The organism is Sphingobacterium corticibacterium (genome assembly GCF_004208525.1).
GTDB classification, from domain to species: domain Bacteria; phylum Bacteroidota; class Bacteroidia; order Sphingobacteriales; family Sphingobacteriaceae; genus Sphingobacterium; species Sphingobacterium corticibacterium.
The window spans coordinates 287861-382231 of sequence record NZ_SGIT01000004.1 but is presented as its reverse complement, the minus strand read 5'-3'; the positions used below and the strand labels follow the sequence as shown (position 1 = coordinate 382231).

Genomic DNA, 94371 nt, shown 5'->3' with positions numbered 1-94371 from the left:
TCGCCGCCGCTTCGCGCTTTGGCATTTATATCTGCCGACCAAATAGGCCGTCGATCTTCTGTTTCTGTACCCCTCGTTCCCGAAGGGACTGCAAAGGTAGGGATGTTTTTCGGAATAACAAAAAAAATATTTTCTTTTTTTGACCTATCCCCTTTCAACATATCCTGTGAACAGGACGCCCTCCCTCGCGGAGTGGTGCAAAGGTAGAAACTTTAACAATACACTCCAACAGTTTTCTTCCTTTTTCGACCCTACAAAACGCAAAACACTGAAAGATTGGCGGATAATTTTATACTACAAAGAAACTAAATAAGAATAAATAGCCGATTATAGTTATAGAACAGCAACAATAGACTGCTTAAATCGGGTGCGGACAGGGTTTCCATTTTTTGATGCCGGCGTCCATTTTGGAGATTTTTCCATCACACGCAACGCTTTTTCGGCGAATTCCGGACTTATTTTATTCTTATTCACAATTTCGATATCACACACAATTCCGTTTTCACATACTGTAAATTCCATTATGGCGGTTTGTTTAAGCCCATAATCTACGTATGTTGTACTATCTACCGAATTAACAAGATCTCGAATATCAAGGTTTTCCCGCACGAAACGGTTCCATCCAGCAACTCCTCCTTCAAACTGCGCATACGTATCTACATCATAGACTATGAGAGAATCTCTGGACGATTGCGCAGATAACATTCCGAATGTCAAGCTTAATAAAATAGCAAACAACCAATACCTCATGACTCCTCCTTTGTTTGTTTACTTAAAATTACATAAAAATTAGGCTTTTGGCAAATCAACTGTTTCTGGAAATCCACCCTCGCTATCGAAGAGAAATGTCATAGGTTTTTCCGGATCTTTGATAATTTCAAAAAGCGTATAACCCCAAGGCTTCCAAAAATTCTCTAATACCTGCCCATATGTTTTGACCTGCCAATTATCGAAAATAGGTTTCAATGTCCAATCATTTAAGGGCATCGGTTCTATGTAAATCTTTTCGGGAGTTTCCATATAAGTATACTCCGGAAGACGATTAAACAAATAAGCGGAATAAAAATACCGGGCACAGACTTCTTCGAATTGTATGGGATGTAAAATATGTTCTTTTATTTTATTCAAAATATCTTCATGATAAATAGCATTTGTACCATTGTCCTGTAAAGTGGCTATAACAGCAAAATCCTTCATCCGTAAAGAAAAAATCAACGTATTAATCTCATCCCGATATAAGAAAGTCTCGGGCGAATTATCTACCGGAAATACTTGTATATGAAACGGATTGATATGTTCAAATTCCATCGGCAGCACAAGCGATTGTAACATAAAATGTAGGTTCCGAAATTTATGCACTAACGCCTGGGAAAAATTTATTTCCTCTCCACTGCCTACCGCTTGTCTAATCCCCGCTTGTATCTCGTTAAAAACAATACCATACAAAATTTTCCCTACCCATTGAAACAACAGCTGTTCAGGAAGATTCTTTACTTCTTTATACCCTGCTTTCATTGCTTCTTCTACTTCTCCCTCCACTTCTTCAAATGACTGAGCAACTCTAATAGAACAAGGCAATTTCAGTGATTTATAGGTCACGATGTTTTCATCCAACATCTTGAACGGCTTTTCCTCCAGATCAAAAGCACGCATCATCCAAACTGGAAAAACTTGGATTTGCTCATCTGCAGATTGCAGCGATTCTCCTGTCAAAAAGCACGCCCGATTGTCGAATTTAAAAGCAATAAATGGATTATAAAGTCTTGATTCCATAGTGAGAACAAAGGTAAGGTTTTGAAGTTTGTTTTTGACTTTTTTATATATATTTCCTCTATAAAATAGCCCTTGATGGCAGAGGAGAGCGAAATAAATCCATTCTATATTATGCGCAATTAAATTGCATATTATAATGAATTTATTTAGGTTTGCGCCGAATGCTAATCAAGTGAACAAATTAACTCTGCATGAAAAAACTTTTCAGCCTGCTTTATTTCCAAGTAATTATAGCTATTCTTATCGGTGTGGCGCTAGGTCATTTTTATCCTGATCTTGGTATTGCGCTAAAACCATTTGGCGATGGGTTCCTCAAATTAATCAAGATGATCATCGCACCGCTGATTTTCTGTAGCATTGTTCTGGGTATTGCCGGCATGGAGGATATCAAGAAAGTGGGGAAATTGGGTATCAAATCTATGGTTTACTTCCAACTGACAACCTTTGGCGCAATGTTTATCGCTATGGCGGTTGTAAACCTTGCCAATCCAGGAGGTGGCATGAATATCAATGTCTCCGAACTCGACACTTCCGAAGTTAACACCTACATTCAAGAAGGCGAAAAACAAAAAGGTGTCGTACAATTTCTACTAGATATCATCCCCAACAACGTCATTGGCTCTCTTTCTGAAGGGAATATCCTGCAAGTTCTTTTCTTTGCCATTTTATTAGGGTTTGCATTTGCTAAGATGGGAGAAAGTGCGGAGCCCGTTAAGCGTGTAATGCAATCTTTTCTGGATGGTATCTTCATCGTGATTAAAATGATTATGAAAGTGGCACCAATAGGTGCAATGGGCGCTATCGGATTTACCGTGGGGCAATACGGTGTAGGCATTCTAAAATCGTTAGGTTTAATGATGTTATGGTTTTATGTAGCTTGCCTAATTTACATCTTTATTTTTTTAGGTATTTTATTGTGGCGTTATAAAATTAGTATATGGCGTGTATTGGTGTATATCAAAGAAGAGCTCCTCATTGTGCTAGGCACTTCATCTTCCGAATCCGTCCTGCCCGCCATTATGGAAAAACTCGAACGAGCCGGCTGCAGTAAACCGCTCGTGCGATTGGTCATCCCCACGGGCTATTCGTTCAATCTGGATGGAACAGCGATTTATTTAACTATGGCCGCGATTTTCCTATCGCAGGCAATTGGTCAACCTATGGCCTGGAATGAACAATTATTTCTTCTTTTTATACTGACCTTCACCTCTAATGGGGCTGCCGGCGTTACCGGAAGTGGATTTGTTATTTTGGCGGCCACGTTACCCATCGTGGGACATATTCCCGTAGAATCTATTGCCATTGTATTCGGAATAGACCGTTTTATGAGTGAAGCCAGGGCATTGACCAACATCATCGGGAATACTTCCGCTGCATTCATTATGGCTAAATGGGAAAAAGAAGTGGACGAAGAACAGCTGGAACAAGCGCTGTCTAAAAAGTAGTAAACCTACTCCACCCCGACATTTAGATAAAACAGAAAATAGGCGAAGTTGAGTATTCTATTTAGCAACTTCGCCATAAACTTTTTACCCTATTGATACCCTAAAATCTTCAAAGACAAGCACTCCATCTATGGATTGACCATCTTTGTTTTTCACCCCTTTCAATGTAGAGGTCTTCCCCTTTTCCAGTAGACTTTTCATTTCTTTCTCCTCTAGAAACACCCCATTTAATGTACGCCAGATCTTAAAATCACATCCTCTGGCATAATGGTCACATTGTGCCACCTTATCAAACAAAAGCATATTCCCTGAGGCGCATTTCGGACACTTTATTTTTCCCTTTTGCTGCGGCTTTATTTCCTCCTGTTGTATAGCTACGCGCAATTGAAGTAGCTCTTTCGTAATTTTTAGCGTATAATCCTTAATATGCTTCATAAAAACATCATACGACACTTTATTGGCACGCATCTCTTCGAGTTTCTGCTCCCACTTTCCAGTCAACGTAACCTTCGCTATTGAACGATCCTTGATTAGCTGATAAACTGAAAGCCCTTTTTCCGTAGGAATAAGTTTCTTTTTATCTCGTTTAATATACGCCCGCTGAAAAAGTGTTTCTATAGTTGCTGCACGGGTAGCCGGTGTACCTAAACCACAGTCCTTCATAGCCTGGCGCATTTCGTCGTCTTCTATCTCTTTACCAGAAGTTTCCATCGCTTTTAAGAGTGATGCTTCTGTATGTATAGGTTTCGCCTTTGTAAAACGCTCCGCTAATTCCAACGACAAAATCTCAAGCAATTCTTCCGCTGCTAACTTCGGCAACTGCGCATTTTCATTATCTTGATCATCGGTATTCTTGTCATCATCGGGGATCTCCACTTGCTCCGCAGACAAACGCCAGCCATACTGTTTAATAACCGTGCCTTTAGCAATCAACTCCACGCCGTGCGCATCGATTGTAACGGTTGTAATATCTTTCAAGCACACATCCGAGAAACTCTCTACCATACGCTTTGCAATCATATTATAAATATGCTGTTGTTCTTTGCGCAATGGCCCAGGTTTTTCCTCCGTCACCAACAAAGCGTGGTGGTCTGTCACTTTCTTATCATCGACCGATCTTTTATTTAATTTCGCACCGACTAGGTTACGGCTTATCGCTGCAATTTCTTCGTCCGCGGTATGGGCAAGATGCTGAAAAAGTTCCGCTATATTTTCAAAAACATCTTCTCCGATATAACGAGATCCTGTACGTGGATATGTAATCACTTTATTCTCATACAACGTCTGCGCAATACTCAATGTCTGATCAGCCGAATACCCATATTTTTTATTGGCATCCTGTTGCAGCGATGTCAAATCAAATAGCAAAGGCGGCTGTTCTTTCGTTTCCTTCGCCTCTACTTTAATTACTTTAGCCTCCGTTCCCACAGCGAGTCTCGCTATAGCCGTTTCCGCCTCCTCCTTTTTATCTATTTTAGTAGAGGTTGCCTTAAACCTGATATTATCTTTTTCGAAACCTGCCTGTATTTTGTAGAAAGCTTGCGGCTTAAAATCTTTGTTCTCCATATATCGGGAACAAATCATCGCTAAAGTGGGTGTTTGTACCCGCCCTAAAGACAAGAGCCCCCTGTTTCCCGCTGCCAATGTCAATGCTTGTGTGGCGTTTATCCCAATCAACCAATCCGATTCCGCGCGTGATTTAGCAGACATATAAAGACTATCGTATTCCGTTCCGTCTTTCAGATTAGCAAACCCCTCTTTTATAGCCCTGTCTGTCTGGGAAGAAATCCAAAGTCTTCTGAAGGGTACTTTGGCATTTAGGTAATAATATATATTCCGAAAAATCAACTCTCCCTCGCGCCCGGCGTCTGTTGCCACGATAATCTCCTCCGCCTGCGCAATTAATTCCTTAATCGTATTCAATTGCTTACTCGCCCCAGCATCATCTATCTGCTTCCCGTCCCTTTTTATTTTCTTTACTTCTAAACGAAATTCAGCCGGTATGATAGGCAGATTAGACACTGTCCAAGTAGGGTAACCGTACGCCTGTGGTGTGCACAATTGTATCAGATGGCCAAAAGCATATGTAAAAGCATAACCATTACCTGTAATATATCCGTCTTTCACTTCCTTTGCCCCCATCACACGAGCCAAATCCCTAGCTACAGATGGTTTTTCCGCTATAACAACTTTCATCAAACTATACCGTTAAATTTATTTCAAGGAGGGGATCGATATACCTTTTATTTTACGATACAAATCTACCGCATAAATATCGGTCATCCCCGAAACGTAATCCAACACCGTCCGGATTTTCGCGTATGTATCGGTTTGTACCGTGTGGAATTGAGCAGGAATCATTGCCACAATCTTTTTATCAAAATGTCCTTTATCTTCTTTTAAATAGGCTGGAATAAACTCTTCCAACAAGGCATTCATCACCTTAAACCCCGCAATTTCAATTTGCACCACAGTGGAAGCATTGTAGATACGATCTACGGATATTTCCGATATCTTCTTCATCTGTCCCACAATATTTCCATCCAGTGCATCCATCAGAGCCATACCAAAAGTACCGTTCAAAAACTTCTTCTGATTTTTTGCAAATACGGTGGCACAACCATGGATTAATGTATTAATAGCTTTCGCCCGCAAGAGTTCGATACGGCTGCCCGTATCCGCCAGCGCATCCAGCCGGCTACGTAAATCTTCGTCTCCACACAAGGGTAACAAAAGATCTTCTACCTCATTATACGAAAGTATTTTTAAATGATGTGCATCTTCCAAATCGATGATATTATAACATATATCGTCTGCTGCTTCCACCAGATATACTAGCGGATGCCGTAAATATCCGTTTGGATTTGTAGGATCGGCCTGTAAGCCCAGTTCCTCGGCGATTTTTTTGAAAGCGGCTTTCTCCGTATCAAAATAACCGTACTTCTTCCGATGATGGTTGCCTTTCACGTGCCCTTCTGCTGCCGAACAAGGGTATTTAACAATGGACGCCAGCGTGGCATAGGTCAATGCAAATCCTTTTTCATCTTTCCCGTGAAACGCATGGGTCAATATGCGCAACGCATTGGCGTTTCCCTCAAAATGTGTTAAATCTGCCCATTCTTCGGCACTAACCTTATCTTTATATACCTGTCCATGTCCCTCCGTAAAATAGGAAGAAATGGCTGCCTCTCCCGAGTGTCCAAAAGCCGGGTTACCCAAATCATGCGATAAACAAGCCGCAGAAACGATGTTGCCCACCTCTTGCAAAAACGGATTTTCCTGATCGATATTCGGATTCTCTTTTTTCATAATATTATAAAAAAGACGCCCTAACGACCGCCCCACACTTGCCACCTCCAAACTGTGTGTCAACCTATTGTGCACAAACACGGCTCCCGGCAATGGGAAGACTTGCGTTTTGTTTTGCAATCTTCTAAACGGTGAAGAAAATATCAACCTATCATAATCCCGTTGAAATTCTGAACGTGCATCGATTTGATCACTCACTTCGCGATGTTCATATCCCCAGCGTTTTGCAGACAATAATTGTTTCCAATTCATGTAAAGTATACGTTTTACGTTTGGTAACAAAGATAAGGTTATCGCGCGGTAAGACATAGACTCATTTCGATAAAGTGAAGATGGGACCTCATTCCCACCATGCCAACATAGTTTCCCCATTTTTCGACAATTTGGCCTCGTCAGGGCAAAAGCTGATCATACCTTTACTTTCATAAAGCAACACCCCCGATTCGCGTATAGCAGCAAATACCGCCGACCTACCTTTGCGGTAACATAGGGTGGTCGTGATGCGTCTATCTGCCGGCAAACAGGTATAATCTTTTACCCGGAAGCCGTACCAGAAGCTCATCTGTGCTACAAACTCCCGCAAGGGAACATCCTTGTATTTCCGTACCGCTTTCGTCCATACCAATATGGCGTCTGTATTTGTAATAGCTTCATACCGCAACGTATCTTTAACACCGCCATCTTGCTTAGCATAGGAAATTACCGAACCCTGCGCACCATAGCGATCAAGCACGACGGTGTCAGCGCGGCGTTTAGAATGTAAGCTTAACTCCCCCCTTACGGTCGCGGCTCTGGTAAGATCATCTAAACTTAACAATGCAAAATCTCCGTAGAGCGATTTTACTAAGCCATTGCTCGTACCAATCAGCAACGTTTTCGCTTTGCTTTTATCCGGACGTTCGATATACGCCTCCCCCAGTATTTTAATCTGCTCCCCTTTTTTCTTATACGGCATGTACTGCAATGTAGACTGTGCGTTTAACCGTATACGTGTACCATCCAGCAACTCGACCATGGCCTGTTGCTGGGCATCGGTTGTCAGCATTATATCCTCTTCCGGTCCGATAGCTTTGTTTCCGTCATCACACCCTTGTACCTGAAACACGCCTTTTCTCGTCTTGAAAACCCGAACACCTGCTGTACGGAGCAACTCCCCCTGCTTTTCACTTGGTACCTTCATCGCCTCTACGCCTCCCCACGATAAAGACACGACCGATTCGGTAAGAGGAACGTCCGCATCGGTGGTCAGCCCGGCACAGGGACCATGTAGAAAATCCGGAATCTGCTCACGCGTGGAATACCAATAGGTAAGCATCGTCATAATCGGTATCGAAACCGCTGCTGCCCATCCCAGCTTGCGCCATAGCGACCGCTTACCACGGCTACGCTGCTCCGCCGTTCGGATGATAGCTGCGATATCAGGCTTCCATCCATCTGATGGAATGACAGGAAGTTCGTCATCCTCCATACTTAAAAGTACATCGGCAATCATCTCCTGTATCTCCTCATGCGCATATAACCTCCTGCAAGCATCCAGCTCCCCTGCCTCACGTGCCGTGAGGATTCCCTTTATCTGCTTTCGGATCAGTTTCTTCACATATTTCTTCTTGTAGATCATCTGTTTACACCTAAATTTTCTTAAACAAATAATGAGAGCACGTTTTTCAACATCCTGCGTAGCTTCTTCGTCGCCCGATAAATTGTATTTTTGACTGTCTGTTCGGTGAGATTGAACTTCTGCATCACTTCTTGATTGCTTAGCTCGTCAAATCTGGCTGCCCTAAAAATTTCTCTTTCCCGGCGAGGTAACGTATCCAATGCTTCGTTAATGATCTCTTCTATTTCCTTTGCCCTAAGTATACGGTCTGCATGCTCTTCTCCCGCCATTTCCAGGTATTCATCTTCCAGTGCCACGTTGTTGTGTTTGCTTTCTTTTCTTAATAAATACAATGCCTGGTTTTCTGCCACACGCTGCATCCAGAAGTAAGGTTTGTCCAACCGTGCTACCTGCTCTCTTTTCTGCCAGACGATTATCAAGGTTTCCGAGATCACGGTATTTGTAAATTCGGTATCCTGTTGGAAGTAGACTTGCACATATATTTTCAACCGTTCACCATACCGCGCTTCGATGGCCGCAAGGGCTTTCTCCGGCTGTACGAGCAATAAGCGGAAGTATGTCGTGTCGTTATCTGGGTTACTTTTCCCCATGCCTTCATTTTTAGAAATAATTTCTACACAAAATTATTTAACTGACAATCAGTTTATTATAAAATACATTACTCTCCAGTAGGTACGAAGCCCGCTGCTTTGCAAGTCATATATAGAAAGCAATAAGAATGTTTTAATTAGTTAAACCAAAGGTAAAGTAAAAGCCAGAGAAAAACAAGAAAAAATATAAATAAAATATTGATTCACAAATAGTTGCAATAAAATAGCGACCTGAATTTGCTATGCCTTTCATGTAGCAGTACGTGACTATTATTTGAAGAAATAAAAAGAAAAACAAGCTTTATGAAAACAAAAAGATATATCGTCACCCTGATCAGCATTGCACTGTTATTGTTGTGGATACCGGCAAGCTTGGATAAGCTAGTATATTTCCAAGCATTCAAAACCGGCATTCTTCGCCAACCGTTTTCGGATGCATTGGGTCAAATATTGATTTATACATTACCTCTTTTAGAGATCATAGCTGCCATATGTATAGTGAGTGGTAGGTTTCGGTTGGTGGGTTTTGGGCTGTCATCCCTGTTGATGGCAGCCTTTACCGGCTACATCGGCATTGCGCTGCTGGGCGCTTGGGAGAAACTACCGTGCGGCTGTGGCTCGGTGATCAGCGGTATGAACTGGACACAACATTTCTGGTTTAATCTATTTTTTCTTGCCTCTAGCATTTGGGGCTATTATTTACAACGAGGTTTACATCGAAACAGTGACTCCGGGCTAGTCGCTGTAGAGGGCTTGTCGGCCAAAAGACAGCATACAAACATTTTTACAAACATTTTAAATTTTATCCGATGAAAAAATTCATCATCAAAAATGCAATGGCTTTAGTGGCTTTAGCGATTGCAACAGGTAGTTACACGTTAATGTCGTTTAAACCGGCACTAGAAACACAGGAGTTCGGACGAGAAATCCCAAATCCAAGTCAGCCCGATCAATTCAATTGGGTTCCCCTGGAAGGACTTGAAGAAGGTGTCGACTATGACTGCAACGCCTCAGACGAAATCTGTAAAGAAGCATTTGAGTCACATCAAATCGATCCGCTTACCAATGCTCCTTATCCGAATGAGACACCTGTGTCATCAACACCAGGAAGCTTTGATATGTAATAGTAACAGACGATAACATATCAAACGTTAACCCCTCGCTTTTCAATCAAGTAGATTGCCAAAAGCGAGGGGTTGAGCTATTCCATCTCACCTTTCATTCTGTTCCATATCATTGTAGTCCAACTCCATTGCCTTCGGAATAGGGAAAATATAACGTGGCGAATTCGGCACCAATTCGATTTCCTTTCCTTCCACCTGTCTACTCAAATATGTTTCGGTACGAGGATCTTTATTTAAGCGCTTCAGATCCGACCATCTCAGATTTCGAAAAGCCAGTTCCTTTCTTCTTTCCTTCAAAACTTCAGCTAAAATAGATTCATCTTCGATCCTATTTGGATCGGGCGCTGCATTTTCATGATACCTATGCTTCCATAGCAATGCTAAATCACGCCTAGCCTGATCATAGTCGCGCCTACGGGCGGCACATTCGGCTCTTATTAAATAAAGCTCTGCCGTGGTGATTCCATCAAATAGCGAAACTCTCCGATTATAAGTTCCGACAAATGAATGATGCCCATTATCCTGCTCCGCAAAAAAGACCTGCTTCCGTAAATCCGAACCATCATATAAGTTGTACAATTCCGGCGATACATAAACAATCGATCTAAATGACCAACTCGCCATCTGCGAAAAAAAGACAACTTCGGGATTAGCATTATCGGGATAGGGACTCGGTATCGGTTTAGCTGCAGATAAGTTCAACGTATTGTAGTCCAACAATACGTCTGTCTTCTGCAACACTTTGTCAGCATATTCATAAGCTTGCTCAAACTCGTTCATAACGATGTACACCCTTGCCAATAGTGCATTTACCGCGTTTCTATCCGGCAGGCTTTTTCGTAAATTGACTTCCGGTACATGCGCTAAGGAAAGTAAAAGATCAGACACGATCCGATCATAAACGGTTTTCAGATCAGCGCGTCCCGAAAGATCACTTATACTGGCAGTCAACTTCATTGGTATACCCATTTTTTTCTGAGCATTTTCATCATACACATCAGCAAAATTTCTCACCAGATTAAAGTGGCCCAGTGCCCGGTAAAAAAGTGCTGTACCCCAGACCCTCTCCCATTGCAGTTCGTTTTCCCCGTTCCTTTCGATCTCATCGAGTCCCTCTATAACTACATTGCTATAAAATATCGATTCGTAAGGGTTCTTCCAATCGCCTATATACTTTGCATCTTCAAACAAATCCGGTTCCCATACATAAACATTTTTCTCAATTTTCGTCAGCCCCGTTCCTTTTAGCATATCATCTGTAAGATATACATTGTCTGTCCCAAGTATGCCCAAGCTAGGGGTATTCAACACATTTACGAATTCGTTGTTAATCAAAGCCTCATAATCATTCAAAGCACTTGGAATCAGTAAAGATTTATCCGGTTTGACCCCCAAAAAATCAGAACTACAGCCTTTTACAAGGAATAGCATTAACATAAAACCTACTAATCTATATCTTTTCCTATAAAATATTCTTACATTCATCATAATCCAATTTTTGTCCCTATCGACATTTGGAAGGGAAATGGAACATTATTGTTATCCGGCTCTATATTTCTCGAATTTTTCACCCACAACAGCCCTAAGTTACTGAACTGCATAAAGTACTGGATTTTAAGTCTTCGATTCCTTTTCAGACCGTAATTATCCACATAGGCGACCCGTATATCGCTCAAACGGATATGGTCTCCTTTCTCAACCAGTTGTGATCCATAAGTGTAAAAGCGATCCCGGTACAAATCTCCATCAGCTACAGGCATGCTCATTACGTAAGTGTGCTGCTCGTCACCAGGTTTCTGCCACCTTTTATATATATCCCCATGGCCACCCAGTCCATAATTAAATCCGTAGGAAATTGATTTCATCCGCACATAATACACGAACCGGTAAGTGATATTTACCGATGCCGACCACTGCCGCCATAAAAATGTATTTCGAAATGCCCCAAACACCGTAGGGAAGGACGGTCCATTTAATGTTGCATTTTCTAGCGTAGTTCCAGCAATAATATTTCTGTAGTCGTCCGAAATCTCTCCATCAAGATATCCTCTCGGGTTACCATTGGTCGGATCTAGGCCTGCCCATGGAAAACTATAGATTGCGAATCGGGAAGCTCCCTCAATCGGAAAAGCAGTAGTACCATACTCAATCGCATTAGCCATGACCGCAGGCTTTAGTAAATAACGCGTAATTTTATCTTTTGCATGAGAGAAAAGCAAGCCTGTTTTCCATTTAAATGCACGGTCGATATTGACGGTATTCACAGTCAACTCTAAACCATTTCCTGCCGTCGAGGCTGTGTTTCCCCTATAAAAATCAACCCCACTAGAGGGAGCATAAGGACTATCTCCGATCAGGTCCAAACCGTTCTTTATGTAATACTCTGCCCCAATATCCAATCGGCCGCCGTCCGAAATCCACTGCAGCCCAAAATTGGCATTCTTTACCCGTTCCCAACGCAGATCTGCATTAGGCGGATTGATAATTTCCGCCCGATTGAGATACGTTGCTGAAGCAGCGAGATAATTTGCTGTAATCTGAGATGACAGCGTATTATCCATATTTCCATTGTAACCAAAAGAAGCCTTAACCCTCCAGATACCTTTCAATTCGTCTGAAAGCCAAGGTTCTTTATGGACATTCCACACAGCACCGATCGAAAAGAGAGGCACTCCCTTTAAATTAGCGCTTACGCCAAAGACATTGCTTTTATCTTTCCGCGCACTGGCCGACAAGGTAAACCGTCCGCCAAACGAGTAATTCAAATTTGCATAGTACGACAGGTTCCGGTTCTGCCGATACCGCAGTGACTGAACGAAAGGAATTTCATCCGTTCTACGCGTAAAATACGACATTGCATATGCTTTCGTATAATCTACCACCTGATTGGACATATACTCGTCATCATAGCCATAAAACCTCTGCCTGCCATTGCGCATGGTACGATCGCGCATTTCCCACCCCAGCATCACATTGATTTCATGCTTACCAAGTGTATTGTCATACGTTAGATTACCACGCAGCGAGTTCGACCGGTTCCTTTCGGTACCTTCATCCAATATACCGCTGTGGGGGATCGGAAAAGTAGGTAATCCAGAATCATTTATCTGTGCAAACTTATTGATCAGATCACGTGCAAAATAACTATCAACCGAATAATGGGTTTCTTCCCTTCCGTTATCTGCCGCATATTGATAAAGCACCTTTAAGCGGAGGTTTGGCAACAGCTTATAAGCAGCACCTAGATTAAACTGGTAATTTTCGGCCATCTTGTTTCGGTCACCGTTTTCCAGTTCATCCAAGGGGCGGTACTGCCAGTCCAATAGCCCCATATTTTCTGCTTGATCTAACCAAGGTTTCCTGTAAAAACCATATATGGCACGGTGTTTACCATCACTGTCTACCAGCCTTTCGTAAGGAGACAGCCCCGTATAGATGGAATGACCATCCATTATCTGTTTATGAAACACACCGAAAATATCTGCCTGCACCGTGAGCCTCTTTTCAAAAAAACTAAAAGCGTTATTGGCACGAAGAGTCAACCGATCATTAGAAACGCGCAACTGCTGTGGTAGGTTACGGTCATAACCTGTCGAAATCGAATACACATGCTGCTCCCCACCCCCTCGGATATTAAGGTTACTTCGCGATGCCATGGTTTTTCTTACTAAAAACTTGTTTATATCCTTTCGTATATCATGCTGCTTCAACAGATCTATACTGCTTTCCAGTTTATCCAAACTTATTTCTTTCTCCCGGTGGGCAATCAAGAGTTCCACCACTTCCGACAGGGGAAGCCTGTCCAGATTACTTTCGGTCGCGGTATACCCTCCTTCCTCGAAAACACGTCTCTCCGTATCGATGTAATCACTAACCGACATAGTCGGCGTATAGAAAAGATCAGGTTTGTTTCCAACTGTCATATTGCTCTGGAAAGAAATCTCCGGACGTTGCCCGAAAGATCCTTTCTTTGTCGTGATTACAATTACGCCATTGCCTGCCCGTGTCCCCCAGATTGCTGCTGCCGCTGCATCTTTCAACACCGAGATAGTTTCTACATCTTCGGGATTGATGTCATTGATATCACCCTCATACGGAAAATCATCAACCACAATCAAAGGAGACATATTCCCGTGGATCGAACTAACGCCCCGTATGGTCATGTTGGGATGCCGCCCCAACAGGTTAAGTCCCGGCACAACATCCTTTAGACGGTCCAGTACATTACTCCCCACATTCAGTTCCAGTTGTTCACTATCGAGGTAATAGGCAGATCCGGTCAGCCTATCCTTTCTAATTTTCTGATATCCCGTAGATATTTCTACTTCCTGTAAAACATTGTTACTTTTTTTCAACTGGAAGGTCATACTATGTCTTTCCGCCGTAAACACCCAAAAAAGAGACTGAAAGCCAACTTTTGAGATCATTATCGTATCACCAGCAGTTCCTTGAATCGAAAACTTTCCCTCGTGATCCGTCTATACCTCTGTTTTGATGCGACCGTTAACAATATTCACATTTGGGATCGCTTTACCCTCTTCATCCTCTACGGTTCCTTCCGCTATCTGTTGAGAAAAAACAGTGTTGCCTATCAGCATAAGCAGGAATACGATCCATATTATCCGTATCATGACTGCCCTCCTTTCCTCATACCCGCTTTCAATAGCAAGCGAATATTCTCCCCGTTAATTTCAGAACCATCCGTTATCGCCAAAACCCGTCCTTCACGGTCCAACCAAACCGTATGTGGCAACGATCGATGGGGAAATAGATGGCGGTAGGTGTTATCCTCGATAACCATCGGAAGAATGGTCTCCCTATTCTTGAAAGCTTTGGCTACAATTGCCCGGATATCTGTTGCCCTCTGGTACGTAATCGGGATAATCTGTATATGTCCTTCGAATTCGCGTTGGATACTGTCCAACTTGGGCAGTGCCGCTACGCAGGGGCTACACCATGCAGCCCAAAAATCGAGGATAACCAATTTTTTATCCAAGCTGGAAATATTAATTTCACCATCGGAAGGATGAAACAATGTCGAACTGATTCCCGGCGGTATGGTATCGCCAACCTTTAGGTTTGAATCGGTCAGATTAATTTGACTGTACGACAATAATGGGATTAGCAATGTTATCAACGGTATCATTTTCATCGTTCGATCCCTCCTACTAATTTTCCCCAATCAAAACCTCTTATCTGTCCATAGTTACCCGCCTCCAACGGAAGATGAACCGGTTGCTGTCCCGAATCGCTGATGACGAGCATATCGACAACCTCTATTCCTTTCTCGATCCGTAATCCGTAGGCTTTTAATGCCTCGTTCAGCTCCGAAACGTTTGATAACGACGCCTTGATATCTATATCTATTTTACCCCTTATAGCAACCTTATTTATCAGTGGCGGTTCGTTCTGCAAATAATAATGCAAACGTTCCACGAGATAGTCTACATCATAGCTGTTGGACATCGAAAAATGGAGTGGAGAATAACTAACTTTCGGATTACCCCCTTTATTCATAAGTGCATCCGTATTCCCTTCGACCACTAATAGAAGGCATTCAACCGGGCGCTTCTCTATCGATACGCTATATTGCGGGAAATATTCCGACATATCCTGCGTCATCTTTTTATATATATTTTTTCTTCCCAACGCGAAAGGTGACACCGCCTCATACGTAAACCCATTGCCAGATCTTAACCAATCCTGGTAAGCAGTTCCCCTATCTTTGGTATTTTGAAGTTTCATGGGATCTTTGACCTCAAGCAGTGTTCGGTTACGTGGCATCATACGCTTGCCATCAAAAGATGCCATCTGGAAAAGACTGAGCAATGTACAATTGTAGCAACCGATCCGATAAGCTTGCATATCATCCAGTCCAGTTTCGGACGTAGCGAATGCCTGCGATGCCAGTATTCTCCTTCCTTTTATCCCTTCCTGATAACCCGTGAGCATCGTTTGCATGATCGGCCTGACCTGCCCCATTCCATTGCCTTCACTGCCGAGAGGTTTATTTATATTATGCTCTAGTGTATACTCTACTTTGGGTGTGAGAATGTCAGCTATCTCTGTTTCTAAATTTTCGGTTTGCCCTTCGGCAGTCCGCGATTCCGCGGACTGCGCCCAGGCGTCTGATAGATTAAACAACATGAAACACATCAATGCCAACACAAAAGGCATTGATGTGTTCGTCATTGCCGCTACCACTCTCCTACTTTTACCGTACAGCTGATCTACACAAGAGGTACATACGTTTAGTGAATCTTTAGTAGCTCTCCAGTACCTTTTTAGTACTTCTCCAGTACCTTTTCGGTACACTCCCCGTACACTAACAGTACACTCGCGGTACACCAACCGTACATTCCTTGTGTCGTTGTTATCTGTTCCTTGGCTGTTTGTTGTGTCATCCTTGGGTGATCCTTGTGTATAACCTGTTCTTAGGCTGGGTCGTGGTTGGGTCAAGCTTAGGTCATCCTTAGCTGTTTCTTGGGTGATCCTTAGGTCATTCTTAGGTTGGGCTTGGGTCGTTATTAGGTCGGATGCCTGTAGCGATTTTCGTGACGATATTACACAAAATAGTGCCTTTTTGGGAATGGTTTTTCGCTTTCTGGGAACACATATTGACTCTCCGTGAACCCTTTTTGAGATTTGGATATCGCTTTTTTGCCAAACGGTGGTACGTTTTGCCGACATGGGAACACAAGTCGCGAAATAGGGATCACGTTTTACCAATAGGGAATCACAAGTAGCAAAATACTGTTCACTTCTTATAAAAGTGTGATCACGTTCGTCAAAAACGGGATCACGTTTTTCCGATAAGGGAACACAAGTAGCTAGATACCGTTCACTTGTTATAAACGTGCGATCACTTTCTCCTAAAATGGAATCACGTTTTCCCAATAAGGGAACACATTTAGCAAAAAAGGGAACACATTTAGCAAAAATGTAATCACATCTTCTGAAAAAGGAAATACATTTTGCCGATAAGGGATTACTAAAAGACAAAAGGGGAACACCTTTCTTCAAAATGGGATCACGTTTTTCCAATAAGGGAACACGAGTTCGCAATAGGTGACCCCATATTTTCAACTTGTGAACCCATTTTCTGAAAAAGGGCTTACAAAACGCTAAAAACAGTACCCAAATTTGGCGGGTATCAGCAGGAAATGTTCCTCCAATTGCCAAAGGTGCTATTAAAGATCGCTCCTCCTTCCAGTCCGTTTTTGAGGGCATGGCGCGCCCATTAGCATAAAATTGCTGCATGTTTTAATCGGTTTTATGATTAGTAAAAATTTGAAAATCAGTAAAACCGACCCCTACTCCTTCTGAGAAAGGAGAAATATGACTAAAATCATTTTGCAGGTTTGGAAAGTAAACGCTATTTTTATTGTGCGACTAATTAAAATGCCATTACTGACCGAAGAAACCATGCAATCGATAGTGCATATTTATCAGAGGTCGGTGTAGCAGAAAACATAGGGTGAAATGTGTCCCTTTGCGGGACGACTGGGCGACGTAGGCCTCATTTGCGTTTGCAGGCGTGCCTTGCCCCTTTCAGCTTTTGCTAACTGCTTATGGCTTTTTTATTCGGGAGATTTAATTACGTTCTTTAAGGATTGTTTACGGGAATGATGAAGCGGCACCTCTTTGAGGTGGCTCTGGGTAGTAGTAATGTTGGTTAATCTTTTCGTTCTCATAACTTTTAGTTTATGTAGAACGATGACACTGAAGATCTAAGGAAACTATGGTAAAAACCAAAGGGTGAACCTTAAAGCTTCCGACCTGGCATCGCCAAACGCCAACCTAACTGAAGTTAGGGTTCCCCGAAAGACTGACATAAGGTTCACCCTCTGGTAATGTGTACAAATATACAGATTACCCAGAGATATGGCGAACCTACGGTCATCTCGTGGGAATTTTGGCGATTTCGGTACGAGAGTGACATCGTTGCTAAGTAGACTTTTCAGTCTACGTTAGATATCGCTATCAACTAATTATTAAGCAAATATAATAACACTTCATAAAATATCAAAATTAAATTTTAAAATGTGTGTTCATGAATTGGAAAATTGAGTTATCTAAATTAATAGAGAAAAGTGGATACTCACATATCGAGATATATGCTAGGACAAATATACCTGTCGCTACAATAAGCAATATGAGTAACAAAAGGCACAAGTATCTCACCTGTGAACAGTTTATACTATTCAAACTCCTTTTTGAAGAAACATATCAAGCACTTCTAGACAATCTCTTCGGAAAAGAAGCTTTTAGTAAAGTTAAGACGGTAGAAAAGGACGGAGAATTAACAAAAATGGGATCGTATTTTACGGATAAGTACAAGTATGAAGTTTTTCCGAAAAAGAAGCTAGTAGATTGTACCGACATAAAATCAAGTAGGATTGATTACTTATTTACTAACTCTTTCGAAAATATAAGAATAGATGAGATTACAAAGCTTGAGTTAGCATCTGGTGAAAAGATAGGCTCTTTTTCCAAGTTATTTTTTTCTCACGTCCAATTAAACTCTGAAAAAGAATATGAAAGATTATTAAAAGAGCAAAGACAGAAAAACAATCAGGCTAATGAAAGACGGAAAAAGACTGAGAAATAAAGAATGAGTATTGAGGTCATAGATTGTGACCCTTTAATCCTGTTTTAGCTAGTAAGAGTATTCTATAAAAAATAAGCGCGTGAAAGAAGATAAGATAGATAATAATATCGAAGACGAAACAACATTTTTTTTCTCTGAAGAAACAGGAAAAAGCTTGTCCATTGGAGGATTAATATTTATATTTTTAGCTGTAATTGCTTTTGTCATATTTAGTGACTGGAGTTTTTCCCTGAGTTTAAACGAAGAGAAAGTCGGTCAATTTGGCGATTTCGTTGGCGGGACAGTCGGTACGATTTTTTCTTTAGCAGGTGTTATCTTGTTCTACATTGCATTACGAGAACAACGGAGTGACATAAAAATCAATCAAAGATCTGCCAATTTACAAACAGAAGCTCTTCAAAAACAGATTGAAGAATTCGAAAAGCAAAAAGAAGAACTAGAACTGACACGAAAGGTGTATGAGAATCAACTAAAATCAATGGCAGAACAGGAAAAAACCATGAAGATTCAACAGTTTGATTCCACCTTTTACGCACTATTGAACGTCTATATTTCAATAAAAAACGAGCTAAACAAGAAGGATAATAATCGAAATTTCTTTAAAGAAAGGTACTTAGAACTTAGGGATGCATCTCTGGCCCTGCCTTTTGATTCCCCTTTACAATCGCATAATACCATAACAGAAAATTACCTAAAAGTTTTTTTTCTATTTAAGGGTGAGTTATCTCATTATTTTAAGACCATCTATAGATTAATAAAAATCGTAGATAGCAATATTTTGTTGGACGAAAAACAGAAAAAGTTCTATTGTAAAATTCTCAGGGCACAATTGGATGATTACGAAACGCAAATTCTATACTATAATTTTCATTGTACTTATGGAGAAAAATCCAAGGTCTTGATGTATAAGTATAACATGCTAAAACATCTACATCCGCTTTCGAAAGTTGTCTTTCAAATACACCTTGGTCACGATTGCTATAATCAATCCATAATTGCATTTTGCGATAAGGTGGATAGTTTCTTAGAGCACTCGGTAAATCTTTTCTGTTCAGATTTTGATTTGGACATAATAGAACAAAAAATAGAGGAATTAAGTTGCACTATTGCTTTGATTTATGGAGAGAGTCTAACCCTTCGTGTGATTCTATTTGATGAATCTCAGATTCCAAAATATTTCCGTAATTTATTCCTGAATATTATTTATGACAAACTTTATATTTCGCAATTTAGAAATATTCATGATGGTATACTTGACATAAAAGAATCTAGGTTAGATGAATCCTTAATCTTGAATTATACCCTTAATGACAAAAAAATTGGGAAATTAAACACAGACAATAACTAACATGAACTATATAAATCCACAAGAACAATTCATAGAAATTTTCAAAAGTAATCATTTAAAAAAAGACGCAAGGACTGTCTCAATATCTACCTTGCTAAGTGACCGCTATCTTAAAAGAATCAACTACGACCCATACTACCAGAGAAACTATGTTTGGGAGAAAGACAAGCAATCGTTCTTTATTGAAAGTGTTATACTTGGAACAGAGATTCCACCTCTTGTATTTTTCAAATCAGGAATGGAAGTAGAAGTTATTGATGGGAGACAAAGGTTTGAAACATTAAAAAGATTCAAAGAAAATGATTTTTCTTTGAATCTTTCAGGATTGTTAGAACTCCAAGCGTTATCCAAAAAAACATACTCAAAATTAAGCCCGGAGATTCAGCAGCTATTTCTGAATACGAAGATTCGAATATTTGAATTTGAGATAGTTGGATTACCTGATCTGGACTCCAATATGGAAGACCGCATCAAGAAAGAAATATTCCGACGTTACAATTCCGGAATCACGCCATTAAACCAGTCAGAAGTAGATAATGCTAAATACGATGCTGACACATTTTCAGATTACTTCAAACATAAATTACGACAGAATGAAGAACTATTTGATGCGTTAAAAGGTAAGTTTTTAAAAGATCGTAATAAGGTAAAGAATGAACTGATAGTAGACATGGTTACCTTTCTTCGAAAAATGCTAATACTACACCAGTTTCCTATTAGTCGATATGCAGACAGTGGAAAAAATCTCATAATTGATCTTTTATATGACAGCTACATGGACAGCCTGAATAATAGCGACAACTTCAAAGAGTCCTTGGAAAATGAAGCCGAAACCCTGATCTCACAAATTAAGTCTATAGCTGCAACTTTCAGTTTTTCAAACACGTATATATTTGAATGTGTTCTGTGGGCTCTAAGAGTGCTGGAAAGTAACGATATCAAATTTGATTTAAAAAGTCATAAGCATGTTATCGAGATGCATTATAAAGAAAAAAACTCGATCTATAACACCGACAATGACCATTATTATGGAAATGTCGTAAGCCGATTTACTGATACAGCTGAACTTTTCAATAAAATTATGAATTTTGATTTCGAACCATACATCCGATCAAGCATTTTCAAAGACACCTTAAGTAAATTGAAGCAGACGGAAGCCGATGCAGAATTGACTCTGGAAAAGTTAGCAAGTCTCCGTATAAATAAACCCTCACCGGCATCAAAACCTATTGATCAAATTATATCTGATTTGAATGAAAATTTTTACCTTCTTAGACCTTCATATCAAAGACAAGAAAAGATCTCTGTGAGAAAGGCTTCTTCGATTATAGAGAGTATCCTTCTAGGAATCAAACTCCCTCCATTGTTCATTTTCGAGAGAAATGACGGTATTCGCGAAGTAATTGACGGTCAACAAAGATTATTGTCAATATTAGCCTTTATGGGTAGGCATTATAAGAATGAAGAGGGCGAAAAAGCATTCTCTATTAACCATAATTTTAAACTCAAAGATTTAAGAATATTAAAACATCTCAATGGAAAAAGATTTAGCGACGTCATGTCTGAAGTTGAGTCGAAAATTTTAGACTTCGACATTGATGAAATTGAGATTAGCCAAGATCTAAACGGAAAATTTGAAGCCACCGATCTTTTTATCCGCATAAATAGCAAACCTTATCCGATTAAACCGAATTCCTTTGAAATGTGGAATTCTACAGTAGATAAAGAAGTAATTCAAAAGATAAAAGAAGTGACTTCGCAACACGTTAATTGGTTTTATATTAAAGCACCAGATTCTCAGGAGAAAGACAACCGCAATGACAGGATGCAGAATGAAGAGCTGATAACTATATTATCGTATCTTAACTACAACTTACTTAAAGGAATTGATATTATAAAAATTCTTGGTTTTTACCATAGACTGGAAAAATTCACTTGTAGAATAAAAACAAAGTCCAACCTGACTGAACTTTTAGAAAGTTTTGAGTTTAAACCATCGGATAAAGAATTCTTTTTAATGAGTATAGAACAGACTAACTCCACTATTCTAAACATAGGACGTATTCTACTAGATAATGAACCGACTAAAGAGAGCTTCAATAGTATTCTTAATATTAAAAATTTACAAAGGTTTAGCAGGTCTAACCAGGAGTTTTATATTCTTTGGATTATTCTTAGTGGGATTCATTCAAAAGAAATGGAAAAAAACAAGACAGATATTTTGAGAGACATTAAATCTGCTCTCTCGCTATTAAAAAATGTGTCTGACTCAAAAGTTGATCAAAAATACGTTTCAGATTTTATAACTTCTATCAACGAAATCACCCTGAAATATAAACCAGCTACACAACAACATCTTGGCTTACAAAATTAAACTTGTTTTTCAAGAAGATCCTCTCATATTAAGTATAAGATGTAATACCCCCCATCCTTTGGTGCTCCGCGAAATTCAATCAGTTGATTTTCGCGGAGTATCTTAAGATATCGCTCTACAGTTGAATGCCCCTTACCTATAGCGCTAGAAAGCTGTTTAGCATTCATTCCAGGAGTTGCATCAATAAGAGCTATAAGTTTACGAAGTTCAGCATTTACACCCTCACTCACACCTGCTACCATAACATAATTTACACCCTCATTTACACCCTCACGTACACCCTCACCTATTCCAAGCCCAGGAAATTCAAGTACAAGATGATCATGATCTTCCTTCCAAACGGGATCGGGCAAACCATAGGACTTACAGTCCTTGACCATCCGCTGTGTCCCACTACCTAGCATTTCGATAAGATCATGTACAAAACACATGCGTGCAATGTCCGGATTCCGCAAGATGGACGTATGCTCTCTTTTGAGGTCCGCTATACGCAAACCTTCTGGAAGAGTCCCCGCATTGGACACAACCATGCGGTTAGAATAAATAGATATATGTACGGTACTGGAAACTTTAGTATAGTCTCGATGCACCAGTGCATTCATAATACCTTCCCGTACCGCAACAATAGGATATTTTAGCTGGTCATTCCTTTTCAGCCCTTTGATATGACTACCACGTCCAAACAATACGTCAATATAAGCAAAGATATCTTGTATATTCTGAAAAAGGTTGGATTCATACAACCTATCATATAGAAAACTATCAGAAGATTTTTCATTGGCGTACACCGTGAGCCTTATTTTAGCCTGCGGTAGATAACGCACAGGGTTCTTTGCATACAATATAGCCGCCGCGTTGGTTAAATGACCATGCTGATACAGGCCCATATATTGCAAAAAAGCAGCAATATCGTTAGAAAACCCAAGGTGAAGATTTTTCTTTTCGAAGAGCCGGATACTGTCCCCCACCTGTTGCGTCGATAAGTCTTCTAACTCCAGTCCCAATAAAGGTTGTCTCTCCCAATGAAATTCGGAAGTCCTACGTTGCGATATGAAACCAGATATATCTGCTTTATCTGCTTTGCTTGTATCTTCCTGTCCACGGGCATAGATTTGTCCCAGAAAGGAATAGGGTTTTTGCGCTCCCTCCCATACACTAATCCAAATCAAATCCTGTTTTTTATACTTTACTGCGGAAACAGATATGGGCGCATTAGGTTGAATCGAGGCATTAAGGTAGCTACTAAGTACATCAACTTTCGTCGACCCTTCACTTACACCTAAAATCTCTCCATCATCATCAACGCCTACCAACACATCTCCACCCTCTTCATTTATCAGTGCACAAACACTCTTTGCAACAGTATCTCTACGCAATTGAGAAAGAAACACAAGACGCTTTCCTTCCCCGTTCTTGATAAGATTTGATATCAACGATGTGTAATCCATTGTTTATTTTGTCTTATTGCGTTCTACCATTTCTTCTATAAAAGATCTGTCCTCAAATTGTGTTTTGACATACTTCAAAGCCTCATCCAATCGGTAAAACTCCTGCGCCCAGTTACCTGTGCGTGTCTCTAGTGGCTCGCCGTTCTTGATGACATAATCATATACATCCAGCGTTCGCATATCAAAGATATGATTTTTCTTGAGCTCGTAGTTCTTTGCGTCGCCTTTCGGTACTAAATTGCGGAAAAGCTGCCTAGCAAAAGTGACATCTCGATCTACAAGAAACCAATACGGCTTTTTAAGTTCGATGGCAAGTTTCATTTCTTCAAAGGTAATATTTACGCCATTGATATTACCACTTCCATAATAAGGTCTAATAATACCTAGAAATACATCGCAATCCCGGACAGCTCGAAGGCAATTCTCTAAATTAGACAAGGTCGGGTCTACACGCATCGTACCACGATGGGAGTTTACAGCTTCGTAACCGTAGGACTCGATCACGTCGCATATTGCGGCAAGTTGATCGGGAAAACCGTAAACGGTGGAACCTATCATAATCTTTATCTTTGAAGAGCTGGATTTTGGCATAATTACTAAGTTATTGTGGTTAAGAAAGCAGCTTTCTGTTTTCGACGATGCTTAAAGCTTTGTCTAAGATACGAATAACATGTAAATTATCAAAGCGCTCGTCAATGACGTTTGGGTTAACAAATACTCAATTAGGATCAATAGTTCATAATTTAGGTAAATACACGGTAAATCATCATTGAATGGGCGAATAGCGTACGAATAGTGTATAAACAAAGGCTGTTGCGAAAATCAGTAGAAAGCAAGAAAGACAAGTTTTTTGAGCTTATCAAGCTTATTCCCTATATTTATGGCGTAAATCCTACATATCATGGTTATCTACTCACTTCCGGATTATCAAGATTTTGAACATAAAATCGACGGTAAAAAAACACATCTCTTTATTTTAAAGAATCGCACAGGGATGCAAGTGGCCTTTACAGACTATGGCGCCCGCATTGTCAGCATCTTAGCTCCTGATAAGGCCGGAAATCTCCGAGATGTGGTATTGGGATTTAATTCTATTCACGCGTATCTGCAAGCTGACGAACAGTACCATGGTGCGACGATAGGACGGTTTGCCAATCGTATTGCCCACGGCAGTTTTCATTTGGACGGCGAAAAGTATAGCCTACAACAAAATAACGGACGCAACTGTCTGCATGGTGGGCCAACGGGATTCCACACCAAAGTTTGGGATAGACGAACATCATTCAAAAAGAAAATAGATTTTTGCTATGTTTCTCCAGATGGCGAAGAAGGATTTCCCGGAAACTTGAAAGTAACCGTTTCCTATGAATTGACAGAAGATAATGAAATTATTATTAGATATAAAGCGGAGACAGACAAAAAAACCGTTATCAATCTGACAAATCACGCTTATTTCAACTTAAATGGCGAAGGCCAGGACGATGTACTCAGCCATATTTTGCATATCCCATCCAACCATTTCCTGCCTATTGACGAAAATCAGATACCATTAGACAGTGAAGCACCAGTAGATGGAACCGCATTTGATTTTCGCACACCTAAGAAAATATCAGCGGACATCAATAAAGATGAAGAGCAATTAGGACGAGGCAACGGCTACGACCACACATTGGTGAATCAACAACCGATTTCACAAGTAGCTGCATCTGCTTATTCTCCCGATTCGGGGATTCGCTTAGAAGTATTCACTACCGAACCAGGGATACAACTTTATACCGGCAATTTTTTATCCGGCAAAGATATTGGCAAATCCGGCCGTCCATATTCATCGCGATCCGCATTCTGTTTTGAAACACAGCATTATCCTGACAGTCCGAACCGTCCGCAATTTCCATCCGTTCTATTGGAACCTGGGCAAGTGTTCGAATCGGAAACGATATATAAATTTTCCATAAAAAAGGAGATGTAAATCATCTCCCTTTTTATATTTATAGCTTATTTTACAAGTTTATCCAGGGCTTTCTCCACTTTGTCAAAGCCAAACCCGGCCTTCACCTCGTTAAACATACGCGAGATCTCCTCGTTACAAAGATTCCCTATACTACCTTCATGCGTATGATGCACCTCTTTTGAGGGCTGAAAGGTTCCGTTATCAATATCCAACCCTATCTGGCGGTAAGCCTCCCTAAAAGGAACACCTTCTAATACCGCATTATTAACAACTTCTACACTAAACAAATAATCATATTTAGGATCGTCTAAAATATTTTCCTTTACAGAGATATGCGCTAGCATAAAAGCTGTAATTTCTAAACAATCGCTTAATGATTGGAATGCCGGAAAAAGATTCTCTTTCAATAGTTGCAAATCCCGATGGTAGCCTGACGGTAAATTTGTCGTCATGAGTGCGATTTCGTTTGGTAGCGCTTGAATCTTGTTACAACGTGACCGTATCAGTTCAAACACATCCGGATTCTTTTTATGGGGCATAATACTGGATCCGGTAGTTAAGTGAGCAGGGAAAGATATAAAGCCAAAATTTTGGTTGATAAACAGACATACGTCCATGGCAAATTTGGCTAACGTAGCGGCTATAGCACTCATTCCCTGCGCTAATATACGCTCTGTTTTCCCTCGCCCCATTTGTGCATAGACTACGTTATAGTTCAAATCATCAAAACCTAATAATTCCGTCGTCAATTTGCGGTTAAGCGGAAAGGAGGATCCATACCCAGCGGCGGAACCCAATGGATTTTTATTACACACCTTCCATGCCGCTTTTAACATTTCCAGATCGTCCACCAAACTTTCGGCGTAAGCTCCAAACCACAAACCGAAAGAGGAAGGCATGGCAATCTGTAAATGCGTATAACCCGGAATTAACACCTGTTTATATTGCTCGCTCAGCTGTATCAGTTTCTGAAAGAGTGTATCAGTTTGCTCCACTAAGCGTTGGATTTCGGAACGAAAATAGAGTTTGAGGTCAACCAGAACCTGATCGTTTCTAGATCTTCCCGAATGAATTTTCTTTCCGGCCTCTCCCACACGTTGTGTAAGCAACATCTCAATTTGGGAATGCACATCTTCTACCGAATCTTCTATGGTAAAATCTCCCGCTACAATATCTTGATAAATCTGTTTTAACTCATGCTGAACAACCGCTAAATCAGCGTCACTCATCAAATTTATACTATTCAACATTTGCGTGTGCGCCAATGAGCCTAACACATCGGCCATCGCCAAATGCAAATCCATTGCTCGGTCGTTACCTACTGTAAAGGTCTCTACAAACGAATCTACATCAATGTTCTTTTGCCAAATCTTCATTTAGTTTTTGTTTTTATGAGAGCAACAACCCTATTTATTCCCGTACCATAATTCCCTTTTCCTATTGAAGCTCTTGTGGTTTTTTTACTAGTTTCTGTCACAAATTTATCGAATCTTCCCCAATAAACATAAGGTCTATTTAGCACTTCTAAAAACATCAATCATGATCATCAAAAAAGTGATCACTTACTTTTTTTTAAAAAATGTCTTTGCGTGAATAATTTATATCCCTATGTTTGTAGGCGTAAAGGGGAAATGGAAAAATAAAAATAAAGACAAGTGAGTTAATACTCACACTTTATTTTCACCAAAGCTAACAAACTAAAATGTGATAGACGGAGGTCTTAAAACTTGAAAGAAATAAGGCTGACCACTTATAAACAAATTTTGTTCTGAAGCGTATCACGGAGAGGGTGATACGCTTTTTTTATATATAATTTATGTAGTACCTTTGTGATGGCATTGTAATCAATACAAATATGGGAACAGAGAGCAAAAGACAACAACGATTTGCAGGAGTCATTCAAGAAGATCTTGCGGCACTACTTCAACGAGATGGCCATTCTTGGGCCCCAGGAGCTTTTATTACCGTAACAAAAGTACGGGTTACGCCAGATTTGGCCATCGCCCGTATCTATTTAAGTTTCTTAAATACGAAAACAGCAAAAGACGATTTAAAACAGATTCAAAGCAAAACCAGTGAGATACGCTATAAGTTGGGCATGAGAATTAAAAACCAAGCTCGGATTGTTCCGGAGTTGGAATTTTTCCTGGACGACACCAATGAATATGTGGAGCACATGGACAAATTATTTGAAAAAATAAGCAAGGAACCTAGACAACCGGATTAACCAACCCGTTATCGTAATTCCTTATGCCTTATTCTTTGGACGATCGTCTTCTATTTCCTCATCCTTCGCTGGCGGATGACGATGGTTTACTCGCCATTGGCGGAGATTTAAGTACCAAACGATTGTTATTAGCGTACCAGCATGGTATCTTTCCATGGTTTTCTACAGAAACGCCTATTTTATGGTATGCTCCGCATGAACGCTTTATACTCGATCCAAAGGAACTGAAAATAACAAAGAGCATGCGCCAATTTATACGCAGCTCCTCTTTTCATACGACACATAATACGGCATTTACGGAGGTCATAAAACAATGTGCTACGATCGAGCGAAAGGACCAACAAGGCACATGGATTACAACGGACATGCAGGAAGCTTATATTCGTCTACATACATTGGGTTACGCACACAGCATAGAAACATACGATGACAGTGGGGCGCTAGTTGGTGGGCTATACGGGATACAGATTGGATCAATATTCTGTGGAGAAAGTATGTTCTCCAATGCATCCAATGCCTCTAAACTAGCCTTGATTTATCTCTGTCAACAATTTAATTTCGAATTAATTGATTGCCAGATATACAGTGAACACTTAGCTTCTTTAGGCGCAAAGTTCGTTGCCGGCTCCGCCTACTATGAACTTCTGCAAAAACAAAAAGTTGAACCGTTTGCTATTTAGATTAGATAGTATAATTAGATATGAAAACGATCCCGATCTTACCGGAAGGGTTCCCATCAGCCATTAAAGCAAAAATAAATAGATGAAATTTAAAATTGGAGATTTTGTTCGCTTTGTAGACGAACCCATTGAAGGGCACATCACTTCTTTTCAGAACAACGATATTATAGGCGTAACGGATGATTCTGGTTTTGAAATCCCCGTCCCTGCTAATAAGATTACCTTAGTGCACGGCAATATGCGCCGCGACGATGATGAAACGACAGAAACAAAAATAACAGCAACTCATGCTCCTTTCGTAGATCGTGGAATTTATCTAGGTATAGCCGGAGAACAAAAAGATGGTCTTGCCAAGTTTTTCTTTATTAATCATACTTCTTATGATATTTTGATAATCGCAAATGAAATTAACGGTACAAAACGTACCGGAATATTCGCAGAGAAGATATTAGCTAGCGATTTCGTCCAGTTTTATTCCGCAAATTTCACGAACATCGGTAAATGGCCAAATTTTGAAATACAAATCCTTCGTTACAGTGTATCACCCCATAATGCAACCCCAATCCTACATAAGGAATTTCGCGTAAAACCGCTGGACCTCCTTCATACGAAAGAAAATGACCACCTTTTGGGAATAAAAGTATGGCGTTACGAATTGGATAAACCAGAGGAAAACATTGGGTTAGACAAACTGAAAGACCACTTTATCTCCCACCGACCAAATCAACGCTAATAGGTATAATGTCGTTAAAAAAATAATGACCTACCTCATTTATTACTATTTGAATTTATGATTCTAATCACACTGCTAAAACCGAAAACACATAACACACTAATAAACAGCATATTTAACAAAAATTTAACACTATTTAAAACCATTCTAAATTCATTGTATTGACAGATTTTTGACAGAAAACAAAGGCTTTTAGTCTACATTTGCAGGGATAAAATAATGGAGCAAGATCTAGGCCTTGAAGAATTTAAAAGTAATAGCATTTACCCATAAACATGTCGAATTAAAAGACTTGGGGAATTTGGTCATCTGCAACGAAGAGTTAGAAGATCGCTTAGTGAATCTGAAAACGACGTTGGATATTCCAGAGATTTTCTATATCGCGACGTGTAATCGCGTTGAATTTGTTTTTTGTGGGGGGCATGAATTAAATGATGAATTTGTGGCTGATTTCCTGCAACAAATGAACTTCTGCGTCCCTGCAGAGCGCCTGCAATGCTATTTAGGGCAGGTTACCCGTTATACGGATACCGATGCACTGAATCATCTATTCCGGATGTCTTGCTCGCTAGAAAGCCTGGTTGTTGGCGAAAAAGAAATTCTGGCACAGGTACGCCGTGCCTATGAAAGATGCCGAAAAGCCGGTTTTACAGGCGACTATCTACGCTTGGTTATGGATCGTTTGGTTAAGACTGCTAAAGAAGTCTACACCTACACAAATATTTCTCGTAATCCTATCTCGGTCGTTTCGTTAGCTTATCGTAAATTAAAAGAAACGAAACTACCGCCAAATCCTCGCATTCTAGTTATCGGCTCGGGAGAAACGAATCAAAATCTGGCTAAATACCTAAAAAAACATCAACATTCAAATTTTGTTGTTTTCAACCGCACTTTGAAAAATGCGCAGAAATTAGCGCGGGAATTAAATGCAGAGGCTCATTCTTTATCAGAATTGGCGCATTATAAAAAAGGATTTGATGTGATGATCGTATGTACTGGTGCGCCAGAGGCAATCATTAATACACACCTTTATCAATCCCTTCTTCAAGGAGAAACGGACAGAAAAGTAGTCGTTGATTTAGCGGTACCTAATGATGTTGACGCCGAAGTAGTGGCACAGTTTCCTATGCAATACATCGAAGTCAGCAGTTTGCAAGCTATTGCCGAGAAAAACAAACAAGACCGTTACGCCGAACTGGAAAATGCAGATGCAATTATCCAACAAAATATTCAGGAATTTTTACCTGTTGTGAAGCAACGCCGTGTCGAAGTTGCGATGCGTGAGGTACCCGAAAAAATCAAAGAAATCCGCGCCTTTGCGGTAAATGAAGTGTTTGCCCAAGACCTTCAAAATCTCGATCCTCAAGCACGCGAAATATTGGAAAAGGTCATCAGCTACATGGAAAAAAAATATATCAAAGTACCCATGGTTATGGCCAAAGAAATTTTGGTTCAAAACTCCCAAACGGAGATTAACTAATATCGCGTAAAGAAAAAATATACCATAATTCTGACAAATACAGTCGGGATTGTATCCCTATTTGGTTAAATTTACTCCAACAAATATTTTCAAACCATTTAAGCAGCAGTAAACAGTGAACAGAAAACTTATCATCGGAACTAGAGGTAGCCAACTGGCCTTATGGCAGGCGGAGTTTATCAAAGCAAGGTTGGCGGATATTGGTGTAGAATCCGAATTAAAAGTCATTAAAACCCAAGGAGATATCATTCAGCACTTGCGATTGGATAAGTTAGAGGGTAAAGGATTCTTTACCAAGGAGCTCGAAGAAGAGTTACTTACCGCACAAATTGATTTGGCTGTTCACTCCCACAAAGACTTGCCGACAGTAAATCCTCCGGGGTTAATCATTGCCGCCGTATCGGAGCGGGAAGATCCATCGGAACTGCTAATTGTTCACAAGGACTGTGTAGATATAAAAAAAAGGCTATCGCTGAAACACAATGCCTCCGTCGGCACCTCATCCAATCGACGTAAAGCTCAATTATTATCTTTACGGCCTGACTTAGAGTTCACGGACTTACGTGGTAATCTACAAACACGTGTTCAGAAATTACGCGACGAGAAATATGATGCTATTGTTTTAGCAAAGGCGGGTATCTCCCGCATAGAGATGGATTTATCCGACTTTCACATGGAAGAGATCCCACCTATAGAAGTTATTCCCGCTCCAGCGCAGGGTGTCTTAGCTGTACAGATTCGGGAAACGGACCAAGAGCTGTTTGATCTTTTACAGAAAATACATGATAAAAACGTGGCGGACGTCATCGCCGTGGAACGAAAAGTACTGAATTTATTCGATGGCGGTTGTCATGCTCCATTAGGCTGTTATTGCCGTGAAACAGACGATGGCCAATACGAAGCTTGGACATCTATTGCGGAAGACAATGAAGATTTCCCAAATCGTCTATATACACGGGCAGAAAGCACCAATGGGATGGCTGATCGTATTTTTGCGAAATTCCAAAAGGAAAGAAAACTGCCAAGTAGTGTTTTCATTACACGCGACTTGGACGAAAATTCCTATTTGGGCCGCTATTTGGCGAAACATAACATTCAGGTGGATGCACGTTCGTTAATCAAAATTTATCCGACGATCAATAAACTAGATTCTTTTATCCTCAAACGTGCGGATTGGATTTTCTTTAATAGCAAAAATGCTATTGAGCATTTCTTCAAATTAGAACCTTGGATCTTAAAAAAAACCAAACTTGCCGTATTAGGCAGAGGTTCAGAAGACGCTTTACGTAAGTATGGTCGTGTAGCTGATTTTTCTGGCGATAATTTAGGGATCAAGACAGAAGATATTGCGAAAGAATTCGCTAAACTTGTTGATGGTCAAACGGTTTTTATTCCCCGGGCGAAAGATTCTTTAATGTCTATCCAAAACGCGCTTACGCCCGAGACGACAGTGATTGATATGCCTTTCTATGAAACTGTAGTACAGGAAAATGTGGGTAAGACCAATGCTGAGGTACTTATTTTTACAAGTCCCAGCAATGTCATGGCCTATTTCCAAGAGAACCTCATCGATCCCGGACAAAAAATTATCTGCATTGGTCATTCTACGGCTAAAGCAATAGAAGTTATGGGATTACCTTATACACTCCCTTTCACACCCGATGAAATAGGCTTATCCGAAGCTATTTTTGGGCTAGACTATGAATAAGTTTAAAACACGAGAAGTAGAAACACATCACAAACATCTAAATACCACGAACATGTTGCACCGTCCAAGAAGAAATAGAAAATCCGCGGTTATTCGGGATATGATTCAAGAACACCATCTCTCGGCCGCCAATCTTATTTTCCCCCTATTTATCATAGAAGGACAAAACCAGAAAACCGAAGTTTCTTCCATGCCTGGGATATATAGACATTCTATAGATCATTTGCTACGCGAGGTAGAAAGTTGTATGAAGCTTGGGTTATATGCCTTCGATCTTTTCCCCAACATAGACGATTCACTGAAAGATAAATATGCCACATTAAGTTATAAAAAGGGAAATTTATATTTAAGAGCTATCGAGGAGGTAAAGAAAAACTTCCCCGAAGCCTGTATAGTAACGGATGTTGCGATGGATCCGTACAGCTCGGACGGACACGATGGTATTGTAGAGAACGGGGTTATTCTGAACGACGAAACATTAGCTGTTTTAGGTAAAATGGCCCTTGCTCATGCAGAAGCAGGTGCAGACATCATCGCACCATCCGATATGATGGATGGACGCATCGGTTATATCCGTCAGTTGCTTGACGAAAATGGATTTTCACACGTTTCGCTTATGTCATATACCGCAAAATATGCTTCGGCTTTTTATGGTCCCTTTCGCGACGCGCTTAATTCGGCACCAAAGGCCGGAGACAAAAAGACCTATCAGATGAACCCTGCAAATTCACGCGAGGCGCTCATCGAAGCCCAATTGGACGCGGAAGAGGGGGCGGATTTCCTCATGGTTAAACCCGGACTTCCCTATTTGGATATTATTAAATTATTGCACGATAATTTTGATCTACCGATTGCGGCATACAATGTTTCCGGTGAATACGCTATGTTGAAAGCGGCTATTCGTAATGGTTGGTTGGATGAAGAACGTGCTATTATGGAAACATTAATGAGTTTTCGTCGTGCTGGTGCAACTTCGATCTTAACGTATCATGCGAAGGAAGTATTGGAAAAGAAATGGTTATAGTATGTTCTTTTTCCCGTAAAAAGAACCAAAACCTCGTCGCTTAAAACCTTTGGCATAAGGGATATTACAATAATGGTATTTCTACATCCGCCAAAGCTTTTGATGCGACATCAGGTGTTAAGGATGGTGTAGTACAACCCTTAAAATCTAATAAAGTTTATAATTAACAAATTGCAAAATGAAACAACTACAAGATATTTCCCGTAAAAAATCTGCGGAGCTTTTTGAGAAAGCAAAAGATTATTTCCCCGGCGGGGTAAACTCTCCCGTTCGGGCATTTAAATCAGTATATGGTACACCGCTTTTTATTGAACGGGGAGACAAAGCCCGGATATGGGATGCCGATGGTAATGAATTTATCGATTATTGCTGTTCGTGGGGGCCCCTGATTTTAGGGCACAACCATGATCAAGTACGCGAAGCGGTATCCCAACAGTTAAACAAAGGACTGAGTTTCGGCGCGCCGACCCGATTGGAAAATGAGCTAGCGGAATTGATTTTAACCCATAATCGCTACATCGAGAAAATTCGTTTTGTGAGCTCCGGAACAGAAGCCGTCATGTCTGCTATCCGTTTGGCAAGAGGTTATACAAAAAGGGATAAAATTGTAAAATTTGAGGGCTGTTATCACGGACATTCCGATTCCTTATTGGTGAAAGCCGGTTCTGGCTTAATTACTTTCGGCGAAACATCCTCTGCCGGTGTACCGAAAGCATTCGCAGATGAAACCATTGTTATTTCTTTAAACGATAGGCAGGCTCTTGAAGAGGCTTTCACATCGTTTCCCGAGCAGATAGCCGCCGTTATTATCGAGGGTATTCCAGCAAACAATGGTCTGCTTATTCAAGATAAAGACTATATCCATTTCTTACGTCAAATTACGAAAGAAAAGGGGGCTTTACTTATTTTCGATGAGGTAATCACTGGTTTTCGTTTAGGCTTCGAAGGAGCAGCAAAATACTACGATATACAACCCGATATTATCACCTACGGAAAAATTATTGGGGGAGGTATGCCCGTCGGTGCATACGGAGCTTCCAAAGAACTTATGGCACATATTTCACCTGACGGCGGTGTATATCAAGCGGGCACCTTATCCGGAAACCCCGTCGCTATGTCTGCGGGTATTGCCGCGCTACGCGTATTAGCAGAGCCCGACTTTTATACCAAACAGGAAACAAAAACCCAAGAGTTTGTCGAAGCCATACGCATCTATATAAAACAGAAAAACTATGCGGTACAGGTTTTCACGGTTGGCTCTATTTTCTGGTTTGCTTTTACCGATCAAACAAGTATCAAGCGAGCCGACGAAATTGATCCACTTTCCATGGAAAAATATAAAGTGATGCACCGTTCACTGCTGAATCAAGGGATATACTTCGGTCCGTCAGGATACGAAGTCGGGTTCATTTCCAGTGCACACACCCCCGCAGATTTGAATCAAACGATCGAAGCCATTCAAATCGCTTTAGATTCCGTTTTTGCATAGTAAAACTTTTTTCTGTTATATTTGTTCAATAACAGAAGTAGTAAATCATAAAAAATAATTAAATCAAAAGGTATGAAAATGACCAATTTGAAAATTGCCCTAGCATTTGTTGCTGCATCAGCGACACTTGTGGCATGTAATCCAACTACAAAAAATACAGATGGTGAAACACAGGATACTACAGCTTTGGCTGACTCTGTTGGAAGTATTGCCGTAAATCCTTTAGCGCATGCGAAGGAGTTTCCGGGAGCAACCCTGGAAATCGCGTCAATTACAGCTGAAAAAGTTGGCACAGATTCCGCAAAAGTTACCGTTAAATATAATGTTAGCAATTTTGAACTGACCGCACAAACAGAGCATGACCACCACATGGCAAACTCGCATGACGGACAGCATATCCATTTCATTTTAGATAATGAGCCCTATGCAGCGTTGTATAAGCCTGAACATAGCGTGACGGTCGCCCTCAACTCGGAGCACTATTTGATGTCATTTTTATCACGCTCGTTCCATGAGTCGATCAAAACAAATGACGCTTCTAAATTAGTAAAGTTTAAAGTTACTGCGGATGCTAAAATTGAAGAGTTACCAGATTCAGGACAAGCGGCGTTATTCTACAGCCGTCCGAAAGGAGAATACAAAGGGGAAGACACAAAATCCTTATTATTAGATTTTTTCATTGTTAATGGCTCTTTAGGTGCAGATGGTAACAAGGTTAAAGCGGACATCAACGGACAAGAATTCTTGCTAGATCAATGGGTGCCTTATGAAGTATTGAACCTCCCTATGGGTGAAAGTACATTTAAGCTGACACTTGTTGACAAAGACGGTAATGCTGTAACAGGTGATAACGTTTCTGTAGAGAGAAAGATTACACTTTCTGCGGAATAAGAATTAAAATCAACAAAAAAGTAAAGGCAGACTATACATCTGCCTTTACTTTTTTGTTTGTATACCGAAAGATAGACCAAGCTCCTAACGCGACAATAATACCAATAGATAAGGTAATCCACAAGGCTTTATGATCTGCGATAAGCGCCAGCACGATGAAGATCAATGATGTAATAGCCATCGTACGTGCCAAGACTTTCAGACCGTAACGGTTCTGCTCTTCGCTGCTCTGCTCTTCCGTATCTTCCTCTTCTGGCTGATTTGCAATACGCTGTTGCTCTTCCTTATAATGTATATAATCCCGAGCAATTCCCTTCCGGCTTCTTGCCCACACCTCGTATCCCGCTAACAACGCAAAAGGGATAACAGCGCCCGCCAACATCTCCTCTGCCCTACTTAACGAGATGCCGGTCAACAAAGAATGTAGAAATTTAAAATATACATTAATAGCTAGTCCTAAAACAGTGCACCAAAGAATAGAATGTCCTGTGTGGTGCTTGGAGAACAACGCCCATATCGGTGGCCCGTACAGTGAACAGCCTGTTACCGCCCCCACACTCAATACAATCTCTACGATCCCTCCAGCCGACGGCACTAATAATGCAACAACAATGGTCATTGCTCCAAAGATTACAACTGCCATTTTAGCAACAAACATTAACTGCTTCGGCTTGGTATCAGGTCTTACCGATTTATACAAATCGTTCGTAAATACGGCGGCTGCAAGATTTAGGGTGGTATTCACCGAACTTGCCGTAGCGAATACCATACCACCCAACATGAGTCCGATAAGTCCTTTCGGGAGCACTTCTTTACACATCATCAAGTAGGCTCCTTCGTTTTCTAAACCGGACAATTCGGGATTAATTATCCTGTAAATCATCGGGGGTAACATCCAGATAAATGGACTGATAAGATAAAGACCGGCAAATAAGTATCCCACCTTACTGGCTGATTTAGGACTATCCACTGTCGTATAACGCTGCACATAAGCCCAGTTTCCGCCAATAAATATCCCATTGTAGGTAGCGAATGCGAGTAAAAAAAGCCAGGAATATTCCTCGTTCACAATTTGGAAAAAGTCTGGAGGGGCATTTGTAAACAATTCCCCCACACCACCTATGCGGTCAAACGCCAATGGAACAACAATAATAACCGCAGCCGTCAGCACAATAAACTGGACGACATCGGTTATCATGACACCCCAAAGTCCGCCCACAACGGTATACAGAATGATCAAGATCCCTAACACCAAAATACAAGCTTCGATAGAAAAACCGGTAGAAACATTGATAATTTTTGCCACAGGATAAAGAAAAGCACCTGTATACATCAACGAGATCAACAATATGAGATAACTGTAAAATTTCTGGACACTAATTCCCAACCGACGGGATACGAACTCCGCCGCTGTCAGCGCATGGGATTTTTGCCAAGCAGGTGCTATAAATATCCCAACAGCAAGACCTCCCAAACACATCGTCATCTGAATGGCAATCGCTACGAAACCATGCTGATAAGCAATAGATCCCCACACTACAAACGTACCCGCCGAGAAAAAGCTCATAAATAGAGACAAGCCACTGATTCGCCAAGGAACTGCCCCACCTGCAGCAAAATAGGACTTCATGGAACTGCCTGTTTTTCCAAAAGACAAGCCTGCTGCTATAACAATGCCCGTAAAGAGCAGCATAATGATATAATCTAAAATCTCCATCTTTCTATTTAATTATAGCAGCGAACGGAAAATAAGGAAGCGGGAACATTTTCTGAAGGACGGTCGACCACAATGGTCAATGCACTTGTTATAACAGGCTGTTCTAATTCGATTCGATTCATACTTTGATAGTTATCTTCTTTTTCAAAAACAATATGCCCCTGATCGTCTACTATTTTATAATTCCGTACACAGAACGGCATCACATCTTCGGGATGTCCCATCAATACACTCTCCATCGGATGGTCGTAATCGGTATCGAAAAATAAGTCTATCTGACGGATTTCTTGTGGTTCGTCCCAATTTATTTTTAATTGGGGTGCTGCATCTTCCAGCGAAGCTACCCATGCGTTAGGTGCCGTCGTCGGGCGATAGACACCTGTTTTTATCTGCTCGACACCAAATGACCGTAGCGCCGGTTCGACCTGTAACGCCAGATTGTGTCCATCCGGTCTACGTTGTGGGCACCAGAATTCAAACGCTTCCATACCGATATCTTCGGGCGGTGTCTGCTTGCCAAAGTTGGATACCGCTTTATTGATGAGGTTGAACGCCGTAAGCACACCGGTAACACGGGTATTCGTACGATATAACGATACCGCCGTATTTTCGAGAAAAGTCACAAACGCATATGCACGCTCCGGCATCGTTGCCGAAAACGACAGTTTAATTGTTCTTCTGCCCTTCTCCAGTAGAATACATTTAGTTTCCAGTGTAACATCCGGTGTATAATTTCCCGTTCGGCTGCTCATTCGCAATTCCACCCGCAATTCCGTATCTTCCGTTACATCAGCTTCTATCGTTATATCAGGGACTTTGCCTGCTTCCAAGGGCAGCATCTGTGCCACGGCGGTATCTATCGGCAGAGCAAAGTCTGCCTTTAGTGTCTCCAATTCGAAGTTGCTCGATGCATTCAGTTTTGCGTGCTGCACGAGGTCTCCTTCATCCTGTAATGCCAGTTTAGGAATATGTTGCCCAGATTTAAGAAGTTCCTGCTGAAGCTCTGGCACAAAGCCTTCTGTGAGGATATCGCGAGGGTAAAGATATTGTTTTTCCTTCGCAATATAGGCGGCCATACCGATGGCCTGACCGATATGTGCCGCTGTAGCCATGACGCGTGTGGACGCGAAAGCAACGTGTGTTGCGCTGATAAGCCGTCCTCCAAGGAACAGGTTTTTGATATTCTTACTATAAAGACAACGGTACGGGATTTGGTAAATACCTTTGGCATGCCATTGGTTACAACCAGGCTTCTCGCTGAACACCCCATCGGCGGGATGCAGGTCTATCGACCACCCCCCATACGCCACGGCATCTTCATGTTCGCACTGCTCAACAATATCTTGTTGGCGCAGCATATAATCCCCCTCAAACCGGCGGCTTTCGCGCTTTCCGGGGATCGTGCCGACCCATTCCAATGTCATGGTGTCTGCTTCGGGGAAATTGCCTGAATTCTTAACATAATCCCAGGCTCCATAAATGACTTTCCATAAATCCCATTTAATCTGTTCGGTGTCGTGTATGGTATCCATGCGCCCACCATGCTCTAACCACCATAATTGACAGCCGTGCTCCTTCGCATTGAACTTTCTGAATTTTGGCACTTCTTTCGCCACATCTAACGCAAACGCAGGTGCTTTATATTTCACCGGACGTCCGGTATCCTTCGTGTAGAAATACATGCTATGCCCCAAAAGCTCGCCATATTCCTCAGTCGGCGCAAATTTCTCTCCAAATTCTTCTTTTTTTTCCGCTCCCATTCTAAATGCAGCACCGGAAAGAAAACCCACGATACCGTCTCCCGATGCATCACAAAATAATGGTGCGTAAACGATATATTCCGTCGAATTTTGACTGCAAAATCCTTTTATCGAATTGATTGTATCGTCATTCTTTTTATGCACTTCATACACTGCCGTGTTTAACAACAGCGTAATATTGGGTTCAGCCTTGACCTTGTCGAGCAGAATAGCATCAAATAGCAATGGATTTCCTTCTTTATTGCTATAGGTATTCTCCACCAATATCTCGTCTATTACTCCTCCTTCACGACTCCAACGGTTGTTGTTACCGAGATGGGAAGTCGCTCCTAAAATCCATAGACGCACCTCGCTGGAAGAGTTCCCTCCTAACACCGGCCTGTCCTGCACCAGAACGACCTTGACACCCCGGCGTGCCGCGGTAATGGCTGTACATACACCCGAAAGTCCTCCGCCAACGATGGCAAGTTCCGTCTGGTGTGTTTCTCTCTTTAATTCCCTGCTTCCTTCAAATTCTCTTTTTATCATTTTTTAGTTTTCTTGTCTAAGGCCTCTACTCACGAACACTTCTTACATTTTCTATATAGACCGATTCACTCTTGGATACGTCAATCGCCTGTCCGTCGCCTATATAAGATATATCTCTAAAACTTGCGTCTGAAATTCCTTTTGCCGAAACAGGGTGATACGTAATCAAGTTCTTGACAAAAAGATTTTTAATATTGGAAGTATATTCTACAACTAACCCTTGATTAGAAGATTTATTGATAATCATATTCTCTACAAAGACGTTCTTAATTTTTAGTTTCCCAATAGGCATAATACGAATTGCCCGATGAGATATCGAATAGAAATCTTGCCAATTTTGCAGATATATATTGGAAATATCATCCGTATCGCCTGCATATATAGAACCACTTACCACATTTACATTCTCTTCCCCAGCTTTAGCTCCTGTATCCGTCAGACCAATATTGATGAAATCATCCCCACTTCTTCCTCTACAATTGTCAATAATGATATTCTTACATCCAAAGCGTACACCCAAACCGTCCTGGTTCAGAATCACTCGATCCTTACCGTCGATCGAAACAGCTTGCCTTACATCAAAAATAATATCGCTAATAATACCATTTCTTGCGCGCTCTAAGACGATACCATGCGCGTGATAATCTTTAAGCGTAATCCCACTAATTTCAAACCCGTCTACATGCGCCATAATAATCGCATGGTTACGCCATCCTCCTTTTTGATTCTCACCAGATTTGCCCGCGTCACTGCCATACGAATGTGTAAACCCAAGCCTTGGGTTTTGAGACAAAGTTTTGTTATGATCTCCAGTTGAACGTGGGTTATCTGCACCTTCCAACAGTACATTTCCCTTTCCTACAATCTTGATGTTTTTTAAGGTTTCAATACGAGATATACCTAAGCCTGTATTTGCAGAACGAATAAAATTGTCTCGGCAGAGATCAGACAATTTAATCTTACAATTATTCAGTTCTAATTCGATATCTGCAGGCAATAAGATAGCTCGATCAATAAGCCATACCGACGTTTTCTCTACTGCATCATACTTCGGAATAACCACCTTTCCTGTTGTATGTATAGCGTCATTCACCGCTCTTTGTATGCGTTCTATCTGACTACCTTTCGTATATAGGTTAGGCGACAAGTATGATTCCTGTGAAAAACCTCTTACCAAGCCTAATCCCAAGGTTAAAATTAAGGCTACAATTACAACTCTCAAATTACATCTCATATCTTTTCCTATTTTTATCGGTTCATTTATCGAAATCACTGAACTTTCACTTCACTCAATTTGAGCCATCCTTCTGTCGTTATCTCATCTTTTGCCGAAATTCGGATACCTATTTCGTTATCGTTACTCGTGTCAATAATACCGACCGCCCAATAATAATCTCCTACATTTACATCGGATATTTTGGTAGAATACTTATAACCTTTAGGATATCCTTTTATCCATTCCGACAACCTAGGCTCTTCATCTACCAGGATATACTGCGGCAACAAGTCTTCTTTGTCCAGCAAAGCAAACGCTACTTTATATTTATTTTGCCACTGCGGGATATTGGTCGGGCAATACCCCCAACCAAGATTATGCCATCGGTGTCCTATCGTAATATTCGCACCATTTGCTATCTTTGCCGGTAACGATAATCTATCTGGGTATAGTCTATAGCCACCCTCGGCAATAAATTGTTCCACTAAATAAAAAGCGTCGTTAAACCAAGAAAACGTCTCTCCATTCACAATATTTTTACTGTATCGTAAATCCAACATATTAGCTGCCGCACCCCTAGCTTGGTCTAACTCTCCTCTTCTAACGTCCGCATAGTTGCTATACCCATCTCCAGAAATCGATCCGCCATGAGAAATCTTTACCCAGCCCCCTTCGGCGACTATCGGGCGTTTATTTTTATATTTCCGAGCAAAGTTTTGCTCCCATGTGGTGTAATAACCTTTCATACCGAAAGCATCGTGCCGCAAAGAATATCCCTTTTCTATAGCACTTTCCAGCAATCTTTCCGAATTTGGATCGTAGTTTGATCCATCCCATGTTTGACGTGATAATATCCAGCGATGGTAATTGATCAATATCGGCACACGCTTAAACGCATTTGCATACAGACTTGTTACCCAATCAAACACAGCCTCTCGTGGACCATCGTCTGCTGTTGAATACCAAACGGTATGCGACTCACCCCATTTTCCTAATCCTGTACCGCTGATAAATTGGACAATATCCGGATCATCGTAACGATCGGCAAAGACTTTAATAAATTCTTCATAGCGTTTTTGAAAGACAGGATCGTCCGGATAAGGAGACCAAACACGGCTAGCAGTACCGGTTATCGTCTCATATCCTTGTATATTCGGCGAGTCCATTACATATTGTGGTGTAAAATTGTAATGCTTATCTCGGCTATCCACAATAAATGAAAAAGCAAGCTTTAAATCTCTTTCCAATGCACCCGACACCAAGTCCTTGAAACGCTTTGCAGGTTTAGTGTTCACATCTTCATCCCACACATACTTACCTTCTTCCGGATTAAAATCGGACCATGCACCACGGATAAAAAGTGTTGTCGCATAATCTGACACTTTAACCCGACCTTTGACGGACTGAAAGTTATCATAATCCTCCCAGAATGTGTCCGATAAACCATCTCCAAGACCTGCATAAATCACCCATCCATTCATGGGATTACGTAATAATTTTTTCCGTTCTGGCGTTACCTCGACTGTTACGTTACCTGCAACATCTATATCTTCACTCGTCTTTGATAGGACATCGTCTTTATCACTGCAAGCAACAAACGCTAGGGTAAGCGTAAGTAATAAAATTTTTGAAAACATACCATTTATTGTATTCATAATGATTATATTTTATCCTTAGTATTTGCTTTTTATATTCTATTTCGTGTCGAACGTTACTGTTAAATTTTTCACATCTACGACCACGAAATTTGTTCCCGATGGTATACAGAAAAACGCATATCGATTATCTCCCTGACCTTCTACTAGCGTCTGCGGAGCATTTGAATTAACGATAAGATATCCATTGCTGACATTTCGTTGTGCGGGTGCGCTCGAACCAAAAGCATACACATTGTTATGTATGTTGGATACAGCAAACCGTAATGATCCTGTATAGCTTTGTTTCGTAAACTCATCGGAGATTGTTGTCCTTGGCAAAGTAGCTCCCTTATATACGAATATATTCGGGTTTGCTATGCTTTGAACCATTTTGAAATCATTATGGAATCCACTGAATCCATTACCATCACCAGTCCAGCCATTAAATCCACCGTACATCCATAGTTCCGTGATTGGTGCAGTATATGGATTTTGTGGCAACACCGTATTATTCCAAGATACCACTTTAGGCTGTAGATCGGTATCCGGTGAATAAATTGTGATATCTTTGGTTTCAGCATGTACGATAATCCGGTAGGTACCCGGTGTCTGTATTTCCCAGTGGCTTGCTGTTCCGGCAGCACCTGTTTCTGCTTGCCCAAAGCTGGTTGTTATACCATCCTCGATAGCCTGTATTCCAGCAGAACTCGGCACAATAGACAGAAGTCGCTGTCCATTAAAAAGTATGGGCAAATAGAGTGTACCTGCGTTTAGATGACCTCTAAATGCATAACAATTATCGTCTTCCAACGTACGTTCCATCTGTAGTTCTGCGCCTATAGCCGTTCCTGCAATAAACAACCCTTCAAGGTCAAGCACATCGCTCGCAGGGACGATACTGATCTGCTTTGTTGACAGATTTACGGTAACACGATATTGACCCGCCTCTATTATTTGCCACGCGCCTGATTTCGTTATTTCCGATACCTGTATATCCATCGGCAGACCGGAAACTTCTTCCTTATCTTGCCGTGGACCAACTGCATTTACCTTTACGTCCTCGCCATAAATAATAGGGAAATAAATAGAGCCTACCGTCAAATCACCGGTATACACAAACATATTCGCATTACCCGAGACAGGCAACATTTCTATCTCATCTTTTGCAACGGCTGTTCCTTTCATAAATAATCGATTCGCTAAAAAAGGTGCAGGCCCATACGTTTTCACCTTGACATTTACGGTGGCTACCTCTGGAATAATTACGCGTGGGCCTTCTGTATTGGTCGTAATCCGAATTTGTAAAGAACTCGTTGCTCCCGTAGGCCTCTCCCAGTAGTCCACCAACATATTTTGTAATTCCTCATGGGTGTAGCTCTTTGATCTCTCATCTTGTGCAACATATTCGATGATTGCTGCTTTGGCGCTACCACCTACATACTCTATCTCAAAAAGATAGGATGTATTATATTCAAAACCGAGATCAGCCGCGGCTTCCCAAGATATAGTGAACGCGACATCATCAGGACGTTCTTCATCGAGTACAACTTCAATCGAAGAGGCCTCCATTTCCAAAGTATAATTATGACGTGAATACGCATCGTCTATTTCCAAATCATCACAACTAGTCACAATTAATGTTAGTACAAACATACAGAACGACAGTTTGATGAGATTATTTAATTTATTATTCTTCATATTTTATGCTGGTTTAGATAATTCGTTTTACGGAATAAGTTAGTATTTAGTATCCTGGATTATTGTCTGTGATCAAATTGGGAGATATTTCCAATTCCGCAGTCGGTAACGGCCAAAGATATTGACGCTCATCCCAGACGCGTTGCGAGAGGACCGAAATCAATCCAGCATTTTCCATCTGTGAAAAATCAGCGATGCCATCTTCATCAATCTGAGGTGTGTATGCCCAAAACCAATGACCTTTTGAAACCACCTTATCGATCAGTTCAGAAGCCGGGTATAAAATACCGTAGTTTTTCGTATTTAATGCTTTTGTCGCTAATCGCCAACGGATCAAATCCATATAGCGTAGCCCTTCATTGGCAAGTTCCACACGTCTTTCCAAACGCACAGTTCTTCGCAAAGCCGTCTGATCTAGACTTGTTATCGCCGGATACTTATCAGTCTCTGAAAAATTAACATTATATCCGCGAGCGCGCACTCTATTCATCGCGTCTAGCACCGAATTATCAATTTCATTTAATTCAATTTTCGCTTCCGCATACATTAGCAATACATCTGCGTACCGCATTATGACGTAATCCCGGTCTACAGTCCTACCATTCTGTGTCCACAATTCATTGATACCTTTCTTCCAATTTAACCCATTGTAGGAAGCGTATTGGTTAATTGCTCGATTATCTTGATTCGCCTGCATTGTCCCCGTATTATGATTCATGACCTGTGTCACCTCTGGGTGCGTATTGTATTCAAAACCCACATGTACTGTTCCAAACTCAACGATTGTCTTAGCGCAACGGGGATCTCTATTAGCGAAAGGATTATGCGGATCGAACAACGGCGATTCATCTATCGGCAAGCCGTCTGTACAAAGAAAAGCTGCTAGTAAATCCCAAGAGGGGGCAGCTGAACCATATCCACCAGCATTCCTAGTCAATTCATTATTGACAATCCACTGATCCAACACCACGCCATTGGAAATAGAACGCGGAAATGAAAATATTTTTTCCTGTGTATTCGCTTTGGTACTCGCTAAGAATAAATTTCCAAAGTCTGGATGTAAATCATACACTCCCAAATCTATACAATTTTTAGCTGCCTCAGCTGCCACGCTCCAATCCCCCATATATAATGCAAAACGTGCTTTCATGGCATAGGCTGCACCTTTCGTAAAGTGCACCGCATTGGGGCCATAAGATTCCGGAAGATGTGCTGCTGCACGGTCAAAATCTTCATACACTAAAGGAATAACTTCGTCCTTCGCCGTACGTGATTTTGCAAAAGCCTCGTCCAGACTGGGCGATTTATCATAGTAAACAACATCCCCGAAATAGCAAATCAGATCGGCATATTTACAAGCTCTTGCAAAGTACGCTTCTGCTTTATATTGATCAATCCTGTTTTGGCTAACATTTCCAGCTGCGGCGTCATCAATTCTCTCCAACAAAGCGTTAGCTCGTGCAATCAACTTATAGCTTTGTTCCCACAAACGGTATGCTTCCCATTGTCCACCATTTAAGGTCCCGTAAAGAATATCCATTCGATGTGTATTTCGATACGTAAAATTGTCTGTCCATTGCTCTGAATTTTCCAACGGCTGATTCCAATAACCTAGGATATAGAATTCGTTTACGGCCATATTTAGCTCTTCTTCTGTAGAATACCAAGTCTCACTGCTTCCCTCCGACAACGGCGCTAAATCCATATCGCTACAAGCATGAAGTATAAACAGCAATCCCAGCACGTATATTTTTAATATGTATTTCATCATTTTAACTTTTAAAAATTAACAGAAAGACCAAAGACTAATGTAGTTGTTATCGGATATGCGCTTACGCCCATTTCTGGATCCCAACCTGAGGGATATTTATTAACCGTAAACAAATCCGTAGCGCTTGCATATACATGTAGATTATGGATCTTGACTTTTTCCGTATATCTTTGTGGAACGGTATAACCCAGCGTTACATTTTTTAATCGGAAATAACGCCCGTTAAACATCCAATAATCTGACATGGCCATATTGGCTTCGATATTAGATCGCGTTAACCGTGGATATAATGCAGCGGCATTCTCTTCATTCGTATTAAAAGGACTCCAATAATGACCGTCAATAATAGCCGGGATATTACCAAAGTTAGCGCGAAGTGGTTCGACCATTTGTCGCTCTAGTCGAACATTCTGCTTACCTATTCCTTGAAAAGTCATCGAAAGATTTATATTTTTATAACCGGCGTGTACTCGACCACCATATTGAAACCGAGGTAAGGAGTTACCCAATGGCACCCGGTCATATTCGGCAGAAATAATGCCGTCCGGCACGCCGTCTGGACCGGAAATATCCATATATTTAATATCACCTACTCGTATTTGATTATTTAGCTTGGGCGAATTAGCTACATCCTCTTCGGTCAAAAATAAACCTTCATTTTTATAACCATACCATTCATTAAAATATACGCCAGATTCTTTGAGCTTGTTACCACTGATAACTCGCGTATCTTTCATATCGTCTAGTTTTGACAAAAAATCTGATAAATTGGCATTTACACCATAGCTCCAGTCCCCTTTCCGATCCTTCCAGCCAATTTCAAGATCAAAACCTTTGGTCGACATTTCTCCAGCATTCATTTCGGAAATACCTTGTCCGACAGATCCCGGGATATTGATACTAAGTAGCATCCCCGCTGTTTTCTTCCAATAATAGTCGGTCGTAATCGTTAAGCGGTTATCAAAAAAAGCAGCATCCAAACCGATATCGGTTGATTCTGTTTTTTCCCACGAAATATCTTCTACGGCCAATGTTCTTTGCGCTGCGGTGTTGTCAGATATGAGCTCTCCGTTTCGATAAAACAAAGCATTTCCAAAGGTCATTAATGACATATATGGATAGTAGCTACCAATTCGTTCATTACCTAATTTTCCCCAAGATGCACGAATTTTCAAGAAAGACAACTCTTTAAGATTAGCATTCTTTACAAACTGTTCCTCACTGATTACCCATCCCGCAGAGAACGATGGAAATGTACCCCATCTGTTGTCACGGTGGAAACGCGATGAACCGTCACGTCTGGTATTTATCTGTACCAGATACTTGTCGGCATAACTGTAGATGATCCGACCAAAATAAGAATTGTAAGTGTATGCTTGTGCATCCCCGCTATTATCGCGATAGTCCTCCGGACCTACATTCAGATAGGGGTATTGATCTAAAATATATTGATCTCTGGAGGCTCCCAGATTTTCCCATTTCTGATAATAATTTTCGTATCCGATCATTGCCGTAACATGATGCTTGCCGAACGATTTTATATAATTCGCTATTAATTGTGAGGTAATGTTATAATCGTCATTACGTTCCTCCGCCAACCGTGTAGTACTGTATGGATTGGCATTGTCTTCCAACCAACCTCCAAAGGCATTCGGATCAGTTGCTAAGGTGTAAAAAGCTTTCTTTCTGAAAGCCTTGCTCTTTGAAAAATTCATATAGGGTGACACAATAGCCGATACTTTAAATCCAGAAAAAGGTTTAATATCCAAAACACCTCTTCCTCCAATCTGCGTACTCCGCGCATCGCGATCGCCTCCCATCTGTAACAGACCATATGGGTTCCCCCCCGATTTACCTTCCGCGATACGTCCATCGTCCCAAGTTGCGGCATATATTGCCGGCATCTGCCGTAGCAAAGAAAATGGAGAATAATAAGGTGTCTGGTTTCGAGCATTTCGAACATTCATATCCAACGAAGCACCTATAATATCGCTAATTGTGAAATCGTTATTCACACGAAGCATGATTCGCTTGAAATTACGAATACCGTACAACCCATCTACATCGTCATAAGCTAATGAAGCTTTACTGCGAACTTTATCATTGCCACCGGAAACACCAATCGTGTGTGTCTGACGTAAAGAATAATCATCCAAAATTAAATTCCTCCAGTCGGTCAGCGGATAATTATTAGGATCAGCGTCATGATTAGAAATCCAATTTTTTACTTGATCTGCACTATAATCCTGATAGAACCCACCCACCGGATTGTCGTTATAGCGCAACTCATTAGCCATTTCCAGATAGCGGGTCACCCCTACCATTTTAGGCTGTATCGTCGGTATATCTGCCCCGAGCTCACCTGTATAGGTTAAGTTAAGACTAGAACGATTGCCTCTTTTAGTCGTTACCAAAATAACACCGGCAGCAGCTCGAGAGCCATAAATAGAAGCTGATGCAGCATCTTTAAGCACAGAAATACTTTCAACATCATTGGGGTTGACATGATCGATGCTTCCAGGAACGCCGTCAATAATAACTAAAGGTGCGGAATCTCCAATCGTCGTCACTCCACGGATATGCATACTACCAGCAGATGCGCCCGGTGCATTATTATCCCGTCGAACCATGAGTCCTGGCACTGCTCCTTGCAGAGAAGCTGACAAAGTTGTTGTCTTCCGCTCTGCCAAATCCGAGCCCTTTACCGAACTAACCGCACCCGTAAGATCCTTTTTTCGTACTTCGCCGTACCCCACCACTACAACCTCATCTAAAGACGACATCTCTTCTTCTAACGTGACGTCGATTGTTTTGCTAGTTCCGACGACCACTTGTTGTGTAACATATCCCACTGCCGAAAATATCAGTTCCGCATTTGATGACGATATACGGATAGTGTAAGCGCCCTGAGCATCTGTTACAGTAGAGGTTACAGTGCCAGCAACGTTAACACTAACGCCTGAAAACGCCCCTTGTTTATCGGACACCGTTCCCTTTACTAACATTTCCTGTTGCGCCCAGCTCCACATAGAATAAAAGACGGCTAACAAGGAAAAAACAATTCTGTGTCTTGTCATAATTATATTTGTTTGTTTAGTTGATTAATAGTTTATCTATTATTTGTTAAGATTTAGCAACATTCATATAGATCAACAGTAGCTGCTCCCCTTTCACGTTATTTTACGTCCGTATTTGTTAGCTTTAACCAACCCTCGGGCGTCATATCTCCTTTCACTGCCAACTGTATTGCTGGCCGGCTTTCCTTTGTAGTATCTACTATAGCTACCGCCCAAAAATAACGTCCTACAGGCACATCAATCTTCACATTATAGATATAATTCACTGGATGATCTTTCAACCAATCTGCGGGTTCACTATCTTGATCAACGAAAATCTTTTTCACCTTTCCTCTTTCGTCGAGAAGAGCAAACGCAACTTTATATTTAAAATTCCATTGTGGAATATTATTGGGCAAATACCCCCATCCCATATTCTGCCAACGATGTGATATAGATATTTCTTTGCCGGCTTTTACGATAGTGGGCAAATATACTTGATCCGGATATAAGCGATAACCACCTTCCGAAACAAAACGTTGTACTAAAGGAAAAGCTTTTTCAAACCAAGAATCAGTATCGCCTGCGCGGAAGTCCATCATATTAACGTGCGCATCTGCCGCAGTATCGAATTCCCCTTTTCGCACGTCTTCCGGGTAGTCTTTTCTGTAATTCTTACTCGAGTCAAGCCAATAGCGATGCGCTCCCGCTGTAATCCAGCCCCCTTCCATCAAGATTGGTCGCTTGAATCTCCACTTATCGGCAAACATCTTTTCCCAAGCCTGATAATAATCTGTCATCCCAAAGGCATCCTGTCGAAGACTGTACCCCTTGTTAATAGCTATTTCCAAAAGCTTTTCGCTGTTTTTATGAGGCTCTCCCCAACTTTCGGGATGTCCGATCAAACGATGATAGTTAATGATTAAAGGTATATGAGTGAAGTTTTTTGTATAGAGATCCGTCACCCATTCCAACACTTCCTCTTTCCACCTTTCCGTATCCTCCGCTGTAGCGTACTTTGGATCAGCATAAACGACATTGTGCGCCTCTCCCCATTTACCGAAACCGTATGCATCAATAAAAGCGACTTCGTCTGGATTGTTAAAATCCTGAGCGAATGCTTCAATAAATTTGGTATAATACTTTTTAAATATGGGATCTTGCGGAAGAGGGGTCAAACGGTCTGGAAAGGAACTATTTTCAATATAATACTGCGCACCTGCATCGAATACAAAGTGCGGGGTGTTCATACCTTGATCACGCCCGTCAACAACAATACGAAAGGCAATTGGCAAATCACGCTCTTTTGCCCCATTGATCAGCCGGCCAATTTGTGAATGGGGATTACGCCAAGCGTAGACACCCTCAGCTGGATTCAGTGATGACCAACTCGTTCGTATATAGCCCGCCGAGGCATAGTCTTTAACTTTGACAGATGTACCGATATCGGACACATAATACTCCTTATCCCAATAAGACGGTTCTGCGGTACGTCCAGCATACATCACCCAACCGTTCAATGGGTTATGGAGCACTGTTGTTTCGTCGTACAGCGGCGACACCAACATAGTTCCGTTTTCATCACTAATTTTTACCGATTCGACGTTTGTGATTGTAGCGATTCTTGTAAGAGCGTTTTGCTGTCCCAACATAACATTGGCGTAAAATAAAACGGCTAGCAGTAATTTAATCTTCATTGAATAAACATTTTTATATTTATGTACAATTCCAATTCTAAAAAAGTCATCGATTATATTTCCTTCAAAATTGGCGCCGTCCAAAATAGACTAAAAAAACTAGTCTGGTCTGGTGTGGTCTATAATTATAAAACAAACATAAGAGAAGAATATTTAAATACCAAATTTTTTAAAAAAAAGTTCTATTTATTTTTTTAGGTATTGCGCTGGCTTATTCTCCATCATTAAAATACGACATGGTCGGTTCTTCCGGACAGCTATAAACCAAACGTACATCTCTTTAAAGTAAACAGGTATAAGCACAGCGTATTTCCGAACAACTATAAACCAAATACATACCTCTTTGAAGTAAACAGGCACGCGTAGAGCTTATCTCCTGACATCGAGAAGCTAGATAGATGCCTCTTTGAAATAAAGACGTACAACCAAAACGTATTCCTGAACATCCAGAAACCAAAAGCCCACCTCCTTGAAGTAAACAGATACGCGTACACCTTATCTCCTGACACCGATAAGCCAGACAGATATCTCTTTGAAATAAAGACGTACAAGCACAGCACATTCCCAGACGCCTATAAACCAAATACGTGTCTCTTTAAAGTGAAGTAATACAAGGAAGCAATAAAGTGTAACAAGATAAAAGTCATGCTACGTAACATTCTTTAAACGATATACAACAAAAGCTCAAAGGTAAATGAAACCATGTTAAAAGAAAGTTAGACTATCTTAAAAGAAAACAGAATGGTATTATCCGACTTCAATTTTGCGCTCAATTTGTCTCTCTTTTTTCTATTTACGAGCCTCTTGTGTTACATTCGGTCCATCTACGCAACAAACTTCACTTCACATACATTTTTTCCAAAGTTGACAACGGTATTCTCTGATGAGTTTAGTTAAAAAGCAATGTATTTTGAAAAAAATAAGTTTGCCGACAACAATTTTCCATTTCGAGAAAGAAAATTCTCCAATTCCTACGGCAAAAACGCCATCGGAAAAGAGACAAATCCTTGCGTATTTGTCTCTTTTCCATACGACTTTGTGATAAACGTGTATGCCATTACATTCATGTTACGTAGCATGAAAGGAGAAAACACAATAAAAAATCTGGTCTGGTCTGTTCTTTTTATTGTTTTAACCGACCAAACCTAGTAGCTTTGCAGCTGTTGTATATTTAAAATCCATCATCGAAATTGAAAGAGATATCAGATTCTATACCCAACAATAGCACGCAGCGACTAAAATATATGCAGCTGGTAGATTATGTCATGGCACAGATAGCACAAAATGAATTGGCTATTAACGACAGGCTTCCCTCCCTCAACCAGCTCACAGCAGAACTCCGTATTAGCAAGGAAACCGCCCTAAAAGGTTTGCAATACCTTTCGGAAAAGGGAATTATTGAGTCAGAATACCGTAAAGGATATTATGTAAAACGCCTAAAGCTTGAACAGCGTTACCGTGTATGTTTAATACTCGACAAAATGAATATCTTGCGGGATCGCGTCTACCAGGCTTTTTTGGAAACCATACACGATCAGGCAGAGGTAGATGTTTATTTTCATCACCACAACTTCAAGGTATTTGAAAAACTGGTGGAAGAGAACCTGAACGGCTACACTCATTTTGTGGTCGTTACTTTCTTCCGTGAAAACCCCGCCCCTGTTCTAAATAAAATACCGGCACATAAACGCATCGTGATTGACCATAACGAGCATGGCCTAGAAGGTACATACAGCTGTATTTATCAGGACCATAAATCTGATCTGGTTGACTCTTTAACCACCTTATTGCCGCAACTGGAAAAGTATAAACGCCTAGTACTTGTTGCTCCATTGGAGGCTTTTCATGCCCAAGATTTAATTGCGGGATTCGAGGCATTTTCCAAAGAGCATAAGAAAAATCACAAAATCATTCATCAGGTCCAACCTGATTCTTTTAAGAAAGGCGATGCTTATATTACCTTTAGCCGATATGATCAGGATGATGTGGATATTATCAAACTCTGCCGGAAAAAGAGCTGGAAGCTCGGCCAAGACGTTGGATTAATTTCTTATAATGATACAGCCGTAAAAGAAGTGCTCGAAGAAGGCATTACCGTTATCAGTACCGATTTCCGTAGAATGGGAGAAGAAGCGGCTAACGCCATTTTGAATGAAGCACACGTCACCTTACGCGATCCGGCAATAGTTATTATCAGGAAGTCTTTGTAAAAATCAGAACCCTATGGGTTTCAAATTAAGCCCCGCCCTTTCATCCAGACCGAACATCAGATTCATATTCTGAACGGCTTGGCCGGAGGCACCTTTCAATAAGTTATCGGTTGCATTTAAAACCAACAGTTGATCACCATGTTTTTCCAAATGCATGATGCTCTTATTGGTATTCACGACTTGTTTCAAATCAATATTTGCTTTGCTTACCCACGTAAAAGGATGGCTTGCATAATAATTCTCGTAAAGTGTATAGGCTTCATCTTCCGTCAATTCCGAAGTTACGTATATAGCTGAAAAAATCCCTCTTGGAAATGCGCCGCGTTGTGGGATCATATTGATCCGTTGCATAGCCCGTTCGAGTAAGGATTGATCAGATTGCGGCAGAAAATTCGGCTGAAGCTGGTTCAACGATTCGGAAACCTCCTGCAGATGTTGATGTTCGAACGATTTATAAGCAGAAAGATTGCCACTACGCCAGGAAAAATGGGAAGTAGGCGAAGGTTTCTGCCCAGCACCTGTGGAGCCTGTTGTGGCATTGATATGGATCTGCTCCGGCAACAAGTCTTTAGCAGCTAAAGGAAGCAATGCCAATTGTAGATTAGTAGCAAAACATCCCGGGTTGGCAATATATTGTGCCGATTTTATCGCTTCCCTGTTGAGTTCGGGCAGACCATACACAAAATGCCCACCTTGATAAGCCGTATTAGCCTTCAACCGATAATCTTGCGATAGGTCGATGATTTTTACAGAAGGATCTACCGGATTAGTGTCCAAAAATTTTCGTGCATCGCCGTGTCCAACACATAGAAATAGCACATCGATATCCGAGTGAAAATCGGTAGAAAATTCCAATTCGGTATCGCCAAATAAATCGTTGTGAACGGCATAGACTTTATTCCCGGCATTCGACGCCGAATTAGCGAAAACTATTTCTACATCGGGATGATAAATCAAAACACGAAGCAATTCGCCCCCTGTATATCCTGCTGAACCGACTATACCTACTTTTATCATATTATTATTTGCTTCTTAACTTTCTAACCCTTAACCCTCTAACTTTCTAACTAAAGATCGTTATTCACTTTGTGCCAAATGATAGTTTGATTACCAAATATTTTGGCAAAACCTTTTACATCATCACCGGTATAGCCTTCATTCATTTCACCATAGCTACCAAATTTAGTGGACATCAAGTCGTGCTCGGACTCGATACCTACAACGATAAACCGATACGGATGTAATTCGACAATAACCCGCCCGGTTACCGTTTCTTGTGAAGAACGCAAGAATGCCTCCATATCCCGCATAACCGGGTCATGCATTTGTCCTTCGTGCATGTAGTTACCATAAAATCCTGAGATTTGGTCTTTCCAGGACAACTGCCATTTCGTGAGCGTATGTTTTTCTAGTGTATGATGGGCTTTGATAATAATAAGCGGCCCGGCTGCCTCAAAACCAACACGCCCCTTAATACCGATAATCGTATCTCCGACGTGTATATCGCGCCCGATGCCATACGGCTGGGCTAGATCTTGTAATTGCTGAATAACTTTAACCGCGCCGATCGGCTCGCCATTGAGTGCAACAGGCTCTCCTTTAACGAAGTCTATCGTCACAGTCTGTGGCTCGGATGAAGTCACTGGTGTAGGCCAAGCTGCTTCCGGAAGATATTTATTCGATGTCAAGGTTTCTGCACCGCCAACGGAAGTACCCCATAACCCTTTGTTGATGGAGTATTTTGCTTTTTCAGCATTAATCTCTACGCCATGCTTAGCTAAATAAGCTATTTCTTCCTCCCGGGATAATTTGAGATCCCGAATCGGCGTGATAATCTCTACCCCAGGGATTAGGGTATTAAAGATCATGTCAAAGCGAACCTGATCATTCCCTGCTCCCGTAGAACCGTGTGCTACACAAGCTGCACCGATTTTTTTTGCATAATTAGCTATTGCAGTCGCTTGACAAACACGCTCCGCCGATACCGAAAGTGGATAAGTAGCATTTTTTAATACATTCCCAAAAATGAGATATTTTATAGTGTCACGATAGTAGTTTTCTGTCTCATCGATCGTGCTATGGGATTTAACCCCTAAAGCATAAGCGCGTTCTTCTATAGCTTTCAATTCGTCATCCGAGAACCCTCCGGTGTTGACGACTACAGAATGTACTTCCAGTCCTAAATCCTTTGTTAAATAGATACAACAGAAGGACGTATCTAAACCACCACTAAACGCTAATACTACTTTTTTCATCTATATATAATTATTTCTGAGTGTTGAATTTCAATTGTATAAATGAGCTCGTTACACTCGGTTTGTTCTTAAAAGGTGATGAAGCTATCTACCACGCCAAATATAGCAATTATATATTTTTTGCGAGACCGATACCTACAGGGAATACGGCGGACACGATCTTTCTGGACGATTTCCACAATTTAGCTTCAATACGCTTCAAAAGCGATTGCTTTTTTACAATACGATCCAACCGTTCTTTTGCTTCGGCACGACGCTGGATTTTTTCTTTGAGTTCACGTTCTTTCTCCACAGGATCCCAAAGCATAGCCGTACACATACAATTCTTCCGTTCCTTGCTGACAAGAATATCAAAGTTCACGCAAGATTGACAACCTTTCCAAAATTCTTCATCTTGAGTTAACTCGCCATACGTTACCGGTTCATAACCTAGATCGGAATTTATCTTCATAACGGCTAAACCAGTGGTTAAACCAAATATTTTCGCTTTGGGGTATTTTTCACGTGATAAATCAAAGACACGCTTCTTAATCGCTTTCGCTAATCCTACTTTCCTAAATTCAGGGCTTACAATCAAACCGGAATTGGCTACATAATCCCCGTGACTCCATGTCTCGATATAACAAAAGCCGGCCCAACGCCCATCCTTGTGCAAGGCAATGACCGCTTTGCCCTCCTCTATCTTGCGTACAATATATTCTGGCTTACGGCGAGCAATGCCTGTTCCGCGCGCTTTCGCAGATTCAAACATTTCATTGCAAATCGTCTCTGCATATCCTATATGTGCAGAAGTGGCAGGAATAACTAAAAAATCTGAAAGTGTCATCGAAGATGTCGACCTAATAAATTACACATAAATGTGTTCTCAACAAAACTCTATTAATTAACGATTGAGAAACCACTGAGCCGAGTGATTGTTCATAATGGATGTTGTCCTGCCTCCCAATCAAGCTCGAGGCAGAATAGGTCGTCGGAATCGTAATATAGGACAATTGAATCCCTTCAAGGTATACAATACATCCCTTACAAACTTCTTCGGAAGTTGCACCGGAATATACGTATAACATGCGAACGCGTTCATTTGTCTATCTATTAACTATTAACAGGACAAAAGTAAAAAATTATTTTTTTCTTTTATGCAATAGGCGTCTAGTTTTTTTGTCAAAAAAACACCCATTGCAGTATTCTCCCATCAATATCATAATTAGACCGTATTTTTGCTAAAAGGTTTAAAAGAAATGACGTGGCGCTAATATCTCTTTTTTTAGGTACTTTTGTATCGGTTTAAAATTCTCCGAAAGATGGTTGGTCCAAGTATTATTTTTTATATCTTTTTTGCGGTCCCTTATATCTTCCTGATGTACTGGTTAGTTAAACAGGACAAAAAGAAATATGTATGGGGGTTAGCAATCGTTACGGTTATCGCTGTCATCGGCATTATCGTTTCCTTAAAAGCGAGCAAGGTGGCTATTGAAAACTACAAGCAGCATCAGATTGATGCACGGGAAATAGAGCGGGAGAATCAACTGGATTCATTAAAATAAAAAACAGCCGGTGTATTGCCTGTTGTAACACACCGGCTATTTTTTACTCGGTAATTCCTTCCAATTTGAATAAGAACGCATAGTTCAGTGCGACATCTTTCAGATAATCAAACCTTCCGGAAGCCCCCCCGTGTCCGTAGGACATATCTGTTTTGAACAATATCACTTGATTCCCTTGCTTTATTTCACGCAACTTAGCCACCCATTTCGCGGGTTCGAAATATTGCACCTGACTATCATGAAGCCCCGTAGTAACTAGTAGGTTCGGGTACGCCTTGGCTTCAATATTCTCATAAGGCGAATACGACTTCATATACGCATAAGCAGCTTGCTCATTCGGATTTCCCCATTCGTCATATTCGTTTGTCGTTAATGGAATCGTCTCATCCAGCATGGTATTGACCACATCGACAAAAGGAACCTGCGCAATAACACCATTCCATAATTCGGGCGCCATGTTGATAACCGCACCCATTAATAATCCACCCGCACTACCTCCTTGTGCATACAGATGGTCAGAACTTGTATATTTTTGGGAAATCAAATAGTTGGCGCAGTCGATAAAATCTGTAAAAGTATTTTTCTTATTCATCATTTTACCATCCTCATACCATTGCCTTCCCATCTCCTCTCCACCACGTATATGGGCAATGGCATATGCAAAACCTCGATCCAACAGGCTCAGTCTCGACGAATTAAACGTAGGGTCCATGGACATCCCATACGAACCGTACCCGTACAACAATAGGGGTGAATTCCCATTTTTAGGAAATCCTTTTTTATAGACCAATGAGATAGGAACTTGTGTACCATCAGCAACTGTGGCAAACAAACGCTCTGTTACATAGTGGTCTGCGTCATACCCACCTACAATCTCCTGTTGTTTCCGAAGGGTCTTTTCTTTCGTATTCATGTTATAGTCAAACGTAGACGACGGTGTAACAAGCGAGGTGTAGCCATAACGAACCATATCCGTATTATATTCTACATTTGTACTTGGATATACCGTATACGCCGCCTCGCCGAAATCCAGATAATGCTGATGCCCGTCTTTTAAAGAGCGTACAGCCATTTGTGTCAAGCCATTCTTACGTTCCGAAATCACGATGTAATCCTTGAATTCATCAATATCAGAAACAAGTACGTCTTCCCGATGCGGAATAAATTCTTTCCAATGTTCCTTATCAGTCTTGTCCAGCGGACATTCCATCACTTGAAAGTTTTTCGCCCCGTCATTCGTCAAAATTAAGAACCGGTCGGCGAGCGCCGTCACTGAATACAGCACTTCTTTCATCCTAGGTTGAAACACCTTAAATACACCGTTCGGATGGTCAGCATCCAACAAGTGGACTTCTGAGGATAGTGTTCCGCCAGAATAAATCATAATATGTTTGCCGTTTTTGGATTTTCCGACGCCGATATAGTTGGTGTTATCTTTTTCCTCATATACGACAACATCACCCCCTGCCCCTAAGCCCAAGGTATACCGTCGTATTTTCTCACTCAGTAAGGTTACGGGATTTTTTGCGGTGTAGAATAATGTTTTATTGTCATTTGCCCAAGTTGTTCCACCAGAAGTACGATCTATTTTATCGGGCAACAGTTCACCAGTCTCCAAGTTTTTCACATAAATCGTGTACTCTCTTCTGGATACCGTGTCCACACCAAAAGCAAGCAATTTATTGTCTGGACTTATCGAAAAGCCACTCGCTGCATAATAGGCATAGCCTTCTGCCATATCGTCCACGTCCAGCAATATTTCCTCCGGTGCATCCAAACTTCCTTTCTTTCTACAGAATTTATAGTATTGCTTACCTTCTTCCGTACGGCTGTAATAATAATATCCATTCTTGAGATACGGTACAGACTCATCTTTCTCTTTTATGCGTCCCTTCATTTCATGGAAAAGTACTTCCTGAAACTTTTCGGTATCCTGGAGCATCGCAGAGGTATAGCTGTTCTCCGCTTCCAAGTAAGCGATAACTTCGGCAGAATCCGGACCTTTCTTAAAATAGTCATTCATCCAGTAGTAATCATCCGCGATCGTATCACCGTGAATGATGCGGTTGTGCATTTTCTTTTCCGCTATGGGAGCGGTAGCCGTTGGCCAAGATGCCGTATTTTTCGTCATTTTATCAGAACAAGAGATTGCCATAGCTCCAATAATAATCATATAGTTCCAGTTTTTATGCATTAACAAGCAAGTTTTGGACATAAAGTTAATGTAAAAAGAATAGTGATTTATATTTTTTTAACAACATTGACTCTAGAGTTACCTTATATTTGTCTCTTGACGAAACAAGAACATATGATTAGAACATGGAAACGGGTTGCTTTATTAGGTATATGTATACTTCCATTATGGGGAAATGCACAATCTAAGGGTACAAATCCCCCAAATTGGTACAATCTGGATTACGAAGCGGACGGGGTACGCGGTATTAGTACCGAAAAAGCGTATGAGCTTTTGATAAATCGGGAGTCTACCCCAGTCGTCGTGGGTGTATTGGACGGCGGTATTGATTATAAGCACGAAGATTTAAAAGATGTCATGTGGACAAATCCTAAGGAAGTCGCCGGAAATGGTGAGGATGATGATGATAACGGCTATATTGACGATGTACACGGATGGAACTTTATGGGAAATGCGGAGGGAGAAAATGTACACTACGATAATTTGGAAGTCACCCGTTTGATCCGTCTTTACGAACCTAAATATATCTCGGTATTGCCATCTACACCACTGCGTGAGGACGAACGACGTGAATTTGTGGCTTACCAACGGATGATCAGTGATTATACCAGTAAGCTTGATCAAGCAAATTTTGGCAGCCTAAATTACGGACGGTTAAAAGAAGAAATCGATGCTATTGCCAACAGCATAGGCAAAGATATCAAAGATATGACCAAAGCCGATATCGATGCCTTCAAACCGAAGACAGACCGTCAAAAATTGGCTATTCGCATGACGAAAAGAGAACTCAGCGACGATAAGAGCTTTGAAGATTTTTACAAAGAACTGGAGGAAGGGGTTAACTACTACCGGGCACAGGTAGATTATCATCTGAATAAATCTTATGATTCCCGACATATCGTTGGCGACAATTATGAAGATGCAGCTGAACGTTTTTATGGAAATGCGGATATCAAAGGCCCCGACGCTGATCATGGCACACATGTGGCGGGCATCATCGGTGCCAAACGGCACAACGGAATAGGCGTTGACGGTATCGCAGATAACGTACAGATTATGGGTGTGCGGATAGTTCCTGATGGGGACGAACGGGATAAGGATGTGGCAAATGGTATACGCTATGCTGTAGATAACGGCGCAAAAGTAATCAATATGAGTTTCGGAAAAGGGTATGTATATAATAAAAATACCGTGGATGAAGCCGTAAAATATGCAGAGGAAAAAGATGTACTTCTCGTACATGCGGCAGGCAACGACGCCAAAGATATCGATATGGTCAAGAACTACCCCATGAAATATTATACTGACAGCCTTGACGCTGTAACAGGAGAGGCTTCCAACTGGATCACCGTAGGCGCTACATCCTCGGGCCTTGATGGTGATTTGCTAGCCGAATTCTCTAATTTCGGGTATCGGTCCGTCGATGTGTTTGCCCCAGGCGTAAAAATTAATTCTACGATGCCCGAATCGACATATAAGGAGCAAAATGGAACCAGTATGGCTGCTCCGGTGGTATCGGGATTAGCGACTCTATTACGCTCCTATTATCCGGAACTGACCGCCAAAGAAGTAAAGGATATTATCTTAAAATCGGTAACAAAGATAGACGAAAAAGTAAGGATTAGCGTAGACGGATCGACCAAAAAGGTTTACTTAGATGAAATTAGTGTTTCGGGCGGAATAGTAAATGCCAAAGCCGCTATTGAAGAGGCCGATCGATATGTTCTAGAAAAAAAGTGAAAAAATGTTAAATCTTACATACTATAAACTTCTATCCGGCGTTTAATATATACTTACATAATTAAAACGCTTATGGTAGAATTCTTTACAAAGGAACATGATACGGAATTAAGCGAGGAAAGGGTGAGCATGGTGGAGATAGTTGATGAAACATTTGAACAAAATCTAAAATCCAATTTACAAAAATTGGTGAAAGATCCAAGCCCCAAAGTCCTAGAGAATATATTGAACTATTCTCGTAGCTTAAGAAAGTAAAATGGCAAAGTCTCTAAATCTATTAGAGACTTTGTTTTTTTAAGCGGTCTCGTCTCTCTTTTGTGGTTTGTCTTTTACGTTTTACTTTTTAATTTCTAATTTTGTTCATGCTGAAAAAAGAACGGTATCGGGAATTTGTAAAATATTTTTCCACACACAGCCCTGATGCGCAAACAGAACTAAACTATAGTAATTCATACGAGCTCTTGGTCGCGGTCATTTTATCTGCGCAGTGTACAGACAAACGCATCAATCAGGTGACTCCCAAGCTCTTCGAACGCTTCCCCGACGCTCCGTCATTAGCGGCAAGTACCACAGATGAAGTATTTACGTATATCCGATCAGTGAGCTATCCAAATAATAAAGCCAAACATCTAGTGGGAATGGCCAAAAAATTGCTGGAAGAGTTTCAGGGCGAAGTACCCGAAAAGGTAGAAGATCTTATCAAATTACCTGGTGTAGGAAGAAAAACTGCTAACGTAATCTCTTCTGTGGTATACAACAAACCGGCTATGGCCGTAGATACGCATGTTTTTCGGGTAAGCAATCGTTTAGGATTAACCAGCCGTGCCACGACCCCGTTGGCTGTGGAAAAACAATTGGTCAAATATCTCCCAGAGGATACGATCGCCATCGCACATCATTGGCTTATCCTTCATGGACGGTATATCTGTGTGGCGAGGCGTCCTAAATGTGAGTTATGTCCTATTACGTATTTCTGCAAGTATTTTGAAACCCATTATACCAAAACGGCAAGGAACGCATAAACCAAACAGATAAGCTAAAAATATTAGTATATTAATTTTGTGATTTTAAATTTTAATCTTATTTTTGACTAGACAATACTAAAAATATGAGTAACGCAGACAAACTAAAAGCTTTACAGCTAACTTTAGATAAATTGGAAAAATCGTATGGAAAAGGTACGATTATGAAATTGGGGGATTCAGCAGTAGAGCCCATCGAGGCGATCTCAACAGGTTCTCTTGGCCTAGACATAGCATTGGGTATAGGAGGAGTACCTAAAGGTCGTATTATTGAGATTTATGGGCCGGAATCTTCAGGTAAAACCACCTTGGCTACGCATATTGTTGCTGAAGCTCAAAAAAAAGGAGGAATAGCAGCTATCATTGATGCGGAGCACGCTTTTGATAAATACTACGCACAAAAGCTAGGGGTAGATGTCGAAAATCTACTTATCTCTCAACCCGACAATGGAGAACAGGCATTGGAAATTGCCGACAACCTTATCCGTTCGGGCGCGATCGATGTTATTGTGATCGATTCCGTTGCAGCGTTAGTGCCTAAAGGAGAAATTGAGGGGGAAATGGGTGATTCCAAAATGGGTCTCCAAGCCCGTTTGATGTCGCAGGCTTTGCGGAAACTAACCGGGACAATCTCTAAAACCAATTGCTGTTGTATTTTTATCAACCAATTGCGGGAGAAAATTGGTGTTATGTTTGGAAACCCAGAAACGACCACGGGTGGAAATGCATTGAAATTCTATGCCTCCGTTCGTTTGGATATTCGCAGAACTTCCCAAATTAAAGATAGCGACGAAGTAGCGGGTAACCGTGTTAAAGTAAAAATTGTAAAGAATAAAGTAGCACCACCATTCCGTTTAGCAGAATTTGACATTATGTTTGGTGAAGGAATCTCTAAAGTGGGCGAAATCATAGACCTAGGTGTAGAATATGGCATCATCAAAAAGTCTGGCTCATGGTTTAGTTATGGTGACACCAAATTAGGGCAGGGGCGTGATGCTGTCAAGAGCTTACTACTGGACAACCCCGATTTAAGCGACGAACTCGAAGCTAAAATCCGGGCAGAAGTCAGTGGTAGTGATATTGATGAACATATCGCCGGAACAGAAGAATAAAAAAAGCCTGGGAAAATTTCCCAGGCTTTTTTTATTTCAGACGCTTACTTCGCTTCTTGATAACGTTTCGCGACAGCGTTCCAATCGATAACGTTGAAAATCGCATCAAGGTAGGCAGGACGTTTGTTCTGATATTTCAAATAGTACGCGTGTTCCCATACGTCAATACCCAAAATAGGTGTCCCCTGTACTTCTGCTACGTCCATCAATGGGTTATCTTGATTCGGAGTAGATGTCACAGCGAGTTGTCCATCTGCTTTCACAACTAGCCACGCCCAACCAGAACCAAAGCGAGTAGCACCTGCATTCTGTAATTGTGTCTTCAATTCTGAGAATGAGCCAAACGCTTGGTTGATAGCATCTGCTAATTCACCCGTAGGCTCGCCGCCGCCATTTGCACTCAAAACAGTCCAAAAAAGCTTATGGTTAAAATGTCCTCCACCGTTGTTGCGAACAGCAGCAGGATATTTAGAAATGTTTTTGTTGATTTCTTCTAAAGATAAGTTTTCAGCATCTGTCCCTGCAATCGCTTTATTTAAATTGTCTACATAGGCTTGGTGGTGACGATCATGGTGAATTTCCATGGTTTCTTTGTCAATGTGCGGCTCCAACGCATTGCTGGCGTATGGTAAAGCTTCTAATTCAAATGCCATAATATTTCTGTTTTTTGATTATAATTAAATAAGAACACGAATATAACAATTTCAATGGGCTTCGGTTTTATTTACCGTTCAAAAGTTTATTTTCTTCACCTTTTATTACGAAAAAATGATTTTATCAAATCCCCACATTCCTCAGCTAACACGCCGGAAATAACCGTAGTCTTAGGATGGTAAAGATTACCATAGCGGGAAGCTCCCCTTTTTTCGTCCACCGTTCCATACACAATCTTGGCGATTTGTGTCCAATAAGATGCCCCCGCACACATCACACAGGGTTCTACGGTAACATACAAGGTACAATCTTTCAAATATTTCCCTCCCATATAATTAGAGGCGGCGGTAAAAGCCTGCATTTCCGCATGCGCCGTCACATCATTCAATCGTTCCGTAAGATTATATCCCTTTCCGATGATCTTACCTTGACTAACGACAATAGCCCCAATAGGAATTTCATCCTCTTCATAGGCCTTTTGCGCTAGCTTTAGCGCCTCTCGCATATAAGCTTCATCTGTTGCTATAGGACCAAGGTCCGTCGGTTCAAAATTATATATTTTCATATTAATCTCGTGCCATCTGGGACCTTCCTCTCTATCGAACTCAATACGATATCACCATTCTCGTCCGGGAACCCTGTTACCAAGCATTCTGACATAAAATCGGCTATTTGCTTTTTCGGGAAATTGACGACCGCTATAATTTGCCGGCCTATTAAATCCTCTTTTTTATAGTGTGCCGTAATCTGTGCACTAGATTTCAATATACCCAACTTACCAAAATCGATACGCAATTGATAAGCTGGTTTACGTGCTTTCGGAAAATCTTCCACATCTATTATCGTTCCGGCACGCAAATCCACACTTTCAAAATCGGCCCATGTAATCAATTCTGCCATTCCTACAAACGATTTGATTCTAGATTTGACAATTCTTTTGCCAATGTAAATGCAATATATTCCTTATCGCGCCGAAGTCTCTTTGCCAGGCGAGCGACCAACGCATCCTCTTCTCCGGGCGTATAGGCTAAATCCCCAGTTGTTAAGTGGTTATATTTTCTACTTAATTTTATTTTCAAGATTTCCCAGGCTTCAGCTGTTATTTTTAACACACTCATATATCAAATTTTAAAACAAATATCTTATTATTGTAGTTGTAATAAAATAAACAAATATTTTCCACATGAAAAAATCTATACTTACTTTAATTTGTTTGATCGCCGCTATCAGCATTTCACAGGCACAATTATTCCCAACATTTAAAGTGGGATTAAAGGGCGGATTAGGCTTCTCTAGTCTGCGGTCCGAAGGAAGATTTCTTAATTCAGATACGAAAACAGGATTCCAATTGGGAGCGTGGGGTCGCGTGGGAATAGCGGGATTTCATGTACAACCTGAAGCTTATTATGCCAGTAAAAAAGTAGGCATTCAAACGGAAGATGGTCAAAATGGCGATGCTACCTTTAAAAGTTTTGATGTGCCGGTTTTACTCGGAACAAGAATCGGACTCGGTCCCATTGGTGCCCGGATCCAAGCAGGCCCTGTATTCTCTTTTGGACAAAACGAGGACATAAGTTTTACCAAACCGGCAGAATGGTCAAACTATAAAAAAAGCTCCACAGGCATCATCGGTGGTATTGGAGCTGATATTAGCAGCTTTACCGTTGACCTACGTTACGAACACGGATTGAGCAATTTGAACGAAACCGGTAATCAAAAAATAAGGATGTGGACTATCGGAGTTGGATTCTCCTTTTTATAGACTTTAAATCACTATATAAATATAGCAAAGAGGTTGTTCAGCAGAGCAACCTCTTTTTTTGATTAGAAACGTTCTAAATTGTTTGTTTTCCACACTACTTTGTCATATTTATGTTAGCAAATAAATAGATTTGCGAAAATATATATAAACATCTAGGATAATGAGTAATTCAAAGCCAGTTTTAAATTCTTCACTTGGAAGAAAACTAATCATGAGCTTGACGGGGATTTTTTTATGTCTGTTCCTGATCGTTCATTTGATTGGTAACTTGCAGCTATTTAAAAACGATGCGGGGTACGCTTTCAACCAGTATGCGTATTTCATGACCCACTTTACCCCTATTAAAGTAGTATCATATCTACTTTATGCTTCAATCATTTTACATGCTATTTATGCCTTAGTCTTGACGATGAAAAACAAGGCTGCTCGTCCTATCGGCTATGCACAGTTTAATGGTGCTGCAAATAGCAAGTGGAATTCCCGTAACATGGGAATCTTGGGCACAATCATCTTGGTTTTCCTCGCCACACACATGTATAATTTCTGGTGGAAATACCATAACGATCAAGTACCCTATGTGGAATATCGCACAGATTTGGCAACAGGTGAAACCGCTGTACAGGAGATACAAGCTACTGAATTTAATGATTATCAGGTTACGGTTGAGAACAATGTGGAAATTATAAAAGCACGGGACCTTTACAAACAGGTAGATTTTGCTTTTCAGAATATCGGAATCGTGATCTTCTATGTCCTAGCCATGGCGGCGCTGTCGTTTCACTTGATCCACGGATTCAAGTCAGCGTTCCAGACGTTAGGTGTTTCCCATAAAAAATACGTACCTATCATTGAGTTTTTAGGTGTTTGGGTGTTCGGTATCATCATTCCGATTGGTTTTGCATTGATGCCACTATATTTTTATTTCGTTAAATAATATTTTAGGATATATCCATATCTGTTAAATATAAATTATTTAAAATATGTTAGATTCGAAAGTACCTGCAGGCCCATTAGCCGAGAAATGGTCAAAACATAAATTCAACATGAAGCTGGTCAACCCAGCCAACAAGCGTAAGTTCACTATCATTGTGGTGGGTACAGGTTTGGCAGGAGCATCGGCAGCAGCTTCATTGGCAGAACTTGGTTACAATGTCAAAACATTTTGTTATCAGGACTCTCCACGTCGTGCGCACTCTATTGCGGCACAAGGGGGTATAAATGCTGCTAAAAACTACCAAAATGATGGGGACTCCGTGTTTCGTTTATTCTACGACACGATTAAAGGGGGAGATTATCGCGCACGCGAAGCCAATGTATATCGTTTAGCAGAGGTCTCCGTTAATATTATTGACCAATGTGTGGCACAAGGTGTTCCTTTTGCCCGCGAATATGGTGGATTGTTGGATAACCGTTCTTTTGGTGGGGCACAGGTATCCCGTACATTCTATGCACGTGGACAAACCGGACAGCAATTATTATTAGGTGCATATTCTGCCTTAAACCGTCAGATCAGAAAAGGGAAAGTAAAGTCTTATACGCGCCACGAGATGTTAGATTTGGTAAAGATCGACGGACATGCGCGTGGTATTATCACCCGTGACCTGGTAACAGGTAAAATAGAAGCACACGAAGGACATGCGGTATTGTTGTGTACCGGTGGTTATGGAAACGTTTTCTTCCTCTCAACCAATGCTATGGGGTGTAACGTTACAGCTGCTTGGAGAGCTCACAAACGCGGAGCTTTCTTTGCCAACCCTTGTTACACACAAATCCACCCTACTTGTATTCCGGTAACCGGTGATCATCAATCGAAGCTGACCTTGATGTCAGAGTCGCTTCGTAATGATGGACGGGTTTGGGTTCCAAAAACAAAAGAACTTTCTGAAAAATTACGTCAGGGACAATTAAAACCAGCAGATGTTAAAGAAGAGGATCGGGATTACTTCTTGGAAAGAAAATATCCTTCTTTCGGTAACTTGGTACCACGTGACGTGGCTTCCCGCAATGCGAAAGAAATGGTCGACGACGGTCGGGGTGTTGGTAAATCTGGTGTAGCTGTATTCTTAGATTTCGCGGACGCTATCAAACGTTTAGGAAAAGATACGGTAGAAGCTAAATACGGTAACTTGTTTGACATGTATTACCAAATTACAGATGAAAATCCGTACGAGCAGCCGATGCGTATCTATCCTGCAGTACATTACACGATGGGAGGCATCTGGGTAGACTACAACTTAATGACCACAGTACCAGGCTTGTATGCCTTGGGCGAATGTAACTTCTCTGACCATGGCGCTAACCGTTTGGGTGCATCTGCACTTATGCAAGGTTTATCTGACGGATATTTTGTTATCCCTTACACCGTAGGTGATTATTTAGCAAATTTGGGAAGCTTTGCGCCAGTTGATAAAAATAACCCTGCCTTCGAACAAACACGTAAGGAAGTACAAGATAAAGTAAACGCGTTACTAAACTTGAAAGGTTCGAAAACTGTAGATGATATCCACAAGAAATTGGGAAATATCATGTGGGAATACTGTGGTATGGCCCGCACAGCAGAAGGCTTGACAAAGGCAAAAGGCTTAATTCAGGAATTGAAAAAAGAATTCTGGTCGGACGTAAAAGTGCTGGGAGAAAACGAAGAGCTGAATATGTCGTTGGAAAAAGCGGGACGTGTCGCAGACTTTTTGGAATTAGGAGAATTGATGGTAGACGATGCGTTAAACCGTGCCGAATCCTGTGGAGGACATTTCCGTTTGGAATCACAAACGGAAGAGGGAGAAGCTAAACGTGATGACGAGAACTTTACTTTTGTTTCTGCTTGGGAATTCCGAGGAGAGAATCAACCAGAAGCTTTACATAAGGAAGAGTTAGTTTTCGAAAACGTTAAATTAACACAAAGAAGTTACAAATAGTAGGGAGATATATTATCATGGCACAACATATGAATTTAACGCTAAAAGTTTGGCGTCAGAAAAATGATAAAACCAAGGGTAAATTTGTCACTATCCAGGCGAAGGACATCGCAGATGACATGTCTTTCTTAGAAATGCTGGATGTGGTAAACGAAGACCTTACACGCAAGGGAGAAGACCCTATATATTTTGATCACGATTGTCGTGAAGGTATTTGTGGTATGTGTTCATTAGTTATCAACGGTCGCCCGCACGGCCCAAAATACGGTATCACAACCTGTCAATTGCATATGCGTTCTTTCCATGACGGACAGACTATCGTCATCGAGCCGTGGAGAGCAGCGGCGTTCCCTGTATTAAAAGATTTAGCAGTTGATCGTACATCCTTTGATCGTATTCAACAGGCTGGTGGATATGTAAATGTAAACACCGGAGGTGTTCCTGATGCTAATACGATTCCTATTCCGAAACGTATTGCTGACGAAGCATTTGAGTCTGCAACATGTATCGGATGTGGGGCTTGCGTAGCTGCATGTAAAAATGCATCTGCCATGCTGTTCGTATCGGCAAAGATCTCTCAATTTGCATTATTACCACAGGGCCAAACAGAACGCTATGAAAGAGCACAGGCCATGATTGACCAAATGGATGCAGAAGGATTCGGTAACTGTACGAATACAGGTGCCTGCGAGGCAGAATGTCCCAAAGGTATCAAATTATCGAATATTGCACGGATGAACCGGGAATATTTTGGAGCAAAATTCTTTCGCGAAGAAGATGTACACACGCATTCCTAAGGCGTAGCGTCATAATATAAAAACTAGACATCCCCGTTATGTATACATAACGGGGACTTTTTTTTATATTTACATCCATCGTACGGAAAAGAATGGAGATGCTTACAAAAATTCGATTTTTGCTTTTGGTGTTAACACTATCCCTGATGGGTACAGCACTCACCATTCACTTCACCATTACGGATGAAGACATGCTCGAGCTGGATGAAAAAAAACTTACACGGAAGATCCATTGGTATGAAGACAGAATTGATGACATATTGCGAGATAGCCTCGTCATCAAAACCTTCCAGCACGCCGACAAGTATCCGGTACAACTCGCTAATCTTACGACCAAGCTGGCTAAAGAATTTATCTATTTTTATATATATAGCGATAACCAGATTGTGCACTGGTCTACCTATATCTACGTTCCTTTCAGTGATGTGGGCTTAAGCGAAAAGACTTCTGTCATCCAAACTGAAAATCGCTCTTTCTTAACAAAGAAAAAAGAGCTAACAAACGGTATTTCCGTCCTCGCTTTAGTTCCCATAAAGCGGAATTTCGAAAATACAAACCAATTCTTGCACAATAATTTTCTTTCTACTATCGGTGTTAATAATCTTGAAATTGCCGGATACGACGATAATAAAAATATACGTAATATTTATAGTAAAAATGGTAATTATCTATTTTCCGTCAAGTTAATCGAGGGAAAGAAAGATAACTTATTCATCAGTTTACAATTCTTTTGTTGGGTAGCCGGGCTAGTATGTTTGATTATCTTGATCAATAGTATTGCGATTTATTTCGCAAAAAAAGGGAAAGCTTGGCTGGGAATTATCTTGTTTGCTGGTACATTGGTAGCTGTACGGTATTTAGATCTAAAATCAAACTGGTTGTTTATCCATTCCAGCCTGGAATTATTTGATCCTAAACATTATGCCTACAACCAATTTTTACCCAATATTTGGTCTTTTTTGGTAAACACATGTGCCATATTTTGGTTTATGTGCTTTATTATGTCTATTCAAAAATACCTTCAAACCCCGGCTTTTTTAACAAATAGAAAGTATGCAATTATCCTCTCCGCGATTGGTATTTTTTCGATCTATTTCTTTGGACATATCATCTATTATTTTCTAGGAACGCTTCTGACGCATTCCCCCGTATATGAAAACGACTTCACCAAAATCCTCAATCTTGGCTCCTACGGTTGGTTATGTATTTTGTTATTCTGTATTAATGTACTTACACTGGTATTATATATTGACCGGGTGGTACAAATGGTGCGTCAACTACTAAATAATATTACCGTTATACTGAATATCGAACTAATCTGCTTGGTTTTTGCCCTAATTGCCACAGCTCTTATAGGGTTTAATATTCTCTTCGGTATTCTTTTTGGTATTTTAGTTTTTCTCCGGACTTACAAAGCCTACCATTTTTCGTCGCCTTATCAGCTCTCTACATTTATTTTAACGGTATTGCTATTTTCAACCATCTCGGTCATCTCTTATAACCACTACAATGAGATAAAAAAGATGAACAGAATGGAGCAGGCCATCGCTCACCTTTTGGCTGAAGATGATGTAAACGCCGTTTCCCTTTTTATTGATCTGGAAAAAAATATCATTAACGATTATCGATTAAGTAAACTCTTTAATCTGCATGATACAATGCCCGATATTCCTTATATTACGGATTATATCAAAACAAGATATATGAGCGGGTATTTGTCAAGATTCGAATTCCAAGCGTTCTATTACGACAACGAGGGGACCCCCCTAGAAAACTATACAATAAATAAACCGGCGGAATACCGGGAAAATGTAATTAAAAGTGCTATAAAAATTCCGTTCACCTCAAACTTTTACCGCTTACGTAGCGAGCTGGGGACACATGAATATTTCACCCATTTTTCCATTCCTTACGAGGACAACCCCGATAAGTTTCACCACATTTATCTCAATATAAAAAACCTATCTTATAGTACCTCTCTTCCCTATCCGGAAGTATTAGCGGACAATAATGCGACAAGCTGGCACTTTGAGTCCTTCAGGGATAATTCTTATGCCCTCTATAAAGGCAATAATCTGGTAACACAATACGGCACCTATAGCTATACGGAAAATGACCTAAGCATCCCGAATAAACTGCGGGAATATATGCCTTTAACAGTAAACGATCATTATTTTCATCTCGCCTATAAGCCCGATCAATATACAACGATTGTTTTTAGTATGCCAAAAGCATCCCTTTGGGAACATCTCGCCTTGGCATCTATCGTCTTCATACTCTTGCTCATCTTCTTCGGCCTATTTAATCTCATCAATTATCTTATCAAAACTTTTTCCAGTATATCGTTTCGATGGAATAGGATTCAGTACCATTTTCGCATCCTATTCAACAATATCCAGTACAGTACACGTATTCAAGCGTTGGTTAGTACATCCGTCTTATTGGGCACATTGATATCCGGTGCTGTCGCCTTTATTAGTTTAAACAGGCAGTTGGAAGAAACGACAACCACTAATCGATTAAAGGAAATTGCAGAAATCACTAAAAAGATTGAAAACTATATGGCTGGCAGTCAAAGTCAGGAGGGGTTTAAAGAGAAAATTGTAGAAATGCTCAAAGAAATGGCCCCTTCTACCATGACAAACTTCAACCTATACGATAAGTCTGGACGGTTACTTTACTCCTCACAACAACGTATTTTTGATCTGAAGCTTATATCCGAGTTTATGAATCCTGCAGCATTAAATAAACTAGCTGTATTGCGGAACTCGGAAGCTTATGAGCGGGAACGTATTTCAAACTTTTGGTTTTCTTCTGTATATGCAGCTATCAAATATGAAGATTACACGACGGCTGCTTACCTAAACATCCCTTATTATACCACGGAGAAAGATGCGGCAGATAGTAAAAACCTGTTGCTAAATACCATTTTAAATATCTATACATTTATCATTATTTTATTTGGTTTCATTGCCGTAACATTGTCTCGAAAAATAACCAAACCCCTAGATATTGTACGGATGAAGTTGGCAGAGACGCAATTATCCAACAAGATCAACGAACCTCTCTATTGGGATAGAAATGACGAAATCGGGATGCTCATTAAGGAATATAATCACATGTTGATTAAACTGGAAGAGAGTGCCAAACAATTGCGAGACGTGGAACGGGAAACTGCTTGGCGTGAAATGGCAAAACAGGTAGCGCATGAGATTAAAAACCCACTTACACCGATGAAGTTAGGCATTCAGCAGTTGATCCGATCCTATCAAGAAAACGACAGCCGCTTTGAAGAACGTTTTCAACGTATATCGACTTCTATTATCGAACAGATTGACCTGTTATCAACCATTGCCACAGAGTTTTCTGCTTTTGCCAAATTGCCGGAGACAAGCCTGGTAAAAATCGATCTTGTTGAAAAAATCCGGAAGGCCATCAATCTCTTTAGCAATACAAGCAATACATCCATCCTTTTAATCAACGAAACATCGGATAAATCGGTCTTTGTACAAGGCGACCGTGACCAATTCCTGCGGACATTCAACAACTTATTTAAGAATGCGATAGAAGCGAGTCTGGGCCGGAAGAGAATTAAAATTGATATTATTTTACGCTATACGGATGAAGATTCGGTCGAAATCTTGATCCAAGATAACGGTTTTGGTATCCCGCGAGATGTTATTCCTAAAATATTTAAGCCAAATTTCACGACTAAAAGCTCGGGGACTGGATTAGGTTTGGCCTTTGTAAAGCAGACAATAACGGGAATTGGGGGAAAAATTGATTTTATGACCCAAACAAATGTAGGAACAACGTTTGTTATAACGTTACCTATTTATAAAAAGTGATGAGTTATCTTAAAACGACACTAGCGCGTCCCATGATCGCATTATCATTATACAGCAAGACAGTATAGGCTCCTTTTTTGAATTTGTCTTGTGACCAAAGGAATTGATACTCTTCCCCATTATTCGTAAAACTAATGGTTTCCTTGAATGTATACTGTAATTTCTCACCATGCACATAAAACATATTGTTAGCGTCCCCAAATAAATTACCCGATGGATCTATCACCCGAACGAATACTTCTTTATTTCCTTTCGGCGTCAGGACATTATCTGCGACAGAAAACAAAATCTGTAATTGATCTATTCTACGGCTGCGGGATTCAGTCTCGATTTTGCCTTTTTTTGAGATTGAAATTCCATTAACCTGGATATTGGAAACCTTTAATGCGGAAGCAACAGTAACTTTGCCTTTTAGTTCCGTATTCTCCTGTGAAAGAGCGGTTACTTTTTTGTCTGTCGTAGACACCTGTCTAGTCAGCGTTTGGTTCTCTCTTTGAAGAATCTCATTTCTAATTTTTAACTCATTAAGGGCAAGGCGTAAAGTAGATACATCTCCTTTTAATCGCGCAACCTCTCTCGTTGCTACCTGGATATCTTCTTCTGAAATCGTTTGATTTTCAAGCTTCGTCCGCAGTGAACTGATACTCTCCCTAGCCCGTATCTCAGAAGCCTGCATTGTCGAATCGACTCCGGCTACTTTTTGCGCAACAAGATTATCTAATTCCGCTTCGATACGGTCAATCTCAATCTGTAAGTCCTGCTTTTGAATAGCCATGGTGTAGAGCTTCTCTCCAGACGACTTGAATTTTACATAAAAATAAACATTGGTTGCAAGCAATGCTGCAATAGCTATAATAAAAAAATAAATCTTCGAATTACTTTTTTTTGACGGCTCTTCGGGATATTTTTTGTTGGTGTCTAGCGCACCTCCTTTATCCTTATTTTGTTCTTTGTACATCCTCTTTTTCACATAAAATGCCGTAAAATCATTGTTATTTCTACGTTAACATCTTACAAAAACTATTCCAATTAAGACTTACACATATATAGGTATCTATTCAAAATAATTCAGAATGGTGAAGCCTCCTTTTTTCAGGTACTCTTCTTTCCGCATTAACTGCAAATCACTGTCTACCATCTCTTTCACTAACATGGGCAACGAGTATTTGGGATGCCAGCCAAGCTTATTGTTTGCTTTGGATGGATCGCCGATTAATAAATCTACCTCTGTAGGTCGGAAATACTGCGGATCAACTTTTACCACAGTTTGGCCCAATTTTATATGTTCCACAGGAATATTCAAGCGGTCCAATATCTCTTCATCACGGTCGATGATAACTCCTTTTTCATGTTCATCTTTACCACTAAATTCGATCTCTATGCCCAGTTCTGCAAAAGCCATACGCACAAAATCTCGAACCGTAGTCGTTACACCGGTCGCAATAACATAGTCTTCAGGTTGTTGCTGTTGCAAAATTAACCACATCGCTTCCACGTAGTCTTTCGCATGTCCCCAGTCGCGCTGCGCCGACAGATTGCCTAAAAATAACTTATCCTGTAAACCCAACGCGATCTTTGCGACCGCCCGCGTTATCTTGCGGGTTACAAAAGTTTCTCCACGCACCGGACTTTCGTGATTAAACAGAATACCGTTACACGCATACATGCCGTACGCTTCGCGGTAGTTCACCGTAATCCAATAACCGTATAATTTCGCGACGGCATAAGGGCTACGTGGATAAAATGGTGTTCTTTCGCTTTGTGGAACTTCCTGTACCAAACCGTACAGCTCCGAAGTAGATGCCTGATATATTTTTGTTTTTTTAGTCAGTCCTAATAGGCGAACCGCATCTAAAATCCGTAATGCACCGATACCATCCGCATTTGCCGTATACTCAGGCGTATCAAAACTTACCTTGACATGGGATTGTGCGGCTAAATTATAGATTTCATCTGGCTGAATTTCTTGAATAATCCGAATCAGATTACTAGAATCTGTCAAATCACCATAATGCAGCATAAAATTACGCTTGCTTGCGTGTGGATCCTGATAAAGATGATCAATACGGTCGGTATTGAATAGGGAAGAACGTCTCTTCAAGCCGTGAACGGTGTAGCCTTTCTTTAATAGAAATTCGGCTAGGTAAGCTCCATCTTGACCTGTAATACCGGTAATTAAGGCAACTTTGGTTTTATGTGTATCCATATTTTAGTAAATCGTAATGCGTAAGGAGTAACGAGCAGTCTATACTTTTTACCAGTCACTCCTTATTGATCACTTGATTTAGTCTTGTACGCGCGAGAAATTGAACACAAGATGACCGGTTCCGTTATCCAGTGGGATAGGCATACGCATGATCAATGACTGGCCGTCGGAATACGAAAGATCCAAACGATAACCCGTTGTTACATTCCGAGCTTTCTCACCTGAGTATATTTTCTTAAATTGAAACTGTGGGTGCAAATTATCGTTCGGGATGTCGTATATCGACCATACAATACTCCGTGTCGCGCCATCAGCACATAACGTTCCCGAAGCATTAAAAACAATACTTCCCTGATAGTTACCCCCAGGAAGGGTCCACACACTGCCAATAAAACAATCTACCGGTGCTTCATCAAAAATATTCTTAATCGTGTAGGCGGTAGGAACATCTTCCCGATCTACAGCGTTTAACACCCATTTACCCTTTAGCCCATTTCGCCACTCACGGGCAGATGGACCGTCATTGCCTAGCGATGTACCGCTTCCAGCAGAAGATTTTCGTTGAGCTCCACAGGATGCTAAAAGCACCACCAGTGTAAAGATTGTACATACGGATAAGATATGTTTTCGCATAATGTAAAAATTAGTTTTCTGAATTGAGTATATTCGCAAATATATAAATTATAACGCTGCATTGAATGAGCTCATCCAAAAATCATACCATAAGCAAGATTGTTGCAAAGGCTATGCTACGTATTACCATTATCCTTATTGCGTTCCCCATAATTGTTTATTTCACAAATCCTGAGATGATGTCGCAACGGATTTTCTTTCCGCATCGCTGGGCATTCATTTTCCCCATTTTATTGCTCTTGGTATTTATTGCATTCCTCATACCGGTATTAAGAGATAAATATACAAAAACAGAATATAATTGGCTTTTTTCATTGACCGGTATCTTTGTATGTTTGTATCTTGTGTTGTTCTATACGCGTATTTTATCCATTTCGTGATGATGGCAATGAAGAAAAGTAAATTCTGGACGTACGTTAAAAACATTTTTAAGATACTCATTACGGTGGCGGCTATCTATTGGGTTTCACAGAAAATATCGTTCACCGAGCTGAAGAGCGCATTGGAAAAATGTAATCCGCTCTATCTTTTTCTCGCTTTATTGTCTTATGCAGTGTCGCAATTAATCGCATCATCTCGGTTAAACAGCTTTTTAAAAGTGATCGGACTTCATATCAGCGAACGTTATAATTTAAGACTTTATCAAGTCGGTCTGCTCTATAATTTTTTCTTACCAGGGGGTATTGGCGGAGATGGCTACAAAATATATTTTTTAAAAAAAAATTATGCGATCAAAGGAAGAAGAGTATTAACCGCCGTGTTCTTTGATCGATTGAGCGGATTATGGGCATTATCCATCATTACGGGGTGCCTGATTATGTTTATGCCGCGACTAGCCATACCTCATGTCGTCACGATTAGTGTCTTGGTGATAGGTACCGCGACTTATCTGTATTTTTTACAACTTTTTTTCAAAGAATTTCTATCGAAATTCGTCATTACGCATATAAAAGCGCTGGCCGTACAAAGTTTCCAGACCTTGAGTGCCATTGCTATCCTGCATGCGCTAGGCTTCGCGGGAAAATTCTCTCCCTATCTATTAATCTTTTTAGTTTCATCGTTGGTTGCTATTGTGCCCTCTATACTGGGAGGTGCCGGTTTACGCGAATCGCTCATGGCATTTGGAGCGACGTATTTTCAACTTGACCCCCACCTTGCCGTGCTGATCAGTTTGCTTTTTTATATTATTTCGTTGCTGGTCGCAAGTTCCGGTCTCTATTATATCTTAAGACCCCAACGTTTGGGAGCAAATAAATTGCCCTCAGCGGAAGAGGTAGAAAAAGCTTTAGAAAAAGAAGAATAAATATTATGGCAAATATCATTATTACGGGTGCAAGCAGTGGGATTGGATTTGAAGCGGTTTTAGATTTCACGGCCAAAAAGGAGAACAAAGTCATTGCATTAGCGCGCTCGGGGGACAAACTACGCAAACTTCATGAAATCTCTTCTTCGCTCAATCCAGAAGGCGGAGAGCTCTATCCAGCCCAATTTGACGTGATATACGACAACTACCCGGACGCTTTAGTGCCCTTTATCCAATCAAAATTTGACACGGTGGATATCTTGATCAATAATGCGGGAATATTAATTAATAAACCTTTTCTCGAAACGTCATTGGAGGAGTTTGCACAAGTATTACAGACCAATCTGCTAGGACATATTAATATGATTAAAAATGTTGTTCCGTTTATGAAAAACGGAAGTCATATCGTCAATATAGGAAGCATGGGTGGTTTTCAAGGCGCATCAAAATTTGCTGGTCTTTCTGCCTATTCCACAAGTAAAGGAGCATTAGCTACTTTAACAGAATGTCTTGCGGAAGAGTTTAAGGAGCAAGGCATTAAGGTAAACTGCCTAGCGTTAGGCTCTTCACAAACGGAGATGTTTGAGGCAGCATTTCCCGGTGCAGAAGCTGGCACACTCGCTTTTGAAATGGGACGTTACATCGCGGATTTTGCGCAAAATGGCCACAAATATTATAATGGAAAGATATTACCAGTTGCAAATACAACCCCGTAGAGACGTAAACATACTGTCTCTACAGATCATTTATCCATTTTGCGAGATCAGAAAGTACCTTCTCATTAAATGTTTCTTCAATTTCAATATATTCCGAAACAGCACCTGTTTCGGCTGTTTGGAAGAGGTGATTTAATCCATCATACGCTTTTAGAAAATTCCTTTCATTTGGGGGTAAATGGTCGGTCAAACTCTCCAAATTAGGCGCGAAGGGAACCTGTACGTCTTTTGTCCCGTAGGCTGCAAACACAGGAACATCTATTTTTTTAATAAAAGGGATGGGATCTATTCGCATAAAATAACGATAAGCCGGTAATACCATCATTTTTATTTCGTCTTTTTGGCTATCGGAAAGGTTTGGCAATGGTAATGACATATTCTCCAGAATTTGGCGGTAAGCATCTTCATCACCCAGATCACTCTTTACAGTGGCAAAATTCCGACGATTCACTTCTTTCGCCTCTTGAAGTGCTTCCGTCGACATCCCCATTAGTTTCCCTATTTCGAAAGCTTGCAATACCATAAGCGAATCAATGGGAATCGCCGGTGCTCCTAAAAGACCGATAAAACCAACATCGGCGGAAGATTCGCCGGCAATCAGTTCTGCAATAAGTGCCCCTTCACTATGTCCAATGATTCCCACCCGCGCAGGATCTACTCTTTCTTGTTTTTGTATAAACCCTACAGCAGCAATGACATCACGACTGAAATCACCAATGGTGCTTTTTGGATAGTTTCCGGTAGAAGCACCAATACCACGTTCGTCATACCGCAACACGACCACACCTTGCTTTGTCAGATAATCGGCTATCACTTTAAAAGGTTTATGTCCTATTATCGTTTCGTCTCGATCTTGCGGACCGCTCCCGCTTACCAAGACGACAGCTGGTAGCTTCTCACCTTTCCGGGGCGTCGTTATTGTTCCTGCTAACTTGACGTCATCGTATTCACTGGAAAACGTAACATCTACTGTATCATAACTATACGGTGGCTCGGGCAGTTGTGGTCTCCGCCGTTTTGCGAGCGTATTCTCCGCTTTTAATAGACGCATCAGAAATGTCATGCTGTTTTGGGACACAACACCCTCAATTACTCCATCTGATAACAGTTTACCGTTATAGGTTAAACCAATCGAAGCAACGGCTATAGATATGGAATCCTGCTCAATGTGGATTGCGCTAACAGGAAGTTTCGCGTTTCCTTGCGCAGGGCTCTCCATGGCTCCTTTCCATACCGAGGCATGCTCCAAATGGAAAATCAGCGGTAGGGCAACGCCCTGTACGTTTAGTTCTCCTTGCCAAGTCCCCACAAATTTTTGACTATATCCAAAACACGATTGAAGCAATACAATTAAAAAAACAATATAATATTTCATATAAAAAACCCTCTATATACCAATAACGCCATACCGTCCAATACGAACACTACAATTACTATCAAAAAACCATGCCCAAATTTCTTACTATTGATCGAATGCCGAATACCAATCACGAGTAGATAGAAAAAATAAACGATCATAAACAGCAGGAAAATAGCTAAAAGGGCGACCCACATCATGTTCGACTGATCTAATGAAGTGACGAGATTAATTTCTGCTGTCTTTCTCATTGGAATTAGCTTTGTCATCCAAACAACCAACAAACCGGCAAATAACATGGGTATTCTAGCGATCAGCACATTGTTTAATATATCAACAAAACGAGTTTTTTTATACAGGACCTTCGCCAGCATGAACAGTCCTAATGTCAAAATTCCCATATTTGACAGATTTCCTAATATAATAGCGGTTAGACTTGTTGCGCCCATGTGGATTTGAATAACACCATCAAACACAATTTTTCCAAAATAGGAAATTGTTATGCTTGCTACAAAACCAACTAAACCTATCCATAATAGATTTCTCTCCAAATAATCTTCAAATGGGTTTAAGAACATTCGTTCCATATTATGCTTCATATTTTACCCTTGATTAACTTTACGATATAGTTTTAATATTTCGTTTACCTCTTTCGGCTTTTGTGTCCCAATGAGCATTTTAGCTCTGTTTCTTTGAACCACAAGATGAATTCCATATGAACCCTTCGTCGTAAAAGCTGTTCCTCCTCTACCGAACCGATAACCCCAACCACCATATTCCCATGGACTATATCGCTTCACATACACATCTCCTATCTCGTTCCAACGCCATGTTTTTTCTTTCCATATAAATGGAAAAAAACGGATATGTATACCTTCTGCATCTATACGCGATTGAAGTCTCGTAAAAAAGATGATAGCAAATGCTATCAGACCAATCAAGGCTCCTATGGAAAATTCTCCTATTTTTCCTTGATCTGAATAACTCCATGCCGTGTAGACACCTACCCCTATAATAAACAAGTATAATAAACACAGCCACCACGTTATAAAGCTTTGACTTTCCTTATAGATTTGATTATTCTTCATTTTTCAGCATTTTTATCCTGTTTATCAAATCATCCAGCTTGTTCCGTACAGTTGGATAACTCTTCCCCATTTGATTAGCCATTTCCTTTAGGCTTCCCGAATTTATTAAGAACTGTAAGACAAATTCCTGTTCTTCAATACTTAACTGCATGAGCACTGGCAAATGATATTTACCGGAAACTTCCGTTTCACAATTCATACAAACCAGTTTTGATACTACTAGTTGATTCTCGCAACTTGGGCAAATTGTCGGTAATTTCATCATACGGCCTTCTTTTTTCAAATATAAAAATAAATTATATTAAAATAAGTATAAATATATTTAAACAAATACTTACTATTATTTACAAATAAGAGTATTCCTAAACTTTTGTCCCCTTTTAAGGTAATAAACCTCCGGTATAATGTCAGCGCCGCCACGCTCTAATTCCCGATTTCCCGTTAATAATCGTAAATTCGCAAAATTTTAGTCAAATGAGAAAAGCACTTGGTTATATACTTACGCCTATATTTTATATCTGCTTTGCTGTGTCATTGCTAATTTTTCACCCCATTCAATGGCTTTGCTTTAAATTTGGCGGATATACTGCTCATAAAAAAAGTGTAGATCTTTTAAACGGCTTTTTGGTTGCCTGCAACTACACATTGTTTAATCGCACACAGTTTGTAGATAACAGAAATATTCCGACAGGAAGACCGATTATTTTTGTTGCGAATCACCAGAGTACCTTTGACATCCCACCCATGATTTATTTTTTACGACGGTTTCACGGAAAATTCATTTCCAAAATTGAACTGGCCAAAGCGGGAATTCCCAGTATATCTTATAACCTGGTACATGGTGGTGCGGCGAACATAGACCGTAAAGATCCCAAACAATCTATTGCAGAAATTTTAAAACTGGCGAACAACATGAAAACCAAAAATTGGTCAGCTTTTATTTTTCCGGAAGGAACACGTACAAAAACAGGTACAATGAAAGCCTTTTCAGTAGGTGGGATCGCCACCCTCTTGAAAAAGAATCCGGATGCACTCGTCGTTCCTATCGCTATTACAGGGTCCTATTTAATGGTGAAATATGGGATGTTTCCGCTACGCCCTTTCACTTCCATGAGTTGGGAGGTATTGCAACCGTTGGACACAACCGGGATGAACGCAGAAGAGATTGTAAAAAAAGCAGAAGAAATTATCAAAGCAAAGGTGGAAGGTTAATTAACGAACCTTCCTACCTTTCCAATCATATTTACCCACATTACCGGCTACACCTATGTACACAAGGTAAACGGCATGTATAAACGATAAAGGGAATAGGTACACCAACAAAAAGTGTCTATTTACAAGACTGCAAAGGGGATAAATAAAAACTAATTCCACCAACAGCTTCATTCCGAAAGCCAACAGAAATAACACATGAATGTTAGGTAAATCCACAACAAACTGTAGCAAACCCGCAATGAGCGACAAATTGAATAGCCATATACTGACTCCCAAGCAGACGACCCGCTTATCTCGATATTTGGTACTTTTTGAAGCCCAACGTCTCCTTTGGCTAATAAATGCCGAAAGCGTTGCTTTCGCATCGGTGTAGACAATAGCTTCTTTCGATTTGCAGAATCTTATTTTTGCAGCATATTTTTCCGCGACTTTATGTAAAAACAATTCGTCATCACCCGAAGCAAGATTATCTATACCGTTAAAACCACCCATTTCGTAAAACAAGTCCCGTCGATAAGCAAGGTTTGCCCCATTACAGGTCGTAGGATTTTTATTTCCTATACCCGCAGCGCCCAAACCAATCAGGTACAAGAACTCTAGCGTCTGTAGTTGTTCAAAACAGCTCTTCTCCTCATCGTATGCTACGGGAGACGAAACCATATACGCCCTAGTTTCCTCAAAACAACGGACGATAGTGCGCAGCCATCCCCGCCCCATGCGGCAGTCTGCATCGGTTGTAATAATTATCTCCCCAGAAGCTTGTGCTATAGCTCGGCTTATCGCTAACTTTTTATACGAGTTGAGCTTGTCCCCCTCATTCAATGAAAGCAAAGTGACACCTCGTGAGGCATACGAAGCGACAATGGTGGCCGTTTTATCAGTAGAATGGTCATCCACCACGATAATCTGCAAAAGTTCTTTTGGAAAGTCCTGCTGTACAATACAGTCTAATGTACGCGCAATATTCTCCTCTTCGTTACGAGCAGCAATCAGTACCGAAACAGGCGTAGATACCGTCTCCTGCTCACTGTTAAAATAAGGAATCTGAAACCATCCGCGCAACATATAGAGCACCAAAACAACATAAACGACGGTCATCGTGATGAGAAATATATCAAGACTTGTTGTCACCCACATAATTTACATTTAAAACAAATACAGATCCTATAATAGCGGGCAGAATAAGGTTGACAAACCAAATACAGGAAACGATTGCCATAACTGCTATTTCCTGTGAGGTAATATAACTATATAAATTACTTGCAACAAAACTCCGGACGCTAAAATCAAAAATATCGAGTGATGGAACGGCGGATTGGATAAAAAACAGGATAAAAATCATCAACACCATTGAAACAAAGGGCAATTCGGGCAAAAAGACCAACATCAGTACAACATATTGTGAAGTAAATATGATGAAACGCAACAATGAAAGAAGAATCACATACAAAAGCTCTCGTGCAGTGAAATCTTCCAGTATAGAGAAGAACGGTTTTATTTTACGCAAAAACCTAAATTTGCCGACAAGATAATCTACCCAATGTACGTTAAAATAAAGCACCATAAATGCAAGTGCATAAATTATTGCCAACAACCAAACTCCAAATTTTACACTATCCGGTGTAGGAAGATAGGTAGCGATAAACCAAGCGATACTCAAAGACCCAAACACACTTGTGAGCACCAGTTGTGCAAAGAGGCCGACCCCCATTGCAATTGCCCCTCTCGCTCTGCTGCGCGGTTTAAGAAGAAGAATACGTCCCCCATATTCTCCTATTCTATTGGGTGTAAATATTGCCCAGGTAAGTCCACAAAAGACCGACTTAATTGCTTTCCACCAACTAATAACTTCAATCCGCCGACTGAGATATTTCCATTTAACGACCTCGATTGCCCAATTCATTAGCATCATCAACACGACAAGGATCAGTGTTCCACGAACGGTCCACAGATCAACACTTTGCAATAGAGACTTAAATTCACGAAGATTCTGTTGGTTATTGACCTTAGAAACGATGAACCATGTCGCCAATCCTACAATGACCAACTTAATTCCCAGATTCAGATATTTCTTTTGTTGTTTTGTCAATTATTTAAAATAAAAGCACAATGTTACTAATTTTTCATTAAAATAATTTATCTATGGGTGTAAGATTTCAGGTTTCAAAATCGTTATATTGCGACATGCAAAGAGAGAAGGCTAAAGAACGTATTATTTTGGGAATTGACCCGGGGACGGTTGTTATGGGATATGGGGTAGTCAAGCAAACGGGACAAAAAATATCATTATTAAGCCTAGGGATAGTCAAAATGGGTCATTTAGATGATCAAGGACTAAAACTACAGCGTATTTTTAAGAAAACGATGGCTCTCATACAAGAGTATCAGCCCGATTGTGTTGCCCTGGAAGCACCTTTTTATGGAAAAAACATTCAGGTCATGCTAAAACTCGGAAGAGCACAGGGTGTTGCTATGGCTGCCGCACTGAGCGTAGATATTCCTATCTTTGAATATGCCCCACGTAAAATAAAACAATCTGTCACCGGAAATGGAAGTGCTAGCAAAGAACAGGTGGCAGCGATGTTAAAAACCATTCTTCAGTTTAGGGAGACACCCGAATTCCTGGATGCAACGGACGGACTAGCGGTCGCAGTATGCCACGCCTTCCAACAAAATAATAGTTTAGAGAAAAAGAGTTATTCGGGATGGGAAGCTTTTGTAAAAGACAATCAACGTCGATTAAGTTAGAGTTTCACCTGGCGAATGACATTCTTCACATTTAATTCCACGATATCCGTCATGGATTGGCACTCCAAATACGCTTCATTATTGTAAAAAGCTCGATAACCTTCCCTTAAATTCCTAATATTCTCAGGTGTTGATAACGCCTGCAATTTAGAAGCGTCGCGCAAATCTTTAATACGATGACGTTCGCTACGCACGCGATGCACAATCGAAGAACGCTCTTCCTGCTGATATTGCAACACGGTTTTTTCATTCAAATGTTCCATAGCTAATTTCACATAGGGTAGGTTTTCCTTAAAATATTGAGGCATATATACCTTCGGATTTCCTTCGTAAAACTGTTGATCGAAATCGATGGCCCGGATACGAAATTGGAAATCGTCAAAATCCGGCGTGATCTGCATAACAAAGTTATATGCCCGCATATCCCCAAGCAGCGAAATAATACAACGTTCGTTGAACTTCACAAATTCTTTGGCAATGCGCGTCTGGTTATATTCCGGATTATCTATGCCAAATTTACTGAAAACATCACCTGGTATACCGACGATATGTTCTTCCACCAACGTGTCACGATCTACAAGATAGTTTACCTGATTAGGCGAAAGAATCTCCTCCAATTCCAGCCCATATATCCGGGAGGCATCTGCCTGCTTAATATAAAAATAATCGTACACATCATTTAACCTGTTGATAATACGCACTCGAAAAGGTTTGGTATTCCCGAATGCACAATACTCTATCCTGTCAATAATTTTATGCTCTACAATACGCGTATTACCTGATGCTTTAAGTTTTGCATACACTACGCGTAATGCATCATACAGTTGATCCTGTAAATGAGGCGAGTATAGTGGCGTCTCCCACAGCGTGTCTTCTCCGTTTTTATCCATCACAGGCACAGCTTCCACAAAATTCAACAGCTCGTTATATGTCAAAGGCAACTTCGCATCCCGCTGATACATCCGCAGATATTTGTTGAGGCCGGTACCTACGGGATAAATAGGCTTTTTACGCGATATTGTAACATCATCGATTTCCATAACGGGTTTTTTCGAAAAATACAAAATTTAAAATAAAAGAAAAAGAAAAGATATAATAAAACATTCATAATAAATAGACTGTTTTTTATAAAAAATAAAATTATATAACAAAAATACTTAGTATTTTTACAAAAATAAAAAAATAGTTCAGCATCAGGTTTAAAACAGGAAGGCATAAATGAAGAAACTCCCCGGGGAGAGGAGTTTCTTACGCTAACCAATTATAAACCTATGTTATTTTGAGGGAAGTAACATGCTTTCACTATAAGCAGAGATGATTTTCACCCCTTTTATTAATACAAATATAAAAAACACATGAAAATATTATGTAATTTTATTTTATTTTTACACATATTTTAAAATACACATCATTTTTTAACAAAAAACACCATTTTTTATGGATAAAAAGTATTCAAATTACGATTTAGACAATTTAGACATACAAATTTTGTCTATTTTGATGGATGACGCATCAATTCCATACACCGAAATAGCAAAAAAACTAATAGTTTCAGGAGGAACCATCCATGTAAGGATGAAAAAAATGGAAGAACTAGGAATAATCAAAGGTTCCCAGCTTATTATTAATCCACAAAAGGTAGGTTTTGACATTACAGCTTTCTTAGGAATCTATTTAGAGAAAGGTTCGCAATATTCTGATGCTGTCAAACAATTACAAGATATAAAAGAAGTAGTCGAACTGCATTACTGTACAGGGCAGTACAGTATGTTTGCAAAGATTGTATGTCGTGATACAGCACATTTACGCAAAGTATTAAATGAAGACATTCAGTCGTTGACGGGTATCCAACGTACGGAGACGATTATATCGCTAGAAGAAAGTATAAAAAGGCAAATAACGCTGTAGATATTTTTTTTACACGATATTTTTCAGCAAATCGATATAAAAAATAATACCATGTTCGATTTCTGCTAAAAATATATATTCATCTGCAGAATGTGACCGCGCGGAATCTCCCGGCCCTACTTTTACAGACGGGATAGATAGCAGCGCTTGGTCACTCATAGTCGGACTTCCAAACATTTTGGCTCCTAGACGTACTCCCGATTGGACGACAGGATGATCTAGCGCAATCGCGGAAGGGTTGAGTCTAGTGGAACGGGGATTCACGTTGACCGAAACGTGTTGCCTAATGATGTCCAGAATTTCTTGGTTATTATAAACATCTGTTGTACGCACATCGACGACGAATGTACAGGATGCGGGGACAACATTATGTTGTGTACCAGCATTCACTACGGTAACGGACATCTTTATGGGCCCTAAGTGTGATGAAACTTTCGGAAACTGAAATGTACGAAACCAATCTATAGCCTCCATCGCTTTATATATTGCATTCTCCCCCTCCTCCCGTGCAGCATGTCCAGATACGCCTATCGCTTCACAATCCAAGACCATCAATCCTTTTTCTGCGACAGCCATCTGTAGTTGAGTAGGCTCTCCAACAATAGCGAAATCCATCAACCCGATATGCTTGATCGCTTCTTCGACTCCATTTTTTCCGGAAATTTCTTCCTCTGCTGAGGCTAATAAACATAGATTATAACGTAAATCTTCATGTTCATAATAATACAGAAATGCTGCTATCAACGACACCAGACATCCTCCCGCATCATTGCTCCCTAAACCATACAGCTTGTTATCGGTCTCCACCGGGTCAAAAGGATCTTTGGTATAGCCGCTATTGGGCTTTACCGTATCATGGTGAGAATTTAGCAGGATATAAGGTCTCGAATCGTCTCTATATTTATTATAGGCCCACACATTATTACCGAAACGTTTATATCCCACGCCACGTTCACGAAAAAAAAGACACAGTAAATCAGCTGTGTCTTTTTCTTCTTTGCTAAAAGATGGCAGGGCTATCAATTGCTTTAATAGCAATATAGCTTCTTTTGTCAGATGGGCTATATTTTTATTCATTATATAATCCCCCAGCTTTTTCTGCGGACAATTTTATTCCTTTTATAAATGCCGAACTAAACCCATGGTGCTCCATTTCATTCAACCCGGCGATCGTACATCCTTTAGGAGACGTTACCTTATCGATCTCTCCTTCGGGGTGGTTTTGTGTCTGTAGTAACAAATCTGCAGCTCCTTTAGCCGTTTGTACCGCCATCTTTAAGGCATCATGTGCATGAAAACCTATTTCCACACCACCTTGCGAAGCCGCCCGGATAGCACGTAAGAAAAAAGCAATACCACACGCACAAAGCGCAGTCGCAGACGTCATGAGATCTTCCTGAATAACTACGACAGCACCTACCGCTTCAAATAATTGTTCTACCTTTTTTATTTCCGTATCCGCAGCATAGTCAGTCGCTATACAGGTCATTGACTGTCCAATAGCAATAGCTGTATTTGGCATAGCGCGAACAACCAATTTATCGTCACCAAGTACTTGCTTGATATCAGCACAGCTTACACCTGACACGACAGAAACAATAATCTGTCCGGCATGCACGGTATCCTTCACCTCTTCCAATACTTTACGAAGTTGCTGCGGTAGGATAGCTAGCACCACTATTTCAGCACCGACAACGGCCTGTGTATTATTATCGTGTACTTGAAAGCCGAGTGCGGCTTCCTCTTGAAGGTTAGCGAGGTACCTGCGCGTGAGCATGATCTCAGCGGCTGTATATTGTCCGGACTTTACAAGTCCTTTGGCAAGGGAAAGTCCGATATTTCCACTACCGATTATTGTTATTTTGCTCATTTTTTGGTTTATTTAGATAACAAACAAGTACCAAATTCCCCCTGTTGATATTTATGCAGGTTTAAGGCATTGCCAATATATACATTTTTAACGCCCTTGCTTAGTGCCTCAAAAGCGTTATCCAGTTTTGGAATCATACCTTCGTAAATTACTTTCTCTAATTTTAGTTTTTCGAATTCATCTGGACTTATGGATTTGATAACAGATTCGGAATTATCTACATCACGTAATACGCCCTCTTTTTCAAAACAGTAAATCAGCTTTGTCTCATATATCTTCGCCAACGAGACCGCCAACGCTGAAGCAATAGTATCCGCATTGGTATTTAATAACTGTCCCAAACCGTTATGCGTAATAGCAGAAAATACCGGAGTAAATCCTGCTTCCAAAAATTTCTTTATACTTAGGGTATTCACGGAATCTACTAAGATATCTCCGGCATATCCATAGTCAATTTCCCGAACAGGACGCTTAATTGCCTTAATCGTATTACCATCTGCTCCAGACAATCCTAATGCATCGCAACCAAATTTCTGCAGAGAAGAAACCACATGTTTATTGGTTAGACCAGCATAAACCATGGTTGCTACATCGAGCATAGCCTTATCTGTAATACGTCGGCCATTAATCATTTTCGCCTCAATCCCGAGATCAGCGGCAATTCGTGTAGCAATCTTTCCTCCGCCGTGGACTAATACCTTTTTACCTTGTAATGCCGCAAATTTTTCCAAAAAACTCTGCAACTGTACATCGTCATCAATAACGTTACCTCCGATTTTGATAATATGTAATCCACTTCCCATAGCTAATTAAATACATTTACTTCTTAAGATTCTCCAACATTCGCTTTAACACCACCTGAGCTGCCCACACCCGGTTAGCCGCTTCTTTAACAACCAAAGAGTTAGGGCCGTCAAGAATTTCTGATGACAACTCTAAATCACGTCGTACTGGCAGACAATGCATCACTTTCGCATCGTTTGTCAATCCTAATTTCTCGTTGGTCATTAGCCAGTCTTCTTGCACAGGATAAACCTGTCCGTAATCGCTATAAGAAGACCAGTTTTTTACATATACAAAATCAGCTCCGTTCAGCGCTTGGTTTAAATCATACACTATTTGCGCGCCCACCGTAAATTCCTCGTTCAATTCGTATCCAGCAGGATGAGCGATCGTAAAATCAACCAAATCTTGCTCCTGCGCTTTACACATCCATTCCGAAAAAGAATTCGGAACGGCTTGGGGTAATGCCTTCACATGAGGTGCCCAGGCCAACACAACTTTAGGTTTAGCTATCTGTTTATGTTCTGTAATGGTAATTAAATCGGTTAAACTTTGCAAAGGGTGACGCGTAGCGCTTTCCAAAGAAACCACGGGAACCCCACAAAATTTAATAAATTTGTTAAACAGCTCTTCTGTATAATCTGCTACTTTATCTTTCAAACTAGGAAAAGAACGCAATCCTAATATATCACAATATTCGCCCATCACGGCAGCAGCTTCCCGGATATGTTCCACCGTTGTTCCGTTCATAATAATACCATCCTGCGTCTCTAACGCCCAGCCTTCTTTATCCATATTGATGACCATCACGTCCATCCCAAGACTCATCGCTGCCTTTTGGGTGCTCAAACGCGTACGTAAGCTCGGATTCAGAAATACTAAACCCAATGTTTTATTCTTACCTAATTCCCGCCAAGCATAAGGATCGGCTTTTAGCGACAAGGCTTCTTGCACGACCGAATCTAAATCATCAATATCTGCAACTGAAAAAAAATTATTCATCTTTCCACGTAAAAAGTAAAAAATAAGGTCATTCCTCCACCTAGTCGAAATGCCTGTTAAATCGATCGCCAGACAAGTTAAACTGTCTTTAATCGCTCGTCCAGCGCTGTTAAAAAAGTATCTGCTATAGCACTTGTTATATTTAAAGCAGGCAAAATCCGTATAACATTTGGTTTTGCTTCCCCTGTAAAAATTCGATTTTTCACCAATAAATCCTTTTTCACATCGGATAATTCTGCTGGTAATTCAACACCTATCATCAGTCCTCTACCTCTTACCTCTTTAACTTTATCAAACTTTTTCAATTCTGTGATAAGGTAGTTTCCAATGTGTCGAGCATTTTCCAATAGACACTCCCGTTGAATGATGTCAAGCACAGCGATTGCAGCTGCACAAGCCAGATGATTACCGCCAAAAGTAGTCCCTAACATACCAAAGGACGCTTTGAATTTAGGAGATATACTAATCGCCCCGATAGGAAATCCATTCCCCATCCCTTTCGCCATCGAATAAATATCTGCATTTATACCCGCATAATCTTGCGAATAAAAATCACCTGTACGACCGTAGCCGCACTGTACCGCATCCGCAATAAATACAGCTTCATGCGTGTCGCAAAGCGAACGGATCAACCGAAGGAAAGAAATAGAAGCTTCCCGTATTCCACCCACGCCTTGTATACCTTCGATGATCACGGCAGAAATTTCCTCGCCAAAATCTTGAAAAGCCCCAGTTAATGCTTCTTCATCATTAAAAGGAAGAAACACCACATTATCCGTTTGGTTTACCGGAGCCACAATAGCGGGATTGTCTGTCGCGGCTACAGCCAATGAAGTACGACCATGAAAAGACTTCGTGAACGCGATAATCTTTTTTCGTCCATTGTGGAATGACGCTAGTTTTAATGCGTTTTCATTCGCCTCTGCTCCAGAGTTACAAAGAAATAGTGCATAATCATCCTTTCCAGATATTTCACCTAGCTGTCGCGCCAGCTGACGCTGCAATGGGATCTCTACGGAATTTGAATAGAATCCGATTTGATGTAATTGATTGGTGATGGATTCCACATAATGTGGATGACCATGTCCAATAGATATCACGGCATGTCCACCATATAAATCAAGGTATTCCGTACCCGAAGCGTCCCAAACGCTGGATCCCTTGGCTCTAACAATATTAATAGGGTTTATGGGATAAACATTAAATAAATCCATGTATAAAAAAATAAACTGGTATGGATAAAATACTATACGCAAATATAACGTAACATGCTGAAAATAATAAGTAATTATAAAATAAAAAAGCCCGTCATGATATGTGACGGGCTTTTTTATAAATGAGAAAAATATTAATCTTTTTTCTCTTCCTTTTCCGAAGATTCTTCTTTTGCAGGCGCTTCTTCAGCTGCGGAAGTTTCTTCCGCTGTTGCTTCTGCTTTAGATACTTCGTCTTTAACTTCCTCCGTCACTTCTACTTCTTCAGCTACTTCAACTTCAGCAGTTTTTTCCGTAGCTTTCTTCTTACCACCGCGTCGGCGAGTCGCTTTCTTCTCTTCTTTCGCTGTTTGTCCATAGATTTCGTTGTAGTCAACCAATTCGATGAAGGCCATTTCAGCATTGTCACCAAGACGATTTTCTAACTTGATGATACGTGTATACCCACCCGGACGAGAAGCAACTTTTTCCGAAATTTCGCGGAATAAAATCGTTACAGCTTCTTTGTCTTTTAAGTAAGCGAATACTGTACGACGAGAATGCGTTGTATCATTCTTTGATTTTGTAATCAAAGGTTCTACATACTTACGCAATGCTCTAGCTTTAGCTAAAGTCGTCGTAATACGCTTGTGTTTGATCAATGAAGTCGCCATGTTGGCCAACATCGCCTTACGGTGACTGTCAGTGCGCCCTAATTTGTCTACTTTTTTTCCGTGTCTCATTTTTTTGTGTTTTTGTGCGTACCGTTCTTAAAAGAGGAATTACGCAACAGGTCGCTTATTTATTAATTAATTTTATTCTTCGTCCAATTTATATTTGGACAGATTCATACCGAACGACAAACCTTTCGATTTAACCAACTCTTGAATTTCGCTCAAAGACTTCTTACCGAAGTTACGGAACTTCAACATATCCGCAACGTCATAAGTCACCAATTCTGCCAATGTACGAATATCAGCCGCTTTCAAGCAGTTCAACGCACGAACAGAAAGATCTAAATCCACCAACTCGGTTTTCAATATTTTACGCATGTGTAAAATTTCCTCGTCCACTACCTTGGTTTCCTCTTTTGTTTGAGACTCTAACAACATATTTTCATCAGAGAATAACATGAAGTGTTGAATCAAAATCTTAGCAGCTTCTTTCAAAGCCTCTTCGGGATGAATAGAACCGTCGGTAGAAATATCCAACAACAATTTCTCGTAGTCGGTTTTTTGTTCTACACGATAATTCTCGATGGTGTATTTTACGTTCTTAATTGGCGTGTAAATAGAATCTACAGCGATAAAACCAACAGGACCGTCTGTAACTTTATTTTCTTCAGCATTTACATAACCGCGTCCCTTAGCTACAGAGAGTTCAACCTCTATAGTAACGGAATTATCCATATTACAGATAACCAATTCTGGATTTAAAACTGTAAAATTATTGGAGAACTTCGTAATATCGCCCGCTTTAAATTGATCTTGACCATTAATAACGACAAAGATCTTTTCGCTATCGCCCTGCTCACCAGTTTTCTTGAAACGAACTTGCTTCAAGTTCAAAATGATCTCGGTAACATCTTCAACAACACCTTTGATAGTAGAAAACTCGTGCGAAACGCCTGAAAACCTTACCGACGTAATTGCATATCCTTCTAAGGAGGACAATAAAATACGGCGCAAAGCATTACCAATAGTTACACCAAAACCAGGCTCTAATGGACGAAATTCGAAAGTACCATCAAAATCTGTTGATTTTTGCATGATAACTTTATCCGGTCTTTGAAATGCTAAAATTGCCATTTATTTTCTTTTAAAAGTTTTTATTAATAACGTAAAATATAATAAGAGTAAGCATAATCTAGAGATTTGGCTCACTCCTATTAATTACTATTTAGAGTACAACTCTACGATTAAGTTTTCTTTAATGTTTTCTGGAATATCAACTCTTTCAGGGAAAGAAACGAACGTTCCTGTTAATTCATTAGCGTTCCACTCTAACCAACTGAATTTGTTAATCTTTCTTCCTTCTACAGAAGCTACGATAGCTTCTAAAGATTTAGAGCGCTCACGAACGGCAATTACATCGCCCGGACGTAGGCTATATGATGGGATGTTAACGACTTCTCCGTTAACGGTAACGTGCTTGTGTGAAACCAACTGACGAGCTGCTGCACGTGTTGGAGCAATACCCAAACGGTAAACAACATTATCCAGACGAGCTTCTAATAATCTCAAGAAGTTCTCCCCAGTAATACCTTGCTTCGCTGATGCCTTTGCAAACAACGTACGGAACTGACGCTCCAAAACACCGTAGGTGTATTTTGCTTTTTGCTTTTCTAGCAACTGAATAGCGTATTCAGATTGCTTACCTCTTCTTTTTGACGGACCGTGTTGTCCTGGAGGATAATTCTTTTTTTCTAAAGCCTTATCAGGGCCAAAAATAGGCTCTCTGAATTTACGTGCAATTTTGGACTTAGGTCCTGTATATCTTGCCATTTTTTCTCTCTGTTTGAAGTATCTATCAACCTATAGCTGACGAATCTTATCTTAAACAATAAAATTATTAAACTCTTCTCCGTTTTGGAGGACGACAACCATTGTGCGGAAGTGGCGTGATATCTTTGATCGTAGTCACATCGATTCCAATGGTCTGTAATGTACGGATTGCCGACTCACGTCCAGCTCCCGGACCTTTTACAAAAACTTCAACTTTGCGTAAACCTAAGTCGTGTGCAACTTTACCACAGTCTTGAGCAGCTTGACCAGCAGCGTACGGAGTATTCTTTTTAGAACCTCTGAACCCCATTTTACCAGCTGAAGACCATGAAATAGTCTGACCTTGATTGTTTGTCAAAGTAATGATGATGTTGTTAAAGGTAGCGTTGATATGAGCTTGACCTACTGGCTCAATAACGACGATACGCTTTTTTGTAACCTTTTTACTTTTAGCCATTTCTTAATTATTATTTAGTAGCTTTTTTCTTGTTTGCAACTGTTTTACGTTTACCTTTACGGGTACGTGAGTTGTTTTTTGTACGTTGACCGCGAAGAGGTAAATGCTTACGGTGACGTAGGCCACGGTAACAACCAATATCCATCAAACGTTTGATGTTTAACTGCACTTCAGAACGCAAAGCACCTTCAACTTTAACTTCTTCGTTGATGATGTTACGGATGGCTGTTAATTGATCATCGTTCCATTCAGATACTTTAACATCCTCACTGATACCCGCTTTTTTCAAGATATAAGCCGCTGTGGAACGACCAATACCGAAGATGTAGGTAAGGCCTATTACGCCTCTTTTGTTTTTAGGTAAATCTATACCTGCTATCCTTGCCATATAATACTTTAAGCGATTATGTTAATTAAACTACCCTTGACGTT

General features: G+C 40.6%; 82 protein-coding genes and 1 pseudogene (1 of these 83 running past the window's edge). 31 read left to right on the top strand and 52 right to left on the bottom strand.

The features are described 5' to 3' along the window. Positions 1–207: hypothetical protein (locus tag EWE74_RS21235; RefSeq protein WP_206365296.1), on the top strand; the 207-nt coding region annotated here is incomplete at its 5' end. Between the two features lie 126 nt (positions 208–333). On the opposite strand, the gene EWE74_RS18485 is transcribed toward EWE74_RS21235, so the two are convergent. Then, the gene (locus tag EWE74_RS18485; protein ID WP_130143129.1) at positions 334–750 is read right to left on the bottom strand and encodes an energy transducer TonB; all 417 of its coding nucleotides are present in this window, start codon (positions 748–750) and stop codon (positions 334–336) included. Positions 751–789: 39 nt separating this feature from the next. Beyond that, complete coding sequence (locus EWE74_RS18480; protein ID WP_130143128.1) at positions 790–1773, bottom strand: hypothetical protein; 984 nt, start codon at positions 1771–1773, stop codon at positions 790–792. A 191-nt stretch (positions 1774–1964) separates the two neighbouring features. Here EWE74_RS18480 and dctA point away from each other — a divergent pair, with 191 nt between their 5' ends. Continuing rightward, entirely contained in the window at positions 1965–3218 is a 1254-nt protein-coding gene (gene dctA / locus EWE74_RS18475) for a C4-dicarboxylate transporter DctA (RefSeq protein ID WP_130143127.1), read from the top strand. 84 nt (positions 3219–3302) lie between these two features. Here dctA and EWE74_RS18470 read toward each other — a convergent pair whose 3' ends face one another. From EWE74_RS18470 to EWE74_RS18455, 4 genes are all read right to left on the bottom strand, one after another. Then, positions 3303–5414 (bottom strand): type IA DNA topoisomerase, encoded by a 2112-nt coding sequence (locus tag EWE74_RS18470; protein ID WP_130143126.1) that lies wholly within the window; start codon positions 5412–5414, stop codon positions 3303–3305. A gap of 18 nt (positions 5415–5432) precedes the next feature. After that, positions 5433–6779: a deoxyguanosinetriphosphate triphosphohydrolase gene (locus EWE74_RS18465; protein ID WP_130143125.1), complete on the bottom strand. Its 1347-nt coding sequence runs from the start codon at positions 6777–6779 to the stop codon at positions 5433–5435. Positions 6780–6867: 88 nt separating this feature from the next. Then, positions 6868–8145 (bottom strand): FecR domain-containing protein, encoded by a 1278-nt coding sequence (locus EWE74_RS18460; RefSeq protein WP_130143124.1) that lies wholly within the window; start codon positions 8143–8145, stop codon positions 6868–6870. Positions 8146–8165: 20 nt separating this feature from the next. Next, positions 8166–8735 (bottom strand): RNA polymerase sigma factor, encoded by a 570-nt coding sequence (locus EWE74_RS18455; protein ID WP_130143123.1) that lies wholly within the window; start codon positions 8733–8735, stop codon positions 8166–8168. 303 nt (positions 8736–9038) lie between these two features. Here EWE74_RS18455 and EWE74_RS18450 point away from each other — a divergent pair, with 303 nt between their 5' ends. Both EWE74_RS18450 and EWE74_RS18445 read left to right on the top strand, forming a co-directional pair. Next, positions 9039–9548, top strand: coding sequence for a MauE/DoxX family redox-associated membrane protein (locus EWE74_RS18450; protein WP_130143122.1), 510 nt, complete (start codon positions 9039–9041; stop codon positions 9546–9548). Continuing rightward, entirely contained in the window at positions 9545–9859 is a 315-nt protein-coding gene (locus EWE74_RS18445) for a hypothetical protein (protein ID WP_130143121.1), read from the top strand. The genes EWE74_RS18450 and EWE74_RS18445 overlap by 4 nt, the downstream gene beginning before the upstream one ends. Positions 9860–9946: 87 nt before the next feature. Here EWE74_RS18445 and EWE74_RS18440 read toward each other — a convergent pair whose 3' ends face one another. From EWE74_RS18440 to EWE74_RS21580, 5 genes and pseudogenes are all read right to left on the bottom strand, one after another. Further along, positions 9947–11347 carry a RagB/SusD family nutrient uptake outer membrane protein gene (locus EWE74_RS18440; RefSeq protein ID WP_130143120.1) on the bottom strand — a complete coding sequence of 467 codons (1401 nt, stop codon included), beginning with the start codon at positions 11345–11347 and terminating at the stop codon, positions 9947–9949. Next, a pseudogene (locus EWE74_RS18435) lies at positions 11344–14325 on the bottom strand (SusC/RagA family TonB-linked outer membrane protein); the annotation flags it as partial. The gene EWE74_RS18440 and the pseudogene EWE74_RS18435, both read right to left, overlap by 4 nt. A gap of 12 nt (positions 14326–14337) precedes the next feature. Continuing rightward, positions 14338–14490 (bottom strand): hypothetical protein, encoded by a 153-nt coding sequence (locus tag EWE74_RS21135; RefSeq protein ID WP_165384768.1) that lies wholly within the window; start codon positions 14488–14490, stop codon positions 14338–14340. Then, entirely contained in the window at positions 14487–15011 is a 525-nt protein-coding gene (locus tag EWE74_RS18430) for a TlpA family protein disulfide reductase (protein ID WP_130143118.1), read from the bottom strand. Before EWE74_RS18430 ends, EWE74_RS21135 begins: the two co-directional genes overlap by 4 nt. After that, positions 15008–17119 carry a hypothetical protein gene (locus tag EWE74_RS21580; RefSeq protein WP_239018713.1) on the bottom strand — a complete coding sequence of 704 codons (2112 nt, stop codon included), beginning with the start codon at positions 17117–17119 and terminating at the stop codon, positions 15008–15010. Before EWE74_RS21580 ends, EWE74_RS18430 begins: the two co-directional genes overlap by 4 nt. Positions 17120–17912: 793 nt before the next feature. Here EWE74_RS21580 and EWE74_RS18420 point away from each other — a divergent pair. From EWE74_RS18420 to EWE74_RS18410, 3 genes are all read left to right on the top strand, one after another. Then, complete coding sequence (locus EWE74_RS18420) at positions 17913–18470, top strand: hypothetical protein (protein WP_130143117.1); 558 nt, start codon at positions 17913–17915, stop codon at positions 18468–18470. A gap of 79 nt (positions 18471–18549) precedes the next feature. Next, positions 18550–19818, top strand: a complete 1269-nt coding sequence (locus EWE74_RS18415; protein ID WP_130143116.1) for a putative phage abortive infection protein — start codon at positions 18550–18552, stop codon at positions 19816–19818. 1 nt (position 19819) lies between these two features. Further along, a complete protein-coding gene (locus EWE74_RS18410; RefSeq protein WP_130143115.1) occupies positions 19820–22192 on the top strand; it encodes a DUF262 domain-containing protein in 2373 nt (790 codons plus the stop codon). 23 nt (positions 22193–22215) lie between these two features. On the opposite strand, the gene EWE74_RS18405 is transcribed toward EWE74_RS18410, so the two are convergent. Together EWE74_RS18405 and EWE74_RS18400 are read right to left on the bottom strand one after the other, a co-directional pair. Next, a complete protein-coding gene (locus EWE74_RS18405; RefSeq protein WP_130143114.1) occupies positions 22216–23640 on the bottom strand; it encodes an ATP-binding protein in 1425 nt (474 codons plus the stop codon). Positions 23641–23643: 3 nt separating this feature from the next. Then, positions 23644–24198: a DUF4062 domain-containing protein gene (locus EWE74_RS18400; protein ID WP_165384767.1), complete on the bottom strand. Its 555-nt coding sequence runs from the start codon at positions 24196–24198 to the stop codon at positions 23644–23646. A gap of 343 nt (positions 24199–24541) precedes the next feature. Between EWE74_RS18400 and EWE74_RS18395 the strand changes: the two genes are divergently transcribed. Next, positions 24542–25609 carry an aldose epimerase family protein gene (locus EWE74_RS18395; RefSeq protein WP_130143112.1) on the top strand — a complete coding sequence of 356 codons (1068 nt, stop codon included), beginning with the start codon at positions 24542–24544 and terminating at the stop codon, positions 25607–25609. A gap of 26 nt (positions 25610–25635) precedes the next feature. Here EWE74_RS18395 and argH read toward each other — a convergent pair whose 3' ends face one another. Continuing rightward, positions 25636–26967: an argininosuccinate lyase gene (argH, locus tag EWE74_RS18390; protein ID WP_130143111.1), complete on the bottom strand. Its 1332-nt coding sequence runs from the start codon at positions 26965–26967 to the stop codon at positions 25636–25638. A gap of 479 nt (positions 26968–27446) precedes the next feature. Between argH and rbfA the strand changes: the two genes are divergently transcribed. The 8 genes from rbfA (at position 27447) to EWE74_RS18350 (ending at position 35823) form a co-directional block, all read left to right on the top strand. After that, positions 27447–27818, top strand: coding sequence for a 30S ribosome-binding factor RbfA (gene rbfA / locus EWE74_RS18385; RefSeq protein WP_130143110.1), 372 nt, complete (start codon positions 27447–27449; stop codon positions 27816–27818). A gap of 23 nt (positions 27819–27841) precedes the next feature. Then, positions 27842–28498, top strand: coding sequence for a leucyl/phenylalanyl-tRNA--protein transferase (aat, locus tag EWE74_RS18380; protein ID WP_130143109.1), 657 nt, complete (start codon positions 27842–27844; stop codon positions 28496–28498). A gap of 82 nt (positions 28499–28580) precedes the next feature. Next, positions 28581–29231 (top strand): hypothetical protein, encoded by a 651-nt coding sequence (locus tag EWE74_RS18375; protein ID WP_130143108.1) that lies wholly within the window; start codon positions 28581–28583, stop codon positions 29229–29231. 238 nt (positions 29232–29469) lie between these two features. Continuing rightward, the gene (hemA, locus tag EWE74_RS18370; protein WP_130143107.1) at positions 29470–30711 is read left to right on the top strand and encodes a glutamyl-tRNA reductase; all 1242 of its coding nucleotides are present in this window, start codon (positions 29470–29472) and stop codon (positions 30709–30711) included. A 115-nt stretch (positions 30712–30826) separates the two neighbouring features. After that, complete coding sequence (gene hemC, locus EWE74_RS18365) at positions 30827–32419, top strand: hydroxymethylbilane synthase (RefSeq protein WP_130143106.1); 1593 nt, start codon at positions 30827–30829, stop codon at positions 32417–32419. A gap of 52 nt (positions 32420–32471) precedes the next feature. Then, on the top strand, positions 32472–33443 hold the full coding sequence (hemB, locus tag EWE74_RS18360) for a porphobilinogen synthase (RefSeq protein WP_130143152.1): 972 nt from the start codon (positions 32472–32474) through the stop codon (positions 33441–33443). A gap of 178 nt (positions 33444–33621) precedes the next feature. Continuing rightward, a complete protein-coding gene (hemL, locus tag EWE74_RS18355; RefSeq protein WP_130143105.1) occupies positions 33622–34932 on the top strand; it encodes a glutamate-1-semialdehyde 2,1-aminomutase in 1311 nt (436 codons plus the stop codon). 78 nt (positions 34933–35010) lie between these two features. After that, positions 35011–35823 (top strand): hypothetical protein, encoded by an 813-nt coding sequence (locus EWE74_RS18350; protein WP_239018717.1) that lies wholly within the window; start codon positions 35011–35013, stop codon positions 35821–35823. Between the two features lie 31 nt (positions 35824–35854). Here EWE74_RS18350 and EWE74_RS18345 read toward each other — a convergent pair whose 3' ends face one another. The 8 genes from EWE74_RS18345 to EWE74_RS18310 form a co-directional block, all read right to left on the bottom strand. Next, the gene (locus EWE74_RS18345) at positions 35855–37540 is read right to left on the bottom strand and encodes a sodium:solute symporter family protein (protein WP_130143103.1); all 1686 of its coding nucleotides are present in this window, start codon (positions 37538–37540) and stop codon (positions 35855–35857) included. 8 nt (positions 37541–37548) lie between these two features. After that, positions 37549–39828, bottom strand: coding sequence for an FAD-dependent oxidoreductase (locus EWE74_RS18340; protein ID WP_130143102.1), 2280 nt, complete (start codon positions 39826–39828; stop codon positions 37549–37551). A gap of 25 nt (positions 39829–39853) precedes the next feature. Further along, the gene (locus EWE74_RS18335; protein ID WP_130143101.1) at positions 39854–41062 is read right to left on the bottom strand and encodes a glycoside hydrolase family protein; all 1209 of its coding nucleotides are present in this window, start codon (positions 41060–41062) and stop codon (positions 39854–39856) included. A 35-nt stretch (positions 41063–41097) separates the two neighbouring features. Continuing rightward, positions 41098–42699, bottom strand: a complete 1602-nt coding sequence (locus EWE74_RS18330; RefSeq protein WP_130143100.1) for a DUF4832 domain-containing protein — start codon at positions 42697–42699, stop codon at positions 41098–41100. A 39-nt stretch (positions 42700–42738) separates the two neighbouring features. Further along, positions 42739–44379, bottom strand: a complete 1641-nt coding sequence (locus EWE74_RS18325) for a SusE domain-containing protein (RefSeq protein WP_130143099.1) — start codon at positions 44377–44379, stop codon at positions 42739–42741. 46 nt (positions 44380–44425) lie between these two features. Further along, positions 44426–46150: a RagB/SusD family nutrient uptake outer membrane protein gene (locus EWE74_RS18320; protein WP_206365295.1), complete on the bottom strand. Its 1725-nt coding sequence runs from the start codon at positions 46148–46150 to the stop codon at positions 44426–44428. Positions 46151–46158: 8 nt separating this feature from the next. Then, on the bottom strand, positions 46159–49227 hold the full coding sequence (locus EWE74_RS18315; RefSeq protein ID WP_130143098.1) for a SusC/RagA family TonB-linked outer membrane protein: 3069 nt from the start codon (positions 49225–49227) through the stop codon (positions 46159–46161). Between the two features lie 98 nt (positions 49228–49325). Continuing rightward, complete coding sequence (locus EWE74_RS18310; protein WP_130143097.1) at positions 49326–50903, bottom strand: DUF4832 domain-containing protein; 1578 nt, start codon at positions 50901–50903, stop codon at positions 49326–49328. A gap of 1190 nt (positions 50904–52093) precedes the next feature. On the opposite strand from EWE74_RS18310, the gene EWE74_RS18305 reads away from it, so the two are divergent. Next, positions 52094–53113, top strand: coding sequence for a GntR family transcriptional regulator (locus tag EWE74_RS18305; protein ID WP_239018712.1), 1020 nt, complete (start codon positions 52094–52096; stop codon positions 53111–53113). Positions 53114–53116: 3 nt separating this feature from the next. On the opposite strand, the gene argC is transcribed toward EWE74_RS18305, so the two are convergent. The 4 genes from argC to EWE74_RS21560 all read right to left on the bottom strand — a co-directional run bounded on the left by argC (position 53117) and on the right by EWE74_RS21560 (position 56561). Beyond that, a complete protein-coding gene (gene argC, locus EWE74_RS18300) occupies positions 53117–54130 on the bottom strand; it encodes an N-acetyl-gamma-glutamyl-phosphate reductase (RefSeq protein WP_130143096.1) in 1014 nt (337 codons plus the stop codon). A 50-nt stretch (positions 54131–54180) separates the two neighbouring features. After that, on the bottom strand, positions 54181–55368 hold the full coding sequence (gene argG / locus EWE74_RS18295) for an argininosuccinate synthase (RefSeq protein WP_130143095.1): 1188 nt from the start codon (positions 55366–55368) through the stop codon (positions 54181–54183). Between the two features lie 109 nt (positions 55369–55477). Then, positions 55478–56194, bottom strand: coding sequence for a GNAT family N-acetyltransferase (locus EWE74_RS18290; protein WP_130143094.1), 717 nt, complete (start codon positions 56192–56194; stop codon positions 55478–55480). A 295-nt stretch (positions 56195–56489) separates the two neighbouring features. Then, positions 56490–56561 (bottom strand): hypothetical protein, encoded by a 72-nt coding sequence (locus EWE74_RS21560; protein WP_394343231.1) that lies wholly within the window; start codon positions 56559–56561, stop codon positions 56490–56492. A 165-nt stretch (positions 56562–56726) separates the two neighbouring features. Here EWE74_RS21560 and EWE74_RS18285 point away from each other — a divergent pair, with 165 nt between their 5' ends. Next, the gene (locus EWE74_RS18285) at positions 56727–56912 is read left to right on the top strand and encodes a hypothetical protein (RefSeq protein ID WP_239018711.1); all 186 of its coding nucleotides are present in this window, start codon (positions 56727–56729) and stop codon (positions 56910–56912) included. Between the two features lie 43 nt (positions 56913–56955). On the opposite strand, the gene EWE74_RS18280 is transcribed toward EWE74_RS18285, so the two are convergent. After that, on the bottom strand, positions 56956–59085 hold the full coding sequence (locus EWE74_RS18280) for a S9 family peptidase (protein ID WP_239018710.1): 2130 nt from the start codon (positions 59083–59085) through the stop codon (positions 56956–56958). A gap of 135 nt (positions 59086–59220) precedes the next feature. Here EWE74_RS18280 and EWE74_RS18275 point away from each other — a divergent pair, with 135 nt between their 5' ends. The 3 genes from EWE74_RS18275 (at position 59221) to recA (ending at position 62980) form a co-directional block, all read left to right on the top strand. Further along, positions 59221–60846 (top strand): S8 family serine peptidase, encoded by a 1626-nt coding sequence (locus EWE74_RS18275; protein ID WP_130143091.1) that lies wholly within the window; start codon positions 59221–59223, stop codon positions 60844–60846. 362 nt (positions 60847–61208) lie between these two features. Then, on the top strand, positions 61209–61868 hold the full coding sequence (gene nth, locus EWE74_RS18265; protein ID WP_130143089.1) for an endonuclease III: 660 nt from the start codon (positions 61209–61211) through the stop codon (positions 61866–61868). A gap of 86 nt (positions 61869–61954) precedes the next feature. After that, positions 61955–62980 (top strand): recombinase RecA, encoded by a 1026-nt coding sequence (gene recA / locus EWE74_RS18260; protein WP_130143088.1) that lies wholly within the window; start codon positions 61955–61957, stop codon positions 62978–62980. 44 nt (positions 62981–63024) lie between these two features. Here recA and EWE74_RS18255 read toward each other — a convergent pair whose 3' ends face one another. From EWE74_RS18255 to EWE74_RS18240, 4 genes are all read right to left on the bottom strand, one after another. Then, entirely contained in the window at positions 63025–63633 is a 609-nt protein-coding gene (locus tag EWE74_RS18255; protein ID WP_130143087.1) for a superoxide dismutase, read from the bottom strand. Between the two features lie 95 nt (positions 63634–63728). Beyond that, positions 63729–64199: a nucleoside deaminase gene (locus tag EWE74_RS18250; protein ID WP_130143086.1), complete on the bottom strand. Its 471-nt coding sequence runs from the start codon at positions 64197–64199 to the stop codon at positions 63729–63731. Further along, on the bottom strand, positions 64196–64534 hold the full coding sequence (locus EWE74_RS18245) for a tRNA-binding protein (protein ID WP_130143085.1): 339 nt from the start codon (positions 64532–64534) through the stop codon (positions 64196–64198). Before EWE74_RS18245 ends, EWE74_RS18250 begins: the two co-directional genes overlap by 4 nt. A gap of 2 nt (positions 64535–64536) precedes the next feature. Next, positions 64537–64752 carry a hypothetical protein gene (locus tag EWE74_RS18240; protein WP_130143084.1) on the bottom strand — a complete coding sequence of 72 codons (216 nt, stop codon included), beginning with the start codon at positions 64750–64752 and terminating at the stop codon, positions 64537–64539. A gap of 65 nt (positions 64753–64817) precedes the next feature. Between EWE74_RS18240 and EWE74_RS18235 the strand changes: the two genes are divergently transcribed. The 5 genes from EWE74_RS18235 to EWE74_RS18215 all read left to right on the top strand — a co-directional run bounded on the left by EWE74_RS18235 (position 64818) and on the right by EWE74_RS18215 (position 72956). Next, positions 64818–65396, top strand: a complete 579-nt coding sequence (locus EWE74_RS18235) for an outer membrane beta-barrel protein (RefSeq protein ID WP_130143083.1) — start codon at positions 64818–64820, stop codon at positions 65394–65396. Positions 65397–65556: 160 nt separating this feature from the next. Continuing rightward, the gene (locus EWE74_RS18230; RefSeq protein WP_130143082.1) at positions 65557–66330 is read left to right on the top strand and encodes a succinate dehydrogenase cytochrome b subunit; all 774 of its coding nucleotides are present in this window, start codon (positions 65557–65559) and stop codon (positions 66328–66330) included. Positions 66331–66376: 46 nt separating this feature from the next. Then, positions 66377–68311 (top strand): fumarate reductase/succinate dehydrogenase flavoprotein subunit, encoded by a 1935-nt coding sequence (locus tag EWE74_RS18225; RefSeq protein WP_130143081.1) that lies wholly within the window; start codon positions 66377–66379, stop codon positions 68309–68311. A gap of 17 nt (positions 68312–68328) precedes the next feature. Continuing rightward, a complete protein-coding gene (locus EWE74_RS18220; RefSeq protein ID WP_206365294.1) occupies positions 68329–69108 on the top strand; it encodes a succinate dehydrogenase/fumarate reductase iron-sulfur subunit in 780 nt (259 codons plus the stop codon). 146 nt (positions 69109–69254) lie between these two features. Then, positions 69255–72956: an ATP-binding protein gene (locus EWE74_RS18215; protein WP_165384766.1), complete on the top strand. Its 3702-nt coding sequence runs from the start codon at positions 69255–69257 to the stop codon at positions 72954–72956. A 4-nt stretch (positions 72957–72960) separates the two neighbouring features. On the opposite strand, the gene EWE74_RS18210 is transcribed toward EWE74_RS18215, so the two are convergent. The 3 genes from EWE74_RS18210 to EWE74_RS18200 all read right to left on the bottom strand — a co-directional run bounded on the left by EWE74_RS18210 (position 72961) and on the right by EWE74_RS18200 (position 75795). Continuing rightward, the gene (locus EWE74_RS18210; RefSeq protein ID WP_206365293.1) at positions 72961–73914 is read right to left on the bottom strand and encodes a hypothetical protein; all 954 of its coding nucleotides are present in this window, start codon (positions 73912–73914) and stop codon (positions 72961–72963) included. 96 nt (positions 73915–74010) lie between these two features. After that, positions 74011–75162 (bottom strand): GDP-mannose 4,6-dehydratase, encoded by a 1152-nt coding sequence (gene gmd / locus EWE74_RS18205; protein WP_130143078.1) that lies wholly within the window; start codon positions 75160–75162, stop codon positions 74011–74013. Positions 75163–75240: 78 nt separating this feature from the next. Next, the gene (locus EWE74_RS18200; protein ID WP_130143077.1) at positions 75241–75795 is read right to left on the bottom strand and encodes a hypothetical protein; all 555 of its coding nucleotides are present in this window, start codon (positions 75793–75795) and stop codon (positions 75241–75243) included. Between the two features lie 388 nt (positions 75796–76183). Between EWE74_RS18200 and EWE74_RS18195 the strand changes: the two genes are divergently transcribed. Next, positions 76184–77098, top strand: a complete 915-nt coding sequence (locus EWE74_RS18195; protein ID WP_130143076.1) for a lysylphosphatidylglycerol synthase transmembrane domain-containing protein — start codon at positions 76184–76186, stop codon at positions 77096–77098. Between the two features lie 5 nt (positions 77099–77103). After that, on the top strand, positions 77104–77814 hold the full coding sequence (locus tag EWE74_RS18190) for an SDR family NAD(P)-dependent oxidoreductase (protein WP_130143075.1): 711 nt from the start codon (positions 77104–77106) through the stop codon (positions 77812–77814). 19 nt (positions 77815–77833) lie between these two features. Here EWE74_RS18190 and EWE74_RS18185 read toward each other — a convergent pair whose 3' ends face one another. From EWE74_RS18185 to EWE74_RS18170, 4 genes are read right to left on the bottom strand one after another with little or no spacing between them, the layout of a single operon-like run. Further along, on the bottom strand, positions 77834–79189 hold the full coding sequence (locus EWE74_RS18185) for an alpha/beta hydrolase family protein (protein WP_130143074.1): 1356 nt from the start codon (positions 79187–79189) through the stop codon (positions 77834–77836). Then, positions 79186–79770 carry a YIP1 family protein gene (locus EWE74_RS18180; protein WP_130143073.1) on the bottom strand — a complete coding sequence of 195 codons (585 nt, stop codon included), beginning with the start codon at positions 79768–79770 and terminating at the stop codon, positions 79186–79188. The genes EWE74_RS18185 and EWE74_RS18180 overlap by 4 nt, the downstream gene beginning before the upstream one ends. Positions 79771–79773: 3 nt before the next feature. Continuing rightward, positions 79774–80259, bottom strand: coding sequence for a hypothetical protein (locus EWE74_RS18175; protein ID WP_130143072.1), 486 nt, complete (start codon positions 80257–80259; stop codon positions 79774–79776). Then, entirely contained in the window at positions 80249–80521 is a 273-nt protein-coding gene (locus EWE74_RS18170; RefSeq protein WP_394343230.1) for a DUF2089 family protein, read from the bottom strand. Before EWE74_RS18170 ends, EWE74_RS18175 begins: the two co-directional genes overlap by 11 nt. A 212-nt stretch (positions 80522–80733) precedes the next feature. On the opposite strand from EWE74_RS18170, the gene EWE74_RS18165 reads away from it, so the two are divergent. Further along, a complete protein-coding gene (locus EWE74_RS18165) occupies positions 80734–81471 on the top strand; it encodes a lysophospholipid acyltransferase family protein (RefSeq protein WP_130143070.1) in 738 nt (245 codons plus the stop codon). On the opposite strand, the gene EWE74_RS18160 is transcribed toward EWE74_RS18165, so the two are convergent. Together EWE74_RS18160 and EWE74_RS18155 are read right to left on the bottom strand one after the other, a co-directional pair. Then, positions 81472–82611, bottom strand: a complete 1140-nt coding sequence (locus EWE74_RS18160) for a glycosyltransferase family 2 protein (protein ID WP_239018708.1) — start codon at positions 82609–82611, stop codon at positions 81472–81474. After that, positions 82589–83563: a lysylphosphatidylglycerol synthase domain-containing protein gene (locus tag EWE74_RS18155; protein ID WP_130143069.1), complete on the bottom strand. Its 975-nt coding sequence runs from the start codon at positions 83561–83563 to the stop codon at positions 82589–82591. Before EWE74_RS18155 ends, EWE74_RS18160 begins: the two co-directional genes overlap by 23 nt. Before the next feature lie 95 nt (positions 83564–83658). Between EWE74_RS18155 and ruvC the strand changes: the two genes are divergently transcribed. Continuing rightward, entirely contained in the window at positions 83659–84222 is a 564-nt protein-coding gene (gene ruvC / locus EWE74_RS18150) for a crossover junction endodeoxyribonuclease RuvC (protein WP_130143148.1), read from the top strand. On the opposite strand, the gene EWE74_RS18145 is transcribed toward ruvC, so the two are convergent. Continuing rightward, positions 84219–85262, bottom strand: a complete 1044-nt coding sequence (locus EWE74_RS18145) for a hypothetical protein (protein WP_130143068.1) — start codon at positions 85260–85262, stop codon at positions 84219–84221. The two genes, ruvC and EWE74_RS18145, sit on opposite strands and share 4 nt — an antisense overlap. A 397-nt stretch (positions 85263–85659) precedes the next feature. Here EWE74_RS18145 and EWE74_RS18140 point away from each other — a divergent pair, with 397 nt between their 5' ends. Then, the gene (locus tag EWE74_RS18140) at positions 85660–86130 is read left to right on the top strand and encodes an Lrp/AsnC ligand binding domain-containing protein (protein ID WP_130143067.1); all 471 of its coding nucleotides are present in this window, start codon (positions 85660–85662) and stop codon (positions 86128–86130) included. 9 nt (positions 86131–86139) lie between these two features. Here the strand turns inward: EWE74_RS18140 and EWE74_RS18135 are convergent, their stop codons facing one another. The 11 genes from EWE74_RS18135 to ykgO form a co-directional block, all read right to left on the bottom strand. Then, a complete protein-coding gene (locus tag EWE74_RS18135) occupies positions 86140–87207 on the bottom strand; it encodes a M20 family metallo-hydrolase (RefSeq protein ID WP_130143066.1) in 1068 nt (355 codons plus the stop codon). Further along, positions 87200–88000, bottom strand: a complete 801-nt coding sequence (proC, locus tag EWE74_RS18130) for a pyrroline-5-carboxylate reductase (RefSeq protein WP_130143065.1) — start codon at positions 87998–88000, stop codon at positions 87200–87202. The genes EWE74_RS18135 and proC overlap by 8 nt, the downstream gene beginning before the upstream one ends. Before the next feature lie 8 nt (positions 88001–88008). Further along, positions 88009–88803, bottom strand: a complete 795-nt coding sequence (gene argB / locus EWE74_RS18125) for an acetylglutamate kinase (protein WP_130143064.1) — start codon at positions 88801–88803, stop codon at positions 88009–88011. A gap of 16 nt (positions 88804–88819) precedes the next feature. Continuing rightward, positions 88820–89785, bottom strand: coding sequence for a Rossmann-fold NAD(P)-binding domain-containing protein (locus EWE74_RS18120; protein ID WP_130143063.1), 966 nt, complete (start codon positions 89783–89785; stop codon positions 88820–88822). A 77-nt stretch (positions 89786–89862) separates the two neighbouring features. Next, positions 89863–90999 (bottom strand): aspartate aminotransferase family protein, encoded by a 1137-nt coding sequence (locus EWE74_RS18115; protein WP_130143062.1) that lies wholly within the window; start codon positions 90997–90999, stop codon positions 89863–89865. A gap of 134 nt (positions 91000–91133) precedes the next feature. After that, positions 91134–91721 carry a 50S ribosomal protein L17 gene (rplQ, locus tag EWE74_RS18110; protein ID WP_130143061.1) on the bottom strand — a complete coding sequence of 196 codons (588 nt, stop codon included), beginning with the start codon at positions 91719–91721 and terminating at the stop codon, positions 91134–91136. Between the two features lie 72 nt (positions 91722–91793). After that, complete coding sequence (locus EWE74_RS18105) at positions 91794–92786, bottom strand: DNA-directed RNA polymerase subunit alpha (protein WP_130143060.1); 993 nt, start codon at positions 92784–92786, stop codon at positions 91794–91796. Between the two features lie 87 nt (positions 92787–92873). Beyond that, entirely contained in the window at positions 92874–93482 is a 609-nt protein-coding gene (gene rpsD / locus EWE74_RS18100; protein WP_130143059.1) for a 30S ribosomal protein S4, read from the bottom strand. A 67-nt stretch (positions 93483–93549) separates the two neighbouring features. Further along, a complete protein-coding gene (gene rpsK / locus EWE74_RS18095; RefSeq protein WP_130143058.1) occupies positions 93550–93939 on the bottom strand; it encodes a 30S ribosomal protein S11 in 390 nt (129 codons plus the stop codon). A gap of 10 nt (positions 93940–93949) precedes the next feature. Beyond that, on the bottom strand, positions 93950–94327 hold the full coding sequence (rpsM, locus tag EWE74_RS18090; RefSeq protein ID WP_130143057.1) for a 30S ribosomal protein S13: 378 nt from the start codon (positions 94325–94327) through the stop codon (positions 93950–93952). Between the two features lie 30 nt (positions 94328–94357). Continuing rightward, positions 94358–94371: the final stretch of a type B 50S ribosomal protein L36 gene (ykgO, locus tag EWE74_RS18085; RefSeq protein ID WP_130143056.1), read on the bottom strand. Its footprint extends 103 nt past the window's final position; the window shows 14 of its 117 coding nt (coding positions 104–117); its start codon lies off the right edge, out of view; it ends in the stop codon at positions 94358–94360.

Bases quoted from the DNA above. Each gene is read 5' to 3' on its own strand.
- EWE74_RS18485 (WP_130143129.1), bottom strand. From the start codon at position 750: ATGAGGTATTGGTTGTTTGCTATTTTATTAAGCTTGACATTCGGAATG.
- EWE74_RS18480 (WP_130143128.1), bottom strand. From the start codon at position 1,773: ATGGAATCAAGACTTTATAATCCATTTATTGCTTTTAAATTCGACAAT.
- dctA (WP_130143127.1), top strand. From the start codon at position 1,965: ATGAAAAAACTTTTCAGCCTGCTTTATTTCCAAGTAATTATAGCTATT.
- EWE74_RS18470 (WP_130143126.1), bottom strand. From the start codon at position 5,414: ATGAAAGTTGTTATAGCGGAAAAACCATCTGTAGCTAGGGATTTGGCT.
- EWE74_RS18465 (WP_130143125.1), bottom strand. From the start codon at position 6,779: ATGAATTGGAAACAATTATTGTCTGCAAAACGCTGGGGATATGAACAT.
- EWE74_RS18460 (WP_130143124.1), bottom strand. From the start codon at position 8,145: ATGATCTACAAGAAGAAATATGTGAAGAAACTGATCCGAAAGCAGATA.
- EWE74_RS18455 (WP_130143123.1), bottom strand. From the start codon at position 8,735: ATGGGGAAAAGTAACCCAGATAACGACACGACATACTTCCGCTTATTG.
- EWE74_RS18450 (WP_130143122.1), top strand. From the start codon at position 9,039: ATGAAAACAAAAAGATATATCGTCACCCTGATCAGCATTGCACTGTTA.
- EWE74_RS18445 (WP_130143121.1), top strand. From the start codon at position 9,545: ATGAAAAAATTCATCATCAAAAATGCAATGGCTTTAGTGGCTTTAGCG.
- EWE74_RS18440 (WP_130143120.1), bottom strand. From the start codon at position 11,347: ATGATGAATGTAAGAATATTTTATAGGAAAAGATATAGATTAGTAGGT.
- EWE74_RS21135 (WP_165384768.1), bottom strand. From the start codon at position 14,490: ATGATACGGATAATATGGATCGTATTCCTGCTTATGCTGATAGGCAAC.
- EWE74_RS18430 (WP_130143118.1), bottom strand. From the start codon at position 15,011: ATGAAAATGATACCGTTGATAACATTGCTAATCCCATTATTGTCGTAC.
- EWE74_RS21580 (WP_239018713.1), bottom strand. From the start codon at position 17,119: ATGCAGCAATTTTATGCTAATGGGCGCGCCATGCCCTCAAAAACGGAC.
- EWE74_RS18420 (WP_130143117.1), top strand. From the start codon at position 17,913: ATGAATTGGAAAATTGAGTTATCTAAATTAATAGAGAAAAGTGGATAC.
- EWE74_RS18410 (WP_130143115.1), top strand. From the start codon at position 19,820: ATGAACTATATAAATCCACAAGAACAATTCATAGAAATTTTCAAAAGT.
- EWE74_RS18405 (WP_130143114.1), bottom strand. From the start codon at position 23,640: ATGGATTACACATCGTTGATATCAAATCTTATCAAGAACGGGGAAGGA.
- EWE74_RS18400 (WP_165384767.1), bottom strand. From the start codon at position 24,198: ATGATAGGTTCCACCGTTTACGGTTTTCCCGATCAACTTGCCGCAATA.
- EWE74_RS18395 (WP_130143112.1), top strand. From the start codon at position 24,542: ATGGTTATCTACTCACTTCCGGATTATCAAGATTTTGAACATAAAATC.
- argH (WP_130143111.1), bottom strand. From the start codon at position 26,967: ATGAAGATTTGGCAAAAGAACATTGATGTAGATTCGTTTGTAGAGACC.
- rbfA (WP_130143110.1), top strand. From the start codon at position 27,447: ATGGGAACAGAGAGCAAAAGACAACAACGATTTGCAGGAGTCATTCAA.
- aat (WP_130143109.1), top strand. From the start codon at position 27,842: ATGCCTTATTCTTTGGACGATCGTCTTCTATTTCCTCATCCTTCGCTG.
- EWE74_RS18375 (WP_130143108.1), top strand. From the start codon at position 28,581: ATGAAATTTAAAATTGGAGATTTTGTTCGCTTTGTAGACGAACCCATT.
- hemB (WP_130143152.1), top strand. From the start codon at position 32,472: ATGTTGCACCGTCCAAGAAGAAATAGAAAATCCGCGGTTATTCGGGAT.
- hemL (WP_130143105.1), top strand. From the start codon at position 33,622: ATGAAACAACTACAAGATATTTCCCGTAAAAAATCTGCGGAGCTTTTT.
- EWE74_RS18350 (WP_239018717.1), top strand. From the start codon at position 35,011: ATGACCAATTTGAAAATTGCCCTAGCATTTGTTGCTGCATCAGCGACA.
- EWE74_RS18345 (WP_130143103.1), bottom strand. From the start codon at position 37,540: ATGGAGATTTTAGATTATATCATTATGCTGCTCTTTACGGGCATTGTT.
- EWE74_RS18340 (WP_130143102.1), bottom strand. From the start codon at position 39,828: ATGATAAAAAGAGAATTTGAAGGAAGCAGGGAATTAAAGAGAGAAACA.
- EWE74_RS18335 (WP_130143101.1), bottom strand. From the start codon at position 41,062: ATGAGATGTAATTTGAGAGTTGTAATTGTAGCCTTAATTTTAACCTTG.
- EWE74_RS18330 (WP_130143100.1), bottom strand. From the start codon at position 42,699: ATGAATACAATAAATGGTATGTTTTCAAAAATTTTATTACTTACGCTT.
- EWE74_RS18325 (WP_130143099.1), bottom strand. From the start codon at position 44,379: ATGAAGAATAATAAATTAAATAATCTCATCAAACTGTCGTTCTGTATG.
- EWE74_RS18320 (WP_206365295.1), bottom strand. From the start codon at position 46,150: ATGATGAAATACATATTAAAAATATACGTGCTGGGATTGCTGTTTATA.
- EWE74_RS18315 (WP_130143098.1), bottom strand. From the start codon at position 49,227: ATGACAAGACACAGAATTGTTTTTTCCTTGTTAGCCGTCTTTTATTCT.
- EWE74_RS18310 (WP_130143097.1), bottom strand. From the start codon at position 50,903: ATGAAGATTAAATTACTGCTAGCCGTTTTATTTTACGCCAATGTTATG.
- argC (WP_130143096.1), bottom strand. From the start codon at position 54,130: ATGATAAAAGTAGGTATAGTCGGTTCAGCAGGATATACAGGGGGCGAA.
- argG (WP_130143095.1), bottom strand. From the start codon at position 55,368: ATGAAAAAAGTAGTATTAGCGTTTAGTGGTGGTTTAGATACGTCCTTC.
- EWE74_RS18290 (WP_130143094.1), bottom strand. From the start codon at position 56,194: ATGACACTTTCAGATTTTTTAGTTATTCCTGCCACTTCTGCACATATA.
- EWE74_RS18285 (WP_239018711.1), top strand. From the start codon at position 56,727: ATGTACTGGTTAGTTAAACAGGACAAAAAGAAATATGTATGGGGGTTA.
- EWE74_RS18280 (WP_239018710.1), bottom strand. From the start codon at position 59,085: ATGATTATTATTGGAGCTATGGCAATCTCTTGTTCTGATAAAATGACG.
- EWE74_RS18275 (WP_130143091.1), top strand. From the start codon at position 59,221: ATGATTAGAACATGGAAACGGGTTGCTTTATTAGGTATATGTATACTT.
- nth (WP_130143089.1), top strand. From the start codon at position 61,209: ATGCTGAAAAAAGAACGGTATCGGGAATTTGTAAAATATTTTTCCACA.
- recA (WP_130143088.1), top strand. From the start codon at position 61,955: ATGAGTAACGCAGACAAACTAAAAGCTTTACAGCTAACTTTAGATAAA.
- EWE74_RS18255 (WP_130143087.1), bottom strand. From the start codon at position 63,633: ATGGCATTTGAATTAGAAGCTTTACCATACGCCAGCAATGCGTTGGAG.
- EWE74_RS18250 (WP_130143086.1), bottom strand. From the start codon at position 64,199: ATGAAAATATATAATTTTGAACCGACGGACCTTGGTCCTATAGCAACA.
- EWE74_RS18245 (WP_130143085.1), bottom strand. From the start codon at position 64,534: ATGGCAGAATTGATTACATGGGCCGATTTTGAAAGTGTGGATTTGCGT.
- EWE74_RS18240 (WP_130143084.1), bottom strand. From the start codon at position 64,752: ATGAGTGTGTTAAAAATAACAGCTGAAGCCTGGGAAATCTTGAAAATA.
- EWE74_RS18235 (WP_130143083.1), top strand. From the start codon at position 64,818: ATGAAAAAATCTATACTTACTTTAATTTGTTTGATCGCCGCTATCAGC.
- EWE74_RS18230 (WP_130143082.1), top strand. From the start codon at position 65,557: ATGAGTAATTCAAAGCCAGTTTTAAATTCTTCACTTGGAAGAAAACTA.
- EWE74_RS18225 (WP_130143081.1), top strand. From the start codon at position 66,377: ATGTTAGATTCGAAAGTACCTGCAGGCCCATTAGCCGAGAAATGGTCA.
- EWE74_RS18220 (WP_206365294.1), top strand. From the start codon at position 68,329: ATGGCACAACATATGAATTTAACGCTAAAAGTTTGGCGTCAGAAAAAT.
- EWE74_RS18215 (WP_165384766.1), top strand. From the start codon at position 69,255: ATGGGTACAGCACTCACCATTCACTTCACCATTACGGATGAAGACATG.
- EWE74_RS18210 (WP_206365293.1), bottom strand. From the start codon at position 73,914: ATGTACAAAGAACAAAATAAGGATAAAGGAGGTGCGCTAGACACCAAC.
- gmd (WP_130143078.1), bottom strand. From the start codon at position 75,162: ATGGATACACATAAAACCAAAGTTGCCTTAATTACCGGTATTACAGGT.
- EWE74_RS18200 (WP_130143077.1), bottom strand. From the start codon at position 75,795: ATGCGAAAACATATCTTATCCGTATGTACAATCTTTACACTGGTGGTG.
- EWE74_RS18195 (WP_130143076.1), top strand. From the start codon at position 76,184: ATGAAGAAAAGTAAATTCTGGACGTACGTTAAAAACATTTTTAAGATA.
- EWE74_RS18190 (WP_130143075.1), top strand. From the start codon at position 77,104: ATGGCAAATATCATTATTACGGGTGCAAGCAGTGGGATTGGATTTGAA.
- EWE74_RS18185 (WP_130143074.1), bottom strand. From the start codon at position 79,189: ATGAAATATTATATTGTTTTTTTAATTGTATTGCTTCAATCGTGTTTT.
- EWE74_RS18180 (WP_130143073.1), bottom strand. From the start codon at position 79,770: ATGAAGCATAATATGGAACGAATGTTCTTAAACCCATTTGAAGATTAT.
- EWE74_RS18175 (WP_130143072.1), bottom strand. From the start codon at position 80,259: ATGAAGAATAATCAAATCTATAAGGAAAGTCAAAGCTTTATAACGTGG.
- EWE74_RS18170 (WP_394343230.1), bottom strand. From the start codon at position 80,521: ATGAAATTACCGACAATTTGCCCAAGTTGCGAGAATCAACTAGTAGTA.
- EWE74_RS18165 (WP_130143070.1), top strand. From the start codon at position 80,734: ATGAGAAAAGCACTTGGTTATATACTTACGCCTATATTTTATATCTGC.
- EWE74_RS18160 (WP_239018708.1), bottom strand. From the start codon at position 82,611: ATGTGGGTGACAACAAGTCTTGATATATTTCTCATCACGATGACCGTC.
- ruvC (WP_130143148.1), top strand. From the start codon at position 83,659: ATGCAAAGAGAGAAGGCTAAAGAACGTATTATTTTGGGAATTGACCCG.
- EWE74_RS18145 (WP_130143068.1), bottom strand. From the start codon at position 85,262: ATGGAAATCGATGATGTTACAATATCGCGTAAAAAGCCTATTTATCCC.
- EWE74_RS18140 (WP_130143067.1), top strand. From the start codon at position 85,660: ATGGATAAAAAGTATTCAAATTACGATTTAGACAATTTAGACATACAA.
- EWE74_RS18135 (WP_130143066.1), bottom strand. From the start codon at position 87,207: ATGAATAAAAATATAGCCCATCTGACAAAAGAAGCTATATTGCTATTA.
- proC (WP_130143065.1), bottom strand. From the start codon at position 88,000: ATGAGCAAAATAACAATAATCGGTAGTGGAAATATCGGACTTTCCCTT.
- argB (WP_130143064.1), bottom strand. From the start codon at position 88,803: ATGGGAAGTGGATTACATATTATCAAAATCGGAGGTAACGTTATTGAT.
- EWE74_RS18120 (WP_130143063.1), bottom strand. From the start codon at position 89,785: ATGAATAATTTTTTTTCAGTTGCAGATATTGATGATTTAGATTCGGTC.
- EWE74_RS18115 (WP_130143062.1), bottom strand. From the start codon at position 90,999: ATGGATTTATTTAATGTTTATCCCATAAACCCTATTAATATTGTTAGA.
- rplQ (WP_130143061.1), bottom strand. From the start codon at position 91,721: ATGAGACACGGAAAAAAAGTAGACAAATTAGGGCGCACTGACAGTCAC.
- EWE74_RS18105 (WP_130143060.1), bottom strand. From the start codon at position 92,786: ATGGCAATTTTAGCATTTCAAAGACCGGATAAAGTTATCATGCAAAAA.
- rpsD (WP_130143059.1), bottom strand. From the start codon at position 93,482: ATGGCAAGATATACAGGACCTAAGTCCAAAATTGCACGTAAATTCAGA.
- rpsK (WP_130143058.1), bottom strand. From the start codon at position 93,939: ATGGCTAAAAGTAAAAAGGTTACAAAAAAGCGTATCGTCGTTATTGAG.
- rpsM (WP_130143057.1), bottom strand. From the start codon at position 94,327: ATGGCAAGGATAGCAGGTATAGATTTACCTAAAAACAAAAGAGGCGTA.